Source organism: Allobosea lathyri (genome assembly GCF_900108245.1).
Taxonomy (GTDB): Bacteria; Pseudomonadota; Alphaproteobacteria; order Rhizobiales; family Beijerinckiaceae; genus Allobosea; species Allobosea lathyri.
On the sequence record NZ_FNUY01000005.1, the window covers coordinates 1 to 113,258 of the forward strand.

General features: G+C 65.9%; 111 protein-coding genes (1 of these 111 running past the window's edge). 65 read left to right on the forward strand and 46 right to left on the reverse strand.

The features are described from left to right. The 13 genes from C4S73_RS12915 to C4S73_RS12975 form a co-directional block, all read right to left on the reverse strand. On the reverse strand, positions 1-886 hold an 886-nt coding region (locus C4S73_RS12915; protein ID WP_103872931.1), incomplete at its 3' end, for an acyl-CoA dehydrogenase family protein. Positions 887-893: 7 nt separating this feature from the next. Next, entirely contained in the window at positions 894-1,775 is an 882-nt protein-coding gene (locus C4S73_RS12920; RefSeq protein WP_103872932.1) for an NAD(P)-dependent oxidoreductase, read from the reverse strand. A gap of 9 nt (positions 1,776-1,784) precedes the next feature. Beyond that, on the reverse strand, positions 1,785-2,537 hold the full coding sequence (locus tag C4S73_RS12925) for an SDR family NAD(P)-dependent oxidoreductase (protein ID WP_103872933.1): 753 nt from the start codon (positions 2,535-2,537) through the stop codon (positions 1,785-1,787). 13 nt (positions 2,538-2,550) lie between these two features. Continuing rightward, positions 2,551-4,581 (reverse strand): FAD-dependent oxidoreductase, encoded by a 2,031-nt coding sequence (locus tag C4S73_RS12930; protein ID WP_160115762.1) that lies wholly within the window; start codon positions 4,579-4,581, stop codon positions 2,551-2,553. A gap of 6 nt (positions 4,582-4,587) precedes the next feature. Next, positions 4,588-5,400 carry an enoyl-CoA hydratase/isomerase family protein gene (locus C4S73_RS12935; RefSeq protein WP_103872935.1) on the reverse strand — a complete coding sequence of 271 codons (813 nt, stop codon included), beginning with the start codon at positions 5,398-5,400 and terminating at the stop codon, positions 4,588-4,590. Positions 5,401-5,427: 27 nt separating this feature from the next. Then, positions 5,428-6,207, reverse strand: coding sequence for an SDR family oxidoreductase (locus C4S73_RS12940; RefSeq protein ID WP_103872936.1), 780 nt, complete (start codon positions 6,205-6,207; stop codon positions 5,428-5,430). Between the two features lie 12 nt (positions 6,208-6,219). Then, positions 6,220-8,154 carry an AMP-binding protein gene (locus C4S73_RS12945; protein ID WP_103872937.1) on the reverse strand — a complete coding sequence of 645 codons (1,935 nt, stop codon included), beginning with the start codon at positions 8,152-8,154 and terminating at the stop codon, positions 6,220-6,222. Positions 8,155-8,156: 2 nt separating this feature from the next. Further along, entirely contained in the window at positions 8,157-8,879 is a 723-nt protein-coding gene (locus C4S73_RS12950) for an ABC transporter ATP-binding protein (protein ID WP_103872938.1), read from the reverse strand. After that, entirely contained in the window at positions 8,869-9,609 is a 741-nt protein-coding gene (locus C4S73_RS12955; protein WP_103872939.1) for an ABC transporter ATP-binding protein, read from the reverse strand. Before C4S73_RS12955 ends, C4S73_RS12950 begins: the two co-directional genes overlap by 11 nt. 1 nt (position 9,610) lies before the next feature. Next, positions 9,611-10,534, reverse strand: coding sequence for a branched-chain amino acid ABC transporter permease (locus C4S73_RS12960; protein ID WP_103872940.1), 924 nt, complete (start codon positions 10,532-10,534; stop codon positions 9,611-9,613). After that, positions 10,527-11,402, reverse strand: coding sequence for a branched-chain amino acid ABC transporter permease (locus C4S73_RS12965; RefSeq protein ID WP_103872941.1), 876 nt, complete (start codon positions 11,400-11,402; stop codon positions 10,527-10,529). Before C4S73_RS12965 ends, C4S73_RS12960 begins: the two co-directional genes overlap by 8 nt. Positions 11,403-11,435: 33 nt before the next feature. Then, positions 11,436-12,623: an ABC transporter substrate-binding protein gene (locus tag C4S73_RS12970; protein WP_103872942.1), complete on the reverse strand. Its 1,188-nt coding sequence runs from the start codon at positions 12,621-12,623 to the stop codon at positions 11,436-11,438. Positions 12,624-12,669: 46 nt separating this feature from the next. Next, on the reverse strand, positions 12,670-13,926 hold the full coding sequence (locus C4S73_RS12975) for a CaiB/BaiF CoA transferase family protein (protein WP_146071346.1): 1,257 nt from the start codon (positions 13,924-13,926) through the stop codon (positions 12,670-12,672). A 108-nt stretch (positions 13,927-14,034) separates the two neighbouring features. Between C4S73_RS12975 and C4S73_RS12980 the strand changes: the two genes are divergently transcribed. Genes C4S73_RS12980 through C4S73_RS13010 form a run of 7 tightly spaced genes read left to right on the forward strand, consistent with a single transcriptional unit; the run spans position 14,035 to position 20,298 of the window. After that, positions 14,035-14,886 (forward strand): IclR family transcriptional regulator, encoded by an 852-nt coding sequence (locus tag C4S73_RS12980; protein WP_103872944.1) that lies wholly within the window; start codon positions 14,035-14,037, stop codon positions 14,884-14,886. Continuing rightward, positions 14,883-15,287: a MaoC family dehydratase gene (locus C4S73_RS12985; RefSeq protein ID WP_103872945.1), complete on the forward strand. Its 405-nt coding sequence runs from the start codon at positions 14,883-14,885 to the stop codon at positions 15,285-15,287. The genes C4S73_RS12980 and C4S73_RS12985 overlap by 4 nt, the downstream gene beginning before the upstream one ends. Before the next feature lie 10 nt (positions 15,288-15,297). Beyond that, complete coding sequence (locus C4S73_RS12990) at positions 15,298-15,696, forward strand: MaoC family dehydratase (RefSeq protein ID WP_103872946.1); 399 nt, start codon at positions 15,298-15,300, stop codon at positions 15,694-15,696. Positions 15,697-15,727: 31 nt separating this feature from the next. Beyond that, a complete protein-coding gene (locus C4S73_RS12995; protein WP_103872947.1) occupies positions 15,728-16,882 on the forward strand; it encodes an acyl-CoA dehydrogenase family protein in 1,155 nt (384 codons plus the stop codon). Positions 16,883-16,884: 2 nt separating this feature from the next. Continuing rightward, the gene (locus C4S73_RS13000; protein WP_200828008.1) at positions 16,885-17,805 is read left to right on the forward strand and encodes an SDR family oxidoreductase; all 921 of its coding nucleotides are present in this window, start codon (positions 16,885-16,887) and stop codon (positions 17,803-17,805) included. A 28-nt stretch (positions 17,806-17,833) separates the two neighbouring features. Continuing rightward, positions 17,834-19,030: an acetyl-CoA C-acetyltransferase gene (locus tag C4S73_RS13005; protein WP_103872948.1), complete on the forward strand. Its 1,197-nt coding sequence runs from the start codon at positions 17,834-17,836 to the stop codon at positions 19,028-19,030. A gap of 11 nt (positions 19,031-19,041) precedes the next feature. Further along, positions 19,042-20,298, forward strand: a complete 1,257-nt coding sequence (locus C4S73_RS13010; RefSeq protein ID WP_103872949.1) for an acetyl-CoA hydrolase/transferase family protein — start codon at positions 19,042-19,044, stop codon at positions 20,296-20,298. 43 nt (positions 20,299-20,341) lie between these two features. On the opposite strand, the gene C4S73_RS13015 is transcribed toward C4S73_RS13010, so the two are convergent. Genes C4S73_RS13015 through rocF form a run of 3 tightly spaced genes read right to left on the reverse strand, consistent with a single transcriptional unit; the run spans position 20,342 to position 22,542 of the window. Next, positions 20,342-20,551, reverse strand: coding sequence for a hypothetical protein (locus tag C4S73_RS13015; protein ID WP_103872950.1), 210 nt, complete (start codon positions 20,549-20,551; stop codon positions 20,342-20,344). A 12-nt stretch (positions 20,552-20,563) separates the two neighbouring features. Next, a complete protein-coding gene (locus tag C4S73_RS13020) occupies positions 20,564-21,616 on the reverse strand; it encodes an ornithine cyclodeaminase (RefSeq protein ID WP_103872951.1) in 1,053 nt (350 codons plus the stop codon). A gap of 5 nt (positions 21,617-21,621) precedes the next feature. Then, positions 21,622-22,542 (reverse strand): arginase, encoded by a 921-nt coding sequence (rocF, locus tag C4S73_RS13025; RefSeq protein WP_103872952.1) that lies wholly within the window; start codon positions 22,540-22,542, stop codon positions 21,622-21,624. 126 nt (positions 22,543-22,668) lie between these two features. Between rocF and C4S73_RS13030 the strand changes: the two genes are divergently transcribed. Continuing rightward, positions 22,669-23,106: an Lrp/AsnC family transcriptional regulator gene (locus tag C4S73_RS13030; RefSeq protein WP_103872953.1), complete on the forward strand. Its 438-nt coding sequence runs from the start codon at positions 22,669-22,671 to the stop codon at positions 23,104-23,106. Between the two features lie 21 nt (positions 23,107-23,127). Here C4S73_RS13030 and C4S73_RS13035 read toward each other — a convergent pair whose 3' ends face one another. Beyond that, positions 23,128-24,480, reverse strand: a complete 1,353-nt coding sequence (locus C4S73_RS13035) for an aminotransferase-like domain-containing protein (protein ID WP_160115763.1) — start codon at positions 24,478-24,480, stop codon at positions 23,128-23,130. Between the two features lie 90 nt (positions 24,481-24,570). On the opposite strand from C4S73_RS13035, the gene C4S73_RS13040 reads away from it, so the two are divergent. The 15 genes from C4S73_RS13040 to C4S73_RS13110 all read left to right on the forward strand — a co-directional run bounded on the left by C4S73_RS13040 (position 24,571) and on the right by C4S73_RS13110 (position 39,725). Beyond that, positions 24,571-25,296 carry an aspartate/glutamate racemase family protein gene (locus C4S73_RS13040; protein WP_103872955.1) on the forward strand — a complete coding sequence of 242 codons (726 nt, stop codon included), beginning with the start codon at positions 24,571-24,573 and terminating at the stop codon, positions 25,294-25,296. Next, a complete protein-coding gene (locus C4S73_RS13045; protein ID WP_103872956.1) occupies positions 25,296-26,468 on the forward strand; it encodes an aminotransferase class V-fold PLP-dependent enzyme in 1,173 nt (390 codons plus the stop codon). The genes C4S73_RS13040 and C4S73_RS13045 overlap by 1 nt, the downstream gene beginning before the upstream one ends. A gap of 18 nt (positions 26,469-26,486) precedes the next feature. After that, entirely contained in the window at positions 26,487-27,362 is an 876-nt protein-coding gene (locus C4S73_RS13050; RefSeq protein ID WP_103872957.1) for an amino acid ABC transporter substrate-binding protein, read from the forward strand. A gap of 119 nt (positions 27,363-27,481) precedes the next feature. Beyond that, complete coding sequence (locus tag C4S73_RS13055; protein ID WP_103872958.1) at positions 27,482-28,204, forward strand: amino acid ABC transporter permease; 723 nt, start codon at positions 27,482-27,484, stop codon at positions 28,202-28,204. Between the two features lies 1 nt (position 28,205). Continuing rightward, entirely contained in the window at positions 28,206-28,862 is a 657-nt protein-coding gene (locus C4S73_RS13060; RefSeq protein ID WP_103872959.1) for an amino acid ABC transporter permease, read from the forward strand. After that, positions 28,859-29,587 carry an amino acid ABC transporter ATP-binding protein gene (locus C4S73_RS13065; protein ID WP_103872960.1) on the forward strand — a complete coding sequence of 243 codons (729 nt, stop codon included), beginning with the start codon at positions 28,859-28,861 and terminating at the stop codon, positions 29,585-29,587. The genes C4S73_RS13060 and C4S73_RS13065 overlap by 4 nt, the downstream gene beginning before the upstream one ends. Positions 29,588-29,756: 169 nt before the next feature. Further along, the gene (locus tag C4S73_RS13070) at positions 29,757-30,170 is read left to right on the forward strand and encodes a globin domain-containing protein (RefSeq protein ID WP_160115764.1); all 414 of its coding nucleotides are present in this window, start codon (positions 29,757-29,759) and stop codon (positions 30,168-30,170) included. A 275-nt stretch (positions 30,171-30,445) separates the two neighbouring features. Beyond that, entirely contained in the window at positions 30,446-30,733 is a 288-nt protein-coding gene (locus C4S73_RS13075; protein ID WP_103872962.1) for a hypothetical protein, read from the forward strand. A gap of 68 nt (positions 30,734-30,801) precedes the next feature. Beyond that, a complete protein-coding gene (locus C4S73_RS13080) occupies positions 30,802-31,614 on the forward strand; it encodes an aspartate dehydrogenase (protein ID WP_103873259.1) in 813 nt (270 codons plus the stop codon). A gap of 127 nt (positions 31,615-31,741) precedes the next feature. Further along, positions 31,742-33,172, forward strand: coding sequence for an amidohydrolase family protein (locus C4S73_RS13085; RefSeq protein ID WP_103872963.1), 1,431 nt, complete (start codon positions 31,742-31,744; stop codon positions 33,170-33,172). A gap of 121 nt (positions 33,173-33,293) precedes the next feature. Next, positions 33,294-34,193 carry a LysR family transcriptional regulator gene (locus C4S73_RS13090; RefSeq protein ID WP_103872964.1) on the forward strand — a complete coding sequence of 300 codons (900 nt, stop codon included), beginning with the start codon at positions 33,294-33,296 and terminating at the stop codon, positions 34,191-34,193. A 236-nt stretch (positions 34,194-34,429) separates the two neighbouring features. Next, positions 34,430-36,013: an ABC transporter substrate-binding protein gene (locus tag C4S73_RS13095; RefSeq protein ID WP_103872965.1), complete on the forward strand. Its 1,584-nt coding sequence runs from the start codon at positions 34,430-34,432 to the stop codon at positions 36,011-36,013. Between the two features lie 31 nt (positions 36,014-36,044). Continuing rightward, positions 36,045-37,439 carry an amidohydrolase family protein gene (locus tag C4S73_RS13100; RefSeq protein ID WP_103872966.1) on the forward strand — a complete coding sequence of 465 codons (1,395 nt, stop codon included), beginning with the start codon at positions 36,045-36,047 and terminating at the stop codon, positions 37,437-37,439. Positions 37,440-37,488: 49 nt separating this feature from the next. After that, a complete protein-coding gene (locus tag C4S73_RS13105) occupies positions 37,489-38,445 on the forward strand; it encodes an agmatinase (RefSeq protein WP_103872967.1) in 957 nt (318 codons plus the stop codon). After that, positions 38,442-39,725: a hydantoinase/carbamoylase family amidase gene (locus C4S73_RS13110; RefSeq protein WP_103872968.1), complete on the forward strand. Its 1,284-nt coding sequence runs from the start codon at positions 38,442-38,444 to the stop codon at positions 39,723-39,725. Before C4S73_RS13105 ends, C4S73_RS13110 begins: the two co-directional genes overlap by 4 nt. 82 nt (positions 39,726-39,807) lie before the next feature. Here C4S73_RS13110 and C4S73_RS13115 read toward each other — a convergent pair whose 3' ends face one another. Beyond that, complete coding sequence (locus tag C4S73_RS13115; protein WP_103872969.1) at positions 39,808-40,467, reverse strand: aspartate/glutamate racemase family protein; 660 nt, start codon at positions 40,465-40,467, stop codon at positions 39,808-39,810. An 86-nt stretch (positions 40,468-40,553) separates the two neighbouring features. Between C4S73_RS13115 and hydA the strand changes: the two genes are divergently transcribed. The 7 genes from hydA to C4S73_RS13150 all read left to right on the forward strand — a co-directional run bounded on the left by hydA (position 40,554) and on the right by C4S73_RS13150 (position 49,555). Further along, the gene (hydA, locus tag C4S73_RS13120) at positions 40,554-42,035 is read left to right on the forward strand and encodes a dihydropyrimidinase (RefSeq protein ID WP_103872970.1); all 1,482 of its coding nucleotides are present in this window, start codon (positions 40,554-40,556) and stop codon (positions 42,033-42,035) included. 238 nt (positions 42,036-42,273) lie between these two features. Continuing rightward, positions 42,274-43,509 (forward strand): RidA family protein, encoded by a 1,236-nt coding sequence (locus C4S73_RS13125; RefSeq protein ID WP_160115765.1) that lies wholly within the window; start codon positions 42,274-42,276, stop codon positions 43,507-43,509. Beyond that, a complete protein-coding gene (locus tag C4S73_RS13130; RefSeq protein ID WP_103872972.1) occupies positions 43,506-44,162 on the forward strand; it encodes a DUF1028 domain-containing protein in 657 nt (218 codons plus the stop codon). The genes C4S73_RS13125 and C4S73_RS13130 overlap by 4 nt, the downstream gene beginning before the upstream one ends. 36 nt (positions 44,163-44,198) lie before the next feature. Beyond that, positions 44,199-45,701: an ABC transporter substrate-binding protein gene (locus tag C4S73_RS13135; protein ID WP_103872973.1), complete on the forward strand. Its 1,503-nt coding sequence runs from the start codon at positions 44,199-44,201 to the stop codon at positions 45,699-45,701. 97 nt (positions 45,702-45,798) lie between these two features. After that, a complete protein-coding gene (locus tag C4S73_RS13140; RefSeq protein WP_103872974.1) occupies positions 45,799-46,755 on the forward strand; it encodes an ABC transporter permease in 957 nt (318 codons plus the stop codon). Between the two features lie 13 nt (positions 46,756-46,768). Beyond that, positions 46,769-47,656 carry an ABC transporter permease gene (locus C4S73_RS13145; RefSeq protein ID WP_200828010.1) on the forward strand — a complete coding sequence of 296 codons (888 nt, stop codon included), beginning with the start codon at positions 46,769-46,771 and terminating at the stop codon, positions 47,654-47,656. Positions 47,657-47,659: 3 nt separating this feature from the next. Continuing rightward, positions 47,660-49,555 (forward strand): dipeptide ABC transporter ATP-binding protein, encoded by a 1,896-nt coding sequence (locus C4S73_RS13150; RefSeq protein WP_103872975.1) that lies wholly within the window; start codon positions 47,660-47,662, stop codon positions 49,553-49,555. Here the strand turns inward: C4S73_RS13150 and C4S73_RS13155 are convergent. The 6 genes from C4S73_RS13155 to C4S73_RS13180 all read right to left on the reverse strand — a co-directional run bounded on the left by C4S73_RS13155 (position 49,552) and on the right by C4S73_RS13180 (position 55,569). After that, on the reverse strand, positions 49,552-50,589 hold the full coding sequence (locus tag C4S73_RS13155) for an amino acid ABC transporter substrate-binding protein (RefSeq protein WP_103872976.1): 1,038 nt from the start codon (positions 50,587-50,589) through the stop codon (positions 49,552-49,554). The two genes, C4S73_RS13150 and C4S73_RS13155, sit on opposite strands and share 4 nt — an antisense overlap. Positions 50,590-50,645: 56 nt before the next feature. Continuing rightward, a complete protein-coding gene (locus C4S73_RS13160) occupies positions 50,646-51,248 on the reverse strand; it encodes a L,D-transpeptidase (RefSeq protein WP_103873261.1) in 603 nt (200 codons plus the stop codon). 103 nt (positions 51,249-51,351) lie between these two features. Further along, positions 51,352-51,891: a hypothetical protein gene (locus C4S73_RS13165; protein WP_244595587.1), complete on the reverse strand. Its 540-nt coding sequence runs from the start codon at positions 51,889-51,891 to the stop codon at positions 51,352-51,354. A 176-nt stretch (positions 51,892-52,067) separates the two neighbouring features. After that, positions 52,068-52,811 (reverse strand): transporter substrate-binding domain-containing protein, encoded by a 744-nt coding sequence (locus C4S73_RS13170; protein ID WP_200828011.1) that lies wholly within the window; start codon positions 52,809-52,811, stop codon positions 52,068-52,070. 122 nt (positions 52,812-52,933) lie between these two features. Continuing rightward, a complete protein-coding gene (lepA, locus tag C4S73_RS13175; protein WP_103872977.1) occupies positions 52,934-54,739 on the reverse strand; it encodes a translation elongation factor 4 in 1,806 nt (601 codons plus the stop codon). Between the two features lie 56 nt (positions 54,740-54,795). Then, a complete protein-coding gene (locus C4S73_RS13180; RefSeq protein WP_103872978.1) occupies positions 54,796-55,569 on the reverse strand; it encodes a YiiX/YebB-like N1pC/P60 family cysteine hydrolase in 774 nt (257 codons plus the stop codon). Positions 55,570-55,704: 135 nt separating this feature from the next. On the opposite strand from C4S73_RS13180, the gene C4S73_RS13185 reads away from it, so the two are divergent. Both C4S73_RS13185 and C4S73_RS13190 read left to right on the forward strand, forming a co-directional pair. Next, positions 55,705-56,307 (forward strand): helix-turn-helix domain-containing protein, encoded by a 603-nt coding sequence (locus C4S73_RS13185; RefSeq protein WP_103872979.1) that lies wholly within the window; start codon positions 55,705-55,707, stop codon positions 56,305-56,307. Beyond that, positions 56,304-56,834 (forward strand): GNAT family N-acetyltransferase, encoded by a 531-nt coding sequence (locus C4S73_RS13190; RefSeq protein ID WP_103872980.1) that lies wholly within the window; start codon positions 56,304-56,306, stop codon positions 56,832-56,834. Before C4S73_RS13185 ends, C4S73_RS13190 begins: the two co-directional genes overlap by 4 nt. Before the next feature lie 21 nt (positions 56,835-56,855). On the opposite strand, the gene C4S73_RS13195 is transcribed toward C4S73_RS13190, so the two are convergent. The 3 genes from C4S73_RS13195 to hrcA form a co-directional block, all read right to left on the reverse strand. Beyond that, on the reverse strand, positions 56,856-57,107 hold the full coding sequence (locus C4S73_RS13195; protein WP_103872981.1) for a DUF3297 family protein: 252 nt from the start codon (positions 57,105-57,107) through the stop codon (positions 56,856-56,858). Positions 57,108-57,203: 96 nt separating this feature from the next. Next, positions 57,204-57,863 (reverse strand): ankyrin repeat domain-containing protein, encoded by a 660-nt coding sequence (locus tag C4S73_RS13200; RefSeq protein ID WP_342210572.1) that lies wholly within the window; start codon positions 57,861-57,863, stop codon positions 57,204-57,206. Further along, on the reverse strand, positions 57,860-58,942 hold the full coding sequence (gene hrcA, locus C4S73_RS13205; protein ID WP_103873264.1) for a heat-inducible transcriptional repressor HrcA: 1,083 nt from the start codon (positions 58,940-58,942) through the stop codon (positions 57,860-57,862). The genes C4S73_RS13200 and hrcA overlap by 4 nt, the downstream gene beginning before the upstream one ends. Positions 58,943-59,091: 149 nt before the next feature. On the opposite strand from hrcA, the gene rph reads away from it, so the two are divergent. The 3 genes from rph (at position 59,092) to hemW (ending at position 61,787) form a co-directional block, all read left to right on the forward strand. Further along, positions 59,092-59,808, forward strand: a complete 717-nt coding sequence (gene rph, locus C4S73_RS13210) for a ribonuclease PH (protein WP_103872982.1) — start codon at positions 59,092-59,094, stop codon at positions 59,806-59,808. Positions 59,809-59,952: 144 nt separating this feature from the next. Further along, positions 59,953-60,588 carry an RdgB/HAM1 family non-canonical purine NTP pyrophosphatase gene (rdgB, locus tag C4S73_RS13215; protein WP_103872983.1) on the forward strand — a complete coding sequence of 212 codons (636 nt, stop codon included), beginning with the start codon at positions 59,953-59,955 and terminating at the stop codon, positions 60,586-60,588. Beyond that, complete coding sequence (gene hemW, locus C4S73_RS13220; RefSeq protein WP_103872984.1) at positions 60,585-61,787, forward strand: radical SAM family heme chaperone HemW; 1,203 nt, start codon at positions 60,585-60,587, stop codon at positions 61,785-61,787. Before rdgB ends, hemW begins: the two co-directional genes overlap by 4 nt. Before the next feature lie 111 nt (positions 61,788-61,898). Here the strand turns inward: hemW and C4S73_RS13225 are convergent, their stop codons facing one another. After that, positions 61,899-63,107: a penicillin-binding protein activator gene (locus tag C4S73_RS13225; protein WP_244595589.1), complete on the reverse strand. Its 1,209-nt coding sequence runs from the start codon at positions 63,105-63,107 to the stop codon at positions 61,899-61,901. 189 nt (positions 63,108-63,296) lie between these two features. Between C4S73_RS13225 and rsmI the strand changes: the two genes are divergently transcribed. The 3 genes from rsmI (at position 63,297) to gshB (ending at position 65,614) form a co-directional block, all read left to right on the forward strand. Next, entirely contained in the window at positions 63,297-64,211 is a 915-nt protein-coding gene (gene rsmI / locus C4S73_RS13230; RefSeq protein ID WP_103872985.1) for a 16S rRNA (cytidine(1402)-2'-O)-methyltransferase, read from the forward strand. Then, a complete protein-coding gene (locus C4S73_RS13235) occupies positions 64,212-64,604 on the forward strand; it encodes a YraN family protein (protein WP_103872986.1) in 393 nt (130 codons plus the stop codon). Positions 64,605-64,675: 71 nt separating this feature from the next. After that, a complete protein-coding gene (gene gshB, locus C4S73_RS13240) occupies positions 64,676-65,614 on the forward strand; it encodes a glutathione synthase (protein WP_103872987.1) in 939 nt (312 codons plus the stop codon). Between the two features lie 130 nt (positions 65,615-65,744). Here the strand turns inward: gshB and C4S73_RS13245 are convergent, their stop codons facing one another. Continuing rightward, positions 65,745-66,548 carry a HesA/MoeB/ThiF family protein gene (locus C4S73_RS13245; protein WP_103872988.1) on the reverse strand — a complete coding sequence of 268 codons (804 nt, stop codon included), beginning with the start codon at positions 66,546-66,548 and terminating at the stop codon, positions 65,745-65,747. A 159-nt stretch (positions 66,549-66,707) separates the two neighbouring features. Between C4S73_RS13245 and C4S73_RS13250 the strand changes: the two genes are divergently transcribed. The 12 genes from C4S73_RS13250 (at position 66,708) to C4S73_RS13305 (ending at position 78,627) form a co-directional block, all read left to right on the forward strand. Then, positions 66,708-67,709: a BMP family lipoprotein gene (locus tag C4S73_RS13250; RefSeq protein WP_103872989.1), complete on the forward strand. Its 1,002-nt coding sequence runs from the start codon at positions 66,708-66,710 to the stop codon at positions 67,707-67,709. Between the two features lie 23 nt (positions 67,710-67,732). Next, entirely contained in the window at positions 67,733-68,470 is a 738-nt protein-coding gene (locus C4S73_RS13255; protein WP_146071347.1) for an MBL fold metallo-hydrolase, read from the forward strand. Between the two features lie 5 nt (positions 68,471-68,475). Then, on the forward strand, positions 68,476-70,002 hold the full coding sequence (locus C4S73_RS13260; RefSeq protein ID WP_103872991.1) for an ABC transporter ATP-binding protein: 1,527 nt from the start codon (positions 68,476-68,478) through the stop codon (positions 70,000-70,002). Beyond that, on the forward strand, positions 69,999-71,099 hold the full coding sequence (locus C4S73_RS13265; RefSeq protein ID WP_103872992.1) for an ABC transporter permease: 1,101 nt from the start codon (positions 69,999-70,001) through the stop codon (positions 71,097-71,099). Before C4S73_RS13260 ends, C4S73_RS13265 begins: the two co-directional genes overlap by 4 nt. Before the next feature lie 163 nt (positions 71,100-71,262). Then, a complete protein-coding gene (locus C4S73_RS13270) occupies positions 71,263-72,237 on the forward strand; it encodes an ABC transporter permease (RefSeq protein ID WP_103872993.1) in 975 nt (324 codons plus the stop codon). 5 nt (positions 72,238-72,242) lie between these two features. Then, on the forward strand, positions 72,243-72,653 hold the full coding sequence (locus tag C4S73_RS13275; RefSeq protein WP_103872994.1) for a cytidine deaminase: 411 nt from the start codon (positions 72,243-72,245) through the stop codon (positions 72,651-72,653). A gap of 93 nt (positions 72,654-72,746) precedes the next feature. Next, entirely contained in the window at positions 72,747-73,559 is an 813-nt protein-coding gene (locus C4S73_RS13280) for a purine-nucleoside phosphorylase (protein ID WP_200828013.1), read from the forward strand. 3 nt (positions 73,560-73,562) lie between these two features. Then, on the forward strand, positions 73,563-74,330 hold the full coding sequence (gene deoC / locus C4S73_RS13285; RefSeq protein WP_103872995.1) for a deoxyribose-phosphate aldolase: 768 nt from the start codon (positions 73,563-73,565) through the stop codon (positions 74,328-74,330). Continuing rightward, positions 74,330-75,658, forward strand: coding sequence for a thymidine phosphorylase (gene deoA, locus C4S73_RS13290; protein ID WP_103872996.1), 1,329 nt, complete (start codon positions 74,330-74,332; stop codon positions 75,656-75,658). The genes deoC and deoA overlap by 1 nt, the downstream gene beginning before the upstream one ends. Further along, the gene (locus C4S73_RS13295; RefSeq protein WP_103872997.1) at positions 75,655-76,599 is read left to right on the forward strand and encodes a 2-hydroxyacid dehydrogenase; all 945 of its coding nucleotides are present in this window, start codon (positions 75,655-75,657) and stop codon (positions 76,597-76,599) included. Before deoA ends, C4S73_RS13295 begins: the two co-directional genes overlap by 4 nt. A gap of 98 nt (positions 76,600-76,697) precedes the next feature. After that, positions 76,698-78,056 (forward strand): esterase-like activity of phytase family protein, encoded by a 1,359-nt coding sequence (locus C4S73_RS13300; RefSeq protein ID WP_103872998.1) that lies wholly within the window; start codon positions 76,698-76,700, stop codon positions 78,054-78,056. A 196-nt stretch (positions 78,057-78,252) separates the two neighbouring features. Further along, on the forward strand, positions 78,253-78,627 hold the full coding sequence (locus C4S73_RS13305; RefSeq protein ID WP_244595590.1) for an SPW repeat protein: 375 nt from the start codon (positions 78,253-78,255) through the stop codon (positions 78,625-78,627). An 83-nt stretch (positions 78,628-78,710) separates the two neighbouring features. On the opposite strand, the gene C4S73_RS13310 is transcribed toward C4S73_RS13305, so the two are convergent. The 4 genes from C4S73_RS13310 to nth form a co-directional block, all read right to left on the reverse strand. Further along, the gene (locus C4S73_RS13310; protein ID WP_103872999.1) at positions 78,711-79,490 is read right to left on the reverse strand and encodes an ATP-binding cassette domain-containing protein; all 780 of its coding nucleotides are present in this window, start codon (positions 79,488-79,490) and stop codon (positions 78,711-78,713) included. A 170-nt stretch (positions 79,491-79,660) separates the two neighbouring features. Further along, positions 79,661-80,965, reverse strand: a complete 1,305-nt coding sequence (locus C4S73_RS13315) for a sugar ABC transporter permease (protein ID WP_425290344.1) — start codon at positions 80,963-80,965, stop codon at positions 79,661-79,663. Beyond that, positions 80,958-81,995 carry a D-xylose ABC transporter substrate-binding protein gene (gene xylF, locus C4S73_RS13320; protein WP_103873000.1) on the reverse strand — a complete coding sequence of 346 codons (1,038 nt, stop codon included), beginning with the start codon at positions 81,993-81,995 and terminating at the stop codon, positions 80,958-80,960. The genes C4S73_RS13315 and xylF overlap by 8 nt, the downstream gene beginning before the upstream one ends. A gap of 172 nt (positions 81,996-82,167) precedes the next feature. Then, positions 82,168-82,869: an endonuclease III gene (gene nth, locus C4S73_RS13325; protein ID WP_103873001.1), complete on the reverse strand. Its 702-nt coding sequence runs from the start codon at positions 82,867-82,869 to the stop codon at positions 82,168-82,170. 20 nt (positions 82,870-82,889) lie between these two features. On the opposite strand from nth, the gene C4S73_RS13330 reads away from it, so the two are divergent. Continuing rightward, entirely contained in the window at positions 82,890-83,429 is a 540-nt protein-coding gene (locus tag C4S73_RS13330) for a DUF2244 domain-containing protein (RefSeq protein WP_103873002.1), read from the forward strand. Positions 83,430-83,440: 11 nt separating this feature from the next. Here the strand turns inward: C4S73_RS13330 and C4S73_RS13335 are convergent, their stop codons facing one another. Both C4S73_RS13335 and C4S73_RS13340 read right to left on the reverse strand, forming a co-directional pair. Then, positions 83,441-84,325, reverse strand: coding sequence for an alpha/beta fold hydrolase (locus C4S73_RS13335; RefSeq protein ID WP_103873003.1), 885 nt, complete (start codon positions 84,323-84,325; stop codon positions 83,441-83,443). A gap of 103 nt (positions 84,326-84,428) precedes the next feature. After that, entirely contained in the window at positions 84,429-85,031 is a 603-nt protein-coding gene (locus C4S73_RS13340) for a class I SAM-dependent DNA methyltransferase (protein ID WP_103873004.1), read from the reverse strand. 319 nt (positions 85,032-85,350) lie between these two features. Here C4S73_RS13340 and C4S73_RS13345 point away from each other — a divergent pair, with 319 nt between their 5' ends. After that, positions 85,351-86,253 (forward strand): methylated-DNA--[protein]-cysteine S-methyltransferase, encoded by a 903-nt coding sequence (locus C4S73_RS13345; RefSeq protein WP_244595603.1) that lies wholly within the window; start codon positions 85,351-85,353, stop codon positions 86,251-86,253. A 72-nt stretch (positions 86,254-86,325) separates the two neighbouring features. On the opposite strand, the gene C4S73_RS13350 is transcribed toward C4S73_RS13345, so the two are convergent. Then, positions 86,326-87,504 carry a fumarylacetoacetate hydrolase family protein gene (locus C4S73_RS13350; RefSeq protein ID WP_103873005.1) on the reverse strand — a complete coding sequence of 393 codons (1,179 nt, stop codon included), beginning with the start codon at positions 87,502-87,504 and terminating at the stop codon, positions 86,326-86,328. A gap of 223 nt (positions 87,505-87,727) precedes the next feature. On the opposite strand from C4S73_RS13350, the gene ugpB reads away from it, so the two are divergent. The 5 genes from ugpB to C4S73_RS13375 all read left to right on the forward strand — a co-directional run bounded on the left by ugpB (position 87,728) and on the right by C4S73_RS13375 (position 92,831). Beyond that, entirely contained in the window at positions 87,728-89,026 is a 1,299-nt protein-coding gene (gene ugpB, locus C4S73_RS13355) for a sn-glycerol-3-phosphate ABC transporter substrate-binding protein UgpB (protein ID WP_425290348.1), read from the forward strand. Between the two features lie 60 nt (positions 89,027-89,086). Next, entirely contained in the window at positions 89,087-89,968 is an 882-nt protein-coding gene (gene ugpA / locus C4S73_RS13360; protein ID WP_103873006.1) for a sn-glycerol-3-phosphate ABC transporter permease UgpA, read from the forward strand. Between the two features lie 169 nt (positions 89,969-90,137). Next, positions 90,138-90,896, forward strand: coding sequence for a creatininase family protein (locus tag C4S73_RS13365; protein WP_103873007.1), 759 nt, complete (start codon positions 90,138-90,140; stop codon positions 90,894-90,896). Next, positions 90,896-91,744, forward strand: a complete 849-nt coding sequence (gene ugpE / locus C4S73_RS13370; RefSeq protein WP_103873272.1) for a sn-glycerol-3-phosphate ABC transporter permease UgpE — start codon at positions 90,896-90,898, stop codon at positions 91,742-91,744. Before C4S73_RS13365 ends, ugpE begins: the two co-directional genes overlap by 1 nt. Before the next feature lie 7 nt (positions 91,745-91,751). Further along, complete coding sequence (locus C4S73_RS13375; protein ID WP_103873008.1) at positions 91,752-92,831, forward strand: sn-glycerol-3-phosphate import ATP-binding protein UgpC; 1,080 nt, start codon at positions 91,752-91,754, stop codon at positions 92,829-92,831. A gap of 177 nt (positions 92,832-93,008) precedes the next feature. Here C4S73_RS13375 and C4S73_RS13380 read toward each other — a convergent pair whose 3' ends face one another. Both C4S73_RS13380 and C4S73_RS13385 read right to left on the reverse strand, forming a co-directional pair. Further along, positions 93,009-93,650: a redoxin domain-containing protein gene (locus C4S73_RS13380; protein WP_103873009.1), complete on the reverse strand. Its 642-nt coding sequence runs from the start codon at positions 93,648-93,650 to the stop codon at positions 93,009-93,011. A 50-nt stretch (positions 93,651-93,700) separates the two neighbouring features. Continuing rightward, positions 93,701-95,884, reverse strand: a complete 2,184-nt coding sequence (locus tag C4S73_RS13385) for a protein-disulfide reductase DsbD family protein (protein ID WP_103873273.1) — start codon at positions 95,882-95,884, stop codon at positions 93,701-93,703. 195 nt (positions 95,885-96,079) lie between these two features. On the opposite strand from C4S73_RS13385, the gene C4S73_RS13390 reads away from it, so the two are divergent. Continuing rightward, the gene (locus tag C4S73_RS13390) at positions 96,080-96,931 is read left to right on the forward strand and encodes an SDR family NAD(P)-dependent oxidoreductase (protein ID WP_103873010.1); all 852 of its coding nucleotides are present in this window, start codon (positions 96,080-96,082) and stop codon (positions 96,929-96,931) included. Positions 96,932-97,087: 156 nt separating this feature from the next. On the opposite strand, the gene C4S73_RS13395 is transcribed toward C4S73_RS13390, so the two are convergent. The 3 genes from C4S73_RS13395 to C4S73_RS13405 form a co-directional block, all read right to left on the reverse strand. Further along, entirely contained in the window at positions 97,088-97,852 is a 765-nt protein-coding gene (locus C4S73_RS13395) for an ABC transporter ATP-binding protein (protein ID WP_200828014.1), read from the reverse strand. After that, positions 97,840-98,592: an ABC transporter permease gene (locus C4S73_RS13400; RefSeq protein ID WP_103873274.1), complete on the reverse strand. Its 753-nt coding sequence runs from the start codon at positions 98,590-98,592 to the stop codon at positions 97,840-97,842. Before C4S73_RS13400 ends, C4S73_RS13395 begins: the two co-directional genes overlap by 13 nt. 177 nt (positions 98,593-98,769) lie before the next feature. Then, positions 98,770-99,795, reverse strand: coding sequence for an ABC transporter substrate-binding protein (locus tag C4S73_RS13405; RefSeq protein ID WP_103873012.1), 1,026 nt, complete (start codon positions 99,793-99,795; stop codon positions 98,770-98,772). A 124-nt stretch (positions 99,796-99,919) separates the two neighbouring features. On the opposite strand from C4S73_RS13405, the gene C4S73_RS13410 reads away from it, so the two are divergent. Next, entirely contained in the window at positions 99,920-100,423 is a 504-nt protein-coding gene (locus tag C4S73_RS13410) for an Lrp/AsnC family transcriptional regulator (protein ID WP_103873013.1), read from the forward strand. 130 nt (positions 100,424-100,553) lie between these two features. Here the strand turns inward: C4S73_RS13410 and C4S73_RS13415 are convergent, their stop codons facing one another. The 5 genes from C4S73_RS13415 to C4S73_RS13435 all read right to left on the reverse strand — a co-directional run bounded on the left by C4S73_RS13415 (position 100,554) and on the right by C4S73_RS13435 (position 105,585). Further along, a complete protein-coding gene (locus tag C4S73_RS13415) occupies positions 100,554-101,309 on the reverse strand; it encodes an SDR family NAD(P)-dependent oxidoreductase (RefSeq protein WP_103873014.1) in 756 nt (251 codons plus the stop codon). Next, positions 101,282-102,325, reverse strand: coding sequence for a ketopantoate reductase family protein (locus C4S73_RS13420; protein ID WP_103873015.1), 1,044 nt, complete (start codon positions 102,323-102,325; stop codon positions 101,282-101,284). Before C4S73_RS13420 ends, C4S73_RS13415 begins: the two co-directional genes overlap by 28 nt. Next, positions 102,322-103,269 (reverse strand): isoaspartyl peptidase/L-asparaginase family protein, encoded by a 948-nt coding sequence (locus C4S73_RS13425; protein WP_103873016.1) that lies wholly within the window; start codon positions 103,267-103,269, stop codon positions 102,322-102,324. The genes C4S73_RS13420 and C4S73_RS13425 overlap by 4 nt, the downstream gene beginning before the upstream one ends. 175 nt (positions 103,270-103,444) lie before the next feature. Then, a complete protein-coding gene (locus tag C4S73_RS13430; RefSeq protein ID WP_103873017.1) occupies positions 103,445-105,037 on the reverse strand; it encodes an ABC transporter substrate-binding protein in 1,593 nt (530 codons plus the stop codon). After that, positions 105,034-105,585 (reverse strand): MarR family winged helix-turn-helix transcriptional regulator, encoded by a 552-nt coding sequence (locus C4S73_RS13435; protein ID WP_146071348.1) that lies wholly within the window; start codon positions 105,583-105,585, stop codon positions 105,034-105,036. Before C4S73_RS13435 ends, C4S73_RS13430 begins: the two co-directional genes overlap by 4 nt. Before the next feature lie 129 nt (positions 105,586-105,714). Here C4S73_RS13435 and C4S73_RS13440 point away from each other — a divergent pair, with 129 nt between their 5' ends. The 6 genes from C4S73_RS13440 to C4S73_RS28665 form a co-directional block, all read left to right on the forward strand. Further along, positions 105,715-106,416, forward strand: coding sequence for a creatininase family protein (locus C4S73_RS13440; protein ID WP_103873019.1), 702 nt, complete (start codon positions 105,715-105,717; stop codon positions 106,414-106,416). A gap of 22 nt (positions 106,417-106,438) precedes the next feature. Then, positions 106,439-107,413, forward strand: a complete 975-nt coding sequence (locus C4S73_RS13445; RefSeq protein ID WP_103873020.1) for an ABC transporter permease — start codon at positions 106,439-106,441, stop codon at positions 107,411-107,413. Next, complete coding sequence (locus C4S73_RS13450; protein WP_103873021.1) at positions 107,410-108,288, forward strand: ABC transporter permease; 879 nt, start codon at positions 107,410-107,412, stop codon at positions 108,286-108,288. The genes C4S73_RS13445 and C4S73_RS13450 overlap by 4 nt, the downstream gene beginning before the upstream one ends. A 136-nt stretch (positions 108,289-108,424) precedes the next feature. After that, positions 108,425-110,128 carry a dipeptide ABC transporter ATP-binding protein gene (locus C4S73_RS13455; protein WP_103873022.1) on the forward strand — a complete coding sequence of 568 codons (1,704 nt, stop codon included), beginning with the start codon at positions 108,425-108,427 and terminating at the stop codon, positions 110,126-110,128. Between the two features lie 180 nt (positions 110,129-110,308). Then, complete coding sequence (locus tag C4S73_RS13460) at positions 110,309-111,208, forward strand: polysaccharide deacetylase family protein (RefSeq protein WP_103873023.1); 900 nt, start codon at positions 110,309-110,311, stop codon at positions 111,206-111,208. A gap of 1,090 nt (positions 111,209-112,298) precedes the next feature. Next, positions 112,299-113,258 carry the 5' portion of an OmpA family protein gene (locus tag C4S73_RS28665; RefSeq protein ID WP_244595604.1) on the forward strand. The gene runs 195 nt beyond the window's last position, so 960 of the gene's 1,155 nt are visible here — the first part of the coding sequence; its start codon is at positions 112,299-112,301; its stop codon lies off the right edge, out of view.

Genomic DNA, 113,258 nt, shown 5'->3' on the forward strand with positions numbered 1-113,258 from the left:
CTGCGCGCATATTGGCGTAGGCCCTGGCGATCGGGAACTGGATGCCCTGGTTCTGGCCGATCGGCCGGCCGAAGACCTGGCGTTCCCTGGCATAGGCCGAGGCCTTCTCGACGAACCATTTGGCATCGCCGACGCATTCCGACGCGATCAGGATGCGCTCGGCATTCATGCCCGAGAGGATGTAGCGAAAGCCCTTGCCCTCCTCGCCGACGAGATTGGCGGCGGGCACGCGGACATTGTCGAAGAACACCTCGGTGGTGGCGTGGTTCATCATCGTGCGGATCGGCCGGATCGTCAGGCCGGCTTTCAGCGCCTCGCGCATGTCGAGGATGAAGACCGACAGCCCCTCCGTGCGTTTGGCGACCTCCTCGCGCGGCGTGGTGCGGGCCAGCAGCAGCATCAGGTCGGACTGCGCGGCCCGGCTCGTCCAGATCTTCTGGCCGTTGACGATGTAATGATCGCCCTCGCGCCGGGCCGTCGTGCGCAGGCTTGTCGTGTCGGTCCCGCTGGTCGGTTCGGTGACGCCGAAGGCCTGCAGCCGCAACTCGCCCGAAGCGATCTTGGGCAGATAGGCCTGCTTCTGCTCGGCCGAGCCGTGCCGCAGCAGCGTGCCCATGATGTACATCTGCGCATGGCAGGCCGCGCCATTGCAGCCCTGGCGCTGGATTTCCTCCATGATCACGCTCGCGGCCGACAGCGGCAGGCCGGCCCCGCCATACTCCTCCGGGATCAGCGCCGAGAGGAAGCCGCTTTGCGTGAGAGCATCGACGAACGCGCTCGGGTAAGCCATCTCGCGGTCGAGCTTGCGCCAGTATTCGCCCGGAAAGCCCGCGCAGAGCCTGGCGACGGCGTCGCGGATGTCGGCGTGGTCTGAAGATTGATGCATCGTTGCCTCAGGAATGTCGGGGGGCGGCGGCAACCGCGCGCCAGTTTTCGAAGGTTTCGTCGCTCACCGTGCCCAGCACCGCGCGCAAAGCCCGCGTCATCGGCAGGGGGCCGGAGCCGTGGCCGATCGCTAGAGCGAGGTCGATATCCTTGCGCAGGATCGACTGGAGGGACTCGAAATCGGCGCGCGTCTTCGCCCAGGCCTCATAAGCTTCGGGAGCGTCGCCGGCCTTGGCCGTGAAGAAATTACGGCCCGTGCTGGCCTCGAAGACGGGCATCGCGTCAGGCAGGAACAGACCGTTGTCCAACCCGATCCGGTAGGCCTCGGCCGCGATCATCAGCGTGGTGATACCCACGAGGTTGTTGACGATCTTGGTCGCCTGGGCAGAGCCGAGCGGACCGCAGTAGAAGATCGTGTCTCCCATGGCTTCCATCAGAGGACGCAGCGCATCGCAATCCGCGCGCGCGCCGCCCATGATGATCGCAAGCGTCCCGTCGCGTGCCTTGACGACGCCGCCACTGATCGGTGCGTCGACGACGCGCACGCCAACAGGTTCGAGATCGCGCTGGAGATCCTGCATCGAACCGGGCGCGATCGTTCCCATCACGACGAGGATCGGCTTGCTCTGGTCAACGCCTGAGCTGAGGCCGCCATTTCCGAGAGCGACCTCCCTCGCCTGCTCGGGCGTCGCCACCAGCACGATCACGACATCGCAATCGGCACAATCGGCTGCGCGGGTCACGCAACGGATGCCGAGTGCGGCAAAGGGGGCTCGTGCCGCCTCGCTGTGATCGCAGACGGTGAGCTCGAAGCCCGCCTTGCGGATGTTCATCGCCATCGGCGCGCCCATGGCGCCGACGCCGATCACCGCGACTGTTCTGATCGTCATGGCATGCCCTCAGGAGATCGTGACGCCGCTGTCGACGGAGAGGACCTGGCCCGTGACCACGCGTGACTCACTGGAGCCCAGATAAACCGCCATCTCGGCGATATCGGAGGGTCGACAGGGTCCGAGCAGGTGCTGGTCGGCGAGGCGCCGCAGTTCGGCGCGCTCCTTCATCAGGCCTTCGGCGCGCGGGGTCAGGACGAGGCCGGGCGCGATCGCGTTCACGCGGATCTTGTCCGGCGCGTATTCAACAGCCATCGATCGCGTCATCGACGCCACGCCGCCCTTGGCGGCCGTGTAGCAATCCCGCTCGGGCAGGGCCATCAGCGCCACCATCGACGAAAAATTGATCACCGAGCCGCCGCCGGACCGGACGATCTGGGGAATGCCGTGCTTGCAGCAGAGGAAAGTGCCGTAGAGATCGAGCTTGATCACCCGCCAGAACTCTTCGTCCGGCGCCTCCGTCACCCGCGCATCGGCGCTGCTGGAGCCGCCGGCGACATTGCAGAGCACGTCGAGACGCTCGAAGCGTTCGACAGTCGCGGCAACCGCCTGCTTCACGCTGGCAGGGTCGGTGATGTCGCAGATCAAGGCGAGGCCGCGCTCTCCCGCCGACGCTTCCCGCAGCGTGTCCGCCACGGCAGCCGCGTTGACGTCGATGGCGGCGATCCGCGCGCCCTCCTCGATGTAGCGTGCGCAGATCGCGCGCCCGATGCCGCCGGCAGCGCCGGTGATGAAGGCCACCTTTCCGTCCAGTCTCGCCACTATATCCTCCTGCTCAGATCATCCAGCCGGCGCGTTCGCCGTCGAGGATCGCCACATCGACCTGGCGCGGCGCGAGCGCATCCCCGACCAGGAAAATCTCGAGCCCGCTGCCTTCGAGGTCCCTCGCCAGGGTGTCGTCGGCGCGACCGCCCATGGCCAGGACGATCGGGCCGTCATGGGCGATCCGCCTGGCGCTCCCGTTGAAGCGGTCCTCGCAAACAAGGCCATCCGGCTCGATCGCGGTGACGAAGGTCGCGGGGATAACGGCGATGCCGAGCGCCGCGAGACGTCGATAGAGTGCCGGGGCATGATGAACGGGCAGGTCGGCTCCGGCGTGCATGTGGGGCGTGACGATCGTCACGCGGTGTCCGAGTTCGGCCAGTTTCTCGGCCGCGGCCGTGCCGGCCAGATGCGGATCGTCCTCGATAACGATGACGGGGCCGGAGAAGGCGTCGGGCGTCCGAAATGCCTCCCATGCGGTAAAGACGCGGGCGGAACGGGCTCCCTCGATCCCGGCGGCCTGCGGCCTGAGCGAGGTGTAGCCGTCACGTCGAGGGACAGAACCGGTTGCAATGACGGCGGCATCGAACCCACCGCCGGCGAGCGTCGCGCCGTCGACCCGCGTTTCAAGCCGAATGGAGATGTCGAGCCGGCCGAGCATTTCGGCCTGCCAGCGGTGGATCTCCGAGAAACCGCGGCGCGAGGCAACCTGTGCCGTCATCAGGTTCTGGCCTCCCAGCGCATCGCCTTGCTCGAACAGGGTCACGCGATGCCCTCGCTCGGCTGCGACGCGCGCGGCCGCCATGCCGGCCGGGCCACCGCCGACCACCGCGACATGCCTCATGCGCGCGGCCGGGCGGGCGGTTCCGATCCCGAGCTGTGCCTCGCGACCGACGGCGGGATTGTGGATGCAGCCGACGCCACGGCCGCGATCGAGGCCGACGATGCAGGATTGGTTCGAATATGTGCAGACCCTGATGCCGGCACGATCGCCGCGCGCGGCCTTCAGCGGCAATTCCGGATCGGAGATGAGCGCCCGCGCCATCCCGACGAAATCGGCCTGGCCAGCCGCAAGCACGGCCTCGGCATCCTCAGGCGTCGCGATGCGGGAGCTTACGCAGATCGGCAGGCCGGCGACGGCCGCCCGGATCGCGCCCGCCTGCGGCGCGAACTGCGCTTCGCGCGCGCTGATGTCGGCGATCCAGCCGGGATAGTGCAGCGAGGTCAGCCCGCTGACATTGAGATAGTCGATACCTTCCGCGCGAAGCCGGGACGCGATCTCCACCGCATCAATGATTTCGATGCCGCCCGGCACAGCGTCGGAGCCGTTGATCCGTGCACCGATCAGGAACTGCGAGCCCACGACCTTGCGGATAGCGCGCAGGGCATCGACCAGGAAGCGCATTCGGTTCTCGAGCGAGCCACCATAGGCGTCCGAGCGCTTGTTGGTCGCGGGCGAGAGGAATTCGTGCAGCAGATAGCCCTGAGCCGCGAAGAGCTCGACACCGTCGGCCCCGGCCTGCTGCATGTTCAGCGCGGCGTCGATCATGGTGGCGATGTATTCGTCGATATCGCCCTGATTCATCTCCTTCGGGATCTCGCCGGTTCGCGGGCAGGGTAGCGGCGATGGTGCAAACAGCGGCAGCCCGAACTGGGTGGTCCCGGGCGAACGGAGCTGGCGCCCGCTCGCATTGAGCTGGGACACGAAGCACGCCCCTTCGGCCTTGATGGCCTCGATCATGCGGCGGTAATGCGGCTGCAGGCTGCGATCGTTGGCCAAGTCCAACCCGCCCAGCGGCGTGGTCTCCAGCGCCCCTCCCCAGCTGCCCAGCCGCCGCCATGAATCCGGCATCAGGAAATTCGACATCACGATGAGGCCGGCGCCGCCCTTCGCCCGCTCGACGTGATAGGCGATGGTGCGCTCGATGGCGTTTCCATAGCCGGCTCCGAACACCACGGCATGCGGCATCATCGCGATGCGGTTGCGCAGCGTGACATGGCCAAGCCTGAGCGGACTCAGCAGCCTCGTGTAGCGGCCCGCCATCATGGCTCAGTACGGTGCTTTGCGCGGAAAGGCGGGAGGCCGCTTTTCGCGGAAAGAGGCAAGGCCTTCGGCGGGGTCCGGGCCGGAGAAGCCGAGCATTTCGAGCGCAAGCGAAGCGTCGAAGGTTGGGCCGGCCATGCGCAGCCAGTTGTTCAGGGCATATTTCGTCCATTGGATCGCGGCGGGCGCGCCCTCGGCCAGGCGCGTGGCGACTGCGAGCGCCTTCTCCTGAAGCTCGGATTCATCGACAGCCAAGGCCACGAGGCCGAGCTCCTCGGCCTTCTCTCCTGTGACAGGCTCGTTCAGGAGCAGATGGTACTTGGCCTTGGCCATGCCACAGAGCAGCGGCCAGATGATCGCGGCATGGTCGCCGGCCGCGACGCCGAGCCTGACATGGCCGTCGACCAGCTTGGCCGTCTTCGCCGCGATCGGAATGTCCGAGACGAGGGCCGCCGCAAGACCTGCGCCCACGGCCGAACCCTGGATGGCCGAGACGATGGGCTTCGAGCAGTTGATGATGTTGTAGACGAGGTCGCGCGCCTCCCGCCACATATTGGCGCGTTCCTCGAAGCTCTGGGTCAGCTTGTCGACGACTTCGAAATCGCCGCCCGCCGAGAAGGCCTTGCCGTTGGCGCAGAGCAGGACGGCAAGCGTCTCCCTGTCGCGGTCGACCACGCGCCAGATGTCGGCGAGTTCGCGATGGCCGTCCGCATCGAGCGCATTGAGGCGCTCGGGCCGGTTGAGCGTCAGGCGCAAAACGCCCTGTGCCGGTCGATCGCACAGGATCGACGGAAAGGCGGAATAGGCTTCAAGGGTCATGTCGTCTCCGATTTATGTCGGGTGCGGTCAGATCGAGCGCCGCGATGTCAGGCCGCCATCGATGGTGACGATGGTGCCCGAGGTGTAGGCCGAGCGCGGCGAGGCCAGGAAGGCGAAGAGGTCCGCAACCTCCCGCACGCTTGCCGCCCGGCCGAGCGGGTAAGCGGCCAGAAGCTCGGTGTAGCGGCTCTCGTCACCCCACTGTTCCCTCGCGCGTTTCTTCATGATCTTGGCGATGCGGTCCGTCGCGACGGGGCCAGGATTGATCCCGACCACCCTGATGCCGTCATCGAGGCTGCGGCCACCGAGAGCGCGGCTGAAAGCCATCAAGGCGGCGTTCCCCGTCGAGCCGGCGATGTAGCGGAAATCGAAATTCTCGCCGCCATTGCCGATGTTGTTCAGGATGACGCCGCCACCTGCGGCTTTCATCTGCGCATAGAAGGTCCGGCAGAGATCGATATAGCCGAAGACCTTGACCTCCCAGCCCTTGCGCCAGTCGTCGGCATCGACCTGCCACAGGTCGCCGCCGGGAATCGCGCCCGCATTGTTGACGAGAACGTCGATCCGGCCTGCCGCCGCGCTGATCGCAGCCGCAGCTCCCTCCGCGGCAATGTCCTGCTCCTGAACCACCACGGCGATGCCGCGCTCCTCGCGCAGACGCCTCGCCAGCGCCTCCAGCCTCGCGCCCGAGCGGGCGACGAGATGCAGGTCGCAGCCCTCTTCGGCGAAGGTCTCCGCCAGACCTTCGCCGATACCCTGGGACGCTCCCGTGATCAGGATCTTCTTGCCGCGCAATTGCAGGTCCATATGTCCCGGTTCCTATGCTTGCTGGACGATCCGCTCGATCTCGGCGATCGCCTCCGGATTGACGAGCGAGGACAGATCACCGGCCGGCGTGCGGGAATAGACGCTGCGAATGACGCGCCGCATGATCTTGGAGCTTCGCGTCTTCGGCAGCTGAGGCACGACGAAGACGGCACGCGGTGCGAAGGGACGACCGAGCCGCTCCTGGATGCGGGCGGTCGCGATCCCGGCGATGTCGCCGGGCGCATCGCGACAGGTCAGGAAGACCACGATCGCCTGCCCCTTGACCGGGTCGTCGGCACCGATGACGGCCGCTTCCACGACCCCCTCGATCTCGACCAGGATTTCCTCGACTTCGGCCGGGCCGACGCGCTTTCCGGCGATCTTGATGGTGTCGTCAGAGCGGCCGAGCATGAAGTAGTTGCCATCCTCGGTTCGCATGGCGAGGTCGCCGTGGATCCACAGGCCGGGGATCGTGCGCCAATAGCTGTCCAGGTAGCGCTCGTCGTCCTGCCAGAAGCTGGCGGTCATGCCGACGAAGGGCGCGCGGATGGCGAGTTCGCCGATTGCGCCGGTCAGCGACCTGCCTTCCGGATCGACCACGTCGGCAGCGACGCCGGGAGAGCGCGAATTGAAGCCCGCCGGGACGATCGGCTTGACGACGACGCTGGAGAGCAGGCCGCCCGAGACCTCCGTTCCACCGGTATAGTTGATCAGCGGACAGACACCTCGGCCAAAATGGCGCTCGAACCAGATGAAATGCTCGGGCGCGATGCTCTCGCCGGCCGTGATCAGCAACCTGAGCGAGGAGAGATCGGCGCTCGTGCTCTTGACCTCGTTGGACGCGAAGCCGCGGACCAGCGTCGGCGCGGAGCCGAAATGGGTGACGCGATAGCGCTCGATCAGCCCCGCCATGCGCGACCAGTCGGGATAGTCCGGCGCGCCATCGTAGCAGACCAGCGTCGCGCCGCGCATCAGGGCGGAGGCGAGGATCAGGGAGCCGGCGATCCAGCCCATATCGGCGGGCCAGCAGAAGACATCGCCGGGGGCGACGTCGAAATGGATGGCTGAATCATGTGCGATCTTGATCGGAAAGCCGCCATGGACGTGGACGGCACCCTTGGGCTTGCCTGTCGTGCCCGAGGTGAAGATCACCATGAAGGGGTCATTCGGCGCCATGCGCGCCGAAGGCGGTGCACTGGCGGCCGGAGCCAGGACCTGCGCCCATTCATGCGTCCCGCCCGCGATGTCGGGCGTGGACTTGTCTTCCGGCGACCGTTTGAGGATGAGCAGTTCGAGCCCCGGCAGCGCGGCGCGCACCGTCGCGATCGTCTCCCGGGTGGAGACGAAGCGACCGCGGCGCTGGAAGCCGGAGGTGGCGATCAGGGCGCGCGCACCGCAGGGTCCGAGCCGTGCTACGATCGCATCGGTTCCGAAGCCGCTGAAAAGCGGCACCACGATCGCGCCGATATGGGCTATGGCGAGCAGCGAGACCGATGCCTCGATGCCGTTCTCCATCAGCAGGCCGATCCTGTCTCCCCGCTTCAGGCCGAGCCGGAGCAAACCCGCGGCAAGACTGCGGACTTCATCAGCCAACTCGCGATAGGTGACGCTGCGCGCGGAACCGTCTTCCCGTTCGGCGACGATCGCCGTCCGGCCGGCCGCCTCGCGATTGTCCAGGATCGTATCGACCCAGTTCAACTCGCCGCCCACGAACCAGCGCGGAAGCGGCGCCCCGCGCGACAGATCGCAATAGCGCTCGTAATCGCGGCTCCATTGGATGCCGCAGAAGCTGACGATCTCGCGCCAGTAGGTCTCGGGATCATCGAGCGACAAGTCGCACAGCGCCTCATAGTCACGGACGCCCAGCCGCCTGGCGAGAGCCGTGACCTGGGCGCTTTCGATATCGTCCGGCGTCGGCTGCCAGATGTGGTTCTCGTCAAGGGCCATCGTCAGATTCCCAGATAGGCGCGCTGGACTTCGGGGCTTTGCGCCAGCGTGCCGGCTGCGTCCTCGGCGATGATCGCGCCGCCTTCGAGGATGTAGGCGTAAGCCGCGACCGAAAGCGCGGTCTCGGCGTTCTGTTCCACAAGGAGGATGTTCACGCCGGTATCTGCGATGCGGACGATCAGCTCGGCGATACGGTCGACGATTGCCGGCGCCAGGCCGATCGTCGGCTCATCCAGGAGAAGCATGCGGGGTGCGCTCATCAAGGCCCGCGCGACGGCGATCATCTGCTGCTGCCCGCCACTGAAGGTTCCCGCCTGGGTCGAGAGGCGTTCGCGCAGCTCGGGGAAGAGATCGAGCACCTTTTCGAGGTCGCGTTTGACGGCCGCCTTGTCAGTTCGTGCGTAGGCGCCGAGTTCCAGATTCTCGAGCATCGTCATTTCGCCGAACAGCCGCCGTCCCTCCGGCACGACGGAGAGGCCTTTCGTGACGAGCCGATCCGGCGACAGTCCGGTCACATCCTCCCCGAACAGCTGGACGCTGCCAGCGGTGGGCCGCACGAGGCCGCAGATCGTCTTGATCAGCGTCGACTTGCCCGCGCCGTTCGCTCCGATGAGGGTAACGATCTGGCCGCTGCGGACGCTCAGGCTGACATTTCGCAGCGCCGGCACGACCCCATAGCTGGCCGACAGGCCGGACACGATCAGAGGCGTTGCTTCAGTGGCCATGACGATGTCCCAGATAGGCGTCGATGACATTGCCGTTGGCACGGATTTCGGTCGGCGTACCCGTTGCCAGATGCTGTCCGTGATGCAGGACGACGATGCGGTCGCACACGCTCATCACCGCCTTCATGTTGTGCTCCACGAGCAGGACCGAGCAACCGAACTCGTCGCGGATGCGCTGGAGCACGGTGAGCGTGTTGGCGACCTCGGTCTGGTTCAGCCCGGTCAGCGGTTCGTCGAGGCAGAGCAGCCGCGGCCGCGCTGCGAAGGCGATCCCGATCGAGACGAGGCGCTGCAGCCCGTGCGGCAGCGTGCCCGCCTCATCGGCGAGATAGGGCGTGAGCCCGAGCATCTCGGCCGTCTCAGCCACACGCTCACGCCGCCTGGCTCCCCGGCCGACACCGTGGATGGTGCCCAGCAGGATGTTGTCGCGCACGCTCATGCTGCGCATCAGGCTGCCGTGCTGGAACGTGCGCACGAGGCCCATGCGGCTGATCGCCAGCGGCGACTTGCCTGTGCAGTTCCGGCCGAAGACGAAAAGCTCGCCCGCCGTCGGCTTGTAGAAGCCGCTGATCAGGTTGAACGTCGTGCTCTTGCCGGCGCCGTTGGGACCGATCAGGCCGAGGATCTCGCGCGGGCGGATCTCGAAATCGAGATTGGAGACCGCGACGAGGCCGCCAAAGCGGCGCGTGAGACCCTTGGTCGTCAGGAGGGGTTGATCCGCAGCCTGCATGTCAGCGCCCCCTGCCCGAGAGCGCAGCGAAGCCCCGTTTGGCCAGGCCGGTCACCCCGTGAGGGAGAGCCAAGACCGCAAGCACGATCGCGCCGCCGTAGAAGATGTGCTCCTGGCCGCCGAGACCGAGCGCATAGCTGCCGAGAATGACCAGCAGCACCGAGCCGACGACGGGGCCCACGACATTGTCCTCACCGCCGACCTTGACATAGGCCAGCGCGAAGGCTGCTACGAGGAAGCTGAAATCGCCCGGGCTGATGACGTTGTTGGCGAAGGCGTGCAGGCTGCCCGCAATGCCGGCCGCGAAGGAGGCCGCCGCGAAGCAGGCGATCTTGCAGAGCAGGATGTCGAGGCCGACCGTACGCGCGACGTTCTCATTGTCGCGGATCGCGGTCAGGATCTTGCCGAAATCCGAGCGCTCGAGGACGTAGAGCCCGAAGATCAGCAGCGCCGAGACCGCCATGATGAAGGTCGGCATCCAGGCGTCGAGTGCTGCCGGCGGAAAGATGCCGATCATGCCGGAGGTGCCGCCGAGCGCACTGCTCTTCGAATAGAGGATGCGCACCGCCTCGGTGAAGGCGAAGCCGATCAGCAGGAAGTACGGGCCCTTGGTGCGCAGCGTGATGTAGCCGAAGACGATGCTGACGAGGCAGGCGACGACGCCGCCGAGCAGCAGCGCGGCGAGGAACGGCCAGTTCAGGATCGTGATGGCGGCGCCCGTCGCATAGGCGCCGATGCCGACGAAGGCGGCTGTCGCGAAGTTCAATTCGCCCATCAGCATGACGAAGCGCAGGCTGGCCGCGGTGAGGGCGGCGATGGCGATCAGATTCACGACGCTGGCAATGTAGGCGTCGCGGACCAGGAACGTCGCGGCGAGCGCAAACGCGGTGCCGGCCAGCCACCAGGGCAGTTTCAGATTATCCATGGCCGAGCAGCCCCTTCGGCCGTACCAGCAGCACGACGATGACGAGGAGGAAGATGCCGATGCTCGCCGAGCTCGGATCGAAATAGAAGGCGCCGAAGGTCTCGATCGCGGCGACGAACAGGCCGCCGAGGATCGCGCCGGGAACACTGCCGAGCCCGCCCACGATGACCGCGATGAAGCCCTTGATCAGGTAGTCCGCCCCGATGACCGGCGACACGATCGTGACGGGCGCGATCAGCGCTCCCGCCAGCGCGGCCAGCGCGGATGCGATCATGAAGCCGGCCAGCGCCATGCGATTATAGGGAATGCCCTGCATCATCGCGGCCTCGTGGTCGATCGACACCGCACGCAGCGCCTTGCCGAGCTTGGTGCGGGTCAGCGCCAGATAGAGCACCCCGGTGATCACGACCGCCGCCACGCACAAGGCAAACCGCTGGACGGTGACGGCAGCACCCAGGATCGTCACCGTTCCCGGCAGGATTTCCGGCACCGGCCTGACGGCTCCTCCGAATGTCTTCAGGAGAATGCCGTCGAGCAGGAGCACGAGACCGATCGACAGGATGAAGGATCCCACCATGTCGCGCCGGAACCCCCTGAACCCGAAAATGTACATCAGGAAGCCGAGCGCCATGGCGACGGACACGCCCGCCAGCACCGACAGCAGATAGGCCGGCAAGACGGGAATGCCGCCACTCGCTAGCCACGGCACCGTGTAGGCCACAACCAGGGCCGACACGGCGAAGAGGTGCCCGTGCGCGAAGTTCACGATCCGCATGACGCCAAAGATGAGCGTCAGGCCGAGCGAGAACAGGATATAGACGGCGCCTATCTGAAGGCTCGTCAGGATGAGCTGGATCGTGGTTTGCATGGCCGGATGGTTTCGTCCTGACGAATCCCGCGATCAGTTGCCTTCCGGCACGATGCGCGACTTCTCGACCAGCTTGCCGTCCTGGACCTGCGAGATCGACACGGGCAGGCGCATCTGCTGCCGAGCGCCGTAGGTGCCAGTGCCGTAGAAGTCGACCTTGTTGCCGTAGAAGGACGTGAAGGAGACGTCTGCCAGAACTGCGCCGACCTTCTTGGGGTCAATCGACTGCGCCTTCTCCATCGCTGCCTTGATGGCGTAGACGGAGTCGTAGAAGCCGATCTGGATCGAATTCAGGGACTCGCCGAGGACGCCGCGAGCCTCGTCGTTGATCGCCTTCTGCTGGCTCGTTGCCGTCGGGCCGTCGAAGATGACCGCCGCGCCCATGTAGACGCCTTCGATCGCATTGCCGCCGGTCGCCTTCAAGCCGTCGACGCCGGTGCCGACCGCGATGACCTTGACGCCCTTCCAGCCGAGCACGTCGAGCTCGCGCAGCACCACTCCGGCATCGGCCGGGGGCAGCGAGGCGAGGTCCACGACCTCCGGCTTCAGCGATGCGATACGGGCCGCGATCGGCTGGAATTCGGTCGTTCCGCGCTCATAGAAGTCGCTCGACAGAATCTTGACGCCGGTATCGGTCCAGACCTTCTTCGAGACACCTTCCGTTTCCCGGCCGGTCGCGTCGTTAGGGTTCAGCATCGCAACCGACTTGGCCTCGGGATGCAGGCCATGGATGTAGCGGATCAGGGGCGGGATGATCTCGAATGCCGTGTTCATCTGGGTGAAGGTCAGCGGGAACTTCGGCCCCTTGATGCTCGAACCCCAGGCCGTCGTGAACATGACCACGCCCTGGCGCTCCGAGAGCGACTGGAGCGCCTGCACCGGGGCGGTCCCGAGGCTGCCGGCGATGAACTTCACGCCATCGCGGTTCAGCAGGGTCTGGGCGACGCGGGTGCCTTCGGCGGCGTTATACTTGTTGTCGTAGGCGAGGCACTCGAAGTTGTAGGTCTTGCCCTCGACCTTCACGCCGCCGGCCTGCGCGATCTCCTGCGCCGCCTTCTTGCACATGAATTCCGAGCCCTTGCCCCAGATGGCTCCGGCGCCGGAGAGCGGGATCGACAATCCCAGCTTGATCGTCTCCTGGGCATTGGCTGCGCCAAGCGTGGCGAAAAGGCCAAGAGACGTTCCGAATGCGAGCGACTTCATCCTGGTCGTGATCGTCATGTCATTTCCTCCACCTTTTGGAGCGCGTTTGAGCCGCGCCGTTTCTTTAAGTCTTTGCCTTGTCCGGGGCCGCCGACGTCAGTCGCGCAATGTCTGCCTCGGCGTAGCCGAGGGCGCAGAGCAGCGCGGCCGAATGCTCTCCCAGCTGCGGTGCCGGGCGATGGCCGACCGCCGTTGAGGCTGCGGTGCGCACGACCCTTGATGCGATCGGCACGCTGCCCCGTCCGACCGCGACCGGCTCATCCGCGAAGAAGCCGCCGGTGACATTTTCGTCCGCGGCCAGGGCCTGAGCTGGCGTGAGTGCGCGGCAGCCCGGAATTTTCGCCGCCTCGAGCTCGGCAAGGCAGCGCTGCGACGAGCGCGAGGCACACCATTCAGCCATGACCGCGCTCAGTAGCTCGCCATGCTCCCCGCGCGAGATGTCGGAGGCGAATCGTGGATCCTCGACCAGATCAGCCCTGCCCATCAGCTTCGCCCAGCGACGGAACATGCCGTCGCCGATGACCTGGACCATGACCCAGCCATCGTCAGTCGCGAACAGGTCGGAGGGGCCGGCGATCGGACTGCGGTTGCCGAGCGGCCTGCGGCTGCGCGCGCCCGCCGCCTCCTCGATCAGCATCGGATTGGTCATCGTCAGCGCGGTGCCGAGCAACGACGTCCCGACATGCTGCCCCCGGCCGGTGAGCCGGCGCTCGTAAAGGGCTGCCATCGCGGCAAAGGCCGCCGACATTCCGGCAGCGTAGTCGACACAGGAGATCGCGGCCCGCATGGGCATCTCGCCCGTGCCCGTCAGATGCATGGCGCCGCTGAGCGCCTGACCGGTGCCGTCGAACCCGATGCGATCGCGGCTCTGCCCCTCCGGCCCATAGGCCGAGACGGTCACCAGGATGATGTCCTCGCGGCAGGCCTTCAGGCTGTCATAGTCCAGCCGCGCCCGAAGCAAGGCAGCCGGCGGCAGGTTGACGATCACGGCGTCGGATGTGGCGACGAGACGCTCGAAGGCCGTGCGTCCCCCTGGGCTATCGAGATCGAGCGCGAGCGACTTCTTGTTGCGGTTCATCTGCAGATAGACCGCGCCGCGCCCGGCCAGCCCGATGGGCATGACCTCGCGATCCGGCGCACCCGCCGGCGGTTCGATGCGGATCACTTCGGCGCCCTGGTCCGCCAACATGGCGGCACAGAGGGGCGCGGCGATGTAGCGGCCCAAATCGAGAATTCGCAGCCCCGCCAACCCCAGGGAAGGCCGTGCCTCCATGGCGCCTTGCGGTGAAGCATCCTGCTTCGATTGCGCGTTCCCCGTCACGATCCTCGCCTCGGATTTCTGCGATAGGGACTTCCCATCGCTGACCCTGTCGTGTTAGTCATTCTCTATAAGGAATGACATTCACGTTTTTCTGAAAGCCATTCATACATGAGCGCCACGGTTGATCAAGACCTCTCGCCAAAAATCGTCGGCGCCGTCGCCAATGCCGTCGCGATCCTGAGATCGCTGGTTCAGCGAAGCGAACCGGCAGGCGTTGCGGCGATTGCGCGCGACACCGGCGTGAGCGTGAGCACGTGCTTCAACATCCTGCGCACGCTTGCGGGCGAGCGGCTGGTGGAGTTCGACGACGATGCGAAGACCTACCGGATCGGCCTGGGGGTGCTGGAGTTCTCGCTGCCCCTGTTGGGGGCGAACCAGGCCGACCTCATCCGGCCCGAGCTTCTGCGCCTTTCAGGGGAGCACAAGAGCCTGATCTGCCTCTGGCACATTACCGACAGCGAACGGATCATGCTGGTCGACCGTGTGTCGAGCGCCCGCACGGTGCGGGTGGACATGTCCCATGGATCGCGTCTGCCAACGTATGTAGGCGCGGTCGGACGCTGCTATGCAGCGCTGCGCGATCCTCCGCGTGAGGAGCTGAAGCAACATTTCGACACACTGCAATGGCAGGCGCCGCCAAGCTTCGACGCCTATGCAGACGATGTCGAGCGCGCGAAGCAGGACGGTTTCGCCTTCGATTTCGGACAGCTTTTCATCGGGTTGGAAATCGCTGCCGCGGTCATCACCGATCCGACCGGCAAGCCACGCCTGGGCATCAGCGGCATCAACATCGCCGGGCAGCTGCCCAGGCGCGATATCGAGCGGCTGGCGATGGATCTACGGGATTCGGCCGACTGGATCAGCGAGGCGCTGTTCGGGGTCTCGCGCGGCGTCCGGCAATCCGAGCGGCGCATCGCATCGGGACGCGCGGTGCCGCGGAACCAGGAGCGCCCCCGATGACAGGAGCGACGTCGCCCGCTGTCTGGACTTTCGACGATTTCCTGCCGGGATCGGTGCTGGGACGTCTTTCGATCGCGCTCGACGCGCAGCGGATCGCCCATTGGACCGCGATCTACGGGTTGCCGACGACGCCCGACAGGCTGCCGTCGGGGCTGCTCGTGGCCGCAATGATGGAAGCCTATCTGCGGGCGATCCAGCCACGCCCGCCCGGCAACATCCATGCGAGCCAGACGCTGAGGTTTGGTGGCGCCGCGAGGCCCGGCGACGAACTCCAGGCAGAGGTCGCCTGCGTCGCCAAGGAGCTACGCAGGGAGCGTCGCTGGGTCACATTCGGTGTGAGCCTGCGGAACGGTTCCAAAAACATCCTGGGCGGCGAAATCCGCACGATCTGGGCGAAGTGAGGAGCTGGGCATGGCTGTTCACCACGATATCGCTTTGCCGCAGGAACTGCAGCCGGCGCAACTGCACGTGGGTGCGGACATCGTCCATCGCTATGCCGAGCTGACCGCGGATTTCAACCCGATCCACCTCGACCCCGAATTCGCCGCCAGGACTCCGTTCGGCGCGCCTATCATCCACGGGACCCTGGGACTCAATCTGGTGGTCGAGGCCATCGAGAAAACGTTTGGGACGCTCCCGGCGGAGGTGGCGATCGAGGTGCGGTTCAGCCGACCGGTGCCGGTGGGTGCCACCGTGCTGGCCGGCGGAAGCCTGCGCGACCCGAGGACCGGGACCTACGAGATCTTCGTCGCGACCGAGAATGGCGAGCGTGCCCTCGAGGGCACCTGCGTGATCGGCATGGCCGGCTGATCCCATAAGAACACACGGAAGGACGATCAGAATGACCGATGCGGTCGATGACGAGACATTCAGCCAGTTGAAGGACGCCATCCAGCGTTTCGTCACCGAGCGGCTGGTACCCAACGAGATGCGCCTCGAAATCGAGGACGAGATTCCCGACGAGATCGTCGCCGAAATGAGGGATCTGGGCCTGTTCGGGCTGACGATCCCACCGGCCTATGGCGGCATAGGCCTCAATGCCCGCCAGGAAACGCAGATCGCACAGATCTTCGGCCACACGGCTTTGGCCTTCCGGTCGCTGCTCGCGACCAATATCGGCATCGGCGCACGCGGCCTGATCTTCGAAGGCACAGAAGACCAGAAGCAGGCCTATCTGCCGAGCCTCGCCAGCGGCGAGTTGATATCCGCCTTTGCACTGACGGAACCCGATACGGGTTCCGACCCCGCCAGCCTGACCACGCGCGCTGTCCGCGACGGCGACGACTACCTGATCAGCGGAACGAAGCGTTACATCACCAATGCCCAGCGCGCCGGCCTGTTCACGGTGATGGCCCGCACCGAGTTCGACAAGCCGGGCGCCGATGCCATCTCGGCCTTTCTGGTGCCGCGCGACACGCCCGGACTGTCGATCGGCAAGAAGGACCGCAAGATGGGCCAACGCGGCACGACCACCTCGGACGTGATGTTCGACAATGTGCGGGTGCCGGCCAGCGCGATCATCGGCCTCGTTCCCGGCCGCGGCTTCCGCCTCGCCATGCGCGTTCTCGACCGCGGACGCATTCATATCGCGGCACTCGCCACCGGAATGTGCGACCGGCTCATCGCCGAAATGGTGGGGTTCGCGAAGGAGCGGCGCCAGTTCGGCAAGCCGATCGCAGAATACCAGCTGGTCCAGGCGATGATCGCCGACAGCCACACCGAATATCTGGCGGCGAGGGCGTTGGTCGAGCAGACCGCCGCGATCTACGACCGCGACGGCGCAGCGCGGACCGAAGCCTCGGCCGCCAAATACTTTGCGACGGAGGCGGTGGGCCGTGTCGCCGACCGTGCGGTCCAGGTTCACGGCGGCGCCGGCTACATGAGCGAGTACGCCGTCGAGCGCTTCTATCGCGACGTGCGCCTGCTGCGCATTTACGAGGGCACGAGTCAGATCCAGCAATTGCTGATCGCTCGCCAGGTTCTCAAGGGAGCCTGACCATGACAGAGAATGCGATGCTCGACGGCAAAGTCATACTCGTCACCGGAGCCGGTGGCGGAATCGGGCGCGACATTGCGCTCATGGCGGGCGCGCACGGCGCCAGGGTCGTCGTCAACGATATCGGCGCCGCGCTCGATGGTCGAGGCGAGGATAAGGGACCTGCCGAGCGCGTCGTCGAGGAAATCCGCAGCGCGGGCGGAACGGCGGTCGCCAGCCTGGACAGCGTCGCCGAGCCCGAGGGCGCGCAGCGGATCGTGAGCGTCGCCCTTGATGCGTTCGGGCGCCTCGACGGCATCGTCAACAATGCCGGCATCCTGCGCGACGCCTTCTTCCACAAGATGTCGCTGGAGGAATGGGATCGCGTCCTCAAGGTGCATCTCTACGGCAGCTTCAACGTCAGCCGTGCGGCCGCGCCCATCTTCAAGGAGCAGCAATCGGGCAGCCTGGTTCACATGACCTCGACCTCGGGCCTCATCGGCAATCTCGCCCAGGCGAACTATTCGGCTGCCAAGCTGGGCCTCGTCGGGCTGTCGAAGTCGATCGCGCTCGATATGCGACGTTTCGGGGTTCGCTCGAACTGCATCGCGCCCTTCGCGTGGAGTCGCATGATCAGCTCCATCAAGGTCGATTCGCCCGAGCAGCAGGAGCGCGTGGCGCGCCTCCAGCAGATGACTCCGGCCAAGGTCGCACCGCTGGCGGTCTATCTCCTGTCGGACCGCGCCGACAGCGTGACCGGACAGATCTTCTGCGTCCGCAACAACGAGATCCTGCTGTTCAGCCAGCCGAGGCCCGTGCGCTCGGTCCAGCGCGAGCAAGGCTGGACGCCGGAGCAGATCGCCGATCACGCGATGCCGGCACTGTCTGCGAGCTTCCACGAACTCGACGTGTCGTCGGACGTGTTTACCTGGGATCCGGTCTGAGCCGGCGATTGAAGAAGGGTATTTGGACATGCGCCGCGCTGCGATCGTCACCCCCCTCCGCACGCCCGTCGGCCGGTTCGGAGGCGCCCTGAAGGATGTCCCCGTCGAACGCCTGGGGGCCGCCGTGGTCAATGCCATCCTCGAGCGGACGAAGCTGGACCCGGCTTTGGTCGAGGATGTGGTGTTCGCCCAGTCCTACGCCAATTCCGAGACGCCCTGCGTCGGGCGCTGGATCGCGCTCGAGGCGGGGTTGCCGATCGCCGTGCCCGGCATGCAGCTTGACCGGCGCTGCGGCGGCGGCCTGCAGTCGATCGTGACGGCTGCGATGATGGTGCAGACCGGGGCCTGCGACGTCGTTCTGGCCGGCGGCGTGGAGAGTATGAGCAATATCGAGCACTATACGACCGGTGTCAGATGGGGCACGCGCTCGGGCTCTCCCATCCTTTATGACAGGCTCGACCGCGGGCGCGAGCGCTCGCAACCGGTCCATCGCTTCGGCCATATCTCCGGCATGATCGAGACGGCCGAGAACCTTTCGCGGAAATTCGCGATCTCGCGGGAAGCGGCGGATGCCTATGCCGCCCGCAGCCAGCAGCGCGCGGCCGCCGCCTGGGCCGAGGGCCGCATGGCGGCAGAGATCGTGCCGGTCAGCGTTGCCCAGAAGCGCGGCGATGCCGTTCTCGTTGCCCGGGACGAAGGCATCCGGGCCGACACGACAGCCGACTCGCTCGCGGCTTTGCGTCCGGTGCAAACGGGCGGAACCGTGACTGCCGGCAACGCCGCCCAGCAGAACGATGCAGCGGCCGCCTGCCTAGTCGTCGCCGAGGACCGGCTCGAGGCGCTCGGCCTGACGCCGGATGCCTTTCTCGTCGGCTGGGCCGCGGCGGGATGTGAGCCCGCTGAGATGGGCATCGGCCCGGTTCCCGCGACGGCCAAGCTGATGCGCCGACTCGGCCTGTCCGTCGCCGACATGGACCTGATCGAGATCAACGAGGCGTTCGCCTGCCAGGTGCTCTCGGTGCTCCAGTCATGGGGCGGGGTCGATGAGGAGCGTGTCAACGTCAACGGCTCCGGCATCTCGCTTGGACATCCCATCGGGGCCACCGGCGTGCGCATCCTGACGACGCTTGTGCATGAGATGAAGCGCCGGGGCGTGCGCTACGGTCTCGAGACGATGTGCATCGGCGGTGGTCAGGGCGTCGCGGCCGTGTTCGAGCGGGCATGAGGCGTCCAGACATGCCTTCGGTCGTTGAATCCGACGCTCTCGACTTCGCGTCGCTCATTCGGCCAGGCGACCTGGTCTGCTGGGGGCAGGCCTCGGCCGAGCCGCTGGCGCTGACGAGCCGCCTGATGGCGCAGCGCGCGCGGATCGGGGCTTTCAGGGCCTTCATCGGCATCAGCCTGTCGGAGACGACGGACCCGGCTCACGCCGACCATGTCCGGTTCAGCTCCTTCTGCGGAACCGGAACCAACCGTAGACTGGCGGCGGCCGGCGCGCTCGACATCCTGCCCGTCCATTACTCCGACCTGGGGAAGGTGCTTCGCGAGACGGTCGATGTGCTCCTGCTTCAGCTCGCGGAGCACCCGGACGGTGGGCGCTTCAGCCTGTCCTGCGCCAGCGACTATGTCGAAGGCCTGGCCACATCGGCCAGGGTCGTGATCGCCGAGGTCAACCGGCAGGCACCGTTCACCTCGGCAGAGATCGATATCGGGGATATCGACGTCATCATCCGGACCGATCGCCCCTTGCCGGACATGGCAAGAGCCGCGCCGAGCGAGATCGAACGCGGTATCGCCGCGAATGTCGCAGCGCTGGTCGAGGACGGAGCGACGCTGCAATTCGGACTCGGCGCCTTGCCAGACTGCATCGCCGATCTGTTGGGAGATCGCAGGGATCTCGGACTCCATTCGGGTGTGCTGAGCGATGGTGCGATGCGGCTCATCGAATGCGGCGCGATCACAAATGCCCGCAAGCGCATCGATCGCGGGCTTTCGGTCGCGGGAACGCTGCTTGGAAGCCGGAAGCTGCTCGCCTTCGCTCACATGAACCCGTCGCTCAGGCTGCGCCCGATCGATGTGACGCATGACCGGGAGTCGCTGGCGGCTCTGCCCGCGTTTACAGCGATCAATTCAGCGCTGGAGGTCGATCTTTCCGGCCAGATCAACACGGAGACGGTCGGACGGAGCTATGTCGGGGCCGTCGGTGGCGCGGTCGATTTTCTGCGCGGCGCGCGGGCTTCGAAGGGCGGACTGCCGATCGTGGCCCTGCCATCGACAGCGCTCGTGAAGGGCGAGGCACGAAGCAGGATCGTCGCTCGGCTTTCGGGGCCTGCGACGATCTCGCGCGCCGATGCGGCGATCATCGTCACCGAGCATGGCGCCGTCGATCTGCGAGGGCTGTCCTTGCAGGAACGTATCCGGAAGCTGATCTCGATTGCCGCCCCGCAGTTCCGGGACGATCTGATGGCCTCGGCAGGGTCATCGACGCCGTGAATCGCGGCCCGGGCCCCCCAGTGGGCGCGCGCGCCGCTAATCGTCAGTCGCTGAATGCGTGGCTGCGAACAACGGACCTGATCGCATCGGTTGTCACAGGAACTGCCAGGTCCAGCACGCCCGTCGGCAGGGCAATGAAGATGTCCTGTGGCTTCACCGGCGCGAGATGGTCGAGATGGCGCAGCCGCCGCGTCGCCAATGCCTCGTCGACTAGTTTCAGCGGCATGATGCCCCCTTGCCCCAAGGCGATCATCGCATCGCCGACCTAGGCTGCCACGGCGGCGGGCGAGCGCATCAGCATGCCGAAGAGGTCGCGAGGATCATCGGGATCGGCAATGAGATCGAGTTCGTCAAAATTGCCGGTCTCGAGGATGCGCTCATGCACGTAGCACAGCGCGGAGAAGTCCTCGATCGCGAAGCCCACCGAGTCGAACAGGGTGATCTGGCGCCCGTCGCGCCGGCCCGGCTCGATACCCGCGATCACCCGCCAGAGCTCATTGACGGGATGGTCGGCGGGGAGCTGCTGGATATCGCCTTCGATGCGTGTCTGCGGCGGATACTCGACGAAGATGTCCGACCGCAGCAGCACCTCGCGCTGCACTTCGGTCTTGCCGGGACAGTCGCCACCGACGGCGTTGATGTGGACGCCGGCGCCGACCATGTTGTCGCTGAGGATCGTCGCGTACTGCTTGTCCGCCGTCACAGTGGTGATGATCTGGGCCCCCTCGACTGCTTCCATCGAGGACTTGCAGATCGTGGTCCTGAAGCCGTGCCGGGCCAGATTCGCGGCGCATTTGCGGGTCGCGGCCGGGTCGATGTCGAAGAGGCGGAGTTCCCTGATGCCAAGCAGGGCCTTGAAGGCCATCGCCTGGAACTCCGACTGGGCGCCATTGCCGATCAGCGCCATGCATGAGGCTCCGCGTGGCGCGAGATATTTCGCTGCGACCGCCGACATCGCGGCCGTACGAAGGGCCGTCAGGATCGTCATCTCGCTGAGCAGGATCGGATAACCGGTCGCGACATCGGCAAGCAGGCCGAAGGCCGTGACTGTCTGGAGTCCGTCGCGCGTGTTGCCGGGATGTCCGTTGACGTATTTGAAGCCGTAATGATTGCCGTCGCTCGTCGGCATCAATTCGATCACGCCCTCCAGGCTGTGCGAAGCGACCCGCGGGGTCTTGTCGAAGCTCTCCCAGCGCCGGAAATCGTCCTCGAGGCGATCAGCCAGATCCATCAGAAAGCGCTCGATGCCGATATGATGGACCAGCGTCATCATGCGATCGACGCTGACGAAGGGAACGACGTTGAGTTTTGCGGTCATGGTTTTCACGCGGCTTGGGCTGCACGGCCGAGGATGCGGCGACCGAACAGGCTTCCCGCCAGATCGACCATCAGCGCGGCGGTGCGCCCCTGATCGTCCAGCAAGGGATTGAGTTCGACGATGTCGAGGCTGGTGACGAGATTGCTCTCATGGAGCAGTTCCATCGCCAGATGGGCCTCCCGGAAGGTCGCCCCGCCCGGAACGGTCGTCCCCACAGCAGGTGCGACCGCCGGATCGAGGAAATCGACATCGAGGCTGACATGCAGCAGCCCATTTTCGCGCCGCGCACGTTCCAGGAAGCGCTCGATGAGAACCGCGATGCCGTGACGGTCGATCGCGCTCATGTCACAGGTCATGACGCCGGCATCTGCCAGCGCGGCCTGCTCGGCCGGATCGACGCTCCGGATGCCGAGCGTACAGACCCGCTTCGGGTCGATCAGCGCCTCGACAGGCGGGAGATAGCCCGCGAAACCCGGTCGGCCGCAGGCATAGGCGAGCGGCACGCCGTGAAGGTTGCCGCTCGTCGTCGTATCGAGCGTGTGAAAATCCGGATGCGCATCGATCCAGAGCACGAAGAGCGGCCGGCCCCGCTCGGCCGCGCGTCGCGACAAGCCTGCAAGCGTGCCCGCCGAGATACTGTGGTCGCCTCCAAGAAAGATCGGAAAGCCTGAATCCCCGGCGCGGAACGACGCCTCGGCAATGGCCGCCGTCCAGGCCGCGATCGCCGGCAGATGCCTGACGGCGGCATTCGGATGCGAAACCGGGACCGGCGCGTCGGGAACGATATCGCCCAGATCCTCGACGACATGGCCGAGTGCCTCCAGGGCCTCGCGCAGACCGGCGGCGCGCAGAGCCTGTGGGCCGAGCGCGCAGCCGATGCGGTCAGTTCCCACCTCGACGGGCGCGCCAATGATCTTGCAATGCATGTGTAGACACCTTCTGGAATGCGCCCATTCGAGCGCAATTTCCCGGCAGTTTGAAGCAGCCAAATTGCATTATCTGTGCCGCTCTTTTATCGTTTTGATCAGACCAACTGACCGAATTGGGCACCGATGGATTCGTTCGATCACCGTCTCGTCACGCTGCTTCGCCATGACGGCCGCATGAGCGTTTCCGATCTCGCCGGAGCGCTCGGCACGACGCGCGCCACGGTCCGTTCGCGAATGGAACGGCTCCGGCAGAATGGCGACATCATCGGCTTCACCGTCATTCTGCGTTCCGATGCGATAGAGCTTCCGGTCAGGGGCATCATGCTGATCGAGATTGCGGGGCACGCAGCCGACGCCGTGATCCGCGAACTCAGCGGCTTCTCGGAAATATCGAGCGTTCACACGACGAATGGGAAATGGGATCTCATCGTCGAGCTCGGAACGTCAGATCTCATCGAGTTCGACAAGGTCCTGCGCCGCATCCGCCTGGTTCCCGGCATCACCGGCAGCGAGACCAGCCTGCTGCTGGCTACGCCGCGAAGCGCGAAGGCTAGGCTTTGAAGGCTTCGATGCGCAGTTCAGCTACTCCCGCCCTCGCAGGATGCGATCGATCCGCGAGAGACCCTGTTCGAGGCGCTCCAGGCTGGGCTCGGCGCCCAGACTCAGGCGGAGCGCCTGAATGCCGCTCGTCGAGTTCGCGGCGAGATCCTGCGACGGCATCACCGTCAGCCCGCGCGCTCCTGCATAGGTCGCGAACTCGTCGCCGCGCCAGGGCTGCGGCAGGGTCAGCCAGACATGCAGCCCGTCATCGCGCGACGCCAGCTCATGCGAGCCCAGAATGCGCCGGGCGACATTAATCCGCTGCAGCCCGGCGGCGCGGCGCTTCCCGATCAGCCGCCTGGCGGTGCCGTCCCGAACCCAGCGCGATGCGAGGCTCGCCAGCATCGGTGACGGCATCCAGGTGCTGACCCGGATCGCATTGCGCAGCCGCTCGGCTATCGCAGGGGGAGCGCTGATATAGCCGATACGGAGGCCCGGCAGCACGGCTTTGGAGAAGCTCGTGACATAGCAGACGGCATCTGGCGCCAGCGCCGCCAATGGCTGGGGCGGGGTGCCCAGCAAAGGTGCATAGACCTCGTCCTCGACGATCATGATGCCGGAGCGCGTCGCGAGGGCTGCAAGCCGCTCGCGCCGTTTCGGTGACAGATCGGTCAAGGTCGGGTTGTGCAATGTCGGGTTGAGGACGGCTACGCGCGCGCCCGTCTCGCTCGCGATGCGCTCGAAGGCGTCCACCTTCATACCGTCGCGGTCCATGGGGATTCCGACGAGCTTCAACCCCATCATCCGCGCGCAGCTGACGAGGCCCGGGGAGGTCAGTTCCTCGCAGAGCACCGTTTCACCGGGTTTGGCGAGAGCGAGCAGGCAAGCGAAGACGCCATTGATCGCGCCCGAGGTCAGCAGGATGCCATCCGGGCGTGTGGGGACGCCAAGGCCCTCCAGCCAGAGCGCGGCCGACGCGATATCGTCGTTCACGGCTCCGCGCGGCGCATAGTCGAACAACCGGGCACCGACTTCGTATCGTGCCATGTCCTGGCAGAGCTGCACGACATCGTCCGATGGGTCGACCGGCATCGGGAAGTTCGAGGCGAAATCGATGCTGACGCTGTTTTCGCCCGATGGCCAGGGGATGCGCGCCGGATCGCCCGCACGCACGAAAGTGCCCCGCCCCGTCTCGCCGTTGACCAGGCCGAGTTCGAAGGCAAGGCGGTAGGCTTTCGTCACGCTCGACAGATTGAGCGAGAGCGCCCGCGCCAGATCGCGCTGCGCCGGCAGCCTGTCGCCGGTGGCGAGACGGCCCCGCGCGACATCCTGCGCAATCGCTTCCGCGATGGCGCGGTAGACCGGCCGGCTCGGCTCAAGCTCGGGTATCCACATCTCAACCATCCCCCTCATTGTATGGCATACAATGAGCTTGTCGGATCAGCCAACACCGTCGCATCGTCAGAGCGTGAGGGAGCGCGGACGATGCAGACGATCGGGTTGCTCGGAGGCATGAGCTGGGAAAGCTCCGCCGTTTACTACAAGCTGATCAACGAGGGCGTTCGCGCGAGGCTCGGCGGGCTGCATTCGGCAAAGATCGTGCTCTGGTCGGCTGAGTTCCAGGATGTCGCCAGCAAGCAGGCCGCTGGCGACTGGCAGGCGCTGCGAGAGCTGATGATCGACGGCGCTCGCGCGCTCGAACGCGCCGGCGCCGACATGCTGCTCATCTGCACCAACACCATGCACAAGCTCGCCGACGATGTGGCCGCAGCGATCTCGATCCCGATCGTTCACATCGCGGACATCGCCGCCGCCGCGATCAAGGCCACGCCGAGCCGCCGCCCCCTGCTGCTGGCCACGCGCTTCACCATGGAAGAGGCATTCTATCGCGGCCGCATGCTGGACAGGCACGAGCTCGACCTCGTCCGGCCGACGGCAGACGAAGAGCGTATCGTTCACGACATCATCTATCGAGAGCTCTGTCAGGGCGTGGTCGAGCCCGCCTCGAAAGCACAGTGCATGGCCATTATCGACGCGGCGCGGGCCCGAGGCGCGGACGGGGTCATTCTCGGCTGTACCGAGCTCGATCTCCTGCTCTCGCAGGCCGACAGCGACCTGCCGGTCTTCGACACCACGGCACTGCATGCGCAGGCCGCCGTCGACCGCGCCCTGGCGCCGGCTCCCCTCGCAGCCATGATGGGACACCACTGATGCACGGCACATCCACGATTCCGCTGGGGCAGGCCGTGCGCCATGAATGGGCACTCGACTGGTCGCAGCTCACCGTCAACCATGGCGCTTTCGGCGCGACGCCCAAGGTGGTCATGGCCGCGCAGACCGCCTGGCGCGACAAAATGGAGGCGCAGCCGAGCGTCTTCATGCGCAGCATCCTTCCCAATGCCCTGCGGGCGAGCGCGACGGCACTTGCCGCCTTCCTCAAGGTGGAAGGGCAGGACGTCACCTTCGTCGACAATGCCACGACCGGCTGCAATGCGGTGCTGCGTTCGCTCGATCTCAAGCCCGGCGACGACATCCTCCTGCACGGCCAGGCCTATGGCGCGGTCGCCAACACCGCCCGCTATGTTGCGGCACGGACCGGCGCGCGCGTCGTCATCGCCGAGCTGCAATTTCCGGATGTCGATCCGGGCGGCTTCGTCGGGCGCTTCGCCGCCTGCCTGACGCCGCAGACGCGGATCGCGATCATCGACCATGTGACGTCGCCAAGCGCGCTGGTCCTGCCGGTCGCGGACATCGCGCGCATCTGCCGCGAGGCCGGCGTGCCGCTGCTCGTCGACGGCGCCCATGGTCCCGGCCAGGTCGAGATCGACCTCCCGGCGATCGATGCCGATTGGTATGTCGGCAACTGCCATAAATGGCTTGCCGCTCCAAAGGGCTGCGCCTTCCTCTGGGCGCGCCGCGACAGGCAGGCGAACCTCCACCCGACCACGATCTCGCATGGCTTTGGCGGCGGCTATCTCGCGGAATTCGACTGGACCGGCACGCGCGATGCAACCGCCCAGCTCTCGATCGAGGCTGCGCTCGCCTTCCATGAGCACCTTGGTGGCCAAGCGCTGCGCCATCGCAACATCGCGTTGGCCCGCGAGGCTGGCGAACTCCTGGCCGGACATCTGGGAACGACGGTCGGCAATGCCGGGCATGAAGCTGCAATGGCGATGGTCAGATTGCCGCTTCAGAGCGGTCCCTTCACCAAGGAACGTGCGACCGCCCTGCGCGGCCGGCTGCTCGATGAATTCGCGACGGACGCGCCGCTCCATGCCCATCCAAGCGGCATCTGGGTGCGAGTTTCCGCCCACGCCTACAACGAGATCGGCGATTACGAGAAACTCGCGGAGATCTGCAGCAAGCTTGCCAGAACCGCGTGAACGAAAAAGGGGAGAGACATGACCAAGACAGCCATCGTCGCCGGCGCCATTCTCGGTGCCGCATTCGCACTGACACTCGGCAGCGCATCCGCGCAGGAATTCTACGGCGCGCTGAAGAAGATCAAGGACAGCGGCACGATCATCATCGGCCATAACGAGGATTCGCCGCCCTTCGCCTCCTTTGGCGCCGACGGCAAGCCGCTGGGTTACTCCATCGACATCTGCAACAAGATCGCAGCGGCTGCGAAGGCCGAACTGAAGCTGGACAACCTCACGATCAAGTATCAGGCCGTCAACGGACAGACCCGCACGCCCCTGCTCGTCAACGGCACGGTCGACCTGGTCTGCGCCACGACCACCAATACGTTCTCGCGGCAAAAGCAGGTCGATTTCCTCAATACGATGTTCGTCACCGGCAATCGGCTGCTGGTGAAGAAGAACAGCGGCATCAAGGAAATCGAGGACCTCAAGGGCAAGGTCGTCTCGGCCAATCAGGGCACGACCAACGAGAAGGTGCTGAACGAGCTCAACCAGAAGCTCAATCTCGGCATCAAGGTTCTATCGACCAAGGACCAGCCGCAGGGGTGGATCGCGCTCGAGACCGACCGCACCGATGCGCATATGACCGATGAGGTCGTCGAATACGGCCTGATCGCCAAGGCGAAAAACCCGGATCAATACGCCGTCGTCGGCCGGCTTTTGTCGTTCGATCCCTATGCAGTGGTGATCCGCCGCGATGATTCAGCCTTCCGATCGCTCGGCAATCGTGTCCTCGCCGATCTCTATCGCAGCGGCGAATGGGAGCAGATCTACACCAAGTGGATGTCGACGATCGGCCAGCCGCTCAGCCCGGAGCTGAAGCTGCTGATGTCGATGCAGAACTATCCGGATTGATGCGGGACGGAGCGCTATCCGGCTTGATCCGGACAGCGCCCGCCAAACCTTACCCGAGGCCTTAGCTCCGCCATCGGGCAATTTCGCCCGAAGCTGCCAAACCACCCGAAACGACGCGCATGCGCTACAACTGGAACTGGTCGGTGCTCTTTGCCGACCCCTATCTCGGCTGGCTCCTGTCCGGCCTCGGCTGGACCGTGCTCGTCTCGGCAGCGGCCTGGATCATCGGGCTCGCCCTGGGCTCGGTGATCGGCGTCATGCGCACATTGCCCTCGCCGATCGCGCGCGCGATCGGGGCGACCTATGTCGAAATCTTCCGCAACATCCCGCTGCTCGTGCAGATCTTCCTGTTCTACTTCGTGCTGCCGGAACTGTTGCCGCGAGAGATGGGGCGCTGGCTGAAGCGCGACCTGCCTCATCCCGAATTCACCATGGCCGTCATCAGCCTCGGCCTCTACACCGCCTGTCGCGTTGCCGAGCAGGTCCGTGCGGGTATCAATACTGCCGGGCGCGGCCAGGCCAGCGCCGGGCTCGCGACCGGACTGACGCTGGCGCAGGTCTATCGTTTCATCCTGCTCCCGCTCGCCTACCGTCTGACGATCCCGGCGCTGACCAACGAGTTTCTCAACGTCTTCAAGAATTCGTCGTTGGCGCTGACCATCGGAGTCCTTGAGCTGACAGCGCGCGCCCGTGCGGTCGCGGACTATACCTACCAGTCGATCGAAGCCTTCGCGGCCGCGAGCCTGATCTATGCCTCGATCAGCTTTCTCATCGCCTTCCTGATGCGGCGGGTCGAACGACGTGCGCGTCTGGCGGGCACGCTGGCGGCCGGGACGCACTGAGATGGGTGCCTTCGACTTCAACGTCATCGTCAAAGCCCTGCCGCTGCTCTGGGAGGGCATGCAGGTTACGCTGCTGCTGACGGCTCTCGGCATTCTCGGCGGCATTGCGCTCGGGATCGTGCTCGCGGTCATGCGGCTGTCGCGCTCGCGCCTGTTCCGGAACCTGGCAGGTGCCTATGTCGACCTGCTGCGCTCGCTGCCGCTCGTCCTGCTCATCTTCTGGTTCTATTTCCTGGTGCCGATAGCGGTCGGCCACCCGGTAGGCGGCTTCTATTCGGCAGTGATCGGCTTCATCCTGTTCGAGGCCGCGTATTTCTGCGAGATCATCCGTTCCGGCATCGAGGGCGTGCGCCGCGGCCAGGTCATGGCCGGGCTCGCGAGCGGCCTGACGCAGGCGCAGTGCATGCGTTTCATCATTCTGCCGCAGGCCTTCCGGGCCATGCTGCCGGTGCTGCTGATGCAGTCCATCAACGTCTTCAAGAGCACCTCGCTGGTCTATGTCATCGGCCTGCGCGACTTCCTCACCGCCGCCGATCTCATCGGCGGCCGCGATAACCGGCTGACGGAGATGTATCTCCTCGTCGCCGTCGTGTTTTTCGTCATCTGCTGGACTGCGTCCCAGGCTGTCGGCCTGCTGCAGCGAAGGATTGCCCCGTGATCACCCTCGAGCATCTCAGCAAATGGTACGGGTCGACCCAGGTTCTCGATGATTGCTCGACCCAAATCGAGAAGGGCGAGGTCGTGGTGATCTGCGGGCCTTCAGGCTCCGGCAAGAGTACGCTGATCAAATGCGTCAACGGACTCGAGCCGTTCCAGAAGGGTACGATCAGCGTCGACGGCATTTCCGTGGGCGATCCCGCGACCAACCTGCCGAAATTGCGCTCCCGCATTGGCATGGTCTTCCAGTCCTTCGAGCTCTATCCGCATATGAGCGTGGTCGGAAACATCTGCCTGGCCCAGCTTCACGTGCTGAAGCGCAGCGAGGATGCAGCCAGGGCGCGCGCGCTCGAACTGCTCGATCGGGTCGGTCTGCGCTCCCATGCCGACCGCTTTCCCTCGACGCTCTCCGGCGGCCAGCAACAGCGCGTCGCGATCGCCCGCGCGCTCGCTCTCGATCCGATCGCCATGCTGTTCGACGAACCGACATCGGCTCTCGATCCCGAGATGATCAACGAGGTGCTCGATGTCATGACGGAACTTGCCAAGGACGGCATGACCATGGTCGTCGTCACCCATGAAATGGGCTTCGCCCGGCGCGTCGCCGACCGGGTACTGTTCATGGACGCGGGAGCGATCGTCGAGGACGCCAAGACAGCCGCCTTCTTCGACAAACCCGTCAGCGAGCGGGCGGCGCGCTTTCTATCGAAGATCCTGCATCACTGAGTGCTTGTAGGGGCAACCGCAAACGCGCTTCACGAAACAGCCGTGCTGGATGATTCCCAGGCTGCCTGTTGACGAAACGGTCATCGTTCGCTTGCATAATCATCAATCAGTACGGCAGATTCTCGGCGTTCCAATCCATCTCCCGATGCTACCGTTGGAGAATGTGAACGTGACCCCGCACCAAACCCAGCTGATCAGAGAGAGCTTTGCTCATCTCCATCGACGGCAGGCCGAAAGTGCCGAGCTTTTTTACGGGCGGCTGTTCGAGATTGCCCCGGAGACGCGCGCGCTCTTCAAGACGGACATCCGCAGCCAAGGCGTCAAACTCATGGAGAGTCTTACGGTCGCCATCGCGTCGCTCAACGACCGCCCGGGTTTGACCGCCTTCCTGAAAAAACTTGGGCGCAACCACAGAAATTATGGCGTCGAAGCCAAGCATTACGCGAGTGTCGGCGAAGCGCTGATCTGGACCTTGCAAACGTCCATGGGCAAGGAATTCACTGACGAAACGCGCCTCGCCTGGGAGATTTTATATGGCGACATCTCAGGCGTGATGATCAAGGCGCAGGAAGCCGTTTCCTGATGTGCTGCAAAAGGCCGCTCGACAGTCGCGTGGCGCCGAAACGCGAAACACGCAGCTGACGATGGACGGGGGCGCCCGAAGATGACCCGCATCCTTGCGGGCCAAGCCGCGTCGGCGAAGTCGCAGGTCGCGTTCGCGGACTTCACCTTTGAGTAGCGGTTGCTAAGCTAGGAACGTTTCCCGGACGGTGACGTTCGACCAGCGCCATGTTGTAAATCGTGCCGATGGATGTTTGTCTTCCAGACGAGGGTTGGATGACTAGACGGAACAACCCGATGCTCAGCATCGCAGCAATTGCCGTTCTCGCGGGTGTGACGCTGCTTGGCTGGATCTATATGGCGATGCCATCCCATGCTCAGGTCTATGCCCGATGCCCCGGCCTGCGGTCGCAGCCGGATGTGACCGAGCTCCCGATGGATGCCTATTGCCGGTGCTGGGCGGATGAGACCCATGGCTTCGGCAAATATCTGTACCGCCTCTTCCTTTCCACCGAAAGACAGGAAGACTGGGACGATGCCTACCGCATCACCTGCCAGACGAGAGCGTTCAAGGGCGCAGCCTGACAGGCTTCTGCGACGGGATGCGGTTAAGCTACCCGGCACGGCAAATGGCGAAGGGCTCGGCAGCTGAGATGGCGACAAAAACGCTCGAGACCGCCTCGATCGGCCTGATCGGATATGGCGCGATAGCCCATGACCTACATCGCATGCTGTCGTCAGATGGCCGGACTGCACAGATCACGCTTCTTCTGCGGGCGGATTCGCCGTCGCGGAAAACCGTGCCGGCCGGGGTCGCAGTGGTTTCCACGATCGCGAGCCTCGTGGCAGTACGGCCTGACATCGTCGTCGAGGCCGCCGGACAGCAGGCTGCCGCGGAATATCTTCCCGATGTGCTGGAAGCCGGCATCCCCGTCATCATGGCCTCGACGGGAGCCCTTGCCGATCCTGAGCTGTTCGCGCGTCTTGCAAACGCTGCGCAGAAGGGTGGCACGAGGCTGAGCCTGCCGGCCGGGGCTATCGGCGGCCTCGATTACCTGCGGGCGGTCGCGGGCCATCCCTCGACGCGAGTCTGCTACACCTCACGCAAGCCGCCGGCCTCTTTTCGGGAAGAGCTCGCCGCGATCGGGCATGATGCCGATGGGCTGCGCTCGGAGGTCCTGCTTTTCGAGGGCAGCGCCGCAGCAGCTGCGCAACGCTATCCGCGCAACCTCAACGTGGCCTTTTCGATCGCGCTTGCGGTCGGGTTGGACAAGGTAACGGTCAAGGTGATCGCGGACCCCCTGGTGGTCAGAAACACTCACGAACTCGACATTGACGGGGCGCTTGGCCAGGCCAGGATGAGCTTCGCCAATACACCGTCCCCGGACAACCCGAAGACGTCCATGCTGACCGCCTATAGCCTGTGGGCCGCGCTGGAACGTCAGTTTCAACAGGTCGAGCTCTGAAGGTTGCCGTTCCGGCGAACATCAGAGCGTCATTCCGGGTCTTCGCTGCGCTGCGCCCGGAATGACGGCCTTCTCCGGGGATGAGTTGCAGAATCCAAACCATATGCCGCCTACAGGACCTCAGACCATGACAATCCGCATCTCCCGCGCCGAAATCGTCATCGCCTATGACGCGGACGCCGACGACCAGGTCTATCGCCGCGACGCCGACGTCGTCTTCGACGAGACCGGCATCCTGCATGTCGGCGAAGGCTGGAGCGGTCCTGTGACCCGCGAGATCGACGGGCGTGGCTTCATGGTGATGCCTGGCCTTGTCGACGTCCATTCGCACCCGTCGAGCGAGCCGGGCAACAAGGGCATGACCGACGAGGTCGGCACCCCGAAACTCTACAACTCCTCGCTATACGAGTTCCTCTGGCTGTTTCGCGCCGATGCCGAGGGCATTCCGCATCTGAACCATGTCGCCTGGTCGGAGCTGCTGATGTCGGGCGTCACGACGCTGGTCGACCTGTCGTTCCCGAGCCCCGGTTGGCTCGACCGTGCGGCGGCGAGCGGGCTGCGCATGGTGATGGCGCCGATGTACCGCAACGGGCGCTGGTTCACGCGCAACGGCTACACGGTCGAATACGAGCTCGACGACGCTGCCGGCGCCAAGGCGATGGACGAGGCGCTGACGGTGATCGATGCGGCGCTCGCCCATGAATCAGGCAGGCTTTCGGGCATGGTCTGCCCGGCGCAGATCGACACCTGCACCGACGAGCTGCTGCGCGCCTCGATCCATGCCGCCCGCGAGCGCGGGATTCCGATCCAGACCCATGCCGGCCAGGCCATCGTCGAATTCCACGAAATGGTCCGGCGCACCGGCATGAGCGCCGTGCAATGGCTCGATTCCCTAGGATTCCTTGGGCCCAATGCCTCGATCGCACATGCGATCTTCCTCGATCATCATCCCTGGCTGCGCTGGCCGACACGCACCGATATCCAGAGGCTCGTCGAGACCGGCACCTCGGTCGCGCATTGCCCCACCGTGTTCGGGCGGCGCGGGGTGACGCTGCGCGATCTCGGCAGCTATCTCGCAGCCGGCGTCAATGTCGGCATCGGCACCGACACCTTCCCCCACAACATGCTGGAGGAATTGCGCCATGCCGGCATGTTCGCGCGCATCACGGCCGAGAGCCACGCGGCGGTGACGACGGGCCAGGTCTTCCGTGCGGCGACGCTGGGCGGGGCGAAACTGCTCGGGCGTAGCGATATCGGGCGCCTCGCAAAGGGCGCGCAGGCCGATCTCGTCATGGTCGACCTGACGCATCCGATGATGCGGCCGACGCGGGACCCGCTGAAGAGCCTGATCAATGCCGCGGCCGACCGAGCGGTCGCCCATGTCTTCGTCGCCGGCCGGCAGGTCGTTGCCGACGGCAAGGTCCTGACGATGGACTATCAGGCGGCATCGGCCGGGCTGGAGGAGGCGCAGCGGCGCGCCCTGGCCAAGGCTTCGTCACTGGACTGGGCGGGGCGCTCGGTCGACGAACTCGCGCCGCCGAGCCTGCGCTGGACCTGAACGACACCAATTCCACCGGGCGCGCCATGACAGCTCACTGGCTGCAGCGAACCCTTCGCCCGGGCTGGCATATGATTTGCTGCTGAAATAGAGTGCCCCCTGCTCTATTCAGAGTGAGAATATGAACCTGCGTCAGATCGAACTGCTGCGTGCCGTCGTCCGCTGCGAGACGACCGTCAGGGCTGCCCAGGAACTGGGCCTGTCGCAGCCGGCCGTGAGCAACGCGATCAAGCATCTCGAAAGCCAGGTCGGCTTTCCGCTGTTCGAGCGCGTCAACAACCGCCTGTTCCCAACAGCCGAAGCGCGGGCGATTTACCAGGACTCCGATCCGATCTTTCAGATGCATGCCGCGCTGGAGGCGAAGGTTCAGGATCTGAAGGAAAACCGGGCCGGACATGTCCGGCTGATCGCCACACCGCCGCTGGGTTACAGCGTCATTCCCCGCGCGCTCGGCAGCTTCCTCGCCAAGCGGCCGAAGATGCGGGTGTTCTTCGACGTGCGCCGCTTCGAGCATGTCATCGACAGCGTCGAGAACGGCGTGGCCGAACTCGGCTTCGTGATGGGCCTGAACGAAAACCGCGCGCTCAATGCCGAGGTGTTCTTCTCCGAGCGCATGGTCTGCGTGATGCGGCCCGAACATCCCCTGGCGCAGAAGAACACGATTCACCCAAAGGATCTGGCCGGCGTGCCGTTCATCGCGCTGGAACGGGGCACAAAGATGGGCACACTCGTGCGGCAGGCTTTCGTCGAAGCCGGAGAGCCATTCAGCTTCGCCGTCGAGGTGCGTTACTGCAATACCGCCTGCGTGCTCGCCGAAAGCGGCGTCGGCGTCGCCGTGGTCGATCCGCTCTCGCCGCTGTTCAGCGGCCACTACAATCTGGCGATCCGTGCTTTCGAACCCGCCGTCCAGGTCTCAGCCTCCGTCGTGAGTTCGCGCAAGCGGCCGCTCTCGCGCGCGGCGGAAGCCTTCCTGCGCGAGGTTCGCGTCGTGGTCGGCGAGGTCGCCGGAAAACTCGCCTAGCAAACGAACTGACCTGGCGGGCCGCAAGCTCGGCGGTATTCGTGGCGCAAATGGCTGGCCCGAATAAAGCATAGGCGCGGCCATTGCCCGGCCTTTCCATCTGTCTCACTGTTGCGGCTGCGCAGCCTGCGGCAGCGCCGGATGTCCCGAGTTCCTTTCCCTATCGTCTTTGCGCCCCGCATCGTCGCGGTCGCCTTGTCGCGCCTGAAACCATGTCCGCTGCCCCCGAAAGGCCCATGATGCTGAATCGCCGCCACTTCATCGCAGGCACGGCTGCCACGACCCTGGTTTCGCGCCCTGCGCTGGTGCGTGCCGCCTCGGCGACGACCCTGCGCTTCGTCCCGGTGATCGACCTTGCCTTCACCGACCCGATCTATGCGACCGCACAGGTCTCGCGGACCCATGGTTTCATGGTGTTCGACACGCTCTATGGCATGAACACCAAGCTCGAGATCTCGCCCCAGATGGTCGAGGGCCATACCGTCGAGAACGACGGCAAGCTCTGGAACCTGACGCTGCGCGACGGCCTGCTCTGGCACGATGGCGAAAAGGTTCTCGCCAGGGACTGTGTCGCCAGCATCAGGCGCTGGGCGAAACGGGACGCGGCCGGCGACGCGCTGATGCAGGCGACCGACGAGCTCTCGGCGCCCAACGACAGGACGATCCGCTTCCGTCTCAAGGCGCCTTTCCCCTATCTGCCCTACGCGCTCGGCAAGGTCTCGGCGCCGGTCTGCTTCATGATGCCCGAACGATTGGCCAATACCGATCCGTTCAAGCTCATTCCGGAGGTCGTCGGCAGCGGGCCGTTCCGCTACAAGGCCGACGAGCGGGTGCCCGGCGCTCGCAACGTCTATAGCCGCTTCGAGGGCTACAAGCCGCGTGAGGGTGGTACCCCGGATTGGACCTCGGGCCCGAAGCTCGTGAACTTCGATCGCGTCGAGTGGACGACGATGCCGGACGCTGCGACCGGCACCTCGGCCGTGCAGGCGGGAGAGCAGGACTGGCAAGAAGCCATGCCGCACGATCTGCTGCCTATCGTCCAGCGCAGCAAGGCGGTGCGCACCGCCGTGCTCGATCCGCTCGGCTTCACCTGCCAGATGCGTGTGAACCATTTGCTGCCGCCCTTCGACAACCCGGCGATCCGCCGCGCCATGCTCGGCGCGATCGACCAGGAGGCCTTCATGATCGCCGTCGCGGGTGACGATCCCGCGTTCCGCCAGAGCCCGCTCGGCTATTTCACGCCGGGCACGCCGATGGGCAGCGATATCGGGCTCGACGTGTTCCGCGGTCCGCGCGACTACGACAAGGTCAAGCGCGACCTCAAGGCTGCCGGCTATGCCGGCGAGAAGGTCGTCCTGCTGGTACCCGCAGACTCGCTGGCTCAGAAACCGCTCGGCGACATCGCGGCCGACGTCATGAAGCAGGCCGGCATGAATGTCGAATATACCGCGCTCGATTTCGGTTCGGTGCTCAAGCGCCGGACCAATAAGGGGCCGGCCGACCAGGGCGGCTGGAACGCCTTCGTGGGCAATTGGCAGGGCATGGACTGGCTCAACCCGCTGGTGCACTCGACCCTGCGTGGCGATGGCGCGTTTCCAGGCTGGTATGTCAGCCCGAAGATGGAGGCCCTGCGCACGCAGTGGACGGGCGTGGCCGATCTCGCCGAGCAGGTGCGCATCAGCAGCGAGATGCAGAAGCTCGCCTTCGAAGAGGTGCCGTATTATCCGATTGGACAATACAAGCAGCCGACCCTCTTCCGCAGCGACCTGACCGGCATGATGAACGGCACGCCGGTGTTCTGGAATGTGAAGCGGGGCTGACCGCAAGGTCGCACCCGATGGGAAGCGCGCGATGAACCTGCTGATCACCGACACGACCATCGTCACCTGCGACGAGGAGCGGCGCATCATCGAGCGCGGCGCGGTCGCCATCGCCGGGAATCGCATCGTGGCGGTCGGCGAAACAGCGGAGCTCGAAGCCAACTATCGCGATTGCGAGCGCATGTCGGGACGCGGGCTTGCAGTACTGCCCGGGTTCATCAATGCGCATACCCACACGGTGCTGACCTCTCTCAGAGGCACGGTGGAGGATTGGGGCGGCGAGATCATCTATCGCTACATGTCTCCGGTCTCCTACACGATGAGCGACCATGAGCGGGCCGTGATGGCGGCACTCGGCTGCCTGGAGGCGATCCGCAGCGGCACGACGACGCTGGTCGACCCCTTTCGCCATGTCACCTCCTATGCGGGCGCGATGGCCGATACGGGCCTGCGGCTCTGGCTCTCGGAAAGCTGCGCCGACATCGACACGCGCAAGATCCGTTTCGGCGAATACGGCATCGACGAGGCCTTCGGCCAGACCTTCCTCGACCGCACGCAGAAGCTGGTCGAAGACTGGCATGGCGCACGCAACGGCCGGGTCAATTGCCAGATCGCGGCGCATGCGCCCGACAACTGCTCGCCCGCCATGCTCCGCAAGCTCATGGACCTGTCTCGCCTGTACGGGCTGACACGCACCTGCCATCTCGCGCAAAGCACCGGCGAGGTCGCCGCGGTCAAGGCCGCCCACGGCCTGACGCCGGCCGGCTATCTCGACCGCGAGGGCTTCCTCGGTCCCGATCTAACGAGCGCGCATTGGACCTATTGCACGCCTGAAGACATCGAGTTGCTTGCCGCTCGCGGGGTCAGGATGGTGCACTGCCCTGCCAGTTCTTCACGACGTGGCCTGCACAAGGTCCCGATCGGGCTGATCCGCGATGCCGGGGTCGAGATCGTGCTCGGCACCGACAATATGAGCGAGGACATGTTCCAGGCGATGGCGATCGGCTCGATCGTGCATCGCACCGGCCGCGGGCGCGAGTTCGAGGGCGGCACCAGCCCCAGCGGGCAGGAGGTGCTCGACATGATCACCGTCAACGCCGCCCGCAGCGTCGGTGCGCAGGCCGATATCGGCGCGATCCGGCCGGGCATGAAGGCGGATCTCACCATCATCGACCTGAAGACGCCGGCGATGCGGCCGATCATCCGGCTCGTCTCGAACATCGTGCATTACGGCCATCCCGGCCTGGCCCATTCGGTCATCGTCGACGGCGAATTCGTGATGCGCGACCGCAAGGTGCTGACGATCGACGAACAGGCCCTGCTCGACGAGGCGCAGGCCGTGACGCAGGCCGTGTGGGAACGCATGATCGCCGCCAATCCCGACATCACGCCGCCGCCCGGCGAATTGCGCTGGCTCGACGCCTGAGCGCAGCGCACGGGCAAAAACAACCCATCAAACCCGGGACGGTTCGGACATGACCCTCACCACGGTACCCAAGACCGGTCATCAGACCTTTCTCTATTCCGAACTCGCCACCGATCTCGACACGCTCAAGGCCGACATCGCCTTTCTAGGCATCCCCTATGGCGATGCCTACAGCGTGCCCGAGATCGTCAACGACCAGAGCAACATGCCGGCCGCGATGCGCCGCGCCAGCGACAGGATCGTGCGCTCGATCGAGCGCTATGATTTCGATCTCGGCGGGCCGCTCTATGACAACCGGCCAATCCGCGCCGTCGATTGCGGCGACGTCGCCGCCGATATCGGAGACCTGAAAGGCCATTACGGTCGCGCCGAGGCTGCGGTGCGCAAAATCCTCGCCGCCGGCGCCATGCCGATCGTCATCGGCGGCGACCATGGCGTGCCGATCCCCGTCCTGCGCGCCATGGATGGCGAAGGCCCGATCACATTGATCCAGATCGACCAGCATCTCGATTGGCGCGACGATGTGAACGGCGTGCGCGAGGGCTATTCGAGTCCGATCCGGCGGGCGTCCGAGATGGCGCATGTCGGCGAGATCTTCCAGATCGGCCTGCGCGCCACCGGCAGCGCGCGCAACGAGGAGGTCGAGGCTGCCCGCGCCTATGGCGCGCATCTGATCAGCGCCTACGAACTGCACGACCACGGCATGGAAGCCGTGCTCGACCGGATCCCGGCTGGTGGACGCTACTACCTCACGGTCGATCTCGACGGGATGGACCCCTCCATCGCGCCGGCCGTCGCCGGCCCATGCCCGGGCGGCGTCACCTTTCCGCAAGCCCGCAAGCTCATTCACGGGCTGGTTGCGAAGGGCCGCGTCGTCGGCATGGATGTGGTCGAGATCACGCCGCGCCAGGACGTCAACCAGATCACCTGCATCACGGCCGGGCGCTTGATCGTCAACATGATCGGCGCGGCGGTTCGTGCCGGCTATTTCGAGGCGCGCGCGTGAGCTTCGCTCCCGAAGCGATAAAGGCCGCGATCGCCGCGCAGCGCGCAACGGTCGAGCACTTGTTCGATCGGCTGGCGCAGGGAAGCCAGGGCGAGCCCGGCATCATGCGCGACACCTATGGCGCCGGCGAGAATTTCGCGCACCGGCTCGTCGCCGCGCATGGCGCCGACGCCAGGCTCCGGGTCAGCCATGATGCCGCCGCCAATACCTATCTGACCTGGCCGGGCAGCGAGTCTTCAGCGCCCCGCATCCTGATCGGCTCGCATCTCGACAGCGTTCCGCATGGCGGCAATTTCGACGGGGCGGCCGGCGTGGTCGCCGGTCTCGCCGCCATAGCCGCGCTCCGGGAGTTGGGCCTGCAGCCCCGCTGCAACGTGACCGTGATGGGCATCCGCGCCGAAGAGAGCGTCTGGTTCGAGGTATCCTATATCGGCAGCCGCTCGGCCTTGGGCACCTTGCCCGACAGCGCGCTTGAAGCCAGGCGGATCGATACGGGCCGCAGCCTCGCCGACCACATCGATACATGCGGCGGCGATAGCCAGGCGATCCGAAAGGGCGATCGGGAGCTCGATCCGGCCGGGATCCGCGCCTTTCTGGAGGTGCATATCGAACAGGCGCCGAGCCTGTTCGATGCCGGCCTGCCCTTGGCGATCTGCTCGGGCATCCCCGGCAATTTCCGCTATCCCAACGCCAGCATCACCGGCCGTCACGATCATGTCGGCACGCCCAGGCGCTTCCGGCACGACGCCGCGATGGCCGGCGCCGAATTCGCGATGGCGCTCGACCGCCTATGGGAAGAGCAGGAGGCAGCCGGCATTCCGCTGGCCATAACCTTCGGCCGTTTCCACACCGATGCGGAGGTCCACGGGCTGACGACGGTTCCCGGCCTCTTCCATTTCAGCCTGGACGTGCGCGCCTATGATCCCGCCGTGCTGGCCGACACGGAGAAGCGGATGCTGGCGATCATCAGTGAGATCGAGGCCCGGAGAAAGGTCCGCTTCGAACTCGGCCGCCGCGCCTCGGCAAGCGTAGGCATGGTCGATCCCGCGATCGCCTCGGAGATGCAGGATGCGGCGACGCGACTTGGTATCGCCTCCACCAAGCTCGGCAGTCCCGCCTCGCATGATGCGGCTGCCTTTGCAGCGGCGGGCGTTCCCGTCGGCATGATCTTCGTGCGCAACGAGCATGGCAGCCACAACCCGCGCGAGCATATGGAGATCGATGATTTCCTCGACGCCTGCGCGGTTCTGGCGAGCTGGATTGCGGATCACGCCGCTTGAAGGTGCTAGCGCCATGATGGCGGACGGCGCACGCGATCCGGTCGCGCGCTGGCCCCAGCGACGGCGCCCGTCGCGGCGAGGCTCACCTCACGGCGATGATGCCGATCGCCATCGCGACGGCGGCCTGTGTCGGGTCGATCACGGGAATGCCGAGCGCCTCTTCGAGCGGGCGGCGATGGCGCGCCATGCCGGCGCAGCCCATCACGATAGCGCCGGCACCGTCTTTCTCCTTCAGTTCGCGGCCGACCTCGATCATCCGGTCGAGCGTGCGGTCTCCGGTTGCCGTCTCGGCGACCGACATTTCGAGCGGCCGCTCGCCGGCGAGCCTGTCCATCAGCCCCATCTGCCGGAGATAGCGGATATGGCGCGGAATCGAGCGGCTCTTGATCGCGATCACGCCGAAACGGTCGGCCCGGGTCAGCGCCGTCAGCACGCCGCTTTCGGCGATGCCGAAGACCGGGCTGCTCGTGCCCTCGCGGGCGACATGCAATCCGGGGTCGGAATAGCAGGCGATCACGAAGGCATCGACGTCGTTGGCGGCCTCGATCCGGCGACGCAGCGGAATCGGCACGCTGTCGGCATGCTGCTGGGTCTCGATGCCGAAAGGGCCTTCCGTCAGCGTCTCGCAGATGATCTCGGGCCCCTCCGCGAAGCACAGCGGCCTGACCGCCTGGCGCAGCCCTTCCGTGACCGCCTCGTTGGAATTGGGATTGATAACGAGGATGCGGGCTCTGCGCGACATGGTGCCTTGTCCGTTGCAGCTATGCTTGAATCGTCCTGGCTTCCATCATCGGCCCCCGCGCCCACCGCGTCCAGCAGGAGAACGACATGACGACCCAGCCCTATGATCTCGTCATCCGTGGCGGCACGGTCGGGACGGCATCCGGCGCCTTCGAGGCCGATGTCGCGGTGCGCGACGGAACGATCGCCGCCATCGGCTCAGGGCTGGCGCAGGGCGCCCGCGAGATCGATGCGCGCGGCAAGCTCGTGCTGCCGGGCGGCATCGATACGCATGCCCATGTCGAGCAGGTCTCGGCTGGCGGCCTCCTGAATGCCGACACCTTCGAAAGCGCCACGACCTCGGCGGCCTTCGGCGGCAACACCACGCTGATCTCCTTTGCCGCACAGCATCGCGGCAATGATCTTCGAAAGGTCGTCGACGATTATTCCGTCCTGGCGAAGCGCGGCGCGCTGATCGACTACGCCTTCCACATGATCGTCGCCAATCCCGACAGGAAGACGATCGAGACCGACCTGCCTGCGCTGATCAAGGAAGGCCATGCCTCGATCAAGGTCTTCATGACCTATGACCTGATCAAGGTCGATGACGAGCCGCTGCTCGACCTGCTGCTGACCGCCCGCGAGAACCGGGCGCTCGTCTGCGTCCACGCCGAGAACCACGGCATGATCTCCTGGATGGGCAGGAAGCTGGTCGAACGCGGCTATACCGCGCCGAAATACCATTCGATCAGCCACCCTCGCGGCTCCGAGGCCGAGGCCTTCACCCGTCTGATCACGCAAGCCGCGCTGATCGACCAGCCGATCATGATCTTCCACGTCTCGACGGCGGAAGGCGCGGCGGTCATCCGGCAGGCGCGTGGCCAGGGCCTCAAGGTCTTCGCGGAAACCTGCCCGCAATACCTGTTCCTGACCAAGCACGACCTCGACAAGCCCGGGGTCGAGGGCGCCAAATGGATGTGCTCGCCGCCGCCGCGCGAGGTCGCGGACCAGGATGCACTGTGGCAGGCGCTGGCGCTGGGCGACATCCAGACCATCTCGTCAGACCACGCACCCTATCGCTTCGACGAGACCGGCAAGCTCTCGGCGGGGCCCAATCCGAATTTCAAGCAGATCGCCAACGGCCTGCCGGGACTGGAAACCCGCCTGCCGCTGCTGTTCGACGCGCTGGTCTCGAAAGGTCGGCCGGAATTCGCCGGTCGCGGGATCGAGGCCTTCGTCGAACTCACCGCGACGGCACCGGCCGCGCTCTACAATTTGCCGCGCAAGGGTGCGATCCAACCAGGCTTCGACGCGGATATCGCGATCTGGGATCCGCAACGCGAGGTCACGATCAGCGACGAGCTGATGCATGATCTGGCGGGGTTCACACCCTTCGCAGGGCGAACGGTGAAAGGCTGGCCGGAGCGCGTCATCCTGCGCGGGCAGGATGTCGTCGCAGCCGGCGCACTCAAGGCGGCGCCGGGCTCCGGTCGATGGCTGGGGCGGACCGGCGGGCGAGCGGCCGAGCCGACCGGAAGGCTCACCCTCGACATGGATCCGGCGACCAATTTCGGGGCCAACATCCTGTGACGTTGCGCGCGCGGCTATAAGCGCGCTGAATAATCAGCCCGGCATTTTAATTCGATCGGCGGCCTGCCTCTCACTACGCTTTGCCATCTTGCCAAAGGCGGCGCGCGCCAACGCGCGGAGTCTTGTCTGTGCGAGCGCCCATCTTGGGCAGGTGCCTTTCTTGCATCTGCCGCGCGGCTTGAGGCGAGACCTGCTCCAGACCTCGGGGGCAGCAGAGATTGCTGACGATGGAGACATGATGAGCCGCTTCGCCACCGCCCCCTCCGCTCTGCCTGGCGCCGGAGCCATTCCTGTTTCCGGCGCCGTGCGCGCCGGCGAGCGCGTTTTCCTCAGCGGCGCCACCGCGCTCCAGCCCGATGGCAGCGTCATCGGCCATGGCGATCCGGCAGCGCAGACCCATGCAGCTCTCGACACGCTCGAAGCCTCTCTCAAGGCGGCCGGCGGTTCGCTGGCCAGCCTCACCAAGCTCACCACCTGCATCGTCGACCGCGACTTCCGGGCCGGCGTCTACGGCGTGATCGCGCAGCGGCTGCCCAATGTCCGCCCGGTCAGTACCGGCCTCGTTGTGGCCGGGCTCGCTTTGCCGGAGCTGATCGTGCAGATCGACGCCGAAGCCGCGATCCCGAGCTCTCCTCCCCGCCATACCCGGCCCTATACCTTCGAAAGCTGGCACGGGCAGGGCTTCCCCTGGCAGGGCGCGATGGTGCTCGCCAGCGACGAGGAGTTCTTCGTGCGCGGCCAGACCGGTGCGGGCCTCGACCATACCGGCATCAAGGCGGCCGGACGCACGCCGGAGGATGCCGGCGCACAGACTGATCTCGCTCTAGCGAACCTCGCCACGCTGCTCGCCGAGGCCGGCGCCTCGATGGAGGATATCGCCAAGATCACCGTCTATATCAGCGATCGCGGCTACCGTTCCGCCGTCTACCCGATGATCGGCAAGCATTTCGGGGGCATCCGGCCGGTCTCGACGGGCATCGTCACGACGGCCTTCGCGCGGGCCGATATCCTGTTCGAGATCGACGTCACGCTGCTGCGCAAACAGGGCGGCAAGTCGCATCAGCGGGTGCGACCCTATCATTCCAGCGCCGCGCGCTATGGCCATCAAGGCCAGCAGCTCGATTGCGAGTTCTGCATGGCCGTCGTCGCGGGTGACCGCGTGCTCCTGCGCGGGCAGACCGGCATGGGGCTCGACGAGGTGTTCTATGGCGCCGGCGATGCCAAGGCTCAGGCCGAGCAGGCGATGGACAATGTCGAAACCCTGCTGGCGGAAGCCGGAGCCGGGCTGGAGGATGTCGCCAAGGCCACGGTCTATGTGACCGACCGCGCCTATCTCGCCGAGGTCAACGCGGTCGTCCTGCGTCGTCTCGATGGCGTCGCGCCTGCCTTCACCACCGTCGTGGTCAAGGGGCTCGCCAGCCCGGAGCTGCTGATGGAAGTCGATATCGTGGCTATCAAGAAGAGCTCCCGATGACGTTCTCGCTCGCCGGCCGTTGCGCCCGCACCGGCATGTTCGGCGCGGTCGTCACGACCTCCTCGATCGCCGTCGGCTCGCGCTGCTCGCATGCGTCTGCCGGCATCGGCGCGGCACTGACGCAGCACATAACGGATCCGCGGCTCGGGCCGCTGATGCTCGACCTGCTGGGGCGGGGCTTCAGCGCGCAGCAGGCGATCGATTCCGTCGTCGCCGCCACGCCGCGCAGCGACTGGCGCCAGCTCGCGCTGATCGACAAGGAGGGGCGAACCGCCTCGTTCAGCGGCGCCAGCGTCAAGCCGGAACTGGCGGAAGCCCATGGCCTCGACTGCGTCGCGCTCGGCAACATCGTTCGCTCGGCCGAGGTGCCGGCCGCGATGGTGAAGGCCTTCGAGGCCGACCCCGCCGCTCCGCTGGCCGCGCGCCTGATCGCCGCGCTTGCCGCGGGCGACGCCGCAGGCGGGGAGTGCAAGCCGCTGGTCTCGACCGCGCTCGTCGTCGCCGACCGCCAGCCCTTTCCTTATGTCGACCTGCGCGTCGACAGCGATGCCGATCCAATCGCGACGCTGGCGCGGCTCTGGCGCGAATACGAGCCGATGGCGGAACTCTATGTGGCGCGAGCCCTCGATCCGGAGTCCGTCATCACGCCCTGATCTTCGATACCGACCAAACAAAAAGAGGGGATACCAATGCGACGACTTCTATCCGTACTGGCCTTCACGCTGGGCCTCTCCACCGCCGCCGCCATCGCGCCGGCCTTTGCCCAAGGCACGGTCCGGGTCGCGCTGGGCACCACGCTCAGCCAGCTCGACCCGGCCAAGACGACGATCGGCGACGAATACGTCTACGTCCATCTGGTGTTCAACGGCCTCTCGCGCATCGATCCGGACATGACGGTCAAGCCCGACCTCGCCGAGAGCTGGAGCGCTTCCGACGACCTCAAGACCTGGACCTTCAAGCTACGCCAGGGCGTGAAGTTCCACCATGGCCGCGTCATGAATTCCGAGGATGTCGTCGCCACGATGAAGCGCATCCTCGATCCGGCAACGGGGTCGCGCTCCCGCACCAGCCTGTCGATGGTCGACAACGTCACCGCGGTCGATCCCCTGACAGTGAAATTCGACCTGAACATTTCCTATGCCGGCTTTGCCGACATCTTCGCCGACCGCAACCTGCGCATCGTGCCCAAGGACAAGCTCACTGAGCTGTCGACCAACCCGATCGGCACCGGCCCCTTCATGTTCAAGTCCTGGTCGCCCGGCGACCGTCTCGAACTGGTCAAGAACCCCGATTACTTCGAGAAAGGCCTGCCCAAGCTCGACGGCGTGACGCTGCGCATCGTGCCTGAATCGGCGGCGCGCATCGCCGCTCTGGAATCGGGCTCTCTCGATATCGTCTGGAGCATGGCCTACGAGTCGGTCGACAAGTTCAAGAACCATCCGACCGTCCGCACCGACAGCGTCTCGACCCCGACCTGGGACGGCGTCATCCTCAACAACGACCGCCCGCCCTTCAACGACGTGCGCGTGCGGCAGGCGCTGGCCCTGACGATCGACAAATCCGCAATCGTCGAGCTCGCCTTGTTTGGACAGGGCGACCCGACCTTCAGCCCGATCCCTCCCAGCCATCCCTATTTCAACAAGTCGCTGCCCTTCAATCCGCCCGATATCGCCAAGGCGAAGAAGCTGCTGGCGGAAGCCGGTTTCCCCAACGGGTTCGACGTGCCGATGCAGGTTCCCCAGGAGCGCGAGCAGCGCGTGCGCGTCGGCGTCGCCGTGCGCGACATGGCCAAGGCCGCCGGCATCCGCATCAATGTCGAGCGGGTTCCCTTCGCCTCCTACACCGCCAATGTCGCGGGCAAGGCGCAGATGTATGTCGACGGCTATTTCGCCCGGCCGACCATCGATACCGCGATCTATCCGTTCTACCATTCGACCGGAAGCTGGAACAAGCAGCTTTGGCTCTACAAGGACGCCCGCGTCGACCAGCTCCTCGACGAGGCCCGCAAGACCAATGACGAGGCCGCGCGCAAGGCGCTGTTCGAGAAGTTCCAGGCGGTGGTCGAGGAGACCGTTCCGGGAATCATCGCCTACTCGGCCGCGCATGTGAACGGCGTCAGCAAGAAGGTCGAAGGCTTCAAATCGACCCCGATGCAGTGGCTGGAACTGAAAAGCGTCTCGCTGAAGCCCTGAACGGAAACAAGCCTGCCCCCGCCCGGCGCGCATGAGCGCCAGGCGGGGTGGCAGCGCATTTCCGCGCAAGACCACCTCACGCCAGGAGCGGGCAGTCATGGTCGCATATGTCGCAAGGCGCCTCGTCTTCGTGGTGCTCGTCCTCGTGGCGGTCTCGATGCTCGTATTCGGCATCACCGCGCTTTTGCCTGCCAACGTCGCCTATCTGATCCTGGGCTCCTTCGCGACGCCCGAACAGGTGCATGCGCTGGAGCTGAAGCTCGGGCTCACCGATCCGATCTGGCAGCAATATCTGCGCTGGGCCGGTGGTTTCCTCAGCGGAAATCTTGGCGAGTCCACACTGATGAACCGGCCGATCGGCCCGATCCTGGCGGAGGCTATCGGCCGCTCGCTGATGCTGACCGGCGTATCCTTCGTGCTGATCGCCGTGATCGGCGTCGGCCTGGGCATCGTGGCGGCCCTGCGCCATGGCCGCCCGCTCGATCATGGCATCTCGGTCGCGACCTATCTCGGCATCGCCGTGCCGGAGTTCTTCTGGGCGATCGTGGTGATCGTCATCTTCGCGTCCTGGCTCGGCTGGCTGCCGGCCTCGGGCTACGAACCGCTTTCGGCCGGCGTCTGGGAATGGGCCAAGCACCTGATCGCGCCAACGATCACGCTGGTCTTCGGTCATCTCGCCCATGTCTCGCGGCTGACCCGGTCGAGCATGATCGAGGTGATGCAGAGCCCCTATGTCACCGCTGCGCGCGCCAAGGGCCTGCCCGAACGCGTCGTCGTGCTGCACCACGCGCTGCGCAATGCGCTGCTGCCGACGATCACCGTGCTGGCGCTCGATTTCGGGCGGCTGATGGGCGGCATCGTCGTGGTCGAGACCGTCTTCGCCTATCCCGGCCTGGGCCGCCTCGTCGTCTTCTCCATTCAGAACCGCGACCTGCCGACGCTGCAGGCGGCGATCCTCGTCGTCGCCGCGATCTATGCCTTCGCCAATCTTCTGGCCGACCTGCTTTACGCCCGTTTCAACCCAAAAATCCGGTTTGGCCGCAATGTCGCGTAATCCCGCCCCCGCCATGACCACCGCGAACCCTGCCTTGCAGGATGTGCTGCAAGACGCCCCCGCCGCGCCGCCGCGCAAGCCGATGTCCCTGCAATTGAAGGCCGGGCTTGCGATCACCGGCGCCATCATCCTGCTCGGCCTGCTCGCGCCCTGGATCGCCCCGCATCCCTGGGACACGATCTCGATGCGCACGCGCTTCCTGCCGCCGAACGCAACCTATTGGCTCGGCACCGACGAATACGGGCGCGACGTGCTCAGCCGCCTGCTGATGGGCACGCGGCTCTCGCTCGCCATGGGCGTCAGCGCGACCGTCGTGAGCCTTGCGATCGGCGTGCCGATGGGCCTCGCAGCCGGCTATTTCCGGGGCTGGATCGACGAGGCGCTGATGCGCGGCGCCGATGTCCTGATGGCGGTGCCGCCGATCATGCTCGGCCTACTCGTGCTGGCTGTCACCCCTCCGGCCCTGTGGAAGACCGCGCTCGCCGTCGGCTTCGTCTACATTCCGCCGATCGCGCGGCTCGCCCGCAGCGTGACGCTCTCGCTTGCCAATGAGGAATTCATCCAGGCGGCGCGGGCGCGGGCGGAGAGCACCTCCTACATCCTGTTCCGCGAGATCCTGCCCAATGCCTGGCCGCCGCTGATCGTCGAGGCGAGCCTGCGCGTGACCTATGCGATCCTGCTCGGCTCGGCGCTGAGCTTCCTGGGGCTCGGCGCCCAGCCGCCGAGTTCCGATTGGGGGCTGATGATCTCGGAGGCCCGCTCCTTCCTCGACCGCGCGCCCTGGATCGCGCTCGCGCCGGGCTTTGCCATGTGCCTGCTGGTGATCGGCATCAATCTGCTGGGTGACGGCGCCCGGGAGCGGCTCGATCCGCGCCTGAAGGCGCGCCTGGGAAAGGCCTGAGCCATGCTCGCCATCGACGATCTCACCGTCCGCTACCGAACTGCCGCAGGCGAGATCGAGGCGCTGTCCTCGGTCTCGCTCACCGTAGCGAAGGGCTCGACCCTGGCGCTGGTCGGCGAATCCGGGTCCGGCAAGAGCACGGTCGCGCTCGCCGCCATGGGCCTGCTGCCGCCCGAGGCGCGACTGCCGGCGGGCCGCATCCTGTTCGACGGGCAGGATATCCTGACCATGAATGCGGAAGAGCGCAGGCGGCTGCGCGGCTCGCGCATCGGTCTCGTCTTCCAGGATCCGTTCTCGGTGCTCAACCCGTCGCTGCGCATCGGCGACCAGGTCGGCGAGGGGCTCATTCATCATCGCGGCTTCACGCAGGAGCGTGCCTTTGCCCGCGCGATCGAGCTTCTCGACGAGGTCGGCATCATCAATCCGGAAGCCGTCGCCAAGGCTTACCCGCACGAACTGTCCGGCGGCATGCGCCAACGCGCGCTGATCGCGGGCGCGCTCGCCTCGGAGCCGGAGCTGCTGATCCTCGACGAGCCGACGACGGCGCTCGACGTCACCATCGAGGCGCAGATTCTCGACCTGCTGGAATCCCTGCGCGTTCGGCGCGGCCTGACGATGCTCTTCATCAGCCACAATCTCGGCGTGGTCAGGCGCATCGCCGACGAGGTCGCCGTGCTCTATGCCGGGCAGATCGTCGAGCAGGGCGCGACCGAGGACGTGCTGCAGCGGCCGGTCCACCCCTATGCCAAGGGGTTGCTGGCGGCGATCCCGCGGCTCGGACAGAAGAAGGGCCGTCTCGCCTCGATACCAGGCCGCCTCCCCGATCTGCGCAACCCTCCCACTGGCTGCCGCTTCGCACGACGCTGCCCCTTCGCGACGCCCGACAGCGAAGCGCCCCAAGTGCTGCGCGACATCGGTGCCCGCAAGGTCCGCTGCACACAAGCCGAGGCTCTGCGGGACATCGCCTGGCCGGTGCTGGGCGAGGACGCGCCGTCCTCCCCGGTCGTGCGCGCAGCAGATGCAGCCCCGGCGGTGACAGAACCGGTGGTCGCGGTCGAAGGGCTGACCAAGCGCTTCGTCCTGAGCAATGGACCGCTCCGCTTCGAGGGTTGGCGGCCGATGAGGACGCCGGTCATCATCTCCCCGGTCGACGACATCTCGCTGGAGGTCGCAGCCGGCGAGGTTCTGGGGCTTGTCGGCGAATCCGGCTCCGGCAAGACCACTCTCGGCCGCACGATCCTGCGTCTGACCGAAGCCAATTCGGGCACGATCCGCATCGCCGGGGAAACGGTCTCCGACAAGCCGCAGCGCGCGCTCGAAAGCATGCGGCGCACCGCGCAGATCGTGTTCCAGAACCCCGATTCCTCACTGAACCCGCGCAAGACCATTCGCGAACTGCTGGGGCGGCCGATCCAGCGCTTTGGGCTTGCTGCGCCTGGAGACATCCCGGCTCGCGTCAATGCGCTGCTCGACCTGGTCAGGCTGCCGGCCCATTACGCCGACCGCTATGCGCATCAGATGAGCGGCGGCGAGAAGCAGCGCGTCGGCATTGCCCGCGCCCTGGCGACCGAGCCGCGCTTCATCGTCTGCGACGAGCCGGTCTCGGCGCTCGATGTCTCCGTGCAGGCGGCAATCGTCAATCTGCTCGCCGATCTGCGCGACAGGCTCGGCGTGGCCTATCTCTTCATCTCCCACGACATCTCGATCGTGGCCCATCTCGCCGACCGCATCGCCGTGATGCATCGCGGCAAGATGGTCGAGATCGGGTCTGCGGAGGAAGTCATGCGGGCACCCAGGCACCCCTATACGATCAAGCTGCTTTCAGCGGTGCCACGCGTCGACGGGCCCATACACGGGCGGGGCCCGACAGCGGTTTCGTCCGAAATCCTGTCCGCCTAGCGCAGCGGCGGCGCGTAGAGGATGCCGCCTGTGCTCCAGAGCTGGTTGAGGCCACGCGGGATGCCGAGGCGCGACTGGACGCCGAGGTTGCGCTCGTAGATCTCGGAATAGTTGCCGGCAGCGCGGACAGCGCGGAGGGCGAAGTCGTTCTCCAGGCCGAGCATCTTACCAAGCCCGCCCTCAGTGCCGACGAAACGGCGCACATCGGGTTTGCCTGAAGCCATCGCCTCGACCGCAGTCGCCGAGGAAACGCCGAGCTCCTCGGCATTCACCAGCGCGAAGTTCACCCATTTGACGATGTTGAACCAGGGGAAGTCATCGGCGCGCGTGACCGGCCCGAGCGGCTCCTTGGAGATAACGTCAGGCAGGATGACGGCCTCACCCGGCTTGCCCAGCTTCAGCCGCTCCGCAAAGAGTGCCGATTGATCCCGCGTCAGGACATTGCACCGGCCCGCCTCGAATGCGCCCAGCGCCTCCGCGCTGGTCGGAAAGGCGTGCTCCTCATATTTCATCGCATTCGCGCGGAAGAAATCGGCGAGATTGGCTTGTGTGGTCGTTCCCGCCTCGACGCAGACCTTGGCGCCTTCCAGCTCGAGCGCCGAGGTCACGTTCAACGCGCGCTGCGCCATGAAACCCTGGCCGTCATGATAGGTCACGCCGGCAAAGGCGAGCCCGAGACCGGCCTCGCGCTCGAGCGTCCAGGTCGAGTTCCGCGACAGCAGATCGACCTTGCCGGCCCGCAGCGCGTCGAAACGGTCGCTGGCGGAGAGGGGCACGAAGCTGACCTTCGAGGGGTCATTGAAGATCGCGCCCGCCACGGAGCGGCAGAAATCGACGTCGAAGCCCGACCATTGACCCTGCGCGTTCCGCTCGGAAAAGCCGTAGAGGCCTTCGCTGACACCGCATTGCAGGACGCCGCGTTGCTTGACCGTATCGAGCGTCCCCGCCGCAGCGGGCAGAGCGGCGGCGCCCAGGACAGCAGCTCCCAGACAGGCGAATGCGTATCGCGCGTGGGTCTTTACCGCGTTCAGCATGAGTATCGATCCCCGTGACAAGAATGAACTGCGGATTTCAGGCGCCGAACCGATCGTTAGAGGCTGGCGCCATGGCGGATGACGACCTTCGTGCCGACCGGCACGCGGTCGTAAAGGTCGATGATGTCGCCATTGGCGAGCCGGAAGCAGCCCGACGAAATCGATTGGCCGATGGTTTCGGGCTGGTTGGTGCCGTGGACCCGGAATACGGTCGATCCAAGATAAAGCGCGCGCGCGCCCATCGGATTGCCCGGACCACCCGCCATGAAGCGCGGCAGATAGGGCTGGCGCGCGATCATCTCCGGGGGCGGGCGCCAGTCCGGCCATTCGGATTTGCGGCTGATCTTGACCAACCCCGACCACTGGAAACCCTCTCGCCCGACGCCGATGCCATAACGCAGCGCGCGGTTGTTCGGCTGGACCAGATAGATGAAGCGCTCGGAGGTGTGGACCACCAGGGTGCCCGGCGGCTCATTGGAGCGGAAGAAGACCGCCTGGCGCGCATAGGGCCCGTCGGTGATCACGACCTCTTCAGTCGAAACGCGGCCCGGCTCGTCGCCGATGTCGAGCGTTTCCTTGTCCGGCGTCTTGCCGCCGCCCTGGGCCGAGGCTGGATGCGGCAAGGCGAGGGACAAGGAGAGCCCCGCAGCGGTGGCCATGACAGCCCAGATCGATGCAGCCTTCAGCTTGATCACCGGCGTCTCCGTTCACTTCACTCTACAGGGAAAGGCGTTGCAACAGGGAAAGGCGTTGCTGTACTCGTCAACCCGCACAGCGGACGAAGACGAATGTCCCGTAACGCCGCAGCGCATCGGGATCGACGAAGCGCATGGTCAGAAGATTGTCGGTCGCCGACAGGATCTCGCGGTCCTGCGGGTCCCCGGCAGGTGCCTCGAAGCCGAGATAGGTCTTGCCGGCCGGCCCGCCCTTGAGCTTCAGCTCATAGAGTTTCGGATCGTCGGCGACATGCATCATCACGCCATCGGTCGGTCCCTTGGCGATGACATAGGGCAGGTTGCACTGGGCCTTGGCCTGGGCCTCGGTGCGCTTGCGGTCCTTCTCGTTGTGGAAGGAGGCGATGCCCCAGCGGCCGATCAGGCGCTCCCGCGCAAAGGAAGTGGGCCCCGACGGGCTGCTGATCACGGCAACCTGCTCCACCGAAGTGGACGCACAGCCTGCCGCCATCAAGGCGATCAGCGCAGCACCCGCCAGCGACAGGATGCGCTTTGGAGGAAGGGCCGGAAGCTCGATCGCCGCAGCGTCGTCGCGATCTCGAATATCCACGCAGGCAACCTGCGTCATCAGAGCCCCTCGTCCCACATCGCCCTCCAGCCGTGTCGCGCTCGATTGGTTCGAGCCTTTGACTGAACACAACATGCGACAGACAGCGGCCGCCGACAACGGCGAATCTGCTTCGCAAGACTGGGTTGTCGGCGCGAGCCAGCGCGGGGGATCGATGCGAGCATGCCGAAAGACCTTCAGGCGACGCTCAGGCCTTCGATTCCATGCTTGCGGATCAGATCGGCGACGAAGCCGGACGCGGTCGCGGCCTCGACGAATTTCGTCAGGTATTCGACGGCCTCACCCTTCAGCTTGGGTGTGCCGACCGCCTGCTGGACCGTCATGAAGCGGCCATCGAGCATCCGGGAGCCGGGGATGCGGGCGAGGTCGGAAATCAGCCTCGGCCGCAGGCCGGCGAGCGCCTCGAGCTTGCGATCGAGGAAATCCTTCATCGCATCATCGAGCGTCGCGGAGCGGATCAGTTCCGCCTGCTTGATATTGCGGTCAAGCCAAAGCCCATAGGCCGTGCGGCCGGTGACGGCGATGCGCACGCCGGGAGCATCTACATCGGCGATGTCCACCAGCGGAGAGCCCGGCGGCACGAGATAGGTCGCCTCGATCTCGGCATAGGCCGGCGTGAAGTCGATCACCTCGGCGCGTTGCGGCTCGGCGCCGATCAGCCCGATATCCCACTCGTCGCGCGCTGCCGCATCGGCGAGCAGGCCCGGATTCTGGTAGGGGACGTAGCGCAGGCCGACGCCGAGATTGTCGGCGATGGCGCGGGCCATGTCAGGCGAGACGCCGGCTGGATCACCATCCGCCGTGCGGCTCGAAACGAGCAGGAAGTTCGACAGGTTGATGCCGGCACGCAGGACGTTGCCCGGCGCGAGAAGCTCGCGCAGCGTCGGGGACATCGTGCCGATATCGGGGCGAAACTGCATGTTCGTTCTCCTGCGCCATCCGGGCTCGCCCGTGTTATCCGCCAGGGAACGCCTCGCCGACAAGCGCCTTCACTGCATGGGTCCGCAGCCGAGCCGCCTGCAAACAGGCAACCGCGACGCGCTCAGGAATCCATCTTGAGCGCGGCGATGAAGGCTTCCTGCGGGATTTCGACCTTGCCGAACTGCCGCATCTTCTTCTTGCCTTCCTTCTGCTTCTCCAGAAGCTTGCGCTTGCGGGTCGCGTCGCCGCCATAGCATTTGGCGGTCACGTCCTTGCGCAGCGCCCGGATGGTCTCGCGGGCGATGATCTTGCCGCCGATCGCCGCCTGCACCGGGATCTGGAACATGTGCGGCGGGATCAGGTCCTTGAGCTTCTCGCACATGGCCCGGCCACGCGCATCGGCGCGCGAACGGTGAACCAGCATCGAGAGTGCGTCGACCGGCTCGGCATTGACCAGGATCGACATGCGCACGAGGTCGCCCTCGCGGTAGTCGGTAATGGCATAGTCGAAGGAGGCATAGCCCTTCGAGATCGACTTCAGTCGGTCGTAGAAATCGAACACCACCTCGTTCAGCGGCAGGTCGTAGACGACCTTGGCGCGCGAGCCGACATAGGACAGGTCAGTCTGGACGCCGCGGCGATCCTGGCAGAGCTTCAGCACCGAGCCGAGATATTCGTCGGGCGTAAAGATCGTCGCTTTGATCCAGGGCTCCTCGATCGTCTCGATCTTCATCACATCGGGCATATCCGCCGGATTGTGCAATTCGAGCAGCGAGCCGTCGCGCAGCTTCAGGTGATAGACCACGGAGGGGGCGGTCGAGATCAGGTTGAGGTTGAACTCGCGCTCCAGCCGCTCCTGGATGATCTCCAGATGCAGCAGCCCCAGGAACCCGCAGCGGAAGCCGAAGCCGAGCGCGGCCGAGGTCTCCATCTCATAGGAGAAGCTGGCGTCGTTCAGGCGAAGCCGGCTCATCGCGGCGCGCAGCATCTCGAAATCGGCCGCATCGACCGGGAAAATGCCGCAGAACACCACCGGCTGAACCGGCTTGAAGCCCGGCAGAGCCTGCGTCGTCGGACGCTTGTCGTCGGTGATGGTGTCGCCGACCGCGGTATCGGCAACTTCCTTGATCGAGGCGGTGAAGAAGCCGACCTCGCCGGGGCCGAGTGTCTTGACCTCGAGCATCTTGGGCTTGAACACGCCGACGCGGTCGACGCCATAGGAGGCGTTGGCCCGCATCATCTTGATGGTCATGCCCTTTTTCAGCGTACCATCGATGACGCGCACGAGCACGACGACGCCGAGATAGGCATCGTACCAGCTGTCGACCAGCAGGCATTTCAACGGCGCATCGAGATCACCCTTCGGCGGCGGCAGCCGCTTGACGATCGCCTCGAGCACGCCCTCGATGTTGATCCCGGTCTTGGCCGAAATCGGCACGGCCTCGGAGGCGTCGAGGCCGATCACGTCCTCGATCTGCTGCTTGATGCGCTCGGGCTCGGCGGCCGGCAGGTCGATCTTGTTGAGGACGGTGACGATCTCATGCCCGGCATCGAGCGCCTGGTAGACGTTGGCGAGCGTCTGCGCCTCCACTCCCTGCGAGGCGTCGACGACCAGCAGCGAACCTTCGCAGGCCGCCAGCGAGCGCGAGACCTCATAGGCGAAGTCGACATGGCCGGGCGTGTCCATCAGGTTCAGGATGTAATCCTTGCCATCCTGCGCCTTGTAGTCCAGCCGCACCGTCTGGGCCTTGATGGTGATGCCGCGCTCCTTCTCGATATCCATCGAGTCGAGGATCTGCTCGCTCATGTCGCGCGCCGCCACCGTGCCGGTGGTCTGGATCAGCCGGTCGGCAAGCGTCGACTTGCCGTGGTCGATATGCGCCACGATCGAGAAATTGCGGATGTTGTCGAAGGTCTTCGTGCTCATGGGCGCGCAATAGCAGTGTCGGCGGGTTGCGCCAAGGGTTTGCGGTGGCGTCGATGTCAGTCCTGCCCGGCTGCAGGCCCCGGCCCGTCGCCCCAGTTCAGCACCTTATAGTCGAAGCCGGCCTCAAGCGTCGGCTTCACCACCGCGAAATAGGGCGAGATGTCGAAATCGCGCGGCGTATAGAGCGAGTGATGCCGAATATGCAGGATTTCGCGGATATCGCGCTGTCCCATCGCCTTCGCATATTCGATCGTCGGCAGAACGGGATAACCCACCCGCTCGAACGCCTCCGCAATCAGTGTCGAGCAGATCGCCCGCGTCGGATCGCCCGAGCCAAGCGCGATCATGCGTCGTCGCCATGATGACGGCACCAGCGGCAGCGGCACCAGCCAGCGCAGGAGATCGACGATGTTCTTCAGGTCGTACCGCGTGCCGAGACGGCTGAGCGCGTAGGCGATGACGGCTGCGCATCCATCATCGTCCAGCCCTTGCGGGCGGCAGATGCGCGTGCCGAAAGCGCCATATTTCGACAGTGGTGAAACGATGCAGCCATGTTCGATATCGACCTCGACGAGCACGAGCGGCTCGCCCGCCTCGCTCCTGGCCCCGGTGTTGCCGACATAAAGCGCCGCATGCGACCAAGTCGACTGGGTGAGATATTTGATCGCGGTCGAGATCTTCGCATGCCCCTCGACCAACAGCACATCGCCGGGTTTGAGCACCGCCTCCAGCCGCGCCAGCGAACGGGCATCGACGGGCCGCGCCTCCAGTTTCGGCCGGGTGAGGAAGCGGACGAGGAGGCGTCCAAGGCCATCGAGCATCGAGCTCATCGCAGGGCAGTCCTACCCAGGCCGGAAGAGCGCCGGCCCGTGCAATCCTAGCGCGGCTGGCGCCCGCCGGGACAGCGTCGGGCCCATCACGCTTTCGCGCTTGCAATTCCATGATCATCGAATATTTCTACTATCATGGAATTTACCGAAGACATTTTGGACATCGACCGCCGGCTCGGCGCGCGGCTGAAAGCGGCCCGGCTGCACCAGGATTTGACTCTGGATGCGTTGGCCGAGCGCACAGGCGTCAGCCGCGCGATGATCTCGCGGATCGAGCGCGGCGAATCGAGCCCGACGGCAGCGCTGCTGGTCAGGCTCGGCTCGGGGCTCGGCCTGACCCTGTCGGCGCTGCTCGAAGATGGCTCTCAGGGCGAACCGCTGGCTCGCAGCGCCGCGCAGCCGGTCTGGCGTGACCCTGCGAGTGGCTATCTGCGCCGCAACGTTTCGCCACGTGGCACGGGCTCGGCCTTCGAGATCGTCGAGGTCGAGCTGCCGCCGGGCGCGCATGTCGTGCTCGACAGCGCAGCCAGCGCGCCGCCCCTCGACCAGCAGATCTGGATTCTGGAGGGCACGCTGGAGCTGACGCTCGGAGAAATCCGCCATCAGCTTGCCCAGGGCGATTGCCTGCAGATGCATCTGCGCAGTTCGATCGCCTATCACAACCCCGGCGCTACGCCGGTGCGCTACGTCGTCATCGTCGCCGCCAGGAGCGGCGCCTTCCCGGACCATGCCGCATGACCAAGCCAGACATTGCCATCGACATTTTGGACACGGGCGCTGCGGGCGCCGCCCTGCCCGCGCTGACCGACATCCTGCGGGACGCCGTGGCAAATGGCGCCTCCGTCGGCTTCATGGACTGGAATACTCTTGCCGATTTCGAGCGCTACTGGACCGGCATCGTGGCCGAACTCGCCTCCGGACAGGTGTTCCTGCTCGTCGCCCGCAGCGCATCGAAGATCGTCGGCACGGCGCAGCTGCATCTGATCGGCAAGCCGAACCAGCCGCACCGGGCCGAAATCGCCAAGGTCCTCGTCCACTCCAGCGCGCGACGACAGGGCATCGGCGAAGCGTTGATGCGTGCGGCCGAAGCGGCAGCGCGCGAAGCCGGGCGCAACCTGCTTGTCCTCGACACCGATGAGAACGGCGCGGCACGGCGGCTCTACAACCGGCTCGGCTGGAGCGAAGTCGGCACGATTCCGCGCTTCGCCCTGATGCCGGATGGCAGCGATTGCGGCTCGACGTTCTTCTACAAGAATCTGGCCTGAAAGGGCCGGCCCGAGAGCGCCTCAGGCTTCGGGAACGGCCTGACGGAAATAGGGCTCGACCTCGCCCTTGAGCTTCACCGTCATCGGGTTGCCGAAGCGGTCCTTGGCATTGCCGGCGGTCAGGCGGACCCAACCCTCGCTGACGCAATATTCCTCGACATTGGTCTTATCGACGCCCTTGAAGCGCACGCCGATGTCCCGCGAAAGCAGCTCCTCGTTATAGAACGGGCTGTTGGGGTTCGAGGAAAGGCGGTCGGGAAGCGTGTCGGTCATGTGTCTGGCCTTGGCATGCGGATTTTGGCCGCGAGCGATGTCGCGTTGCGCGCAGAGGTAACGCCATCTTCGGCCAATGCCAAATCGAGCGTCGCCTCAGCGTCCGCCGGCCTGCTCGATCAGGGCCGCGACCGCGCGCTGGCCGCGCTGGCGGGCATGGGTGAGCGGGCTGACGCCGTCCTTGTCGGCGAGGCTGGGATTGGCGCCGGCGTCGAGCACCAGCTTCGCGACCTCCTGATGGCGCGGCCCACCATCCCCGAGAATCACGATTTCCAGCAGGCAGGTCCAGCCGAGGTCGTTCACGTGGTCGAGATCGATGCCGCTGGTCAGGAGCAATCGCACCGTCTCGACATGGGCGCGCTCGCAGGCCGGGATCAGCGCATTGCCGCCGTAGCGGTTGCGGATCGTGAGATCCGGCTTCAGCGGGATCATCGCCGCCACGATCTCGGTCCGGCCCGACGCGCCCGCGAGCAGCCAGGGCGTGTCGCGATTGGCGGCTTGCGTATTCGGGCTCGCGCCGGCCGCCAGCAGGGCCTTTGCGACTGCGACATGGTTGCCGTCGACAGCCAGCAGCAAGGCGGTACGCCCCTGGGTATCGCGGGTTTCGAGATCGGCCCCCGCCGCAATCAGCCGGGCGACCTCGGCGGTTCGGCCCGCGCCAGCGGCAGCCAGAAGCTCGGGGCTCGCACCAAATGCCGAAATCGTCATGAGAAACATCCCGAAGCCGGCCAGGAGCAGCCGCAAACCAGCGTTCACCGCCCGCTGTCCAGCAGGCGGCCGACGACCTTGGCGGTATAATCGACCATCGGCACGATGCGGGCATAGTTCAGCCGCGTCGGGCCGATGATGCCGACGACGCCGACGATGCGCTGCTCGGCATCGCGAAATGGGGCAGCGACCATCGAAGAGCCCGACATCGAGAACAGGTTGTTCTCGGAGCCGATGAAGATGCGTACGCCGTCGCCGGCCTCGGCGCGGCTCAGGAGGTCGATGACGTCAGTTTGCGTCTCGAGATCGCCGAAGAGCAGGCGAATGCGCTCAAGATCCTCCTGCGCCTTCAGATCTTCCAGCAGATTGGCCTGGCCGCGCACGATCAGATGCCGGTCGGAACTCGGTCCCGAGGAGGTCGCGATGCCGCTCTCGACCAGCCGCGCGGTCAGGGTGTCGAGCTCCTGCTCCATCTCGGCGCGATGCTCGGCGATCTCGCGTCGCAGGTCGCCCAGCGTCTTGCCGAGAATACGGGCGTTGAGGAAATTGCCGGCCTCCGTCAGCGCCGAAGCCGGCAGGCCCGGCGGCAGCGCCAGCAGGCGATTTTCGACCGTGCCGTCATCGGCGACCAGAACGACCAGGGCGCGGGCCGGGTCGAGGCGGACGAATTCGATATGCTTCAGCCGGGAATTGGCCTTGGTGGTGACGACGACGCCGGCACCGCGCGACAGGCCGGACAGCAGGGCCGAGGCCTCTGTCAGCGTCGCATCCAAAGTGCGCCCCGTGGCAGCCGCCTTCATCTGCGCCTCGATGCGGGTGCGCTCGTCGGAGGTCAGGTTGCCGACCTCCATCATCGCATCGACGAAGAAGCGCAGGCCTCTTTCCGTAGGCAGGCGCCCCGCAGAGGTGTGGGGCGCATAGATCAGCCCCGCCAGCTCGAGATCGGTCATGACGTTGCGCACCGTCGCCGGCGACAGCGCCATCGGCAACAGGCGCGCGATATTGCGCGAGCCGACGGGTTCGCCGGTGGCGAGATAGCCGTCGACGATCTGACGGAATATCTCGCGCGAGCGCTGGTCGGTCTCGACCAGCCCGCCCGAAGACTCAGGGCGAAGCGGCGCACTCATGGCAGGAAACGGCTCAAACTTGGCATGCCACATTGTCCTCGCGGCGCTCGACAGGAGCAAGCGAAAACGGCGGTCCTGTGGGGCTCGCCTTGCCGCCCCCCGGCGAACCGCCTACAAGCCGCGCGAACTTCATAAATCAGGACAAGCCCATGCGACCCTCCAAACGCGCCGCCGACGAAATGCGCAAGGTCACGCTGGAACGCGGCGTGGTGCGCTACGCCGAAGGCTCCTGCATGGTGAGCTTCGGCGAGACTCGAGTGCTCTGCGCCGCGACCGTCGAGGAAAAGGGGCCGCCCTGGCTGCGCGGCACCGGCAAGGGCTGGGTCACCGCGGAATACGCGATGCTGCCGCGCGCCACGCATGAGCGCAATCGCCGCGAGGTCACCTCGGGCAAGCCCTCGGGCCGCACGCAGGAAATCCAGCGGCTGGTCGGGCGCTCGCTTCGCGCCGTGGTCGATCTGACCGCGATCGGCGAGCGCCAGATCGTGGTCGATTGCGACGTGCTCCAGGCCGATGGCGGCACGCGCACGGCCTCGATCACCGGCGCATGGGTCGCTCTGCACGATGCGCTGAAATGGATGGAGGGTCGCTCCATGCTGAAGGGCTCCAACCCGCTTAAGGACCATGTCGCGGCGATCTCCTGCGGCATCGTCGCCGGCAACCCGGTGCTCGATCTCGATTATGTCGAGGATTCCGGCGCGCAGACCGATGCGAATTTCGTCATCACGGGCGGCGGCGGGCTCGTCGAGGTGCAAGGCACGGCCGAGGGCGCTCCCTTCTCGGAAGAGGAGCTGATGGCACTGCTCAAACTCGCCAAGGGCGGGGTGAGCCAGCTGGTCGCGCTGCAGAAGGCGGCGGTGGCCTGATTTGTCTATGCAGGAAACCAGGACGTCATCCCGGACGCAGCGAAGCGGAGATCCGGGATCCATCGTAAGCCACGCCGCTCTACGATGGATCCCGGGTCAAGCCCGGGATGACGCGCCGTTTCCGAGCCCGGAAAGGCTGGACCATTGACATCGCACCGCATTCTCTCCGGCAAGGTCGTAATCGCGACTCATAACCAAGGCAAATTGCGCGAAATGCGCGAATTGCTGGCGCCATATGGCATCGACCTGGTCTCGGCGGGCGAGCTCGGCCTGCCCGAACCCGACGAGACCGGCTACATGTTCTCGGAGAATGCGGCAATCAAGGCCGTGGCGGCAGCGCAGGCCAGCGGATTGCCGGCACTCGCGGATGATTCCGGGATCTGCGTCGATGCGCTCGACGGTGCGCCGGGGCTGTTCTCGGCCAACTGGGCCGGCCCGGGCAAGGATTTCAAGCCGGCAATGGCGCGCGTGCTGGCAGAACTCGCCAAGCGCGGCGCGACCACGCCCGCTCAGCGCCGGGCGCATTTCGTCTCGGCGCTGGTGATCGCCTGGCCGGACGGAAATCAGGAGCTGTTCGAGGGGCGGGTCTTCGGCGAAGTGGTCGATGCGCCGCGCGGCACGGGCGGCTTCGGCTACAACCCGATCTTCAAGCCCGATGGGCATGCGCAGACCTTCGCCGAGATGAGCTCGACCATGAAAAGCGGCGATGCGGAGGCCCTGTCGCACCGCGCGCGCGCTTTCGCGCAGCTGGCGGCCGCCTGCCTCAGGACACCCGCATGAACGGGCTCGCCGCCCCGACGGAGCGGCTGCCCGTGCCGGACCACCCGACCGCGGGTGCCGGTTTCGCGGTCTATGTGCATTGGCCGTTCTGCCTGGCCAAATGCCCCTATTGCGACTTCAATTCCCATGTCCGGCTGCAGCCGCCCGATCAGGCACGCTATATCGCGGCCTTTCGGCGCGAGATCGCCCATCGCGCGCAGCTCGCGCCGGGCCGCACGGTCACCTCGATCTTTTTTGGCGGCGGCACGCCCTCGCTGATGGAGGGGCGCACGGTCGGCGCCATTCTCGATGCGATCGGCGAGCATTGGGCTGTCGACCCCAATTGCGAGGTCTCGCTGGAGGCCAACCCGACCAGCGTCGAGGCCGGACGGTTCCGCGATTTTCGCGCGGCGGGCGTCAACCGAGTCTCGCTGGGCGTGCAGGCGCTGAACGATGCCGACCTCAAGGCGCTCGGCCGGATGCACACGACGCGCGAGGCGCTCGATGCCGTCGCAATCGCGCGGAAATATTTCGAGCGCTACTCCTTCGATCTGATCTATGCCCGCTCGGTCGAGCAGACGCCGGCGCTTTGGCGCGCCGAGCTGGAACTGGCGATCAGCCATGCGGCGGAGCACCTCTCGCTCTACCAGCTGACAATCGAGCCCGACACGGCCTTCGAGCGGCTGTTCAAGGCCGGCAAGCTCGCGATCCCCGATCACGAGGCGGGGGCTGCTCTCTACGAGATCACGCAGGAGATCACGGCGGCCCATGGCATGCCGGTCTACGAGATCTCGAACCATGCCAGGCCCGGTGCCGAATGCCGGCACAACCTCGTCTACTGGCACTATGGCGAATATGCCGGCGTCGGACCGGGCGCCCATGGCCGGCTGGTAACGGCGCAGGGTCGCATGGCGCATTCGACCGAAAAACGGCCGGAAACCTGGCTGACGCGTGTGGAGACAGAAGGACATGCGCTGGTCGAGGACGACCTGCTGAACGCCGAGGCGCAGGGCGACGAATATCTGCTTATGGGGTTGCGGCTGGTCGAAGGCATCGACCCGACGATCTTCAGCGCGTTGTCCGGCCGGAACCTGAATGCGACCCGCGTCGCGAACCTGATCGACGAGCGGATGCTTGTCCGCAAGGCGAACGGCAAGCTCGCGGCGACGCCGGACGGCGCGCTGCTGCTCAACGCGCTGGTGGCTGATCTGGCGGCGTAGCCATCAGCGTCATGGTCGTGCTTGTCACGACCATCCACGTCTTCAGCCGCCGAATGTCGTGGTCAAAACGTGGATGCTCGGCACAAGGGCGAGCATGACGGCGGGGATTGCCTACTGCGACCGCGGTCCGAGATCGCGCGGAGCGGCGTTCACGGTCACGATCTGGCCGTTGCGCAGTTCGAGCACGGCGAGACCGCGGTCGATCTGGCCGTCCGGACGGAAGCGGAAGACGCCATCGGCGCCGGCAAAGCCGGAGGCGTTCGTCAACACCGATTCCGAGAATCGCTGCGACCCCTGAGTGCGGGCCAGAGCCGCCGCGAGCGAGACAGCGTCATAAGCCAGCGTCGCGGTGCGTGTCGGCGCGCTGTTGAAGCGGGCCTGATAGCGCCCGGCGAAAGCATTGAAGCCAGCCGTATCAGGCGAGGCGAACCAGCCGCCCTGGATCGCCGGCACGCGCGCGACATTGGCATCGTTCCAGACGCCTGTGCCGAGCGGCTTGACCTTGGCGGGATCGTAGCCGGCCTGCTGCAGCGCGAGGCCGAGCGCGGGCATGGTGTCGGCCGCCGCCGGCACGAACAGCGCATCGGCCTGCTGCAGTGCCGGCACGAGCCGGCTCACGGAGGCGCGCATGGCGCCCTGATCGGCCCCGAAGCGCTCGATGATGACGACGCGGCCGCCAAGGCTCGCCACCGCCTGCTGGAAAGCGGCCTCGACCACCTTGCCATAGGCCGTGTCGGGCACCAGCGCGGCGAAGGATTTGCGCCCCTGCGTCGAGGCATAGGCAATAACGCGATTGACGTCGTTCTCCGGCGGGAACGAGAGCAGATAGACGCCGCGTGAGGCGACGCTGGTGTCGCTGGAGAAAGCCATGACCGGCTTGCCGGCGCTCCGCGCGACCTGGCCCGCGGCCTGGACGGAGGGGGCGAAGAGCGGGCCGATGATCAGCTCTGCACCTTCGCGCAGGGCCTCCTGTGCGGCGGCCTGAGCGCCTTCGGGAGAGCCGCGATCATCCTTGACCAGCAGCGTCAGATCCGCCCCGGGAAATTCGGCCAACGCCATTTCGGCGGCATTCCTCAGCGAATTGCCGACGACCGCCCCCTGGCCTTCGGCGGTCAGCGGCAGGATGAGACCGACCTTGACCTTGCCGTTGCCCAGCGTCTGGCCGGTGCTTTGCGCAGGCTGGGCCTGCCCGGACGAGTTGTCGAAGCCCGGCAGGCCGGAGGGGCCGCCGCTGCATGCGGCCAACGCAAGGGACATCGCGACGGCGAGCGTCGGGATGCTCAACCGAAAGACCGGTGCAAGGTGCCGATAACGCAACACGGGCGATCTCCAGTCATAGGCCGGACCGGCGAGACGCCTGTCCGGCAGCGCAGTCCCCCGACCGTGGGGCTCTCCTGCCAGTGCGCTATCGTATTTTCAAGTTGTTAACTCTGTGTTGCGATTGCGCGATGCTGCATTCGGCGCTGTCGGGCCGTGGCGCATTGCGGGCGCTTGTGGCAGCGTGCGCCGATGTCGACCGCCCCCACAGCACCGCCGCGCAGCTCGAGCTACACCGCCTTCGGACTCAAGGCCGAGGCCGAGCCGCTCGCGCCCGGCCTCCATATCGTCGCGACGCCGATCGGCAATCTGCGCGACATCTCGTTCCGCGCTCTGGCGACGCTTGCCGCCGCCGACGGCGTCCTGGCCGAGGACACCCGGACGTCGAAGACGCTGCTGGCGCATTACGGCATCTCGACGCCGCTCTATCCCTATCACGAGCACAATGCCGAGCAGATGAGGCCGAAAATTCTGGCCAAGCTGCGCGAAGGCGGCAAGCTCGCGCTGATTTCGGATGCGGGCACGCCGCTGGTCTCGGACCCCGGCTACAAGCTTGTGGCCGAACTTGTCGCCGAGGGATTGCCGGTCACCGGCATTCCCGGCCCCTCGGCGGTTCTGGCAGCGCTCGTGCTGGCGGGCCTGCCGACCGATCGCTTTTTCTTCGAGGGTTTCCTGCCGCCGAAGGCCGCAGCGCGCCGCGGACGCCTGACGGAGCTTGCCGCGATTCCCGGTACGCTGGTCTTTTTCGAATCACCCCGGCGCCTGGCCGAGATGCTCGCCGACGCCGCAGCCGTGCTCGGGGCACGGCCGGCCGCCGTGGCCCGCGAACTGACCAAATATTACGAGAACGTCCGGCGCGGCACGCTTGGCGAACTCGCCGGGCATTACGAGGCCGAGGAGGAGGCGCGCGGCGAGATCGTCGTGATCATCGGACCGCCCGGAGCCGAAGAGCTGACGCCCGTCGCCGATGTCATCGACGAAAGGCTGCGCACGGCGCTGGCGAGCGTTTCCCTGAAGGAGGCCGTGGCTCAGGTCGCAGCGGAAACCGGACAGCCGCGCCGCAAGATCTATGCGCGCGCGCTGGAACTCACCCGCGACGAGCCCTGAGTGAGCAATTCACGGCCAAGTGGCGATCGCAGCCGGCGCGCAAGACGCTCGGGCGTCACCGGGCTGCGCTATGAATGGCTGGCCATCCTCTGGCTCTCGGCCAAGGGCTACCGCCTGCTGGCCCGGCGCTTCGGCGGCAAGGGCGGCGAGATCGACCTGATCATGAAGCGCGGCCGCACCGTCGCCTTCGTCGAGGTCAAGGCGCGCGGGCGGATCGACGACGCGCTGACCGCGATCACGCCGGAAAAGCGCCGCCTCGTCGAGGCGCGTATCCGGCAATGGCTCTCGCGCAATGCCTGGGCGATGGACCATCATCTGCGGGCCGACGCCGTCTTTCTGGCGCCATGGCGACAGCCGCGCCATGTGCCTGCTGTCTTCGAGCTTGTCTTGTGACGCAAGGCAGCCCACTTGCGGACGCGGTGCGCGCCGTTCGATAACGACGCGCCGCAACAGGAACGCCGCCCATGACCCTCACCGTCGCCATCCAGATGGACCCGATCGAGAAAGTCCGGATCGCCGGCGATACCGGCTTCTCGCTGATGCTGGAAGCACAGGCACGCGGGCATACGCTCTTCACTTACACGCCCGACAAGCTGACCCTGCGCGACGGCAAGGTCACGGCGCGGATCAAGCCGGTGACGGTGCGCGATGTCGAGGGCGACCATTTCAGCGTCGGAGCCGAGGAGCGGGTCGACCTCTCGACGCTCGATGTCGTGCTGCTGCGGCAGGACCCGCCCTTCGACATGGCCTATGTCACCACGACGCATCTGCTGGAGCGCATCCACCCCAAGACGCTCGTGGTCAACAACCCGACCGAGGTGCGCAACGCGCCCGAAAAGATTCTGGTCACGCATTTTCCAGAACTGATGCCGCAGACGCTGATCACCCGCGACAAGGCCGAGATCGAGGCGTTCCGCGACGAGTTCGGCGAGATCGTGATGAAGCCTCTCTACGGCCATGGTGGCGCGACCGTGTTCAAGACCGGCAAGGACGACCCGAATTTCGGCTCGCTGTTTGATCTCTTCGCCGGCATTTTCCGTGAGCCCTGGGTGGTCCAGCGCTTCATGAAAGAGGTCTCCGAGGGCGACAAGCGCATCATCCTGATCGACGGCAAGGCGGCGGGCGCGGTCAATCGCGTGCCGGCGACCGGAGACCTGCGCGCCAACATGGTGCGCGGCGGCGCAGCCAAGCCAACCGACCTCTCGAAGCGCGAGCTTGAAATCTGCGAGGCGATCGGCCCGACCTTGCGCGAGCGCGGCCTGCTTCTCGTCGGCATCGACGTGATCGGCGGCAACCTGACCGAGATCAACGTTACAGCGCCGACCGGCGTGCGCGCGATCAAGAAGCTCGGCGGCCCGGATCTGGCGGCGCAGCTTTGGGATGTGATCGAAGCGAAGAAATAGGCAGCAAGCGAGAGCGCCGGCGGCAGGCGTCGCCGACTACTTCGCCTTTACATGTCCCTTCCAGCAGGCTCCCAGCCCGATCTCGCGGCGCCCGGTCATGGCCGGGCGTGACGACCTTTTACCCCGAGTGCTATAGCCGTGACGGGCTAACATCAGGCTTAACCGGCGCGCCGTTCAGGCTGTTGGCTTCGTCCCAGGCATAGCGCAGCGTTTCGAAGCGCATGGTCAGGCCATCGACCAGCAGCAGCTTGCCGACCAGCGGTTCGCCGAAGCCGGTGATGGCGCGAATGACTTCCAGCGCCATCAGCGAACCCATCACACCGGGCATGGCGCCGAGCACGCCGGCTTCGGCGCAGGGCGCGACTGTTCCCGGTGGCGGCGCGACGGGGAACAGGCAGCGATAGGTTGGATTGCGCCGGCCGTCCGCTGCCGTCTCATGCGCACGGATCGTGGTCAGCGAGCCGTCGAAACGGCCGAGCGCACCCATGACCAGCGGCTTCTTCTCATGGAAGCAGGCATCCGAGACGGCATAGCGCGTGGCGAAATTGTCGGAGCCCTCGGCGACGACGTCATAGAACGCGATCAAGGCGCGGGCATTGTGGGGATCGAGGCGGGTGACATGCTCCTCGACCACGACATGCGGGTTGAGGCGGTTGACGAAGGCCGCGGCGGCAACAGCCTTATGTGCGCCGATATCGGCGGTGCCGAAAATCGTCTGGCGCTGCAGGTTGGAGAGCGAGACGATGTCGTCGTCGACGATGCCGATATGCCCGACGCCCGCAGCGGCGAGATACTGGATCAGCGGCGCGCCAAGTCCGCCCGCACCGACGACGAGGACGCGCGAGCGCTTCAGCCGTTGCTGGCCCGGCCCGCCGATTTCCGGCAGCACCAGATGGCGGGCATAGCGCTCGATCTCTTCGTCGTTCAGGCTCATCGCAGCAGAGTTAAGCCCAACTGGCGTCCCGGGCAATCGCATCGTGGCTGCTCGCAGCCTAGTGGCCTGCGCCGGCTTGGCCGCGCCGCCAAGCCATGCCATCGTGCGGCCAAGCAGGGGTGGCAAACCGCCCCGCAGATCGAACAGGGGATTTGTCACATGCGGTTGAAATCTCTCGCTTTGGCGCTGGCCGGCGTCGCGCTCTCGGCGGTCGCGGCGATGGCGCAGACGGCGATCAAGCCGGCGGTCGTCTATGACAAGGGCGGCAAGTTCGACAAATCCTTCAACGAGGGCGTCTTCATCGGCGCCGACAGGTTCAAGCAGGAAACCGGCGTCGAGTTCCGCGATTTCGAGCCGACGAACGACGCTCAGATCGAGCAGGCACTGCGGCGCTTCGCCCGCGACGGCAACTCGCCGATCATCGCTGTGGGGTTCAGCCAGGCGACCGCGCTGCAAAAGGTCGCGGCCGAGTTCCCGGACCTGAAGTTCACGATCATCGACATGGTGGTCGACCTGCCCAATGTGCAGTCGGTCGTGTTCAAGGAGCATGAAGGCTCCTATCTCGTCGGCCTGCTCGCCGGCCTCGCCTCCAAGACCAACAAGGTCGGCTTCGTCGGCGGGATGGATATCCCGCTGATCCGGAAATTCGCCTGCGGCTATGTCCAGGGCGTGAAGGCCGCGAAGAAGGATGCCGAGATCTTCCAGAACATGACGGGATCGACGCCGGCCGCCTGGAACGACCCGGTCAAGGGCGGCGAACTCGCGAAATCACAGATCGACCGTGGCGCGGACGTGATCTACCACGCGGCGGGTGGCACCGGCATCGGTGTGCTGCGCGCGGCCGCCGACGCCGGCAAGCTCGGCATCGGCGTCGATTCCAACCAGAATTCGCTCCAGCCCGGCAAGGTGCTGACCTCGATGCTGAAGCGCGTCGATGTCGCCGCCTATAATTCCTTCAAGGCCGCCCGCGACGGCGGCTGGAAGCCCGGGATTCAGGTCCTCGGCCTGAAGGAGGATGGCGTCGCCTGGGCGCTCGACGATGCCAACAAGTCGCTGATCACCGATGAGATGAAGGCCGCCGCCGACAAGGCCAAGGCGGAGATCATCTCCGGCACCATCAAGGTCCATGACTACATGTCGGATTCCAAGTGCACGATGTGAGGCATGCCGTCGCGCTTCACGCCATGAACATCACGATACTCGGCTCTGGCGATGCCTTCGGCTCCGGCGGGCGCTTCAACACCTGCCTGCATGTTGAGGCCGGCAAGCAACGCATGCTGCTGGATTGCGGCTCATCCAGCATGGTGGCGCTGAACAAGGCCGGCATCGCCCGCAACGGCATCTCGACCCTGCTGTTCACGCATTTCCATGGCGATCATTTCGGCGGGCTGCCGGGGTTCCTGCTCGACGCGCAATTCGTCTCGCGGCGCAAGGAGCCGCTGACGATCGCCGGGCCCGTGGGCGTCGAGCACCGGGCATGGCATGCGCTCGACGCCGATTTCCCTGGCGCGGCCACCAATATCTGGCGCTTTCCGATCGAGTTCGTCGAAGTCAGCCCCGAACAGCCGGCGACGCTTGCCGGGCTCGAGATCGCAGCTTTCGCGATGGTTCATGACGAGCGCGCAGGCCCTTGCCAGGGCTACAGGCTGAGCCATGGCGGAAAGGTCTTCGCTTTTTCCGGGGATACGGCGTGGACGCAAGCGCTGATCCCGCTCGCGGCCGGGGCCGACGTGCTGCTCGTCGAGTGCTATGCCTATGACCTGCAACTCGCGAACCATCTCGACTACAGGACGCTCGCCGCGCATCGCGCCGAGCTTGCGACGCCCCGCATCATCCTGACGCATATGGGCCTCGGCATGCTCGCGCATCAGGAGCCCTTGCCGGAAGAGCGCGCCCATGACGGCATGGTGATCGCGCTGTGAGCAGCATGCCGCCCCTCGCCATCGCGCTGAGCGGCATCAGCAAGCATTTCGGACCGGTAGCGGCCAATAAGGACGTATCGCTTTCCATCGCTGCGGGCTCGATCCACGGCATCGTCGGCGAAAACGGCGCGGGCAAATCAACGTTGATGTCGATCCTCTACGGCTTCTACGAGGCCGATGCCGGCGAGATCAGGATCGCAGGCGAAGCCAGGCAAATCCGTTCGCCGGCCGATGCGATCGCCGCCGGCATCGGCATGGTCCACCAGCATTTCATGCTGGTGGAGACGCTGAGTGTCGTCGAGAACATCATTCTCGGTGCCGAAGGCGCGGCCTGGCTCAAGAACGGGGTCGGCAAGGCGCGGGCGGAGCTCGCACGGCTTGCGCAGGATTACGGCCTCGTCATCGACCCCGACGCCATCGTCGGCGACCTCTCGGTCGGCCTGCAGCAGCGCGTCGAGATACTGAAGGCGCTCTATCGCGGCGCCGACATCCTGATCCTGGACGAACCAACCGCCGTGCTGACGCCGCCGGAAGCCGACCAGCTCTTTGCGCTGCTGCGCGCGCTTAAGGCCCAGGGCAAGACTGTGGTCCTGATCACCCACAAGCTGCGCGAGATCATGGACGTCACCGACGCCGTCTCGGTGATGCGACGCGGCGAGATGGTGGCGCATCTCACCACCGCCGAGACCTCGCCGCCCGAACTGGCCGAGGCGATGGTCGGCCGGCGCGTGCTGCTGCGTGTCGAGAAGGAGGCCCGGCGGCGCGGCAAGCCCGTGCTTGAGGCCGTCGGCCTCGGCGTTCGGGATGCGCGCGGCGTCGAACTGCTGCAAGATCTCAGCCTGACGCTCCATGCCGGCGAGATCGTCGGGATCGCCGGTGTTGCCGGCAATGGGCAAAGCGAATTGCTCGAGGTTCTCGCCGGGCTGCTGCGGTCCTCACGCGGCGTCATCCGGCTCGGCGGGCGCATCCTCAACAATGCGGATCGCTCCCCGGCAAAGCTGCGCAAGCTCGGGCTGATGCATATTCCCGAGGACCGGCAGCGCACCGGCCTCGTCACGGCTTTTTCGGCGGCGGAGAACGCGATCCTCGGTTATCAGGAGGATACCGCGTTCGGCACCGGGCTTTTCATGTCGCCGTCACGGATCGAGGCCCATGCCCGCACCACTTTCAACGCCTATGACGTGCGCCCCCCCGATCCCGGCCTGAAGACCGCGAAATTCTCCGGCGGCAACCAGCAGAAGATCGTGCTTGCCCGCGAGATCGAGCGGCATCCCAAGGTGCTGCTTGTCGGCCAGCCGACGCGCGGGGTCGATATCGGCGCGATCGAATTCATTCACCGCCGCCTGATCGCGCTGCGCGATGCAGGCGTCGCGATCCTGCTCGTCTCCGTCGAACTGGAGGAGGTGATGGCGCTGTCCGACCGGATCCTGGCCATGTGCGGCGGCAGGATCACCGGCGAACGCGCAGCTGCAACGGCAGACGAGCGCGATCTCGGCCTGCTGATGGCGGGCGTGAACGAGAGGGCGGCATGAGCGCGGCTCCCATCGACCTCCCGCGCTGGGCCGATGCCGGGCTCGTGCCGCTCGTCAGCGTCGCGGCAGCGCTCCTCGTCGCCGGCCTCGTCGTGCTCGGCATCGGGGAGAGCCCGCTGGAGGCGACGGCCCTCCTGCTGCGCGGCGCGCTCGGCAGCGCCGAGGGCATCGGCTTCACGCTCTACTACACCACGAATTTCATCTTCACGGGGCTGGCCGTCGCGGTCGCCTTCCATGCCGGATTGTTCAATATCGGCGGCGAGGGCCAGGCGACGATCGCGGGCGTCTTCGCGGCGCTGGCCTGTCTCTGGCTCCAGCCCCTGCCCGGCTTCCTGCTCGTGCCGCTCGCCATCCTGTCGGCAGCGGCGGGCGGCGCGCTCTATGGTTTCATTCCGGGCTGGCTGCAGGCGACGCGCGGCAGCCATGTCGTCATCACCACGATCATGTTCAACTTCATCGCCGCGACCCTGATCGTCTACCTGCTGGTCGAGGTCATCGGGAAGCCGGGCTCGATGCAGCCGGAAACCGCGAATTTTGCGGGGCATGCGATCCTGACCCCGATGCATCAGCTGCTCGCGCCCCTCGGGTTGAAGCTGCCGGCAACGCCGTTGAACACGGCATTCCTGCTGGCGCTGGCCTCCCTCGTGGCGATTTGGGCACTGATCTTCCGCTCGCGGCTGGGCTACTGCATTCGCACCGTAGGAGCCAATCCGCGCGCCGCCGCCTATGCCGGCATTTCGCCCGCGCGCATCACCATGGTCGCAATGGCGATCTCGGGGGCGCTTGCCGGGGGGCTCGCGGTCAATGAGGTGATGGGCGTGCAGCACAGGCTGCTGCTCGATTTCACTGCCGGCTATGGTTTCGTCGGCATTGCGGTCGCGCTGATGGGGCGCGGCCATCCCATCGGCGTGGGGCTCGCCGCTCTGTTGTTCGGCGTGCTCTATCAGGGCGGGGCGGAGCTCTCCTTCGACAAGCCCGGCATCACCCGCGACATGGTCGTGGTCATCGGCGGCGTCATCATCCTCTTCGCCGGTGCGCTGGACGGCCTGTTTCGCCGGTTCGTGGCGAGTGGATTGCGCCTGGGGCGGAGAGCATGAGGACACGAGCCCTCCTGTCATTCCGGGTCGGTCCGCAGGACGGAACCCGGAACCCACGACTGGGCGAACCCAGCAGCCATGGCCTCAACTGCACGCGCCCAATCGTGGGTTCCGGGTTCTTCGCTGCGCGAAGCCCCGGAAAGACAGAAGGAAGCCGCTGACGATGGAGTGGATCGCGACCATCGCCGTCATCCTCGATTCGGCGATCAGGCTGTCGATCCCGCTGCTTTGCGCGGCGATGGCGGGGCTCTGGTCGGAGCGGGCCGGCGTCGTCGATATCGGGCTCGAGGGCAAGATGCTGATCGCCGCCTTCGCCTCGGCGGTCGCAGCCTTCGCGACCGGCTCCGCCTGGGCCGGGCTCGGCGCCGGGATCCTGGCTTCCGTGCTGTTGTCACTGGTTCACGGCTTTGCCGCCATCACCTGGCGCGGCAACCAGATCGTTTCGGGCGTCGCCATCAACATGCTGGCGGCAGGGCTCACCGTGGTGCTGGGCAACGCCTGGTACGCGCAGGGCGGCCGGACGCCGACCTTGGAGGGCGGCGCGCGCTTCGGTGACCTGACACTGCCCTTCGCCGCCGCGATGCGCGAGCATGTGCCGGTGCTCGGCCTGTTCTATGATGAGGTCATCTCAGGCCATGGTGCGCCGGTCTATCTCGCCTTCGCCTCGGTCCTCCTGACCGCGTTCGTGCTGAAGCGGACGCGCTTCGGCCTGCGGCTGCGCGCCGTCGGCGAGAACCCCGCGGCTGTCGATACCGCCGGTATTTCGGTCACCGGGCTGCGCTATGGCGCCGTCATCATCTGCGGCGTGCTCTGCGGGCTGGGCGGAACCTATCTCGCAGTCTCGCAATCGGCCGGTTTCCTGCCGCATATGACGGCCGGCAAGGGGTTCATCGCGCTTGCGGCCGTGATCTTCGCCAATTGGCGGCCCTGGCCGGCGCTGGGCGCCTGCCTGCTTTTCGGCCTGCTCGACGCCATCGCGATCAGGCTGCAGGGCGTTGCTCTGCCTGGCATCGGGCAGGTGCCGGTGCAGGCGATCCAGGCGCTGCCATATGTGATGACGGTGATCCTGCTCGCAGGCTTCATCGGAAAATCAACGCCGCCCAAGGCCTCGGGCGTGCCCTATGTCAAGGAACGCTGAGCCGGATGACGGATGTGACCGATTTCGATGTCCTCTTCACAGCTGCCGCGCAGGTTCAGACTCTGGCCTATGCGCCGTATTCGCGGTTCAAGGTCGGGGCGGCACTGCTGGCCGATGACGGCGTGGTCTATGCCGGCTGCAATGTCGAGAACGCCGCCTATCCGTCCGGCAGTTGCGCCGAGCAAGGTGCCGTCTCAGCGATGATCGCCGGGGGCGGGCGGGCGATTCGCGCTATCCTGGTCTTCGGCGAGGGCGCGGAACTGGTGACGCCCTGCGGCGCCTGCCGCCAGCGCATCCGCGAATTCGCGACGCCCGACACAGCGGTCGCGATTGCCGGGCCAGACGGCATCCGCGCCCACTTTTCGCTGGTGGAGCTGTTGCCAGCCTCCTTTGGGCCAGCCAACCTGCCGAAATAATTGAGGCAAGTGATTTGTAATTGCGGCAAGTGATCTGCGCGGCTTCCGGACCTTCCGTCCAGGCTTGTGACATCGGCGGGCAGGAGGCGACGAATGGCGATTGATCCGGTCATCGACGAGGCGGCGGCCACGCTGATCGCGCGGGGCATAGACGGTCCGATCGATTGTGCGATCGTGCTCGGCACGGGCCTCGGCCGCACCGTCGACGAGTTGCAGGACGCGGTGACTGTTCCCTTCGCCGACATTGCCGGCTTCCCGGAAGGTGGCGTCTCCGGCCATGCGCGGCAGATCAGCTACGGTTCGCTCTATGGCAAGAAGGTCCTGATCTTCGAGGGCCGGGCGCATTACTATGAGAGTGGCGACCCTGCCGTGATGCGCGTGCCGCTCGGCCTGCTGACCGCGTTTGGTTCGCCGCCGCTGATCCTGACCAATGCGGCGGGCTCGCTGACGCCAGGATTGCGTCCGGGCAGTCTTGCCGTGATCACCGACCACATCAACCTGAACGGGCTCAACCCCCTGATCGGCGACACCGGCGATGGCCGCTTCGTGCCGATGGTCGATGCCTATGATCCGCATCTGCGCATGCGGCTGAAGAAGGCGGCTGCGAGTTCGGGCACGAATCTCGGCGAGGGCGTCTATATGTGGTTCTCGGGGCCGAGCTTCGAGACGCCGGCTGAAATCAGGATGGCGAAGCTGCTCGGCGCCGATCTCGTCGGCATGTCGACGGTGCCAGAGGTCATCCTCGCCCGACGCTTCGGGATTCGCGTCGCCGGCATCTCGATCATCACCAATATGGGTGCCGGCCTGCATGGCGGCGCGCCTCATCATGGCGAAACACGCGATGTGGCGGCCATGGCCACGTCGGGCCTTCGCCGGCTGCTGCGCGCCTTTCTCTCGGAGCTCTAGGCAATGTCCGACAAGGCGATGGCGGAGCGAGCCCTGGCTCTGCTCGATCTCACCGATCTCTCCGAGAATGCCGATGAGGCGGGCACGCTTGCCTTGTGCAGGCGCGCAACGGCCGGCCCGGTCACGGTCGCAGCGATCTGCATCTGGCCGCACTTCATCGGCACAGCCCGCACAGCATTCGCTACAGCGGAAGTCGTGCCACGCATCGCGACGGTGGTGAATTTCCCGGCCGGGGGAACGGATATCGCGACCGTCGCGGCCGAGACGCAAGCCGCGCTCGCGGCCGGCGCCGACGAGATCGACCTCGTCCTGCCCTGGCGCGCCCTGCTCGCGGGCGATATGGCGACGGCGCAAGCCATGGTGGTGCGTATCAAGGTGCTCTGCGTGGGCAAGCGGCTCAAGGTCATCCTCGAGACGGGCGAATATCCCGATCTCGACGCGGTCAGAGCGGCGTCGGACCTCGCCATCGCAGCAGGGGCCGATTTCATCAAGACCTCGACCGGCAAGACCGCCAATTCGGCAAGCCCTGAGGCGGCCCGCACCATGCTCGATGTCCTCAAGGCGTCGGGCAGGCCGGTCGGGCTGAAACCCTCGGGCGGGATCCGGAGTTTGTCGGATGCAAGCCTCTATCTGGGGCTCGCGGACGAGATCATGGGGCCGGGCTGGGCAAGGCCCGAAACCTTCCGTTTCGGCGCGAGCGGGCTGCATCAGGTTCTCGTCGATGTGATCACCGGCAGCGCAGGCGGCACGAAAACCGGCGGGACCTATTGATGAGGCTGACGCAGGAAATCATCGCGGCCAAGCGCGACGGCGCCGAACTGCCAGACGCCGATATCCGGCAGATCATCTCGGGCCTGACCGACGGCACCGTCAGCGAGGGGCAGGCGGCGGCCTTCGCCATGGCGGTGTTCTTCCGGGACATGACGGCCAAGGAACGCGTCGCGCTGACGCTCGCCATGCGCGATTCCGGCACGGTGCTGAACTGGGACGATCTGCCCGGCCCAGCACTCGACAAGCATTCGACCGGCGGCGTCGGCGACACGGTGAGCCTGCCTCTGGCAGCGGCGGTCGCAGCCTGCGGCGGTCACGTGCCGATGATCTCGGGGCGCGGGCTCGGTCATACCGGGGGCACGCTCGACAAGCTCGATGCCGTGCCGGGTTATGTCACGCAGCCCGATATCGCGCTGTTTCGAAAGGTGGTGCGTGAACAGGGGTGCGCCATCATCGGCCAGACCGCCGATCTCGCCCCGGCCGACAAGCGCCTCTATGCCATTCGCGACGTCACCGCGACGGTCGAGACGATCCCCCTGCTGACCTCCTCGATCCTGTCGAAGAAGCTCGCGGCCGGCCTGCATGGGCTCGCCATGGATGTGAAATATGGCTCGGGCGCATTCCTGACCGACTATGGCAAGGCTCGCGCATTGGCCGACGCGCTCGTCGGCGTCGCCAACAATTCCGGCCTGCCGACCACCGCTTTGATGACTGATATGGGCGAGCCCCTGGCCTCGGTCGCCGGCAATGCACTGGAGGTCGCCTACGCGCTCGATCATCTGACCGGGGCCCGGCGTGAACCGCGCTTCCACGACGTCACGGTCGCGCTGGCAGCCGAGATGCTGCTGCTGGGGCGGCTCGCCGAGGATATCGACGATGCCAGGCGGAAGATCGAACACGCCTTCGCTTCCGGTGCCGCCGCCGAGCGTTTCGCGCGGATGATCGCAGCGCTAGGCGGTCCCACCGATCTTCTCGAGAAGCCGGGCCGGCATCTCGCCGCCGCGCCGATCGTGAAACCTGTCTTCGCAGGCGAGACCGGCAAGGTCGAGGCGATCGACACGCGCGCTGTCGGTTTTGCCGTGGTGGCACTCGGCGGCGGACGCGTCCGGCCGCAGGATGCGATCGATCACGCGGTGGGAATCGTCGATCTGGCGGGGCTCGGAGATGAGGCAGGGCCGGACCGCCCGCTCGGGATCGTGCATGCCCGCAACGAAGCCGGCTTTGCCGCGGCACAGGCACGCTTGCAAAAGGCCTACCGGATCGGAGAGGGTGCGGCAGAACGCGGCGCGCTGGTCGCCGAACGCATCACGGAGAGTTCGCACGGATGAGTCTGCTTCTGGCAATGACCGGCTGGCATGTCGAGGATTGGCGCGAGCGCTTCCAGGCGCTGCTGCCGGAGATGCCGATCGTGACGCTCGGCGAGGCCTATGATCGGCGCGCGGTGCATTATGTCGCGAGTTGGAAGCATCCGGAGGGCAGCCTCAGCGGCCTGCCGAACCTCGCGGCGATCTTCTCGCTGGGCGCCGGCGTCGACCATCTCTTCGCCGACACACGCTTGCCGGAGGTGCCGATAGCGCGCGTCGTCGATCCCGACCTGACGACGCGGATGAGCGAATACATCGTGCTGCACTGCCTGATGCATCTGCGCCAGCAGCGCCGCTACGAGCGTCAGCAGCAGGCCAAGCTCTGGGACGACGACCGCAACCAGCCGGCGGCGCGCTCGGTGCGCGTCGGCCTGATGGGATTGGGCGAGCTCGGGCTCGATGCCGCCCGCAAGCTCCAGGTGATGGGCTTCGATGTGACCGGCTGGAGCCGTTCGCCGAAAACCGTCGACGGCTTCGCGACCTTCGCTGGCGATGAGGGGATGACAGGCTTTCTGGCGCGCACCGACATCCTCGTCAGCCTGCTGCCCTTGACGCCGGAGACGCGCGGCGTGATCAATGCCCAGATGCTTTCGGGGCTGGCGCAGGATGGCCGGCTCGGCGGGCCGTTCCTGATCAATGCCGGGCGCGGTGGTCTCCAGGTCGAGGCCGACATCCTGGCCGCGCTCGACGCCGGCACGTTGAAGGGCGCGACGCTCGATGTGTTCGAGAGCGAGCCGCTGGCCCCTGAATCGCGGCTCTGGAGCCATCCGGACGTCACCGTGACTCCCCATAACGCCGCGATGTCGGAACCCGAGGCGGTCGCGACGCTGATCTCGGCGCAGATCAAGCGGCTGGAAGCCGGCGAGCCGCTGGAGCATGTAGTCGATCCGGCGCGAGGATACTGAGCCGGCATAGCGGCTCGGTCATCGCACCGTCATCGATCCGTCGTCGCACTGAAATGACGCTGGGCCAAGTCGGGCGGATCGATCCCCCGGAGTGTCCCATGCGCCTTGTCCTCACCGCCGCCCTGCTGCTGTCCTCGACGATCCTCGCCGGTGCGCAGGATGCGCAAAAGGAGTTCCCGGCCAAGCTCGTCGGCCATGCCTTGCTGCCGGCCAACACGATCATCGCCGCTCCGGCCGATGCTCCCGCAGACCTCAAGGTCTCCGGCAAGTTCGTTCAGCCCGGCAAGCGGGTCGAGGCTGTCGGCACGGTGATGGGCACCTCGGGCGGCCGGCCGACCGGCCTGTCGACGCCGTTCGCGGGCCAGCCGGTGCAGGGCTTCTCCGGCATCCGCTCGCTCGGCAATGGCGAATTCCTGGTGCTGACCGACAATGGCTTCGGCTCCAAGGCGAATTCGCCCGACGCCATGCTGTTCTTCCACCGCCTCAAGAGCGATTTCGCCAGCGGCAAGATCGAGCGGCTGTCGACCACCTTCCTGCATGATCCCGACAAGAAGGTCCCGTTCCGCATCGTTCAGGAAGGCACCGAGAAGCGCTATCTGACCGGCGCGGATTTCGACCCCGAGTCGATCCAGCCGATCGGCGGCAAGTTCTGGATCGCCGAGGAGTTCGGTCCCTATCTCATCCGCGTCGACGCCAACGGCAAGGTCGAGGCGGTGTTCGAGACCACGGTCGACGGCAAGCCGGCCCGCTCGCCCGACCATTACGCCGTGACGACGCCTGGCGCACCGAACCTGCCGGTCGAGTTCAATGTCCGCCGCTCCAAGGGCTATGAGGGCATGGCGCAGTCGCCGGACGGCCGCTTCCTCTACCCGCTGCTCGAAGGCCCGCTCTGGAATGCCGAGACCAAGGGCAATGAAGAGGTCGACGGCAAGGAAGTGCTGCGCATCCTCGAATTCGACGTCGCCAACGAGAAGTGGACCGGCCGTTCCTGGTTCTTCCCGCTGGAGCAGAAGGGCCTCGCCATCGGCGACTTCAACATGATCGACGCCACCACGGCGCTGATCATCGAGCGCGACAATGGCGAAGGCACTGCCGACAAGGCCTGCGCCGCCGGCCAGAAGGGGCCGGACTGCTTCCACGACCTCGCCAAGTTCAAACGCATCGTGAAGATCGAGATGACCGACGCCAATGTCGGCAAGCTCGTGCGCAAGATCGGCTTCATCGACCTGATGAAGATCCAGGATCCGGACAAGAAGGCTCGCCAGGGCGCCATCGACGGCGTGCTGCCCTTCCCCTTCTTCACGATCGAGAACGTCGACGTCGTCGACCGGGCCAACGGCATCATCATCGTCGGCAATGACAACAACCTGCCCTTCTCCTCTTCGCGCGACCCGAAAAAGGCGGATGACAACGAGCAGGTGCTGCTCTCGGTGAAAGAGCTGCTCGACGCGAAGTAAGACGGAGCGCCATCCGCACTCAAGTCATGGGCAGTTAAACTCGCGATACGGCGAGCGCCTCCAAAGTTACGGCCGGGCCAAACCCGGCCGTTTTCGTTTGGGAAGCCCGCTCTTGAACGGCTTTCGCAGCAGGATTATATTAAAGGCTGCCAAGCACTGCGTGTGCGAGGCGTAGTGGTTTGGATGATCGACACTCATGGAGGTGATCATGTTGACCGCGAATACGGACGGCAGACGGCCCCTGGACTTGTGCAACCTCATCCTCGCCGCGTGCCTGTTCATCTCACCCTGGCTACTCGGCTTCGCGGGCGCGACCATGCCCGCCCGAAGCGCCTGGATCGCCGCCGTGGCGCTTGCCCTGGTGGCGTGCGCGGCGCTTACGGCCTTTGCCGAATGGGAGGAGTGGGTGAGCATGGTGCTCGGCGTCTGGCTGATGGCGGCGCCCTGGGCTCTCGGCTTTACCGGCGACCACAACGCGTTCTGGACCCATATGGTCTTCGGCGCCTTGACGGTCGCGGTATCGGCCTGGGCAGTCTGGGACTACCGGCACGAGCCACATGCAACGGCCTGATCAGCTGGCAACTGACCCGACTTTACGACCCGCCGCTGCAAAGCGGCGGGTTTTCCGTGAATTCGCCGTACCGGCCCCCTACCCTAGTCGCGTAGCGCGCCGGGTCCCGGTACCGCCCCCGTAGGGCACTTTCCCGAGATGATCATGCCGAGCACCTCGTCCTGCGTGACGTCGCTCGTTCGCGCCGTGCCGACGACGCGGCCGTTCTTCATCACGCTGACCCGGTCGGCGAGATCGAAGACATCATGCAGATCGTGGCTGATCAGGAAGATGCCGATGCCCTGGCGCTTGAGCTCGAGGATCAATTCGGCGACCTGCTTCGTCTCCGCCGGTCCCAGGGCCGCCGTCGGTTCGTCCATGATCAGGACCCGGGCGTTGAAATAGATTGCGCGGGCGATCGCGACCGACTGGCGCTGCCCGCCCGACAACGCTTTGACCGGCTCCTTGAAACGGCGGAAATGCGGGTTGAGCCGGCCCATGACCTTGCGGGTCTCGGCCTCCATCGTGGAATCGTCGAGCGTATGCCAGGGCGTCAGTAATTCCCGCCCGAGGAAGATATTGGCGGCGGCGTCGACATTATCCGCCAGAGCCAGCGTCTGGTAGATCGTCTCGATGCCATGGCGCTTGGCGTCGCGCGGGCTACCGATCGAGACGAGCTCACCGCCGACCCTGATCTCGCCTGAATCGGCCTGGTAGGCGCCCGAGAGGATCTTGATCAGGGTGGATTTGCCGGCGCCGTTATGGCCCAGCAATCCCACGACTTCACCAGCCTTCAGATCGACCGAGACGGCATCGACCGCCTTGATGCCGCCGAAAGCGATCGAGATATCGCGCATCTCGACGAGGGGGGTGGTCATGTCCATTGGCAGGCTCCTCCCCTGTCATTCCGGGGCGCCGCGCAGAGGAGAAACCGGAAACCACGACCGGGCGAGCGCGATCGACCGGGCTGCATCCGAGGTCTCACCCCGTCGTAGGTTCCGGGTTCTCGCTTCGCGAGCTCCGGAATGACAGTGGAGTGTCGCGCGCGCATCCGTTACCCCAGCCGCTTGCGATAAAGACCGTCGAGCCAGACGGCGACGACGAGAACGAAGCCGACGACGATGTTCTGCAAGGGCGTGTCGACCCCGATCAGAACCATGCCCGATTGCAGCGACTGCATCACCAGCGCGCCCAACATGGCGCCCGCGATGGTGCCGACGCCGCCGGCGAGCGAGGTGCCGCCGATCACGGCCGCAGCAATGACGTAGAGCTCGTCGAGCGCGCCGGCCGAGTTCGTGGCGGCATCGAGCCGCGCCGTCGCGATGCAGGCGGAGATGCCGACCAGCGCCCCCATCAGCCCATAGACCAGCATCACCACCTTGCGCGTGTTGACGCCCGATAGCTGCGCGGCCTCCGGGTTGCCGCCGATGGCGAACACATAACGACCGAAGCGCAGACGCGTGGTCAGGAAGGTGATGGCCACACCGACCGCAAGCGCGATCAGGACGGGAACGGCGAGACCATGGCCGATGAACAGCCCGCCCGGCGGCCAGGGCAGCCCCTTCGCCTCGGTGACGCGGCGCGCGATGCCGACAGGAAGCGCGTAGGAATTGGCGATCATCACCGTGGCGATGACGACGCCGCAGGCGAGCACGGCCATCACGATCTCCGCCCAGAGCGGGCGCAGGGAGAAGCGGAAGCGCACACGCCGCCGGCGCGCGAAAACCATGGCGACGCAGATCAGCGCGCAGATCGCGAGGCCGATCACCCATGAGGCAGTCGTCCCGATCGCGCCCTCGACGCCGCCACCGAGAGGGCGAAACCGCGAATCCATCGGCGCGATGGTTTGCCCTTGCGTCACCCACCACGCCGCACCGCGCCAGACAAGCAGTCCGCCGAGCGTCACGATGAAGGAGGGGATCGCGAGCCAGGCGATCAGCGCGCCCTGGAACAGGCCGATCGCGCTGCCGAGCGCGATCGCGGCCAGCAGGCTGACGAGCCAGGTCAGCGGATGCTCGAAGCCCCAGAGTTCGGGCAGCAGGCGCACCTGGATCAGCCCGACGACCATGCCGACGAAGCCGAGCATGGAGCCGACGGACAGGTCGATATTGCGGGTCACGATGACCAGCACCATGCCGCAGGCCATCACCGCGATCGAGGAGGTCTGGACCAGCAGGTTCCAGAGATTGCGCGACGACAGGAAGGCGCCGTCCGACAGCCAGTTGAAGCCCAGCCAGATCGCGGCCAGCGCCGCGACCATGCCGATCATGCGCGGATCGAATTCGATCTCGCGCAGTTGATCGCTCAGGCTCCTGCCGCTTTCCCCCGCCTTGGACGGCGCGGGAGCGGCCTCAGTCACAGGCCTTGACCTTGCCCGCCGCGACGCCCTGGCACACGACCGATTTCGGGGCCCAGCCGGCCTCGATCACGGCGTTCAGATTATCCTTGGTGACCGGCACCGGCTTCAGGAAGAGTGCGGTCATCGCCTGCTTGGCCGGTCCCTCATTCCAGCTCGCGGAGCCGGCGATCTCGGTCAGCTTGGCGCCGCCGGCCAGCTTGAGTGCGATTTCCGCCGCATTGCGCCCGAGCTCGCGCGCATCCTTCCAGATCGTCACCGTCTGCGTGCCCAAGGCGACCCGGTTCAGCGCCGCACGGTCGGCATCCTGGCCCGAAACCGGCACCGAACCCGCCAACCCCTGCCCCGACATGGCGGCGATGGCGCCACCCGCCGTACCGTCATTGGCGGCGATCACTGCATCGACCTTGTTGGCGTTGCGCGTCAGGATCTGCTCCATGTTGCGCTGGGCATTGGCGGGCAACCAGCCATCAGTGAAGGCCTCGCCGACATTCTTGATCTTGCCGGCATCGATCGCGGGTTTGAGCACCTCGATGGAGCCCTGATAGAGGAAGCCGGCATTGGGGTCGGAGCTCGAACCCTTGATGAAGACGTAATTGCCCTCGGGCTTGGCCTTCTGGATTTCGCGGGCCATCATCCGGCCGACCTCGACATTGTCGAAGGTCAGGTAGAAGGCCTGTGGAATCTCGATCAGCCGGTCGTAGCCGACGACCGCGATGCCCTCGTTGACGGCCTTCTGGACTGCGGGGCGGATGGCCTGGGCGTCCTGCGCCAGCACGATGATCGCCTTGGCGCCGCGCGCGATCAGGCTCTCGACATCGGTCAGCTGCTTGGCCGGCGAGGATTGCGCGTCGGCCGAAAGATAGGTGCCGCCGGCCTTCTCGATCGCCGTCTTGATCGCGGCCTCGTCGGTCTTCCAGCGCTCCTCCTGGAAGTTCGACCAGCTCACCCCGATGACGGGGCCCTTGGCCTGGGCGAAGGCCGACGACAGACCGCCCGACGCCGCAAGCGCCAGGCCCGCGGCAAGGATCATACGTGTGAACACGGCAAAATCTCCCGAGCGTTTCCCTTGCCGCGCGCTCTCATGGGACGGCATTGCGGGCCGCCGGGCGCCTGGCAGGCCGAGGACAACCCATCCCGGGGGGAGGAGTCAAGCGTGGGCTGCACAACCCGTGCGGGTGCCCATTTCCTGGGCAATCCGGCCGTCAGGTCACGCGCTTGTCGGGGGAATCGCAGAGATCGTTCAGCAGGCAGCGCTCACATTCTGGCCGCAACGCCTTGCAGGTGTAGCGCCCATGCAGGATCAGCCAATGATGGGCATGGCGACCGAATTCCGGCGGCACCGCCTTCTCCAGTCCGAGTTCGACCTGCAGCACGTTCTTGCCGGGCGCGATGCGCAGGCGGTTGGAAACGCGGAAGACATGAGTGTCCACCGCATGGGTGATCTCGCCGAACGCGATGTTGAGCACGACATTGGCGGTCTTGCGGCCGACGCCGGGCAGGCTCTCGAGGGCCTCGCGCGAGATCGGGACCTCGCCGCCGAATTCGGCGATCAGCTTCTCGCAGAGCGCGATGACGTTCTTCGCCTTGGTGCGGAAGAGGCCGATGGTCTTGACCAGTTCGCGCACCCGCTCCTCGCCGAGCGCCAGCATCTTCTGGGGGCTGTCGGCGAGTTCGAAGAGCTTTCGCGTCGCCTTGTTGACGCCGACATCGGTCGCCTGCGCCGAGAGCACGACGGCGACCAGCAGCGTGAAGGCGTTGACGTATTCGAGCTCGCCCTTGGGCTCGGGATTGGCGGCCTGGAAGCGCTGGAAGATCTCGCGAACCCCGGCAGCGCTGCGCGCCCGCAGTTTTGTGACCGGCCTGCTTGCGGCGACGCGTCGTTTGGCCCTGTTCTGCTGATCCATACCGGCGTTATAGTTGCGGCATGACCCTCGGCAAGCCCGATTTCAGCGAGCCAGACAGCGCGCCACCGGCACCGACTGAGCGCGCAATGTTCGACGCCACGATCACCCCGCATCGTTCGCTCGGCCCGAACGGGTTTCGGATCGTGATGACGCTGGTCTGCCTCGCCAGCATCGTGTCGTCGATCCCCTTCGTCGTGCTCGGTGCTTGGCCGGTCGCCGGTTTCTTTGGCATCGACGTGCTGGCGCTGTTCATCGCCTTCCACGTCAATTTCCGGCATGCCCGCGCCTTCGAACGCATCATCGTGACGCCGATCGAGGTCTTCCTGCGCAAGGTCTCGCATCATGGCCGCGAGGCGATCTGGCGGTCCAACCCCGCCTGGACGAAGCTGGAGCGTGTCGACGACGAGGATTACGGGCTGCTCGGCCTGAGCCTCGTCTCGCGCGGACAGCGTGTGGCAGTCGCCTCGCAGCTCTCGCCGCGTGAGCGCGAAGGCTTTGCAGATGCGCTGGGCAGCGCATTGGCAAGCGCGAGACGAGGCGCTGATTTGGGAGCGGTCTGAGGGCGATCCTGTCAGGATCCGCCATCCAGAAACGCGCGGACCAGCGCCGTGGTGGCGATCGGGTTCTCTTCCATGATCCAGTGGCCGGAATCGGGGATAACCGCGCCCTGAACATCGCTCGCCGCGAACCGCATGACCTCGGCCATGAACAGGCCGAAGGATTTCTCGCCGCCCAGTGCCAGCACCGGCATCGCAAGCTTGCCCGCCGCCAGGAACGCCTTGTTGTCGATGGCGTCCTGATCGAAGGCCGCAAACTGGGCAAAACCGGAATGCATTGCTCCCGGCCGGCTGTAGAGGGCGGCGTAATGTTCACGCGCGGCTTCGCTGAAACGGGCGGGCGTCGCGGAGAATTCGTTCCAGAAACGGTCGAGATAGATGCGCTCCCGCCCGGCGACGAGTCGCTCCATATCGGGCCCGCCGAAACGGAAATGCCAGAGCAGCGGGTTCTTGAGGATCTCCTCCCAGGGGCCTACCCCCGGCAAGGGTGCATCGATCAGGACGAATTTCAGCACTCGGTTGCGGTACGACGCGGCAAAGGCGAAGCCGACCATGTTGCCGATGTCGTGGGTGACGAGATCTGCCTTCTCGATCCCGATTTCATCGAGAACACCGGCAACGTCGTGGGCTTGCGTCTTCTTGTCGAAACCGCCCACAGGCTTGGCCGACAGCCCCATGCCGCGCAGATCAGGGACGATGACGGTATGATCGCGGGCAAGATCGGTCGCCAGCGCCCCCCACATGTCCCCGGTCTCGCCATAGCCGTGCAACAGAACGACCGCCGGCCCCGCACCACCGATGCGGACATGGACCGTCGTGCCGTTGGTCGCGACCTCCTGCATCCGAAAATCGGGAGGAAAGGGAACAACGCCGGGGGCGGAGGCCTCTACGGAATGCATCTTGGTATTCCCTGGGCTGCGAGCCGGCCGCAGGTCCGCTGCGGCTCCAGACCAACATGCACGTGGCGAGGCGCTTGGCCTAGCGGCCATAGTGCAAGCGGCTTCATCTCGCTTGGGCCAGCCAGATCGTATGGCCGCCGCATTCCGGGTCCTCGGCGACATGGTCGACGACGTCGAAGCCGTTCTCCTCGAGCAATGCGCGATATTCGGCGGGATCGAGACTGGCGTGATAGAGCGGTTCGCCGCCGAAGCTGCCGATGGCCTCGCCATGCGACGGACCACTGGTAAATATCAAGGCCGCACCGGCCGCCGCATACGCGCGGAAGAGCGGGAACATCCGCCGCTGATCGTCATGGGTCAGGTGGAAGAAGCTGTCCCAGGCGACAAGGCCCTGAAAGCGGCGGCCAAGCGACAGGGTTCGCATATCCGCGACATGCCAATCCTGCCCTGGGAAACGAGCCTGGCAAAGCGCAATGAGTGACGGCGCGGTATCGACGCCCGTGACCGCAAATCCCCTCTCGATGAAATGGCGCGCGATCGGCTCGCCCGAGCCGCAGCCGAGATCGAGGATCGCGCCGCCAGATGGCAGCAGGCGCTCGAAACTGTCGAGCCAGCGCCGCTCGAACAGTGTCCGGCCCCGCTCCTCGTCCCAGACCCGGGCGTGGCGCTCGTAAAGACCGACAATCTGCTCCGCATCGGACGACATCGAAAACTCCACGAATCGGGCTTCATCGGGGGCGGAAATGTCCCGGACGGGCGCTTGCCTTGCAAGCGAGCTTGCCGGCCCTGTTTGCCGTCTCCTGCAACTTGTCAGCGGACTTGCCTGAAGACTTGCCCGCTCCTCAAGACTTGCCCGCTCCTGAAGACTTGCCAGCTTTCGGGTGGAGTCGGCATGGTGGAAATCCTAAATTCGCGTCATGACAGATAACGCGAGGTTCACGACGATGAACGCCCATGCATCCATGAAAACGGCGATGACCCCGACCCGCTTCTCCAATGCCGTGCTTGCCCGCGCTGCGGACGCCATGCCGGCGGAGGCCGATTTTCCCTCGACCGCGCCGGGTTCCGACTATGACACCGTGCGGCGGATTCTCGCCTATATCACCGAGAACTGGCGCGAGCAGCCGACGATCGAGGCGATCGCGGAAGCCGCCGGCGCCACGCCCACCGATGTGCACCACCTGTTCCGGCGCTGGTGCGGGCTGACCCCCAAGGCCTTCCTGCAGGCGATCACGCTCGACCATGCCAAGGGGTTGCTCAGTGCCTCGGCCAGCGTGCTCGATACCGCGCTCGAGGTCGGCCTTTCCGGACCGGGCCGGCTGCACGATCTCTTCGTGACCCATGAGGCGATGTCGCCCGGCGAATGGAAGACCGGCGGCGAGGGGCTGGCGCTCTCCTACGGTTTCCACATGTCGCCTTTCGGCGAGGCGCTGATCGTGGCGACCGACCGGGGGCTAGCGGGCCTCGGCTGGGTCTCGACCAGCGTCGACGGCGGCAAGGTTGTCGGAGGGCGGGCGGAAGCGCTGGCCGACATGATGCGGCGCTGGCCGCATGCCGACTACCGCTTCGACCCGGCGACGACCGCGCCTTATGCCGGGCGCATCTTCGACCCCAAAGCGTGGTCCGCCGAGACGCCGCTGCGCGTCGTGCTGATCGGCACGGATTTCGAGGTCAGGGTCTGGGAGACGCTGCTCAGGATTCCGGTTGGACGCGCCACCACCTATGGCGATGTCGCCTGCCATATCGGCAAGCCGACGGCGGCGCGTGCGGTCGGCATGGCCGTCGGCAAGAACCCGATCTCCTTCGTGGTGCCCTGCCACCGCGTCATCGGCAAATCCGGGGCGCTGACGGGCTATCACTGGGGCCTGACGCGCAAGCGCGCCATCCTCGGCTGGGAAGCCGGGCAGACCGGCGGCATTACCGGCTGACCTCCACTCCCTGAGATACATCTCCCAGCAGGGCGCGCCAGCGCGACGAGCCGGCGCCCTTGCCGGTCCGGTTCACAACAGACCGCGCTTCGCCAGATTGCGCATCAGATGCGAGGCGCCGAAGGTCCAGGGCTCGCACGCGTCCGTGCGGCGCATGCGGTTGACCAGCGCGCCGAGTTCAGGCGCGGCGATGGTGACGATGTCCCCGTATTTATGGGTGAAGCCGCCACCGACCGTGTCGCGATCCTTGATCGGCGCGAACATGGTGCCGAGATAGAGCGCCGCTCCGTCGGGATACTGATGATGCGGGCCGATCATCTGCGCGGCGAGATCGGCAGGGTCGCGGCTGATCTTGGCGATCGAGGATGAGCCTTCGAGCTTGAAGCCGTCCTCGCCCTCGACAGTCAACGTCACCGTGGTGTTGCGGACATGGTCGAGCGTGAAGCCTGCATCGAACAGGCGGATGAAGGGGCCCACGGCGGCGGCCGCGTTATTGTCCTTGGCCTTGCCCAGCAGCAGCGCCGAGCGGCCCTCGACATCGCGCAGGTTGACGTCGTTGCCGAGGCTCGCGCCGACGATGCGACCGTCCGAGGCGACGATCAATACGATCTCGGGCTCAGGGTTATTCCAGGTCGAGGCGGGGTGAAGGCCGGCGTCGAAACCGGTTCCGACCGAGGACATCGGCGGCGCCTTGGTGAAGATCTCGGCATCGGGGCCGATCCCGACCTCGAGATACTGACTCCAGGCGCCCTGTTTGATCAGGACGTCCTTGAGATGCATCGCCTCGGGCGAACCTGGCTTCAGCTTGGACAGGTCGTCGCCGATCAGCTTCCCGATCTCGCCGCGGATCGTGGCGGCGGCGGCCGGATTGCCACGCGCCTTCTCCTCGATGACCCGCTCGAGCATCGAGACCGCGAAAGTCACGCCGGCCGCCTTCACCGCCTGGAGATCGAGCGGGGAGAGCAGCCAGGCCTTGTTCGCGTCGCGGCCGTCGACCGGCGTGTTCGCGAGGATGTCGGCCAGCGAGCCGAGGCTTTCGCCCTTGGCAGCGCGCAATGCGGCGGCGGGATCGCCGGCCTCGCAGAGATCGCGGCTCGTCGGAAATTCGCGGGTCACGTCGATCAGTTGCCCATCCCGCACCGCGACGACGGCCGGCCCCGCGACATCGGGCCGCCAGACGCGGCCCAGCAGGGTCGCGGCCGCAGCATCGGCGGGCAAAGCGTGATCAGGCGTCAGCGAAAAGGATGGCATGGCTATGGTCCATAGGGCGGGAAAGCTGTGCGCGGAGAACAACCGCTTCCGGACAAATGCGCAAGAGCTTGGTAACGCCGAGCGCGCAGCCCGGCTATGTCATCATTTTGTTATTGAAACGTCGCCTCAGCTTCATGCTAGCTTGTGCACCAAGAACAACAGCCACCCGTGACGATCGGAGGGTGGAAGGGAGACAATGATGAGCATTAAATCGCGTATCCTGATGTCGGTTGCCGCCTTCGCGCTGGCGGGCGCAGCACCGGCCCTGGCGCAGACGGAAATCCAGTGGTGGCATGCACTCACCGGCGCCAATAACGACGTGGTCGTGAAGCTGGCTGAGGATTTCAATGCCTCGCAGAAAGAATACAAGGTCATTCCGGCCTATAAGGGCTCCTATCCCGACACGCTGAACGCCGGCATCGCCGCCTTCCGCGCCGGCACCGCGCCGCATATCCTGCAGGTCTTCGAAGTCGGCACGGGCACGATGATGTCTGCCAAGGGCGCGATCAAGCCCGTCTTCGAGATGATGAAGGAAGCCGGCGAAGCTTTCGACCCGAAGAGCTACCTTCCCGCCATCACCGGCTATTATTCGACGGCCAAGGGCGACATGCTCTCGATGCCGTTCAACTCATCGTCCATGGTGATGTGGTACAACAAGGACGCCTTCAAGAAGGCGGGCCTGAACCCCGACGCTCCGCCCAAGACCTGGCCGGAAGTATTCGAGGCCGGCAAGAAGCTGAAGGCCGCCGGCTTCGACAAATGCGGCTTCACCAACGCCTGGGCGACCTGGGCCAATATCGAGCAGTTCGGCGCCTGGCATAACATCCCGATCGCGACCAAGGCGAACGGGCTCGACGGCTTCGACACCGTGCTGAACTTCAACAGCCCGCTCTTCCTGAAGCACTGGACCAATCTGGTCGAGCTGCAGAAGGACAAGACCTACGACTATTCCGGCCGCACCAATAACGGCGAAGGTCGCTTCACCTCGGGCGAATGCCCGATCATGCTGACCTCGTCGGGCTTCTTCGGCAACGTCAAGGCGAACGCCAAGTTCGACTGGGCGAATGCCGCGATGCCGTATTATCCGGAAGCTGCCGGCGCGCCGCAGAACTCGATCATCGGCGGCGCCTCGCTGTGGGTGATGGGCGGCAAGAAGGCCGACGAATACAAGGGCGTCGCCAAGTTCTTCACCTTCCTGTCCGACGTCGACCGGCAGGTTAAGCTGCACACGGAATCGGGCTATCTGCCGATCACCAAGGCGGCTTACGAGAAGGTCAAGGCTTCCGGCTTCTACAAGGACAAGCCCTATCTCGAGACTCCGCTGCTGGAGCTCAACAACAAGGAGCCGACGGAGAATTCGCGCGGCCTGCGTTTCGGCAGCCTTGTGCAGATCCGCGACATCTGGTCCGAGGAGCTTGAAGCGGCGCTGAACGGCCAGAAGACGCCGAAAGCCGCGCTGGATGCCGCCGTCGACCGTGGCAACCAGATGCTGCGCCAGTTCGAGCGCACCGCCTCGCGCTGAGCCCACCCGACCTTGGGACCGGGGCATACGCCCCGGTCTTTCTCCTGCCCAGACGGCCTCATGCAGAAGAACGCTTCTTTCCGCGGGATGACGATACCCTTCCTGCTGCTGGCGCCCCAGCTGGTGATCACGGTCCTGTTCTTCTACTGGCCGGCGAGCCAGGCGGTCTGGCAGTCCTTCCTGCTGCAGGACGCCTTCGGCACCTCGACCGAATTCGTCTGGTTCGAGAATTACGCCGCGCTGTTTGCCGATCCCGGCTACTACAAGGCGCTGGTCAACACCGCGATCTTCTCAACCTTCGTCTGCGTGCTCTCGCTCTCGATCGCGCTGCTCTTCGCCGTGATGGCGGACCGGCAGCTGCGCGGCGCGGAGATCTACAAGACCCTGCTGATCTGGCCCTATGCGGTTGCGCCCGCTGTTGCCGGCGTGCTCTGGATCTTCATGTTCGATCCGTCGCTGGGCATGCTGGCACGCGGGCTCGACCGCCTCGGCATCGCCTGGAACCCGCGCCTCAACGGCAATGACGCGATGACGCTGGTGATCCTCGCCGCGACCTGGAAGCAGATCAGCTACAATTTCCTGTTCTTCCTGGCGGGCCTGCAATCGATCCCCAAGAGCGTGATCGAGGCGGCCGTGATCGACGGCGCCAAGCCGATGCGCCGGTTCTGGACGATCGTCTTCCCGCTGCTCTCGCCGACGACCTTCTTCCTGCTCGTCGTCAACATCGTCTACGTCTTCTTCGACACCTTCGGCATCATCGACACCGTCACCGGCGGCGGCCCCTCGGGCGCCACCGAAACGCTGGTCTACAAGGTGTTCTCGGACGGCAAAGGCGGCTCCAATCTGGGCGGCTCGGCGGCACAATCGGTGATCCTGCTGATCATGGTGATCGGCATGACCGCCATCCAGTTCCGCTTCATCGAGCGCAAGGTGAGCTACTGATGGGCTTGCGGCCAGCCAACACTGCCACGTCATCCCGGACGCAGCGAAGCGGAGATCCGGGATCCATCGCAAAGCACGGCGCTCCAGGATGGATCCCGGGTCAAGCCCGGGATGACGCCGCGGGTGTGTTTCAGGTGACGGAAGAACTGCCAACCGGAGGATCGCGCTCATGACCTCCGTCCTCTGGAAGAACCTCACCGCCGAGGAACTGCGCGCGAAGGCCGCCATCGACGCGGTCGTCGTGCTGCCCATCGCCTCGATGGAACAGCACGGGCCCCATCTGCCCGTTGGCGTCGACACGATCCTGTGCGAGGGCGTCTGCAAGGCGGCGGCCGAGCGCGTCCAGGACGCTCCCATAGTCGTGGCGCCAACGCTGTGGTGCGGCATGGCGGAGCACCACATGGCTTTCGGGGGAACCTTCACCTTCGACATCCCGACCTATCGCGCCGTGCTTCTGGCGCTGCTGACGAGCCTGAAACGGCATGGCTTCCGGCGTGTCGCCATCGTCAACGGCCATGGCGGCAATATCGCCGCGCTCACCGCTTTCCTGCCTGACTTCGCCCGCGAAACCGGGCTGAACATCGTCGCCACCACCTATTTCGAACTGGCGCAGGCGGCGATGCAACCAATCATGCAGGACCAGACCAGCGTGCTGCATGCCTGCGAGGTCGAGACCTCGCTGATGATGGTGCTGGCGCCCGAGACGGTGAAGCATGAGCGCCTGCCGGAAGCCTTCGGCATGATCGATGTCGAGCCACGCGCGCTGATGCGCCCACTCACGGCGCGCTATCGTCCGTTCAAGGACATGACCGCAACCGGCGTGATCGGCGATGCCAGGCGGGCCAGCCCCGAGAAGGGCCAGGCCTTCCTGGATGCCTGCGCCGACACACTGGCCGCGCTGCTGCGCAACAAGGAGGCGTGGGCCTGATGGTCGAGGACCGCCGCCTGGGCGACGCGATCGCCTATATCATTCTGTCGATCGGCGTCGTGATCGTCGCCTTTCCGGTCTGGCTGACCTTCGTCGCCTCGACCTGGGACGCCGCGACCATCATCAACGGCAAGCTGCCGCTCTACCCGGGGCCGTATCTGCTGGAGAATTACAACCGCGTGCTGTTCATCGGCACATCGGGCACGACGCGCGAGCCGGTGCTCGGGATGATGCTGAACTCCTTCATCATGGCGATGGCGATCGCCCTGGGGAAGATCTTCATCTCGGTGCTCTCGGCCTATGCGATCGTCTACTATCGCTTCCCGTTCCGGATGGCGGCGTTCTGGATCATCTTCATCACGCTGATGCTGCCGGTCGAGGTCCGCATCTTCCCGACCTTCAAGATCGTTTCCGATCTGCGCATGCTCGACACCTATCAGGGCCTGGCCCTGCCGCTGATCGCCTCGGCCACCGGGACGCTGCTGTTCCGACAGTTCTTCATGACGATCCCCGACGAGTTGCTGGAAGCGTCGCGGATCGATGCCGCCGGCCCGTTCCGCTTCTTCAAGGACACGGTGATCCCGCTCTCGATCACCACCATCGCGGCGCTGTTCGTGATCCAGTTCATCTATGGCTGGAACCAGTATCTCTGGCCGCTCCTGGTCACGACCAAGGACTCGATGCAGACCATCGTCATCGCGATCAAGAAGATGATCGTCACCTCCGACGCGCTCACCGAATGGCAACTCGCCATGGCCACCGCCATGCTGGCGATGCTGCCGCCGGTCTTCGTCGTCATCGCCATGCAAAGGCTCTTCGTAAAGGGCCTGGTCGAAACCGAGAAGTAATCCACGAATGGCTCAGGTCACCCTCACCAACGTCAAGAAGATCTATGCCGGTGGCGTCGAGGCCGTAAAGGGCGTGTCCTTTGACATTCCCGATGGTGGCTTCTGCGTGCTCGTCGGCCCCTCGGGCTGCGGAAAGTCCACCTTGCTGCGCATGGTGGCGGGGCTCGAGACGATCTCGGCCGGCGAGGTCTCGATCGGCAACCGCGTCGTCAACCAGATCGGCCCGGCCGAGCGCGACATCGCCATGGTGTTCCAGAACTACGCGCTCTATCCGCATATGAGCGTCTACGACAACATGGCCTATGGGCTGCGCAATCTCGGCACGCCCAAGGACGAGATCGACAAGCGCGTCAAGGAAGCCGCGCGCATCCTCGCGATCGAGGCGCTGCTCGACCGCCGCCCCAAGCAGCTTTCGGGCGGCCAGCGCCAGCGCGTCGCCATGGGCCGCGCCATCGTGCGCAAGCCGCAGGTCTTCCTGTTCGACGAACCGCTCTCGAACCTCGACGCGAAGCTGCGCGTCCAGATGCGGGTCGAGATCAAGAAATTGCAACGCTCGCTTGGCGTCACCGCGATCTATGTCACGCACGATCAGGTCGAGGCGATGACGCTGTCCGACAAACTCGTGGTGATGAATGGCGGCCAGGTCGAGCAGATTGGCCTGCCCGCCGAAGTCTACAAGAAGCCGGCAAGCAAGTTCGTCGCGACCTTCATCGGCTCGCCGCCGATGAACATCCTGCCCGGCACGATCGACGGTCCCGGCATCGTCGCGCTGGGCGATGCCATCCTCGAAGCGCGCGATGTTCGGCAGGATTTGCCTGCGCAGAGCCCCGTCGAGGTCGGCTTGCGGCCGGAGGATGTCGAGATCGCGTCCGAGGGCGCTGCCGGTTCGCTGCCCTTCGATGTCGAGTTCATCGAGGAGCTGGGCGCGACCCAGCTTTTCCACGGCCAGCTCGCCGGCCTTCCCTTCGTGATGCAGGCGGCAACCGACGAGATTTCGGCTCATCCCGGGCGGATCTGGATCACAGTCGACCCCGACCGCGTGCATGTCTTCGACGTGAAGACGGGGGCAAGGCTGGGGCGGGGGTGACGTTCAGGCGCGGGAAACGCGGGGACCCCTCTCCTGTAAGGAGAGGGGTAGGGGTGAGGTGTCGGCCCCTTGACGTAAAGGTTCGACCTCACCGCGCTGTCCCACTGGATTTCTGGCCTACACCTCACCCTGCCCTCTCCTTACAGGAGAGGGTTCTGCGTCGAGGTGTCCGCGTACTTACGAAACCGGCGCGTATTTCACCGCGCAGCCATAGGCCTTGGTCGCGGCTTGCGAGACCGGCTTGCCGGCTTTCATCTCGGCGACCGCCTGCCGGACATAGCTCCTGGCGCCGTTGAGGCTGGAGGCGCTGGAGGACGGCTTGTCATCGATCGCGCCCATATAGGCGAGCGTGCCCTTGGGATCGACGATGTACATATGCGGCGTGGTCTGCGCGCCATAGGCACGGGCGACCTTGCTGTTGGGGTCGAGCAGGATGCCGGCCGGCGCTGCATCGCGCTTCACCGTCAGCTCCTTTGCCGTGGCGGCATCGACATAACCCTGCTCGCCCTCGGGCGACGAAATCACCGAGAGCCAGACGATGCCCTCTTTCGCCATGTCCTTCTGCAGGGTCTGCATCGTCGCGCTGTTGTAATGTTTGCGGACATAGGGGCAGTCGTGATTGGTCCATTCGAGGATCACGGTCTTGCCGGCAAACTCCTGGAGATTGCGGGTCTTGCCCTCGACATCAACAGCCTGGAAAGCCGGCGCGGGCGCGCCCACCTTGGCCGTGCCCTGAGCGAGAGCCGCGCCTGTTCCCAACGAAAGACAGGCCATAGCGAGGCCGGCGATGAAAGTCTGTCTGGTCAGCTTGGCTTTCATGTCACGTCTCCTTCTTCGTCAGGGTTGCAAGCTTCGTCAGGGTTGCAAGGCTAAGGGAGATTCGCGGCCGTTTTCAGATCGCGGCCCGCCGCGCGTTCGGCCGCAGTGATCAGCATGTCCGATGTCAGGATCTGCGGCAGGATTTCGGCCTGCGCGTCCCGCCTCGCCGGGTAGAACAGATAGAGCGGCACGCCGGCACGGCCCTGTTCGGCCAGCGCCATGGCAATCGCGGAATTGCGGTTGGTCCAGTCGGCCTTGAGATAGACGACCCCGAGCTTGGCGAAGGCGTCCTTGACCTCCTGCCGGGAGAGCGCAACGCGCTCATTGGCCAGGCAGGTTATGCACCAGGCCGCCGTGAAGTTGACGAAGACCGGGCGACCTTCCGCTTGCAAGGCTGCGACGCGCTCGGGCGACCAGGCCTGCATATCGCCGGCGCGCGCCTCCGTCGTGGCGGGCGGCACGGCGCTCTGGACGACGAACCAGCCGGCTCCCAACGCGACCAGCACTGCGAAAACCGAGGTGACGAACCGGACTCCCCCGGTGCCGCGCGTGACGCCGAACAGCCAGACGATGAAGCCCGCAGCGAGTACCGCGACCAGCGCGGCGAGCACGCCGCCAGGCCCGGCCTGAACGGAGGCAACCCAGATCAGCCAGATCGCGGTTGCAAACATCGGGAAGGCGAAGGCCTGCTTCAGGATCACCATCCAGCGCCCAGGTTTGGGCAAGAGCCTGAGCAGGCCGGGTGCGAAGGACAGCGCCACGACAGGCAATGCGAAGCCCAGGGCCAGCGCCATGAACACCGCCAGACCCACCGTCGGCGGCTGGACCACCGCATAGCCCATCGCCGCGCCCATGAAAGGCGCCGTGCAGGGCGTTGCGACCACGACCGCAAGCACGCCGGTCATGAAGGCGCCAACGCGCCCGCCCCGGCTGGCAAGACCATCGCCGATGCCGGCGGCCGAGGTGCCGAATTCGAAGGCACCAAGAAGGTTGAAGCCGATCAGCGTCATGATGACGGCCAGCGCAATGACCAGAGGCGGCGATTGCAGCTGAAAGCCCCAGCCGACGCTGGTGCCCAGCGCACCGAGCGCCACAACCGCGCCGGCCAGCAGCAGGAAGGTCGCGACGACACCGCAGAGGAAGAGCAGCCCCTGCTCCCGCACCTCGGCGCGGCTCGCCCGCGCCAGCTGCGCAAAGCCGAGCGCCTTGATGAACAGGACAGGCAGCACGCAAGGCATCAGGTTCAGGATAAGGCCGCCAGCGAAGGCGAAGGCCAGCGCCGCCCAGAGCGTGAGGTTCGCACCCTCAGCCGGAACGAGCAAGCGGAGGACGGCCGGGCGCGGCGCGGCCGAAACACCTGTTGCATCACCGGTTGCAGCCGTCACCAAGGCGGGATCGGCATCGGCGCTGAGCGACAAGGCGCGGGGCAGCCCGCCATCCTTGAAGGTCAGCACGCCCGTGATCTCCGCCGCCTCTAGCTTGAAGGCTCCCGACCGCGTCAGCTGCAAGGTCGTGCCATCGGCGGCGCTCGCGGGCGTCTGCGGCGCAGCATGCTCGATCAGCGAATCCGAGAGCGGGAAGAAGCGCAGATCGGTCAGCCCCTTGTTGAGACCCGGGAGTATCAGCGCGAGCTTGTCGCCATCGGCGGCAAGCCTGCCCCTGAAGCCGGCGGGCTGCGGCATGGCGGCGATGGCCGCATCGATGCGCGCCTGCGCCGCATCGTCGGCGATTCCTGCCGGCCCCACCGGCAGATCGAGCGTGAAGGCGCCCTCTTCGGGAATGCAGATCTTTTCGCAGACCAGCCAGGTCGCGTTGGCCTGGAGCGTCAGGCGCTCGCCTGGCCTGGCATTTTCGGGAACGGTGATTTCGACCGGGAGGAGGAGCGCGTTCTCGAAGCCGAAATTCACCAGCGGCTCGACAGGCAGCGCCTTCGGCGCGGGCCATTGGATCGCTCCGGCCGTCACACCCGCAGGCAAGGTCCATTCAATACGCGTCGCCTCGCCGGAATCGCCGGGATTCAGCCAATAGGTATGCCAGCCCTTTGCGATTTTCTGAACCAGCGCCACCTGAAAACGCTCGCCGGGCGCAACCGTGTCACGGCTGGAGAGGAGAGTGGCGGTGACGCGCGGCGAGGTGACGGCGGCGGATTCGGCGGCCACAGCGAAGCCCGGCGCCAGAAGCGCTAGCGCGAAAACGGTTTGCCGCACGAGGCCGCTTGCAAAGGTCTGAATCATTCGCTCCGTCGTCATCCCATACAATTTCCCGATCCAGATGCCTGAATTCCGGGCAGCGCGCCAATGACAAGGCGGTGATGGCCCGGCGAATAGGGCTGTTGTCGGCGTTCGGGGGAAATCACGCACCGCGCCATGATGTCGCCGCGCGCACTGCCTTATGTGCCGGGCCCCGAGACCTGAATCGCGAGACGCTCGATGACCACACAGCTTGCCGCCTTCTCTCCCTCGCATGTCGCCGTGGTCACAGGCGCCGCATCGGGGATCGGCTTTGCCGCCGCCCGGGCCTTTGCCGGGCTGGGCATGAAAGTCGCAATCGCAGACAAGGATGCCGAGGCGCTCAAGGCCGCGGGCCAGGTGCTGGCGACGCTGGTCGGGGACGAGAATGTGCTTGCGGTTGCCAGCGATGTCGCCCGGCTCGACGAGGTCGTGGCCTTGCACGAGCAGGTCGGCGCCCGCTTCGGCAACGTGCACGTGCTGATGAACAATGCCGGCATGCAGGTGGGCAGCTCGATCCTCGGCCCTCGCGAAAGCTGGAAGCGGATGCTGGCCGTCAATCTCGGAGGCGTGATCGCCGGCACGCAGGTTTTCGCTCCCGGCATGATCGCAAGCGGCGAGCCCGGCATCATCATCAACACCGGCTCCAAGCAGGGCATCACCACCCCGCCGGGCAATCCCGCCTACAACGTCTCGAAAGCCGGGGTGAAGGCCTTTACCGAAGCCCTGCAGCACGAATTGCGCGAGACGGAAGGCTGCAAGGTCAGCGCGCATCTCCTGATCCCCGGCTATGTTCATACGCCATTGACGGCGCGCGGGCGTATCGAGAAGCCCGACGGCGCCTGGACCCCGGAGCAGACCGTCGACTTCATGCTAGAGCGGCTGAAAGACGGCGATTTCTACATTCTCTGCCCGGACAACGAGACATCGCGCGCGCTCGACGAAAAGCGCATGGCCTGGGCGATGGGTGACATCATCCAGAACCGCCCGCCGCTCTCGCGCTGGCATCGCGATTATGTGGAGCCGTTCAAGGCGTTCCTCGCGGGGCGGTGAGGCTTTAGGCCACCCTCCCTGTCATTCCGGACAAGCCGCACAGCGGCGCCGATCCGGAATCCATCGGAGAGTGCGGCGCCTTCGATGGATTCCGGGTCTGCGCTTCGCTTGCCCGGAATGACGGCGCGCTTGTTCTGCGAAACGTCGGCGTTCTGCTCAGATCGCGGCCCCGTCCATGACCGTATCCGCGCCCAGCCCCAGTCGCACCGCCCGCACGATCTCTGCCTCGGCCGCCTCGCCCCGCTTGCGCGGGCGGGCCGCGCCGATGCTGTGCTCGGCGATGATCTGGCCCGGCGCGCCCGAGAGGATGACGACGCGATCGGCGAGATAGGCGGCCTCGTCGATGTCATGGGTGACGAAGAGCACAGTCTTTCCCGTGCGCTGCCAGACGCGGATGACCTCGTCCTGCAGGCTCTCGCGCGTCAAGGCGTCGAGTGCCGAGAAGGGCTCGTCCATCAGCAGGATCTCGGGATCGACTGCGAGCGCACGCGCCAGCGAGACGCGCTGACGCTGGCCGCCGGAGAGTTGGTGCGGCCAGCGCTGGGCCAGCGTCCCCAGGCCCACGAGATCGAGCATCTCCTGCGCCCTCGCCAGCCGCTGCGCGCGCGGCTGTTCACCTTCGAGGCCGAAAGCGACATTCGAGACCACTTTGCGCCAGGGCAACAGCCGCGAATCCTGGAAAACCAGCGCGACCGGGCGACGGGTGTTGTCGCGGGCATTGATCACGACCTCGCCGCCGCTTGGCTTCGCCAGCCCGGCGATGACGCGCAGGAGCGTCGACTTGCCGACGCCGGACGGGCCGACGATGGCCAGGAATTCGCCCCGCGCGACCGAGAGGTCGAGCTTGTGCAGCACCTCCGTCGCCTCGCCATCGCGGGTGAAGGTCAGCGAGAGGCCCTTGATATCGATCACGCTTTCCATCGCAGCACCCATCTCTGGAAAGCGACGAAGAGCGTATCCAGGAAGCCGTAAAGTCCCGCCATGGTCAGCATGTAGACCACCACGATATCGGTCGCGAGCAGGCTGGAGGCCTGCATCATCCGCTGGCCGACACCGGCGACGCCGAAGATTTCGGCCGCCACCACCGCCATCCAGGCCTGGCCGAGCGCGGTGCGCACGCCAATGAGGATGCCGGGAAGCGCCGCCGGGAGCAGGATCTTGGTCAGGCGCTGCCAGGGCGAGCGGAAGCCGAAGGCGTCGGCGACCTCGATCAGGTCGCGGTCAACGCCGCGGATCGCGCCCTGGGCCGCGAAGAAGACGATCCAGAACACGCCGATCGCAATGATGAATACGGCGGCCGACGGGTTCACGCCAAACCAGATGATGGCGAAGGGCACCCAGGCGAGGCCGGGAATCGGCCGCAGCAGGCGCACCACCCAGGCCGTGGCTTCCTCGGCGACCCGGGACATGCCGACGAGCACGCCGAGCGCCGCGCCCAGAAACGAGCCGAGGAACAGACCCACGAAATAATGCCAGAGCGAGCCGAGGATGGCCGCCAGCCAGGCGCCGGAGGTGACCTCGCGCCAGAACGCTTTGGGCAACACGCTGGGGCCCGGCAGGAAGGCCGGATTGACGATGCCGAAGAAGGGAATCGCCTCCCAGAGCAGCAGGAAGGCAATCAGACCCAGTAGGGCCAGGGCCGGGGCCCGAAGGGAATGCAAGGTCGGTTCCACCTGGTCTTCTAGCTGTCCGCTTCGACACGGTCCTTTTTCCGTGCAAGCCAAAACGCGTCATTGCGAGCGCAGCGAAGCAATCCAGCGTTTTTTTGCTCTACGCTGCCTGGATTGCTTTGTCGCTGCGCTCCTCGCAATGACGGCTATCGTGGCCGTGGACCCGGTTCAGCCGCCTGCCTTGATCGCGCGCTCGTAATACTGCGTCTCGAACAGTCCGTCGAACGGCAATTCCTTCTCCAGCGAACCGAGCTTGACCTGATAGGCCTGCATGGCGCGGGACGGCTCGATGATGACGCGCGGGTCGATCTGGAACTTGCTCGCCGGCGAGACTAGCGCCTTCTGGATCAGTTCGGGATCGACGATGCCCTTGCCGAGCGCCGCCCCGACATGGGGGGCGGCGTTTTCGGGGGATTTCGCGATCAGATCGGCAGCGCGAACGAGGCTGTTGACGAGCTTTTGCACGGCATCGGGGTTCTTGGTGACGAAGGCGCCGGATGCGGCGACGACCGTGCCGGGCTGACCCGGGAACAGTTCCTCGCCACCGGCGATCAGCTTGATGCCGGGATTGCGGGTCTGGATGATGGTCAGCGCCGGCTCGCGCACGATCGCGCCCTCGACGGCGCCCGCCAGCACCGCCTGCTGGGTCGCGTCGATGCCCATCGGCAGGACCTCGACATCGGCCTTGTCGGCCTTGGCGACCTCCCAGAGCCAGTATTGCAGGGTCGTGTTGGGCACGGAGCCCGCCGGCTGCGTGGCCAGACGGGCCGGCTTGCCGGTGGCGGCCTTGTGAGCCTTGAAGGCGGCTGCGGCCGTCGTGCCCGACGTGAAGAATTTTGCAAGCGCGGGCGCCGCGACGAAGACGTTCTCGGCAATCGCGGTCGCCGCGACGACGCGGATATCGACCCCGCGCGAGCGCGCCACGGCGAGCGGCGCGATGCCGGCGACATAGAGATCGATCGTGCCGGAAGCCAGCGCCTGGATCATGTTGGGGCCGGATTCGAACACCGTGAAGGTCGGGGTGAGGCCCGCATCCTTCAGCCAGCCCTCGCCATTGGCGACGAAGATCGGTGCCGTGCCGATGACCGGGATGTAACCGATGCGGGCTGCGGCGCCGGCCTGTGCGAACGCGCCAGAAAGCGGCGCGGCGGCCAGAAGCGACGAGCCTGCGAGCAGGAACTGGCGGCGATCCATCGTTCAAATCCTTCGAGAAAACGGCGCCAGAAACGCACCCATTGACAGATTGAGAAAAGGATTTTCTATCTGAATGCAAGATATCGCTGCCAAAAAGATTATAATTCTCTTTGGACTGATTTCAATGGAACAAATTTCCTCGCAAGGCGGATTCAAGAGAATGGATGCGATAGACCGAAAAATTCTGACGGTGCTTCAGAGCGACGCCAACATCTCGATAGCGGAGTTGGCCGACCGTGTCGGCCTGTCGCAGACGCCATGCTGGAAGCGGATTCAGCGGCTGGAACATAGCGGCGTCATCATCAAGCGCGTCGCGCTGGTGGCGCCCGAAAAGATCGGGCTGGGGCTCACCGTCTTCGTACAGATCGAGACCGCCGACCATTCGGGACCATGGCTCGAGAAGTTCGCGCAGATGGTGGCGTCGATGCCCGAGGTGATGGAGTTCTACCGCATGGCCGGCGATGTCGACTACATGCTGCGCGTCGTCGTCGCCGACATGGCCGCCTATGACAGCTTCTACAAGAAGCTGATCGAGACGATCCCGCTCAAGAACGTGACCTCACGTTTCGCGATGGAGCGGATCAAGTCGACGACGGCCTATAAGGTGCCCGACCTGCCGAAGGTTTGAGGTTCAAGCTGATCGCCCCCACCCGCCATGGTCAGGCTTGTCCCGACCATCCACGTCTTCTCTGGTCAAGGACTGCGTTCAAGACGTGGATGCTCGCCACAAGGGCTGGCATGACGCGGGAGCCATGCCCTCAGGACCGCCCGCCGTCCACGGACAGCACCTGCCCGGTGATCCAGCCGGCCTGCTCGCTGAGGAAGAACAGCGCGGCATTGGCGATGTCTTCGGCCGTGCCGAGCCTGCGGGTATGGATGCTCTCGACCAGCCGCTTCTGCCCCTCGGGACCATAGCTCTGCCATTGCCGCTCGCTGGCGGGGTTGGAGCGCACGAAGCCGGGCGCAACCGAATTGACCGTGATGCCCTGCGGTCCGAACTCCCAGGCGAGTTGCTTGGTCAAGCCGACCAGGGCATGTTTGGCGCTGGAATAGGCCTGGATTCCGGTCAGGCTCGGGCGCAGCCCGGCACCCGACGAGATCGTGACGATGCGGCCGTAACCCGCCTGCCGCATCACCGGCGCGGCGGCCTGGGCCAGGAAAAATGCGGCATCGACATTGGCTGCGAAGATGACGCGCCAGTCGGCCTCCGAGATCGCCTCGATCGGCCGGCCGACCTGCCCGCGCACGCCGCCTGCAGCGTGGACCAGCAGATCGAGCGTCCCGCTTCCGGCGACGATCTCCGCAATCAGCGCGCCGGCAGCTTCGGGCGTTCCGAGATCGACGGCATGCGGCGTCGCGCCGATGTCCGCGGCGGTCGCAGCAACCCCTTCGGCATCGATATCGGCAAGATGGACGGTCGCGCCGGATGCCACCAAGGCGGAGGCGATGGCGCGGCCGATGCCCTGCGCAGCGCCGGTGACAAGGGCTATGCGGTCGTCGAAACGGATCTGCATTGATCTATCAGCACTTTCAGAGTGGCCAGGGAGAGCGGGCGCTTGCCGTCCTCGATGTCGTGGATCAGCGCGACGAGCGTCTCGACCGTCGGCGTTGCGACGCCTGCTTCACGGCCGAGCTTCGCGATGATGCCGATCTGGGGATCGACCTCGGTCTTGCGCTTGCGCACGGCAAGATCGCGCCAGATGCCGGAATGGGTCTTTGCGGTCTTCGAGGTGTAGTCCGCGAGCCAGGCGATGGCTGCGATCTGCGGGCCTTCCGGCTGTCCGGGCGCGAACACCTTCGGGTCGAATTCGCCAAAGCCCAGCGGGATGACGCCGCGCGCCGCCGTGACGGCACCGACCTCGCGGCCGAGCGCAAGCCAGACCGGCCGACGCGCCGGGTCGGCGAAATTGGTGGACATCGCGTCGTCAGTCAGCGCCGTGCCGAACAGCATGGCGCCATAGGCGAGCTTGCCCCAGAGATAGCCCCAGATGTTGTCGGTGAGGATGGAATCCGCATCGAAAACGCGCATCAGCTGGTGCATTTCACGCGCGCGCTGCGTCAGCGCGCCATCGAGTTCGCCGACGACGACGGCGCCACGATTGCCGTAGAGAATGTCGCCGGGACCGTGCCAGTCGGCGCCGAAATTGACGAAGCAGCCGATGGTTCGTGCCTTCCCGACATGGGCGGCGATCGCCAGTTCGTTGAGACCGTTCTGCGCCGAGAGCACGAAGCCTTCAGCGGCGAGATGGGGCTTCAGAGCGACAAGCGCCTCCGCCGTCGCACCGGCCTTCACCGCCAGCACGATGCGGCTGTAGGTGCCGGTCAGTTCGGCGGGCGTGACTGAAGGCACGACCTGGCGGAACTCCTCGATCGGCCCGGAGATCGCTAGGCCTGTCGTGCGGCAGGCCTCGACATGCTCCGGCACGATGTCGACGAGCAGGACGGGGATGCCGGCGCGGGCCCAGTAGGCGCCGATGGTGCCGCCAATCGCGCCGGCGCCCCAGATCAGGATGGGTTCTGGGGTTGTCATGCCTGCCCGGCGACCTCGACATCGCCATGGGTCGCGACATGGACGAGACCGTCCGGCGTCACCCAGCCACGATACATCCCGTCGGTATTATAGGGCGCGACGATGCCGCCATCGGGGCCGATGGCGACGAGGCCGGCGCCAATCTTGTGGGCGCCGAGTTCGCCGAGCACGGTATCGGTCGCCTCCTTCAGGCTCAGGCCCTTATAGGCGATGAGTGATGCGATCTCGTGGCCGACGCAATAGCGGATGAAGTACTCGCCCTTGCCGGTGCCCGAGACGGCGCAGCGCCCATCGCGCGCATAGGTGCCGGCGCCGATGATCGGCGAATCCCCGACGCGCCCGACCGGCTTGTTGGTGTAGCCGCCCGTCGAGGTCGCAGCCGCCAGATGGCCCTTCGCGTCGCAGGCGACGGCCCCGACCGTGCCGTGCTTTTCGGCCTCGCTGGCCTGGCCGGCCGTTCCGACCAGTTCCCGGATCTTCATCGAGGACAGGTTCTTGCGCCGGCGCTCAGTCGAGAAATAATCGTTCTCGACCATGTCGAGCCCTTCATGCTCGGCGAAAATGTCGCCGGCAGCACCAGCTAGCAGCAGCGGGTCGCCGCGCAGCATCAGCACCTTGGCGGCGCTGACGGGGTTGCGGATGCGGCGCACGCCACACAGCGCGCCCGCGGCAAGCGTCGCCCCGTCCATGATCGAGGCGTCGAGCTCGTGATCGCCATCCGCGTTGAAGGCGGCACCATGGCCGGCGTTGAAATGGGGCGAATCCTCCATGACCCGCACGGCCGCCTCGACAGCGTCGACGGCTCCGCCGCCCTTCGTCAGGATGGCCCAGCCGGCGCGCAGGGATGAAGCGAGATCGGCGCGGGCCTGCGCCCATTCGCCGTCGGTCATCTCGGCCTTGGGCAGCGTTCCGCAGCCGCCATGAATCGCCAGAGCTATGGTCATGTCGTGAAACCTCGGCACGAAAACCCTTCTCCCCCAGAGAGAGAAGGCGCCTGCGAAGCAGACTTATGGGGAGAAGATGAGGGGTGGTGCCAGACTTCCCTCATCCGTCAGCGCTTCGCGCTGCCACCTTCTCCCCCGCAGGGGAGAAGGTGAGCGGACGCCTCACTTCGACGCCTCACTTCCTGGCGGGCTTGATGTCCATCGCCAGCGTGTCCTCGTCGACACGCGGAGCGATCGTCACCTTGTCCTTCTGCATCGCCCAGGCCGAACCCACGGCAACGATCGGCAGGCGCGGACGGTCCTTGGCGACGATGGCATTGGCCTCGGCGAGGTACTGGTTGCGCTTGGCCTCGTCCATCTCAATGCCGGCATCCTCGATCAGCTTGTCGAGCTCGGCGTTCTTGTAGCCGAGCACGTTGAACGGCCCGAGCTTCTTGGCGGGATCGTTAGAGTGGACCACCGAGGAGAGCGTGTAGTTCGCCTCGCCGGTCAGCGTGCCCCAGCCGGACATCGCCATCGAGAATTCGGCGCGGGAGCGGGCCGGGAAGAAGACGGCCCCGGGCTGGGCGTTGGCGTTCACCTCGATGCCGACGCGCGCCAGCATCTGTGCGATCGACGTGCCGACCTGACGGTCGCCGGGCAGGCGGTCATTGGTGAAGGAGAAGGTCACCTTGAAGCCATTGGCGTAGCCGGCCTCCTCCATCAGCTTCTTGGCCTTGGCGAGATCCTGCTTCAGCGGCGGCAGGCTCTTGTTGAAGCCGGCGATGCTGGAGGTGACGAGCTGGTTGACGGGAGCTCCGAGGCCTTCCATGGCGATCTCGACCAGAGCGGGACGATCGATGGCGAGGTCGATGGCTTCGCGGACCTTCGGATCCTGCAGCGGGTTCTTGGCCAGCGCCGAGCCGTCCTTGGCGCTGATCTGCGGGGACTTGTCCCGCATGTCGAGCTCCATGTTGAAGACATAGACGGTATCGATCGTCTCGACCTTCAGCTTCGGATCGCGCTTCAGCGTGGCGACGTCGGAAGACGGCGCACGCACGATGATGTCGACCTGGCCCGCCTTGAGCTGGGCGACGCGGGCGGCGTCATTGGGCAGTTCCTTGCGGACGACCTTGGCCCAGGGCTCCTTGGGACCCCAATAGCCGTCGAAGCGATCGAGGACCATCTGGTCCTTCGGTGTCCAGGAAACGAACTTGTAGGGCCCGGTGCCGATCGCGGCCTTGCCGCCGTTGAAGGCCTCGTTGGCCGTGTCCTTGGTCAGGCCGGCGGCGGCCTTGGCGGAGACGATGAAGAGGCGGATGAAATCGTTGGGCAGGTTCGGCGCGGGGCCGTCGGTCACGATATGGACGGTGAGCGGATCTATGATCTTCACCTCCTTGACGCGCCGGACATAGATCGTCGTCGGGTTGGGGCCGGAGACGACCGGGATGCGCTCGATCGAGAACTTGACGTCCTCGGCGGTAAAGTCCGAGCCGTCATGGAACTTGACGTTCGGGCGGAGCTTGAACTCCCAGACGGTCGGCTCGATCGCCTTCCAGCTCAAGGCGAGACGCGGCTCGATCTGCAGCTTGTCGCCAGACCAGGTCAGCGTGTCGAAAACATGCTTCAGCGCTTCGGCATGCGTGCCGGTCGCGGTGAAATGCGGATCGATCGATTCAGGGCCGGCGCGCACGCCGATCGTCAGGTTCTGCGCCAGCGCGCCGGTCGAGACGGCAGCGCCCAGCAGCGCGGCAAAAGCCGCCAGCCGGAAATTGCTTTTCTTGATCATGTTGAAATCCCCTCTTGTTCTAGATCGTTTGGCCAGGTCGGAGATGCGATGACGAGCTTGTCCATCAATTCGCAGAGTTGGCGCTGCTCGGCCTCGGTCAGGCCGCCGAGCATGGTGGTTTGCTGCTGCACCATCAGCGGCATGGTTTCATCGAAGATCGCCCGGCCGGCGCTGGTCAGGCGCAGCACATAGCTGCGCAGATCGTCGCGATCGGTCTCCCGCTTGAGCAGGCGGCGCTGCAGCAGCTTCTGGATGGCGCGCGAGAGCGTGTTCTTGGGCAGCCCGGAGGACGAGACGATGTTCTTGGCGGCCACGCCGTCCTTCAGGCCAACCGCGTAGAGCGCGACGAATTCCGGGCGAACCAGCCCGTAGCGCGTCTCGATCCAGCGATAGACCGGATCGTTGAAGCGGAAGGCAATGAAGTTCAGCCGGAAGGAAAGCCAACAGGGATTGTCCCAGAGCTTCGCGATCGTCAGCGGATCGAGATCGCGCAGCGCCGCCTCGCGCTCGGAATCGAGGCGAGACAAGGCTGTCGGGGCGCGGCGCATGATCAGCTCCCTCAATTTAGTTCCAAATGGAACTTGACGCTGTCGGGCGCCGGAGTCAAGGATGCCTGAGCAGCCGCATCCTGCCTATCGCGAAGCTGTGCCTGGCCTATTGTTAGCAAGGATCGCGCCGTGCGTGTCGCCGAAATGAACTGGATGCAGATCGAAGCGCAGGCCGGGCTCGACGATCGCTGCATCCTGCCGCTGGGCTGCGTCGAACAACACGCCTATCTCAGCCTCGCCACCGATGCGATCCTCGCCGAAAAGGTCGCCCATGACGCGGCCACCCCGCTCAACCTGCCGGTCTTCCCCGTCCTCGCCTATGGCATGACACCAGGGTTCGCGGCCTATCCGGGCACCGTCTCGCTGCGCATGAGCACATATATTGCGGTGATGGAGGACATGCTCGAAGGCTTCTACCGCTCGGGCTTCCGCCGGATCGTGCTGGTCAACGGCCATGGCGGCAATGCGCCGGTGATGACCTTCTGCACGGAGTGGATGGGTTCGCGCCCCGATGCCAGCGTCAAACTGCATAATTGGTGGGCAGGGCCGCGTTTCCAGGCAGCGGTCAAGGCCGTCGACCCTGCCGCCTCGCACGCATCGTGGATGGAGAACTTCCCCTGGACGCGGCTCGAGGGTGTGGCGATGCCCGACACCGCGAAGCCGCCCTTCAACGCCGCGCTCTACCAGGCGGCCAATCCCGCGAAGAAGCGCGAGATCCTCGGCGACGGTAATTTCCTGGGCCGTTACGAGCGTTCGGATAACGAGATGCTGAGCCTCTGGCAGGTCGGCGTCGAGGAAACCCGGGCGGCGATGACGGAGGACTGGCCGTGAGAGGACGCTCCGGCGCCAGCCCATGCTAGGCCACGTCACCGGGCGCATCGCACAGGCGCTCGTCGTCATGCTCGTCATGTCGATGCTGGTCTTCGTCGGCGTCCACGCCATCGGCAACCCGATCGACGTGCTGATCGGCCCCGATGTCAGCCAGGACATCCGGCTGGAGACGATCGCCCGCTACGGGCTCGACCGTCCGCTCTACGAGCAGTATTTCACCTTTCTTGGCCGCATCCTGCACGGCGATTTCGGCCGCTCCTTCGTTTTCGGCATGCCGGTGCTCGACCTCATCCTGTCGCGATTGCCGGCAACGCTGGAGCTGACGCTGTCAGCGGTCTGCGGCGCAGCGCTTATCGGCATTCCCGCGGGCATCTATGCCGGCTACCGACCTGACGGTTTCGCGGCCAAGATCATCATGACCGTCTCGATCCTGGGTTTCTCGGTGCCGACCTTCTGGATCGGCCTCGTGCTGATCATGACCTTCGCTGTCGAGCTGCAATGGCTTCCGGCCGGGGGGCGCGGCGATACGGTCGCGGTTTTCGGCGTGGAATGGAGCTTCCTGACGCTGAACGGCCTCAGCCATCTGCTGCTGCCGGCGCTCAACCTCGCCTTCTTCAAGCTCGCACTGATGACACGGCTGGCACGCGCGGGAACGCGCGAGGCGATGCTGTCGGACACCGTCAAATTCGCCCGCGCGGCCGGTCTGTCTGAATGGACCGTGCTGCGCCGGCATGTGTTGCGGCTGATCGCGATCCCGCTGGTGACGGTATTCGGGCTCGAATTCGCCTCGACGCTCGCCTTCGCTGTCGTCACCGAGACGATCTTTTCCTGGCCGGGCATCGGCAAGCTGATCATCGACTCCATCACCTCGCTCGACCGGCCCGTGATGGTCGCCTATCTGATGCTCGTCGCCTTCGTCTTCATCACCATCAATTTCCTGGTCGATTTGGCTTATGTCGGGCTCGATCCGCGTCTGCGAAAGGCGGGATCGCGATGAAGGACATCTCGCCCGCCGCGCGCTTCTGGGCCGAGTTCCGCGAGAGCCGGGTCGCGGTCATCGCGCTCGCCGTCGTCTTGCTGATCATCGGCGTCGCCATTCTGGCGCCGCTGGTGGCGCCGCAGGACCCCTATGACCTCGCCAATCTCGTGCTGATGGATGCCCGCCGTCCGCCCGGCTTCGTCGGGTCGGCCGGCTATACCCATATCCTCGGCACCGACGCTCAGGGTCGCGACCTGTTCTCCGCCATCCTCTACGGCTTGCGCATCTCGCTGCAGATGGGGCTGGTCGCGGGCTCGCTCGCCTTCATCGTCGGGGTCTCGCTCGGAATTGGCGCGGCCTATATCGGCGGACGCTGGGAGGCCTTCATCATGAGGGTCGTCGACCTGCAGCTCGCTTTCCCGGCCATCCTGCTGGCGCTCGTCCTCTCCGCCATGCTCGGCCAGGGCAAGCTCCAGCTGATCGCCGCGCTTGCGGCCGCGCAATACGCCTATTTTGCCCGAACCGCTCATGGCGCGGCGTCAGCCGAGCGCGGCAAGGACTATGTCGAGGCCGTGCTGTCGACGCCTTTGCGCTCCTGGCAGGTCGTCCTGCGCCACATCTTTCCGAACTGCCTGCCGCCCCTGATTGTCGTCGCGACCGTGCAGGTGGCGAGCGCGATCGCGCTGGAGGCCACCCTCTCCTTCCTAGGGGTCGGGCTGCCGGTGACGGAGCCCTCGCTTGGCATGCTGATCGCGAACGGCTTCCAGTACATGCTGTCTGGCCGCTACTGGATCTCGATCTATCCCGGCATCGCGCTGATCGTGCTGATCGTCGCGATCAATCTCGTCGGCGATCGGATCCGCGATCAGGTCAATCCGAGGCTGAAGCGATGAGCGCGCCTCTCCGTCATTGCGAGCGCAGCGAAGCAATCCAGCGTCTCACGCGCGGCTTCTGGATTGCTTCGTCGGCTACGCCTCCTCGCAATGACGTTGGGATGCCAGACACTGCAGACGAGAGGGTGTGGGAACGATGAGCCCCTCTCCACTCCTCGAGGTCACCAACCTCGTCACGCATTTTCACAGCCGGACCGGCATCGTGAAGGCGGTGGACGGTGTCTCCTTCGCGCTGCGGCGCGGCGAAGTGATGGGGCTCGTCGGCGAGTCCGGCTCGGGCAAGAGCATTACCGGTTTCTCGATCATCGGCCTGATCGACCCGCCCGGGCGGGTCGAGGGCGGGTCGATCAAGCTGGACGGGCGCGAGCTTGTCGGCCTGCCTTCATCGGAGCTGCGCGGCATTCGCGGGAAAAGCATCTCGATGGTCTTCCAGGACCCGATGATGACGCTGAACCCGATGCTGACCATCGGCACGCAGATCCGACTGGCGCTGGAGGCTCATGAAGACGTCTCTGCCGCTGAGGGGCGCAAGCGCGCCATCGCAGCACTGCGGCAGGTGCGCATTCCCGAACCTGAGACGAAGGTCGATTTCTACCCGCACCAGTTCTCCGGCGGCATGCGCCAGCGCGTCGCCATCGCCATCGCGCTTCTGCACCGGCCCAAGCTGATCATCGCGGACGAGCCGACAACCGCGCTCGACGTCTCCATCCAGGCCGAGATTCTCGTCGAGATGAAGGAGCTGGTGGCCGAGCTCGGAACGTCGATGATCTGGATCAGCCATGATCTTGCGACCATCGCGTCCATCGCCGACCATGTCTGCGTGATGCGCTCGGGCAAGATCGTCGAGGCTGGCCCGGTGCTCGACGTGCTGACCCGTCCGAAGCATCCCTATACGCAGTCCCTGCTCGACGCTCTGCCCTCCCGAGCCAAGCCCGGGGCCTTGCTGGCGCGCGGCGCTGGCACCGACGCCGCGCCGCCGCCGCGGCTGGCAAGACTGGCGGAATCCGGACGGCGGAAGGCCGAAATCCCCTATTTCGTCATCGACGCCGTCGGCAAGCGTTTCCAGCAGAAGGCCGGCGTGCTGCGCCTGCTGGCTCAGAAGATGGGCATCGCCCGGCCGGCGCCCAGCGTGCAGGCGGTCGATTCGGTGAGCCTGACGCTGACGCGCGGCGAAGCGCTAGGCCTTGTCGGCGAGTCCGGCAGCGGCAAGTCGACGCTCGGGCGGATGGCGGCGGGCATCTACGCTCCCGATGCCGGCCATGTCCTCCTCGACGGCGAGCCGGTGATGAGCAGCGGCGACCGGCCGCACAAGATCACCACCCGTATCCAGACGATCTTCCAGGACCCCTTCGCCTCGCTGAACCAGCGCATGCGCATCGGCGACAGCATCAGCGAAGGGCCGATCGCCCATGGTCTCGTCAGCCGCGCGGAGGCGGGGCATTACGTCAGGCAGTGGCTCGCAGCGGTGGGGCTCGACCCGGCTTTCGCCAGCCGGTACCCACACCAGTTCTCCGGTGGTCAGCGCCAGCGCGTCGCGATCGCCCGCGCTCTCGCGATGCAGCCCGATGTGGTCGTCTGCGACGAGCCGGTCGCCTCGCTCGACGTCTCGATCCAGGCGCAGATCATCAACCTGCTGATCCGCCTGCGCAGCGAGCTCGACCTGACGCTGATTTTCATCTCGCATGATCTTTCGGTGGTGCGCCATCTCTGCGACCGTGTCGCGATCATGCATCGCGGCAGAATCGTCGAGAGCGGCACCGCCAGCGAGGTCTACGACCACCCGCAAGACCCCTATACCCAAAGACTGCTGGCCGCAGTGCCCGTGCTGCCGGTCGCTTGAAAACATCGGTTCGACGGAAATACGCGGCGTCATCCTGGACAAGCGGCGCAGCCGCGCAGATCCGGGATCCATCCTGGAGCACCTTCGTTCTACGATGGATCCCGGCGCTCCGCTTCGCTTCGGCCAGGATGACGGCGCGGTTGGATTGCGCCATCGCGTTAACATTGGAAGGAGCCTGCCATGACCGAACCCGTTCTCGAACCCTGGCAGTGGCCGGAAGAGACCTGGCGCGCCAAGGTCGACCGCGTCCGCGCCGGACGCAACCTCAAACCCGCAAGCTGGAAGAACGGGGCGCGCTGCGCCGTCGCTCTGTCCTTCGATTCCGATCACGAGACCAGCGATCTGCGCGAGGGCGGCAAATCGGTCGGGCGGCTGTCATGGGGCCAGTATGGCAACCGCGTCGGCGTGCCGCGCATCCTGAACCTGCTGGCCAAGGAGGACGTGCAGGCGACCTTCTTCGTGCCGGCGGTGACCGCCCTGCTGCATCCCGACGAACAGCGCCGCGTCATTGCAGAGGGTCACGAGATCGGCCTGCATGGCTGGATTCACGAGCTCAACACGGCGGTGCCGCCGGCCGCGGAGCGCGACCTGCATTTCCGCTCGGCCGACACGCTGGAGAAGATCACCGGCGTCAGGCCGGTCGGCATGCGCACGCCGTCCTGGGATTTCTCGGAATCGACGCTCTCGATCCAGCGCGAGCTCGGCCTGCTCTACGATTCCTCGCTCTTTGCCGATGACGACCCCTACGAGATCGTCGAGAACGGCGAGCCCACCGGCATGATCGAGCTTCCCGTCGAATGGATTCGCGACGACGCGGTCTATTTCAACATGAACCGCTTCCAGGCGCTCAGGCCCTATACGGCGCCCGAAACCGTGTTCGACATCTTCCGCCGCGAGTTCGACCGGGCTTATGAGGAAGGCGGGCTCTTCCTGCTGACGATGCATCCGCACATCATCACTTATCGCTCGCGCATCTGGATCCTCGAAAAGCTGATCGCTCATATCAAGGAGATGCCGGACGTCTGGTTCGCCAGCCATGCCGAGATCGCGGCCCATGTGAAGCAGGAGGCGCGCCTCTGAAGCGTCGCCTTCGGCTGCTCTGGCGGAACATCGCCCGATTTCGGCCGTTTTTGGTTCATGACGGGTTCAGCGCCTGCGGGCGCTGAATGCCGCCAGTGAAACGGAAACGGATATCATGACGCGCACGAAGAACTGGCTCCTGGTCGGCACCATCCTTCCCGCCATCACCCTGGCGCAAAGCGGCTTCGCCAACCCGCCAGCACAACGGCCTGTCGAACTTGCCCAGGCTCCCGCCCCCGAAGACCAGCCGGGGCAGCCGCGTCGCGATCGCAGACCCGGCGGCGAGCGCCCGCCTGGAGCCGAGCGCCCTCCCGGCGGAGAGCGTGCCCCCGGGGTTCCACGAGCCCCTGCACCGCCGCGTGGCGGTCCTGCCGGGGAACGGCCCCAGCCCGCCCAGCCGCCGGCGATCCAGCGCCCGGCGCCACCGGCAGCCCCGAGCGCCGCTCCACCTGTCGCGCCGCGTCCGCCCGCAGCGAGCCCCGAGCCGCGTCGCGAGCCGCCGATGCCTCGCGCCGCGCCATCGATCATCGCACCCGCGCCCGGCCAGGTCGCGCCGAGGCCCGTCCCGGTGCCCTCGCCAACGGGCGAGCCGGCCGTTCGCCCGACACCGCCGCGCCCGCCCGCTGCTGCACCTACGCGCCCAGCACCATTGCCTCCGGTCACCGCGCCACAGGCCGTGCCGGCTCAGCCGCCGGCTCCCCGCGCCGCGCCAGCTCCCGCGGCTCCGGCTCAGACCGCTCCTGTCGCACCTCCGGCTCCATCGCGCCCAGCGCCAGCACCCGCGCCTGCTCCACAGGCCGTCCCGGTTCCGCCTGCCGGTCGCGCTCCGGACGCGCCCGTTCCACCGCGGCCGCCTCAGCCGCAGCCCGGCCAGACGCAGGTCGCTCCTCCAGCCGGCACCGCGCCGGCCGCCCCCTCGGCAAGGCCAACCGTCGGTCCCGGTCAACCTCCGGTCGCAGCACCGGGGCAGCCAGTAGCGCCCGATCGTCAGGGGCTTCGCGGTGGTGTGCCTGCAGGCAGTCCACAGGCGCCCTTGCCCGCCGGCCAGCCCCCGGCTGCCACTCCGGCTCAGCCACCCGCACCAGCCGCAGTGCCGGGTCAGCCGTCCACGCAACCTCCTACGCTTGATCGCCAGGGAGGCCGCGGTGGCCTGCCGCCCGGCAGCACACAGGCTGCGCCGCCCGCTGGTCAGCCACCCGCCGCCATTCCCGGCCAAGCGCCTGTCGGCGCCCCCGGTCAGCCTCCCGCCCCGGATCGTCAGGGCCGGCGCGGCGGCATCGGGCTTGGCGGCGCGGCCGCGATCGGGCTCGGCGCCGGCGTCATCGGCGGCATCATGGCCACGCAAGGGGCAGAGCGCTTCGAGGATGTCCGCAGCCGCCGCGAGGAGCGACGGGAAGGTGACGCCACCATCATCCGCGAACCCGGCCGCACCATCATCCGCGATGACGACCGCACGATCATCCGGCGCGACGAGACGCAGCGCTTCCGCGATCTCGGCTTCGACGGGCGCACCGAACGCCGCGACGGCGAGATGCGCAATGTGTTCGAGCGGCCCGACGGCACCCGCGTGGTCACGATCACCGACGAGGACGGCCGCCTGATCCGCCGCACCCGCCTCGACCGCGACGGGCGTGAGTTCGTGATCATCGACAACACCCGTCGCGACCGGCCCAATGACCGTTTCTCGGATGAGATCATCGTGCTGCCCCGGCCGCCGCTGCCGATGCCGCGCGAGCAGTATATCGTCGATGCCGACCAGGCTGACGAGCGCCTGATCTACGAGACGATCACGGCACCGCCGATCGCCGCCATCCCGCGCCGCTATACGCTCGACGAAGTCCGCTACTCGCCCGATCTGCGGGCGCGTATGCGCAGTGTCGATATCGACAGCGTGACGTTCGAAACCGCATCCTGGGAGGTCGCCCCCGGCCAGGTGCAGCGGCTTTCGGTGATCGCCGCTTCGATCCGCCAGGCGCTGCAAAGCTCGCCGAACGAGGTCTTCCTGATCGAAGGCCATACCGACGCCGTCGGCAACGACATCGACAATCTG

Bases quoted from the DNA above. Each gene is read 5' to 3' on its own strand.
- C4S73_RS13145 (WP_200828010.1), top strand. From the start codon at position 46,769: ATGACCACCGCGAACCCTGCCTTGCAGGATGTGCTGCAAGACGCCCCC.
- C4S73_RS13060 (WP_103872959.1), top strand. From the start codon at position 28,206: ATGGGTGCCTTCGACTTCAACGTCATCGTCAAAGCCCTGCCGCTGCTC.
- C4S73_RS12940 (WP_103872936.1), bottom strand. From the start codon at position 6,207: ATGGACCTGCAATTGCGCGGCAAGAAGATCCTGATCACGGGAGCGTCC.
- C4S73_RS12960 (WP_103872940.1), bottom strand. From the start codon at position 10,534: ATGGATAATCTGAAACTGCCCTGGTGGCTGGCCGGCACCGCGTTTGCG.
- C4S73_RS13250 (WP_103872989.1), top strand. From the start codon at position 66,708: ATGCGGTTGAAATCTCTCGCTTTGGCGCTGGCCGGCGTCGCGCTCTCG.
- C4S73_RS13095 (WP_103872965.1), top strand. From the start codon at position 34,430: ATGATGCTGAATCGCCGCCACTTCATCGCAGGCACGGCTGCCACGACC.
- C4S73_RS13125 (WP_160115765.1), top strand. From the start codon at position 42,274: ATGAGCCGCTTCGCCACCGCCCCCTCCGCTCTGCCTGGCGCCGGAGCC.
- C4S73_RS13295 (WP_103872997.1), top strand. From the start codon at position 75,655: ATGAGTCTGCTTCTGGCAATGACCGGCTGGCATGTCGAGGATTGGCGC.
- ugpA (WP_103873006.1), top strand. From the start codon at position 89,087: ATGCAGAAGAACGCTTCTTTCCGCGGGATGACGATACCCTTCCTGCTG.
- C4S73_RS12920 (WP_103872932.1), bottom strand. From the start codon at position 1,775: ATGACGATCAGAACAGTCGCGGTGATCGGCGTCGGCGCCATGGGCGCG.
- C4S73_RS13270 (WP_103872993.1), top strand. From the start codon at position 71,263: ATGGAGTGGATCGCGACCATCGCCGTCATCCTCGATTCGGCGATCAGG.
- C4S73_RS13090 (WP_103872964.1), top strand. From the start codon at position 33,294: ATGAACCTGCGTCAGATCGAACTGCTGCGTGCCGTCGTCCGCTGCGAG.
- C4S73_RS12930 (WP_160115762.1), bottom strand. From the start codon at position 4,581: ATGGCGGGCCGCTACACGAGGCTGCTGAGTCCGCTCAGGCTTGGCCAT.
- C4S73_RS13255 (WP_146071347.1), top strand. From the start codon at position 67,733: ATGAACATCACGATACTCGGCTCTGGCGATGCCTTCGGCTCCGGCGGG.
- C4S73_RS13460 (WP_103873023.1), top strand. From the start codon at position 110,309: ATGACCGAACCCGTTCTCGAACCCTGGCAGTGGCCGGAAGAGACCTGG.
- C4S73_RS13390 (WP_103873010.1), top strand. From the start codon at position 96,080: ATGACCACACAGCTTGCCGCCTTCTCTCCCTCGCATGTCGCCGTGGTC.
- gshB (WP_103872987.1), top strand. From the start codon at position 64,676: ATGACCCTCACCGTCGCCATCCAGATGGACCCGATCGAGAAAGTCCGG.
- C4S73_RS12970 (WP_103872942.1), bottom strand. From the start codon at position 12,623: ATGACGATCACGACCAGGATGAAGTCGCTCGCATTCGGAACGTCTCTT.
- C4S73_RS13455 (WP_103873022.1), top strand. From the start codon at position 108,425: ATGAGCCCCTCTCCACTCCTCGAGGTCACCAACCTCGTCACGCATTTT.
- C4S73_RS13030 (WP_103872953.1), top strand. From the start codon at position 22,669: ATGGATTCGTTCGATCACCGTCTCGTCACGCTGCTTCGCCATGACGGC.
- C4S73_RS12990 (WP_103872946.1), top strand. From the start codon at position 15,298: ATGGCTGTTCACCACGATATCGCTTTGCCGCAGGAACTGCAGCCGGCG.
- C4S73_RS13275 (WP_103872994.1), top strand. From the start codon at position 72,243: ATGACGGATGTGACCGATTTCGATGTCCTCTTCACAGCTGCCGCGCAG.
- C4S73_RS13010 (WP_103872949.1), top strand. From the start codon at position 19,042: ATGCCTTCGGTCGTTGAATCCGACGCTCTCGACTTCGCGTCGCTCATT.
- C4S73_RS12935 (WP_103872935.1), bottom strand. From the start codon at position 5,400: ATGACCCTTGAAGCCTATTCCGCCTTTCCGTCGATCCTGTGCGATCGA.
- C4S73_RS13420 (WP_103873015.1), bottom strand. From the start codon at position 102,325: ATGACAACCCCAGAACCCATCCTGATCTGGGGCGCCGGCGCGATTGGC.
- C4S73_RS13280 (WP_200828013.1), top strand. From the start codon at position 72,747: ATGGCGATTGATCCGGTCATCGACGAGGCGGCGGCCACGCTGATCGCG.
- C4S73_RS13020 (WP_103872951.1), bottom strand. From the start codon at position 21,616: ATGACCGCAAAACTCAACGTCGTTCCCTTCGTCAGCGTCGATCGCATG.
- C4S73_RS13080 (WP_103873259.1), top strand. From the start codon at position 30,802: ATGGCGACAAAAACGCTCGAGACCGCCTCGATCGGCCTGATCGGATAT.
- C4S73_RS13105 (WP_103872967.1), top strand. From the start codon at position 37,489: ATGACCCTCACCACGGTACCCAAGACCGGTCATCAGACCTTTCTCTAT.
- C4S73_RS13000 (WP_200828008.1), top strand. From the start codon at position 16,885: ATGACAGAGAATGCGATGCTCGACGGCAAAGTCATACTCGTCACCGGA.
- C4S73_RS13430 (WP_103873017.1), bottom strand. From the start codon at position 105,037: ATGATCAAGAAAAGCAATTTCCGGCTGGCGGCTTTTGCCGCGCTGCTG.
- C4S73_RS13005 (WP_103872948.1), top strand. From the start codon at position 17,834: ATGCGCCGCGCTGCGATCGTCACCCCCCTCCGCACGCCCGTCGGCCGG.
- C4S73_RS13055 (WP_103872958.1), top strand. From the start codon at position 27,482: ATGCGCTACAACTGGAACTGGTCGGTGCTCTTTGCCGACCCCTATCTC.
- C4S73_RS13335 (WP_103873003.1), bottom strand. From the start codon at position 84,325: ATGCATTCCGTAGAGGCCTCCGCCCCCGGCGTTGTTCCCTTTCCTCCC.
- C4S73_RS13435 (WP_146071348.1), bottom strand. From the start codon at position 105,585: ATGCGCCGCGCCCCGACAGCCTTGTCTCGCCTCGATTCCGAGCGCGAG.
- nth (WP_103873001.1), bottom strand. From the start codon at position 82,869: ATGGATCAGCAGAACAGGGCCAAACGACGCGTCGCCGCAAGCAGGCCG.
- C4S73_RS13035 (WP_160115763.1), bottom strand. From the start codon at position 24,480: ATGTGGATACCCGAGCTTGAGCCGAGCCGGCCGGTCTACCGCGCCATC.
- C4S73_RS13305 (WP_244595590.1), top strand. From the start codon at position 78,253: ATGGAGGTGATCATGTTGACCGCGAATACGGACGGCAGACGGCCCCTG.
- C4S73_RS13050 (WP_103872957.1), top strand. From the start codon at position 26,487: ATGACCAAGACAGCCATCGTCGCCGGCGCCATTCTCGGTGCCGCATTC.
- C4S73_RS13405 (WP_103873012.1), bottom strand. From the start codon at position 99,795: ATGGATCGCCGCCAGTTCCTGCTCGCAGGCTCGTCGCTTCTGGCCGCC.
- hydA (WP_103872970.1), top strand. From the start codon at position 40,554: ATGACGACCCAGCCCTATGATCTCGTCATCCGTGGCGGCACGGTCGGG.
- C4S73_RS13345 (WP_244595603.1), top strand. From the start codon at position 85,351: ATGCCGGCGGAGGCCGATTTTCCCTCGACCGCGCCGGGTTCCGACTAT.
- C4S73_RS13190 (WP_103872980.1), top strand. From the start codon at position 56,304: ATGACCAAGCCAGACATTGCCATCGACATTTTGGACACGGGCGCTGCG.
- xylF (WP_103873000.1), bottom strand. From the start codon at position 81,995: ATGATCCTTGCCGCGGGCCTGGCGCTTGCGGCGTCGGGCGGTCTGTCG.
- rsmI (WP_103872985.1), top strand. From the start codon at position 63,297: ATGTCGACCGCCCCCACAGCACCGCCGCGCAGCTCGAGCTACACCGCC.
- C4S73_RS13185 (WP_103872979.1), top strand. From the start codon at position 55,705: ATGGAATTTACCGAAGACATTTTGGACATCGACCGCCGGCTCGGCGCG.
- C4S73_RS12950 (WP_103872938.1), bottom strand. From the start codon at position 8,879: ATGGCCACTGAAGCAACGCCTCTGATCGTGTCCGGCCTGTCGGCCAGC.
- C4S73_RS13135 (WP_103872973.1), top strand. From the start codon at position 44,199: ATGCGACGACTTCTATCCGTACTGGCCTTCACGCTGGGCCTCTCCACC.
- rocF (WP_103872952.1), bottom strand. From the start codon at position 22,542: ATGCATTGCAAGATCATTGGCGCGCCCGTCGAGGTGGGAACTGACCGC.
- C4S73_RS13330 (WP_103873002.1), top strand. From the start codon at position 82,890: ATGACCCTCGGCAAGCCCGATTTCAGCGAGCCAGACAGCGCGCCACCG.
- C4S73_RS13155 (WP_103872976.1), bottom strand. From the start codon at position 50,589: ATGCTGAACGCGGTAAAGACCCACGCGCGATACGCATTCGCCTGTCTG.
- C4S73_RS12965 (WP_103872941.1), bottom strand. From the start codon at position 11,402: ATGCAAACCACGATCCAGCTCATCCTGACGAGCCTTCAGATAGGCGCC.
- C4S73_RS13195 (WP_103872981.1), bottom strand. From the start codon at position 57,107: ATGACCGACACGCTTCCCGACCGCCTTTCCTCGAACCCCAACAGCCCG.
- C4S73_RS12995 (WP_103872947.1), top strand. From the start codon at position 15,728: ATGACCGATGCGGTCGATGACGAGACATTCAGCCAGTTGAAGGACGCC.
- C4S73_RS13140 (WP_103872974.1), top strand. From the start codon at position 45,799: ATGGTCGCATATGTCGCAAGGCGCCTCGTCTTCGTGGTGCTCGTCCTC.
- C4S73_RS13040 (WP_103872955.1), top strand. From the start codon at position 24,571: ATGCAGACGATCGGGTTGCTCGGAGGCATGAGCTGGGAAAGCTCCGCC.
- C4S73_RS13115 (WP_103872969.1), bottom strand. From the start codon at position 40,467: ATGTCGCGCAGAGCCCGCATCCTCGTTATCAATCCCAATTCCAACGAG.
- ugpE (WP_103873272.1), top strand. From the start codon at position 90,896: ATGGTCGAGGACCGCCGCCTGGGCGACGCGATCGCCTATATCATTCTG.
- C4S73_RS12955 (WP_103872939.1), bottom strand. From the start codon at position 9,609: ATGCAGGCTGCGGATCAACCCCTCCTGACGACCAAGGGTCTCACGCGC.
- C4S73_RS12945 (WP_103872937.1), bottom strand. From the start codon at position 8,154: ATGGCCCTTGACGAGAACCACATCTGGCAGCCGACGCCGGACGATATC.
- C4S73_RS13375 (WP_103873008.1), top strand. From the start codon at position 91,752: ATGGCTCAGGTCACCCTCACCAACGTCAAGAAGATCTATGCCGGTGGC.
- C4S73_RS13075 (WP_103872962.1), top strand. From the start codon at position 30,446: ATGCTCAGCATCGCAGCAATTGCCGTTCTCGCGGGTGTGACGCTGCTT.
- C4S73_RS13415 (WP_103873014.1), bottom strand. From the start codon at position 101,309: ATGCAGATCCGTTTCGACGACCGCATAGCCCTTGTCACCGGCGCTGCG.
- C4S73_RS13265 (WP_103872992.1), top strand. From the start codon at position 69,999: ATGAGCGCGGCTCCCATCGACCTCCCGCGCTGGGCCGATGCCGGGCTC.
- C4S73_RS13130 (WP_103872972.1), top strand. From the start codon at position 43,506: ATGACGTTCTCGCTCGCCGGCCGTTGCGCCCGCACCGGCATGTTCGGC.
- C4S73_RS13365 (WP_103873007.1), top strand. From the start codon at position 90,138: ATGACCTCCGTCCTCTGGAAGAACCTCACCGCCGAGGAACTGCGCGCG.
- C4S73_RS12985 (WP_103872945.1), top strand. From the start codon at position 14,883: ATGACAGGAGCGACGTCGCCCGCTGTCTGGACTTTCGACGATTTCCTG.
- hrcA (WP_103873264.1), bottom strand. From the start codon at position 58,942: ATGAGTGCGCCGCTTCGCCCTGAGTCTTCGGGCGGGCTGGTCGAGACC.
- C4S73_RS13100 (WP_103872966.1), top strand. From the start codon at position 36,045: ATGAACCTGCTGATCACCGACACGACCATCGTCACCTGCGACGAGGAG.
- C4S73_RS13045 (WP_103872956.1), top strand. From the start codon at position 25,296: ATGCACGGCACATCCACGATTCCGCTGGGGCAGGCCGTGCGCCATGAA.
- C4S73_RS13170 (WP_200828011.1), bottom strand. From the start codon at position 52,811: ATGCAGTTTCGCCCCGATATCGGCACGATGTCCCCGACGCTGCGCGAG.
- C4S73_RS13410 (WP_103873013.1), top strand. From the start codon at position 99,920: ATGGAACAAATTTCCTCGCAAGGCGGATTCAAGAGAATGGATGCGATA.
- C4S73_RS13385 (WP_103873273.1), bottom strand. From the start codon at position 95,884: ATGATTCAGACCTTTGCAAGCGGCCTCGTGCGGCAAACCGTTTTCGCG.
- C4S73_RS13340 (WP_103873004.1), bottom strand. From the start codon at position 85,031: ATGTCGTCCGATGCGGAGCAGATTGTCGGTCTTTACGAGCGCCACGCC.
- C4S73_RS13165 (WP_244595587.1), bottom strand. From the start codon at position 51,891: ATGACGCAGGTTGCCTGCGTGGATATTCGAGATCGCGACGACGCTGCG.
- C4S73_RS13015 (WP_103872950.1), bottom strand. From the start codon at position 20,551: ATGATCGCCTTGGGGCAAGGGGGCATCATGCCGCTGAAACTAGTCGAC.
- C4S73_RS13425 (WP_103873016.1), bottom strand. From the start codon at position 103,269: ATGACCATAGCTCTGGCGATTCATGGCGGCTGCGGAACGCTGCCCAAG.
- C4S73_RS13445 (WP_103873020.1), top strand. From the start codon at position 106,439: ATGCTAGGCCACGTCACCGGGCGCATCGCACAGGCGCTCGTCGTCATG.
- deoC (WP_103872995.1), top strand. From the start codon at position 73,563: ATGTCCGACAAGGCGATGGCGGAGCGAGCCCTGGCTCTGCTCGATCTC.
- C4S73_RS12980 (WP_103872944.1), top strand. From the start codon at position 14,035: ATGAGCGCCACGGTTGATCAAGACCTCTCGCCAAAAATCGTCGGCGCC.
- hemW (WP_103872984.1), top strand. From the start codon at position 60,585: ATGAACGGGCTCGCCGCCCCGACGGAGCGGCTGCCCGTGCCGGACCAC.
- C4S73_RS13450 (WP_103873021.1), top strand. From the start codon at position 107,410: ATGAAGGACATCTCGCCCGCCGCGCGCTTCTGGGCCGAGTTCCGCGAG.
- C4S73_RS13395 (WP_200828014.1), bottom strand. From the start codon at position 97,852: ATGGAAAGCGTGATCGATATCAAGGGCCTCTCGCTGACCTTCACCCGC.
- C4S73_RS13245 (WP_103872988.1), bottom strand. From the start codon at position 66,548: ATGAGCCTGAACGACGAAGAGATCGAGCGCTATGCCCGCCATCTGGTG.
- C4S73_RS13310 (WP_103872999.1), bottom strand. From the start codon at position 79,490: ATGGACATGACCACCCCCCTCGTCGAGATGCGCGATATCTCGATCGCT.
- C4S73_RS13150 (WP_103872975.1), top strand. From the start codon at position 47,660: ATGCTCGCCATCGACGATCTCACCGTCCGCTACCGAACTGCCGCAGGC.
- C4S73_RS13085 (WP_103872963.1), top strand. From the start codon at position 31,742: ATGACAATCCGCATCTCCCGCGCCGAAATCGTCATCGCCTATGACGCG.
- C4S73_RS13300 (WP_103872998.1), top strand. From the start codon at position 76,698: ATGCGCCTTGTCCTCACCGCCGCCCTGCTGCTGTCCTCGACGATCCTC.
- C4S73_RS13380 (WP_103873009.1), bottom strand. From the start codon at position 93,650: ATGAAAGCCAAGCTGACCAGACAGACTTTCATCGCCGGCCTCGCTATG.
- C4S73_RS13350 (WP_103873005.1), bottom strand. From the start codon at position 87,504: ATGCCATCCTTTTCGCTGACGCCTGATCACGCTTTGCCCGCCGATGCT.
- C4S73_RS13260 (WP_103872991.1), top strand. From the start codon at position 68,476: ATGCCGCCCCTCGCCATCGCGCTGAGCGGCATCAGCAAGCATTTCGGA.
- C4S73_RS13160 (WP_103873261.1), bottom strand. From the start codon at position 51,248: ATGGCCACCGCTGCGGGGCTCTCCTTGTCCCTCGCCTTGCCGCATCCA.
- C4S73_RS13180 (WP_103872978.1), bottom strand. From the start codon at position 55,569: ATGAGCTCGATGCTCGATGGCCTTGGACGCCTCCTCGTCCGCTTCCTC.
- deoA (WP_103872996.1), top strand. From the start codon at position 74,330: ATGAGGCTGACGCAGGAAATCATCGCGGCCAAGCGCGACGGCGCCGAA.
- rph (WP_103872982.1), top strand. From the start codon at position 59,092: ATGCGACCCTCCAAACGCGCCGCCGACGAAATGCGCAAGGTCACGCTG.
- lepA (WP_103872977.1), bottom strand. From the start codon at position 54,739: ATGAGCACGAAGACCTTCGACAACATCCGCAATTTCTCGATCGTGGCG.
- ugpB (WP_425290348.1), top strand. From the start codon at position 87,728: ATGTCGGTTGCCGCCTTCGCGCTGGCGGGCGCAGCACCGGCCCTGGCG.